The sequence below is a fragment of the Roseovarius sp. CH_XMU1461 genome, assembly GCF_037027165.1.
GTDB lineage: Bacteria > Pseudomonadota > Alphaproteobacteria > Rhodobacterales > Rhodobacteraceae > Roseovarius > Roseovarius nubinhibens.
Window position 1 is genome coordinate 681,880 of the sequence record NZ_JAYMDV010000001.1, and the last position, 113,973, is coordinate 795,852.

Annotated in this window: 104 protein-coding genes, 3 tRNA genes and 1 riboswitch (2 of these 108 cut by a window edge); of the genes, 41 read left to right on the forward strand and 66 right to left on the reverse strand. The window is 63.9% G+C overall.

Annotation, left to right across the window (positions count from 1 at the left end; all coding sequences use genetic code 11):
• The 6 genes from WA237_RS03240 to crcB form a co-directional block, all read right to left on the reverse strand.
• Positions 1-662, reverse strand: partial view of an amino acid ABC transporter permease gene (locus tag WA237_RS03240; protein ID WP_336096661.1) — the 5' portion only. It extends 607 nt beyond the left edge of the window; only the first 662 of its 1,269 coding nucleotides appear in the window; its start codon is at positions 660-662; its stop codon lies off the left edge, out of view.
• A gap of 124 nt (positions 663-786) precedes the next feature.
• Complete coding sequence (locus WA237_RS03245) at positions 787-1,806, reverse strand: amino acid ABC transporter substrate-binding protein (RefSeq protein ID WP_336096662.1); 1,020 nt, start codon at positions 1,804-1,806, stop codon at positions 787-789.
• Positions 1,807-2,025: 219 nt separating this feature from the next.
• Entirely contained in the window at positions 2,026-2,736 is a 711-nt protein-coding gene (locus WA237_RS03250; protein WP_336096663.1) for an ATP12 family chaperone protein, read from the reverse strand.
• A complete protein-coding gene (locus tag WA237_RS03255; protein WP_336096664.1) occupies positions 2,733-3,419 on the reverse strand; it encodes an HAD-IA family hydrolase in 687 nt (228 codons plus the stop codon). The genes WA237_RS03250 and WA237_RS03255 overlap by 4 nt, the downstream gene beginning before the upstream one ends.
• Entirely contained in the window at positions 3,416-4,474 is a 1,059-nt protein-coding gene (locus tag WA237_RS03260) for an RluA family pseudouridine synthase (protein WP_040617877.1), read from the reverse strand. The genes WA237_RS03255 and WA237_RS03260 overlap by 4 nt, the downstream gene beginning before the upstream one ends.
• Positions 4,471-4,851 (reverse strand): fluoride efflux transporter CrcB, encoded by a 381-nt coding sequence (gene crcB / locus WA237_RS03265; RefSeq protein ID WP_009813093.1) that lies wholly within the window; start codon positions 4,849-4,851, stop codon positions 4,471-4,473. The genes WA237_RS03260 and crcB overlap by 4 nt, the downstream gene beginning before the upstream one ends.
• A gap of 173 nt (positions 4,852-5,024) precedes the next feature.
• On the opposite strand from crcB, the gene WA237_RS03270 reads away from it, so the two are divergent.
• Together WA237_RS03270 and WA237_RS03275 are read left to right on the forward strand one after the other, a co-directional pair.
• The gene (locus tag WA237_RS03270) at positions 5,025-6,302 is read left to right on the forward strand and encodes a glycerate kinase type-2 family protein (protein WP_336096665.1); all 1,278 of its coding nucleotides are present in this window, start codon (positions 5,025-5,027) and stop codon (positions 6,300-6,302) included.
• Between the two features lie 87 nt (positions 6,303-6,389).
• The gene (locus WA237_RS03275; RefSeq protein ID WP_336096666.1) at positions 6,390-6,764 is read left to right on the forward strand and encodes a hypothetical protein; all 375 of its coding nucleotides are present in this window, start codon (positions 6,390-6,392) and stop codon (positions 6,762-6,764) included.
• Here WA237_RS03275 and rsmD read toward each other — a convergent pair.
• The gene (gene rsmD, locus WA237_RS03280; protein WP_336096667.1) at positions 6,749-7,321 is read right to left on the reverse strand and encodes a 16S rRNA (guanine(966)-N(2))-methyltransferase RsmD; all 573 of its coding nucleotides are present in this window, start codon (positions 7,319-7,321) and stop codon (positions 6,749-6,751) included. The genes WA237_RS03275 and rsmD overlap by 16 nt on opposite strands.
• The gene (locus tag WA237_RS03285) at positions 7,318-8,526 is read right to left on the reverse strand and encodes an NAD(P)/FAD-dependent oxidoreductase (protein ID WP_336096668.1); all 1,209 of its coding nucleotides are present in this window, start codon (positions 8,524-8,526) and stop codon (positions 7,318-7,320) included. Before WA237_RS03285 ends, rsmD begins: the two co-directional genes overlap by 4 nt.
• Before the next feature lie 101 nt (positions 8,527-8,627).
• Between WA237_RS03285 and WA237_RS03290 the strand changes: the two genes are divergently transcribed.
• The gene (locus tag WA237_RS03290; RefSeq protein WP_336096669.1) at positions 8,628-9,116 is read left to right on the forward strand and encodes a peroxiredoxin; all 489 of its coding nucleotides are present in this window, start codon (positions 8,628-8,630) and stop codon (positions 9,114-9,116) included.
• Between the two features lie 297 nt (positions 9,117-9,413).
• Here the strand turns inward: WA237_RS03290 and WA237_RS03295 are convergent.
• Both WA237_RS03295 and WA237_RS03300 read right to left on the reverse strand, forming a co-directional pair.
• Positions 9,414-9,487, reverse strand: a tRNA-Gly gene (locus tag WA237_RS03295).
• A 37-nt stretch (positions 9,488-9,524) separates the two neighbouring features.
• Positions 9,525-10,736 (reverse strand): bifunctional alpha/beta hydrolase/OsmC family protein, encoded by a 1,212-nt coding sequence (locus tag WA237_RS03300; protein WP_336096670.1) that lies wholly within the window; start codon positions 10,734-10,736, stop codon positions 9,525-9,527.
• 411 nt (positions 10,737-11,147) lie between these two features.
• Here WA237_RS03300 and WA237_RS03305 point away from each other — a divergent pair, with 411 nt between their 5' ends.
• The gene (locus WA237_RS03305) at positions 11,148-11,360 is read left to right on the forward strand and encodes a hypothetical protein (RefSeq protein WP_009813100.1); all 213 of its coding nucleotides are present in this window, start codon (positions 11,148-11,150) and stop codon (positions 11,358-11,360) included.
• A gap of 99 nt (positions 11,361-11,459) precedes the next feature.
• Here WA237_RS03305 and dddP read toward each other — a convergent pair whose 3' ends face one another.
• From dddP to WA237_RS03330, 5 genes are all read right to left on the reverse strand, one after another.
• Complete coding sequence (gene dddP / locus WA237_RS03310; protein WP_216015203.1) at positions 11,460-12,800, reverse strand: dimethylsulfonioproprionate lyase DddP; 1,341 nt, start codon at positions 12,798-12,800, stop codon at positions 11,460-11,462.
• A gap of 110 nt (positions 12,801-12,910) precedes the next feature.
• On the reverse strand, positions 12,911-13,657 hold the full coding sequence (locus WA237_RS03315; RefSeq protein ID WP_216015204.1) for a hypothetical protein: 747 nt from the start codon (positions 13,655-13,657) through the stop codon (positions 12,911-12,913).
• Between the two features lie 26 nt (positions 13,658-13,683).
• Positions 13,684-14,130: a hypothetical protein gene (locus tag WA237_RS03320; protein WP_336096671.1), complete on the reverse strand. Its 447-nt coding sequence runs from the start codon at positions 14,128-14,130 to the stop codon at positions 13,684-13,686.
• 303 nt (positions 14,131-14,433) lie between these two features.
• Complete coding sequence (gene glnA, locus WA237_RS03325; RefSeq protein WP_009813105.1) at positions 14,434-15,840, reverse strand: type I glutamate--ammonia ligase; 1,407 nt, start codon at positions 15,838-15,840, stop codon at positions 14,434-14,436.
• 39 nt (positions 15,841-15,879) lie between these two features.
• Complete coding sequence (locus WA237_RS03330; protein ID WP_009813106.1) at positions 15,880-16,218, reverse strand: P-II family nitrogen regulator; 339 nt, start codon at positions 16,216-16,218, stop codon at positions 15,880-15,882.
• 187 nt (positions 16,219-16,405) lie between these two features.
• On the opposite strand from WA237_RS03330, the gene WA237_RS03335 reads away from it, so the two are divergent.
• A complete protein-coding gene (locus tag WA237_RS03335; protein WP_336096672.1) occupies positions 16,406-17,932 on the forward strand; it encodes an NAD(P)H-hydrate dehydratase in 1,527 nt (508 codons plus the stop codon).
• 5 nt (positions 17,933-17,937) lie between these two features.
• Here WA237_RS03335 and WA237_RS03340 read toward each other — a convergent pair whose 3' ends face one another.
• Positions 17,938-18,435: a Hint domain-containing protein gene (locus tag WA237_RS03340; protein ID WP_040617879.1), complete on the reverse strand. Its 498-nt coding sequence runs from the start codon at positions 18,433-18,435 to the stop codon at positions 17,938-17,940.
• 158 nt (positions 18,436-18,593) lie between these two features.
• Between WA237_RS03340 and WA237_RS03345 the strand changes: the two genes are divergently transcribed.
• Positions 18,594-18,678, forward strand: a tRNA-Leu gene (locus tag WA237_RS03345).
• Between the two features lie 161 nt (positions 18,679-18,839).
• Here the strand turns inward: WA237_RS03345 and WA237_RS03350 are convergent.
• The 13 genes from WA237_RS03350 to WA237_RS03410 form a co-directional block, all read right to left on the reverse strand.
• The gene (locus WA237_RS03350; RefSeq protein ID WP_216015213.1) at positions 18,840-19,289 is read right to left on the reverse strand and encodes a RidA family protein; all 450 of its coding nucleotides are present in this window, start codon (positions 19,287-19,289) and stop codon (positions 18,840-18,842) included.
• Positions 19,286-21,190: a TRAP transporter permease gene (locus WA237_RS03355; RefSeq protein WP_336096673.1), complete on the reverse strand. Its 1,905-nt coding sequence runs from the start codon at positions 21,188-21,190 to the stop codon at positions 19,286-19,288. The genes WA237_RS03350 and WA237_RS03355 overlap by 4 nt, the downstream gene beginning before the upstream one ends.
• Entirely contained in the window at positions 21,187-22,209 is a 1,023-nt protein-coding gene (locus WA237_RS03360; protein ID WP_336096674.1) for a TAXI family TRAP transporter solute-binding subunit, read from the reverse strand. Before WA237_RS03360 ends, WA237_RS03355 begins: the two co-directional genes overlap by 4 nt.
• Positions 22,210-22,382: 173 nt before the next feature.
• Positions 22,383-23,273 (reverse strand): LysR family transcriptional regulator, encoded by an 891-nt coding sequence (locus WA237_RS03365; protein WP_009814065.1) that lies wholly within the window; start codon positions 23,271-23,273, stop codon positions 22,383-22,385.
• 123 nt (positions 23,274-23,396) lie between these two features.
• On the reverse strand, positions 23,397-24,293 hold the full coding sequence (locus tag WA237_RS03370) for an MBL fold metallo-hydrolase (RefSeq protein ID WP_336096675.1): 897 nt from the start codon (positions 24,291-24,293) through the stop codon (positions 23,397-23,399).
• A 26-nt stretch (positions 24,294-24,319) separates the two neighbouring features.
• Positions 24,320-24,865, reverse strand: a complete 546-nt coding sequence (locus WA237_RS03375) for a carboxymuconolactone decarboxylase family protein (protein WP_336096676.1) — start codon at positions 24,863-24,865, stop codon at positions 24,320-24,322.
• 59 nt (positions 24,866-24,924) lie between these two features.
• Positions 24,925-26,121 carry an ABC transporter substrate-binding protein gene (locus tag WA237_RS03380; protein ID WP_246557314.1) on the reverse strand — a complete coding sequence of 399 codons (1,197 nt, stop codon included), beginning with the start codon at positions 26,119-26,121 and terminating at the stop codon, positions 24,925-24,927.
• Positions 26,122-26,179: 58 nt separating this feature from the next.
• Positions 26,180-27,082 (reverse strand): branched-chain amino acid ABC transporter permease, encoded by a 903-nt coding sequence (locus tag WA237_RS03385; RefSeq protein WP_336096677.1) that lies wholly within the window; start codon positions 27,080-27,082, stop codon positions 26,180-26,182.
• Positions 27,079-27,942: a branched-chain amino acid ABC transporter permease gene (locus WA237_RS03390; RefSeq protein WP_009813120.1), complete on the reverse strand. Its 864-nt coding sequence runs from the start codon at positions 27,940-27,942 to the stop codon at positions 27,079-27,081. Before WA237_RS03390 ends, WA237_RS03385 begins: the two co-directional genes overlap by 4 nt.
• A complete protein-coding gene (locus WA237_RS03395; protein ID WP_336096678.1) occupies positions 27,939-28,655 on the reverse strand; it encodes an ABC transporter ATP-binding protein in 717 nt (238 codons plus the stop codon). The genes WA237_RS03390 and WA237_RS03395 overlap by 4 nt, the downstream gene beginning before the upstream one ends.
• A complete protein-coding gene (locus WA237_RS03400) occupies positions 28,648-29,421 on the reverse strand; it encodes an ABC transporter ATP-binding protein (protein WP_336096679.1) in 774 nt (257 codons plus the stop codon). The genes WA237_RS03395 and WA237_RS03400 overlap by 8 nt, the downstream gene beginning before the upstream one ends.
• On the reverse strand, positions 29,418-30,071 hold the full coding sequence (locus tag WA237_RS03405; RefSeq protein WP_336096680.1) for a TetR/AcrR family transcriptional regulator: 654 nt from the start codon (positions 30,069-30,071) through the stop codon (positions 29,418-29,420). Before WA237_RS03405 ends, WA237_RS03400 begins: the two co-directional genes overlap by 4 nt.
• A 399-nt stretch (positions 30,072-30,470) precedes the next feature.
• Entirely contained in the window at positions 30,471-31,598 is a 1,128-nt protein-coding gene (locus WA237_RS03410; protein WP_336096681.1) for a S1C family serine protease, read from the reverse strand.
• Between the two features lie 222 nt (positions 31,599-31,820).
• Between WA237_RS03410 and WA237_RS03415 the strand changes: the two genes are divergently transcribed.
• The 8 genes from WA237_RS03415 (at position 31,821) to WA237_RS03450 (ending at position 38,022) form a co-directional block, all read left to right on the forward strand.
• Positions 31,821-32,018 carry a hypothetical protein gene (locus WA237_RS03415; RefSeq protein WP_336096682.1) on the forward strand — a complete coding sequence of 66 codons (198 nt, stop codon included), beginning with the start codon at positions 31,821-31,823 and terminating at the stop codon, positions 32,016-32,018.
• Positions 32,019-32,208: 190 nt separating this feature from the next.
• Positions 32,209-32,595, forward strand: coding sequence for a PepSY domain-containing protein (locus WA237_RS03420; protein ID WP_336096683.1), 387 nt, complete (start codon positions 32,209-32,211; stop codon positions 32,593-32,595).
• A gap of 75 nt (positions 32,596-32,670) precedes the next feature.
• Positions 32,671-33,342, forward strand: a complete 672-nt coding sequence (locus tag WA237_RS03425; protein WP_286909779.1) for a winged helix-turn-helix domain-containing protein — start codon at positions 32,671-32,673, stop codon at positions 33,340-33,342.
• Between the two features lie 3 nt (positions 33,343-33,345).
• Positions 33,346-34,755, forward strand: coding sequence for a HAMP domain-containing sensor histidine kinase (locus tag WA237_RS03430; RefSeq protein ID WP_336096684.1), 1,410 nt, complete (start codon positions 33,346-33,348; stop codon positions 34,753-34,755).
• A 251-nt stretch (positions 34,756-35,006) separates the two neighbouring features.
• Positions 35,007-35,870, forward strand: a complete 864-nt coding sequence (locus tag WA237_RS03435) for an amino acid ABC transporter substrate-binding protein (RefSeq protein ID WP_336096685.1) — start codon at positions 35,007-35,009, stop codon at positions 35,868-35,870.
• Between the two features lie 50 nt (positions 35,871-35,920).
• Positions 35,921-36,637, forward strand: a complete 717-nt coding sequence (locus WA237_RS03440; protein WP_336096686.1) for an amino acid ABC transporter permease — start codon at positions 35,921-35,923, stop codon at positions 36,635-36,637.
• 3 nt (positions 36,638-36,640) lie between these two features.
• Entirely contained in the window at positions 36,641-37,297 is a 657-nt protein-coding gene (locus tag WA237_RS03445) for an amino acid ABC transporter permease (protein WP_336096687.1), read from the forward strand.
• Positions 37,294-38,022, forward strand: coding sequence for an amino acid ABC transporter ATP-binding protein (locus tag WA237_RS03450; RefSeq protein ID WP_009813132.1), 729 nt, complete (start codon positions 37,294-37,296; stop codon positions 38,020-38,022). Before WA237_RS03445 ends, WA237_RS03450 begins: the two co-directional genes overlap by 4 nt.
• A gap of 74 nt (positions 38,023-38,096) precedes the next feature.
• Here WA237_RS03450 and WA237_RS03455 read toward each other — a convergent pair whose 3' ends face one another.
• Complete coding sequence (locus tag WA237_RS03455; protein WP_336096688.1) at positions 38,097-40,397, reverse strand: PAS domain-containing sensor histidine kinase; 2,301 nt, start codon at positions 40,395-40,397, stop codon at positions 38,097-38,099.
• Positions 40,398-40,912: 515 nt separating this feature from the next.
• On the opposite strand from WA237_RS03455, the gene WA237_RS03460 reads away from it, so the two are divergent.
• Together WA237_RS03460 and tig are read left to right on the forward strand one after the other, a co-directional pair.
• Positions 40,913-42,055: a benzoate/H(+) symporter BenE family transporter gene (locus tag WA237_RS03460; protein ID WP_336096689.1), complete on the forward strand. Its 1,143-nt coding sequence runs from the start codon at positions 40,913-40,915 to the stop codon at positions 42,053-42,055.
• Positions 42,056-42,170: 115 nt separating this feature from the next.
• Positions 42,171-43,502, forward strand: coding sequence for a trigger factor (gene tig, locus WA237_RS03465; protein ID WP_009813135.1), 1,332 nt, complete (start codon positions 42,171-42,173; stop codon positions 43,500-43,502).
• Positions 43,503-43,623: 121 nt separating this feature from the next.
• On the opposite strand, the gene WA237_RS03470 is transcribed toward tig, so the two are convergent.
• The gene (locus WA237_RS03470) at positions 43,624-44,292 is read right to left on the reverse strand and encodes a TIGR04283 family arsenosugar biosynthesis glycosyltransferase (RefSeq protein WP_336096690.1); all 669 of its coding nucleotides are present in this window, start codon (positions 44,290-44,292) and stop codon (positions 43,624-43,626) included.
• Between the two features lie 63 nt (positions 44,293-44,355).
• Here WA237_RS03470 and ygfZ point away from each other — a divergent pair, with 63 nt between their 5' ends.
• Together ygfZ and WA237_RS03480 are read left to right on the forward strand one after the other, a co-directional pair.
• Positions 44,356-45,087, forward strand: coding sequence for a CAF17-like 4Fe-4S cluster assembly/insertion protein YgfZ (gene ygfZ / locus WA237_RS03475; RefSeq protein WP_336096691.1), 732 nt, complete (start codon positions 44,356-44,358; stop codon positions 45,085-45,087).
• A gap of 45 nt (positions 45,088-45,132) precedes the next feature.
• Positions 45,133-45,885 (forward strand): SDR family NAD(P)-dependent oxidoreductase, encoded by a 753-nt coding sequence (locus WA237_RS03480; protein WP_336096692.1) that lies wholly within the window; start codon positions 45,133-45,135, stop codon positions 45,883-45,885.
• An 88-nt stretch (positions 45,886-45,973) separates the two neighbouring features.
• Here the strand turns inward: WA237_RS03480 and efp are convergent, their stop codons facing one another.
• Positions 45,974-46,537 (reverse strand): elongation factor P, encoded by a 564-nt coding sequence (gene efp / locus WA237_RS03485; RefSeq protein ID WP_009813139.1) that lies wholly within the window; start codon positions 46,535-46,537, stop codon positions 45,974-45,976.
• A gap of 218 nt (positions 46,538-46,755) precedes the next feature.
• Here efp and WA237_RS03490 point away from each other — a divergent pair, with 218 nt between their 5' ends.
• Positions 46,756-47,076 (forward strand): DUF6280 family protein, encoded by a 321-nt coding sequence (locus WA237_RS03490; RefSeq protein ID WP_009813140.1) that lies wholly within the window; start codon positions 46,756-46,758, stop codon positions 47,074-47,076.
• 61 nt (positions 47,077-47,137) lie between these two features.
• On the opposite strand, the gene WA237_RS03495 is transcribed toward WA237_RS03490, so the two are convergent.
• A complete protein-coding gene (locus tag WA237_RS03495; protein ID WP_336096693.1) occupies positions 47,138-47,707 on the reverse strand; it encodes a cobalamin biosynthesis protein CobQ in 570 nt (189 codons plus the stop codon).
• 59 nt (positions 47,708-47,766) lie between these two features.
• On the opposite strand from WA237_RS03495, the gene WA237_RS03500 reads away from it, so the two are divergent.
• Entirely contained in the window at positions 47,767-49,242 is a 1,476-nt protein-coding gene (locus WA237_RS03500) for a cobyric acid synthase (RefSeq protein WP_336096694.1), read from the forward strand.
• A 21-nt stretch (positions 49,243-49,263) separates the two neighbouring features.
• Here the strand turns inward: WA237_RS03500 and WA237_RS03505 are convergent, their stop codons facing one another.
• The 4 genes from WA237_RS03505 to WA237_RS03520 form a co-directional block, all read right to left on the reverse strand.
• Positions 49,264-50,355: a hypothetical protein gene (locus WA237_RS03505; protein WP_336096695.1), complete on the reverse strand. Its 1,092-nt coding sequence runs from the start codon at positions 50,353-50,355 to the stop codon at positions 49,264-49,266.
• Positions 50,356-50,426: 71 nt separating this feature from the next.
• Positions 50,427-51,860: a TolC family outer membrane protein gene (locus WA237_RS03510; RefSeq protein ID WP_336096696.1), complete on the reverse strand. Its 1,434-nt coding sequence runs from the start codon at positions 51,858-51,860 to the stop codon at positions 50,427-50,429.
• 104 nt (positions 51,861-51,964) lie between these two features.
• Complete coding sequence (locus tag WA237_RS03515) at positions 51,965-52,618, reverse strand: protein-L-isoaspartate O-methyltransferase family protein (RefSeq protein WP_336096697.1); 654 nt, start codon at positions 52,616-52,618, stop codon at positions 51,965-51,967.
• 192 nt (positions 52,619-52,810) lie between these two features.
• Positions 52,811-54,760 (reverse strand): polysaccharide biosynthesis protein, encoded by a 1,950-nt coding sequence (locus tag WA237_RS03520; RefSeq protein WP_336096698.1) that lies wholly within the window; start codon positions 54,758-54,760, stop codon positions 52,811-52,813.
• Between the two features lie 342 nt (positions 54,761-55,102).
• Here WA237_RS03520 and glpD point away from each other — a divergent pair, with 342 nt between their 5' ends.
• From glpD to WA237_RS03535, 3 genes are all read left to right on the forward strand, one after another.
• Positions 55,103-56,716 carry a glycerol-3-phosphate dehydrogenase gene (gene glpD / locus WA237_RS03525; RefSeq protein ID WP_336096699.1) on the forward strand — a complete coding sequence of 538 codons (1,614 nt, stop codon included), beginning with the start codon at positions 55,103-55,105 and terminating at the stop codon, positions 56,714-56,716.
• A gap of 10 nt (positions 56,717-56,726) precedes the next feature.
• Positions 56,727-58,229: a glycerol kinase GlpK gene (glpK, locus tag WA237_RS03530; protein ID WP_336096700.1), complete on the forward strand. Its 1,503-nt coding sequence runs from the start codon at positions 56,727-56,729 to the stop codon at positions 58,227-58,229.
• 110 nt (positions 58,230-58,339) lie between these two features.
• Positions 58,340-58,807 carry a YHS domain-containing (seleno)protein gene (locus WA237_RS03535; protein ID WP_336096701.1) on the forward strand — a complete coding sequence of 156 codons (468 nt, stop codon included), beginning with the start codon at positions 58,340-58,342 and terminating at the stop codon, positions 58,805-58,807.
• Positions 58,808-58,874: 67 nt separating this feature from the next.
• Here WA237_RS03535 and hutU read toward each other — a convergent pair whose 3' ends face one another.
• From hutU to hutI, 3 genes are read right to left on the reverse strand one after another with little or no spacing between them, the layout of a single operon-like run.
• Positions 58,875-60,548 carry a urocanate hydratase gene (hutU, locus tag WA237_RS03540; RefSeq protein WP_336096702.1) on the reverse strand — a complete coding sequence of 558 codons (1,674 nt, stop codon included), beginning with the start codon at positions 60,546-60,548 and terminating at the stop codon, positions 58,875-58,877.
• A 27-nt stretch (positions 60,549-60,575) separates the two neighbouring features.
• Entirely contained in the window at positions 60,576-62,114 is a 1,539-nt protein-coding gene (gene hutH / locus WA237_RS03545) for a histidine ammonia-lyase (protein WP_336096703.1), read from the reverse strand.
• Entirely contained in the window at positions 62,111-63,313 is a 1,203-nt protein-coding gene (gene hutI / locus WA237_RS03550) for an imidazolonepropionase (protein ID WP_336096704.1), read from the reverse strand. Before hutI ends, hutH begins: the two co-directional genes overlap by 4 nt.
• A 216-nt stretch (positions 63,314-63,529) precedes the next feature.
• Between hutI and WA237_RS03555 the strand changes: the two genes are divergently transcribed.
• The 5 genes from WA237_RS03555 (at position 63,530) to WA237_RS03575 (ending at position 68,080) form a co-directional block, all read left to right on the forward strand.
• Positions 63,530-64,216, forward strand: coding sequence for a ZinT family metal-binding protein (locus WA237_RS03555; protein ID WP_336096705.1), 687 nt, complete (start codon positions 63,530-63,532; stop codon positions 64,214-64,216).
• 176 nt (positions 64,217-64,392) lie between these two features.
• Positions 64,393-65,016 (forward strand): thermonuclease family protein, encoded by a 624-nt coding sequence (locus WA237_RS03560; RefSeq protein ID WP_336096706.1) that lies wholly within the window; start codon positions 64,393-64,395, stop codon positions 65,014-65,016.
• 565 nt (positions 65,017-65,581) lie between these two features.
• Positions 65,582-66,445 carry a hypothetical protein gene (locus tag WA237_RS03565; RefSeq protein ID WP_336096707.1) on the forward strand — a complete coding sequence of 288 codons (864 nt, stop codon included), beginning with the start codon at positions 65,582-65,584 and terminating at the stop codon, positions 66,443-66,445.
• Between the two features lie 97 nt (positions 66,446-66,542).
• The gene (locus WA237_RS03570) at positions 66,543-66,788 is read left to right on the forward strand and encodes a helix-turn-helix domain-containing protein (protein ID WP_036560649.1); all 246 of its coding nucleotides are present in this window, start codon (positions 66,543-66,545) and stop codon (positions 66,786-66,788) included.
• Positions 66,788-68,080 (forward strand): type II toxin-antitoxin system HipA family toxin, encoded by a 1,293-nt coding sequence (locus WA237_RS03575; RefSeq protein ID WP_336096708.1) that lies wholly within the window; start codon positions 66,788-66,790, stop codon positions 68,078-68,080. The genes WA237_RS03570 and WA237_RS03575 overlap by 1 nt, the downstream gene beginning before the upstream one ends.
• Positions 68,081-68,334: 254 nt before the next feature.
• Here the strand turns inward: WA237_RS03575 and WA237_RS03580 are convergent, their stop codons facing one another.
• Positions 68,335-69,216: a LysR family transcriptional regulator gene (locus WA237_RS03580; RefSeq protein WP_336096709.1), complete on the reverse strand. Its 882-nt coding sequence runs from the start codon at positions 69,214-69,216 to the stop codon at positions 68,335-68,337.
• Between the two features lie 104 nt (positions 69,217-69,320).
• On the opposite strand from WA237_RS03580, the gene WA237_RS03585 reads away from it, so the two are divergent.
• Genes WA237_RS03585 through WA237_RS03595 form a run of 3 tightly spaced genes read left to right on the forward strand, consistent with a single transcriptional unit; the run spans position 69,321 to position 71,285 of the window.
• Positions 69,321-70,115, forward strand: a complete 795-nt coding sequence (locus WA237_RS03585; RefSeq protein WP_336096710.1) for a VOC family protein — start codon at positions 69,321-69,323, stop codon at positions 70,113-70,115.
• 36 nt (positions 70,116-70,151) lie between these two features.
• Positions 70,152-70,922 carry a nuclear transport factor 2 family protein gene (locus WA237_RS03590; RefSeq protein WP_336096711.1) on the forward strand — a complete coding sequence of 257 codons (771 nt, stop codon included), beginning with the start codon at positions 70,152-70,154 and terminating at the stop codon, positions 70,920-70,922.
• A gap of 60 nt (positions 70,923-70,982) precedes the next feature.
• Entirely contained in the window at positions 70,983-71,285 is a 303-nt protein-coding gene (locus WA237_RS03595; RefSeq protein ID WP_336096712.1) for an antibiotic biosynthesis monooxygenase family protein, read from the forward strand.
• Positions 71,286-71,627: 342 nt separating this feature from the next.
• On the opposite strand, the gene WA237_RS03600 is transcribed toward WA237_RS03595, so the two are convergent.
• The 4 genes from WA237_RS03600 to WA237_RS03615 form a co-directional block, all read right to left on the reverse strand.
• Positions 71,628-71,701, reverse strand: a tRNA-Cys gene (locus WA237_RS03600).
• Positions 71,702-71,875: 174 nt separating this feature from the next.
• Positions 71,876-73,882, reverse strand: coding sequence for a TonB-dependent receptor domain-containing protein (locus tag WA237_RS03605; protein ID WP_336096713.1), 2,007 nt, complete (start codon positions 73,880-73,882; stop codon positions 71,876-71,878).
• A gap of 104 nt (positions 73,883-73,986) precedes the next feature.
• Positions 73,987-75,486, reverse strand: a complete 1,500-nt coding sequence (gene dacB, locus WA237_RS03610) for a D-alanyl-D-alanine carboxypeptidase/D-alanyl-D-alanine endopeptidase (protein ID WP_336096714.1) — start codon at positions 75,484-75,486, stop codon at positions 73,987-73,989.
• A 49-nt stretch (positions 75,487-75,535) separates the two neighbouring features.
• Positions 75,536-76,171 (reverse strand): nicotinate-nucleotide adenylyltransferase, encoded by a 636-nt coding sequence (locus tag WA237_RS03615; RefSeq protein WP_286905944.1) that lies wholly within the window; start codon positions 76,169-76,171, stop codon positions 75,536-75,538.
• A 121-nt stretch (positions 76,172-76,292) separates the two neighbouring features.
• On the opposite strand from WA237_RS03615, the gene WA237_RS03620 reads away from it, so the two are divergent.
• Complete coding sequence (locus WA237_RS03620) at positions 76,293-78,158, forward strand: putative bifunctional diguanylate cyclase/phosphodiesterase (RefSeq protein WP_336096715.1); 1,866 nt, start codon at positions 76,293-76,295, stop codon at positions 78,156-78,158.
• 89 nt (positions 78,159-78,247) lie between these two features.
• A complete protein-coding gene (gene ettA / locus WA237_RS03625; protein ID WP_009813162.1) occupies positions 78,248-79,903 on the forward strand; it encodes an energy-dependent translational throttle protein EttA in 1,656 nt (551 codons plus the stop codon).
• 280 nt (positions 79,904-80,183) lie between these two features.
• Here ettA and WA237_RS03630 read toward each other — a convergent pair whose 3' ends face one another.
• Positions 80,184-80,570 carry a BrnA antitoxin family protein gene (locus WA237_RS03630; RefSeq protein ID WP_216015250.1) on the reverse strand — a complete coding sequence of 129 codons (387 nt, stop codon included), beginning with the start codon at positions 80,568-80,570 and terminating at the stop codon, positions 80,184-80,186.
• 368 nt (positions 80,571-80,938) lie between these two features.
• Here WA237_RS03630 and WA237_RS03635 point away from each other — a divergent pair, with 368 nt between their 5' ends.
• A complete protein-coding gene (locus tag WA237_RS03635) occupies positions 80,939-81,145 on the forward strand; it encodes a cold-shock protein (protein ID WP_009813164.1) in 207 nt (68 codons plus the stop codon).
• Between the two features lie 89 nt (positions 81,146-81,234).
• Here WA237_RS03635 and WA237_RS03640 read toward each other — a convergent pair whose 3' ends face one another.
• On the reverse strand, positions 81,235-81,873 hold the full coding sequence (locus WA237_RS03640; protein ID WP_336096716.1) for an arylesterase: 639 nt from the start codon (positions 81,871-81,873) through the stop codon (positions 81,235-81,237).
• A gap of 49 nt (positions 81,874-81,922) precedes the next feature.
• On the opposite strand from WA237_RS03640, the gene WA237_RS03645 reads away from it, so the two are divergent.
• A complete protein-coding gene (locus tag WA237_RS03645; RefSeq protein WP_336096717.1) occupies positions 81,923-82,636 on the forward strand; it encodes an ABC transporter ATP-binding protein in 714 nt (237 codons plus the stop codon).
• Positions 82,633-85,152: an ABC transporter permease gene (locus WA237_RS03650; RefSeq protein WP_336096718.1), complete on the forward strand. Its 2,520-nt coding sequence runs from the start codon at positions 82,633-82,635 to the stop codon at positions 85,150-85,152. Before WA237_RS03645 ends, WA237_RS03650 begins: the two co-directional genes overlap by 4 nt.
• 29 nt (positions 85,153-85,181) lie before the next feature.
• On the opposite strand, the gene WA237_RS03655 is transcribed toward WA237_RS03650, so the two are convergent.
• The 5 genes from WA237_RS03655 to WA237_RS03675 form a co-directional block, all read right to left on the reverse strand.
• Positions 85,182-86,132, reverse strand: coding sequence for a GlxA family transcriptional regulator (locus WA237_RS03655; RefSeq protein WP_336096719.1), 951 nt, complete (start codon positions 86,130-86,132; stop codon positions 85,182-85,184).
• A gap of 332 nt (positions 86,133-86,464) precedes the next feature.
• Entirely contained in the window at positions 86,465-89,314 is a 2,850-nt protein-coding gene (gcvP, locus tag WA237_RS03660; protein WP_336096720.1) for an aminomethyl-transferring glycine dehydrogenase, read from the reverse strand.
• Positions 89,315-89,409: 95 nt separating this feature from the next.
• The gene (gene gcvH, locus WA237_RS03665; protein WP_009813170.1) at positions 89,410-89,769 is read right to left on the reverse strand and encodes a glycine cleavage system protein GcvH; all 360 of its coding nucleotides are present in this window, start codon (positions 89,767-89,769) and stop codon (positions 89,410-89,412) included.
• A 21-nt stretch (positions 89,770-89,790) separates the two neighbouring features.
• Positions 89,791-90,915: a glycine cleavage system aminomethyltransferase GcvT gene (gene gcvT, locus WA237_RS03670; RefSeq protein WP_336096721.1), complete on the reverse strand. Its 1,125-nt coding sequence runs from the start codon at positions 90,913-90,915 to the stop codon at positions 89,791-89,793.
• A 170-nt stretch (positions 90,916-91,085) separates the two neighbouring features.
• Positions 91,086-91,171: riboswitch (glycine riboswitch) on the reverse strand.
• Positions 91,172-91,232: 61 nt separating this feature from the next.
• The gene (locus tag WA237_RS03675; protein ID WP_336096722.1) at positions 91,233-92,015 is read right to left on the reverse strand and encodes an SDR family oxidoreductase; all 783 of its coding nucleotides are present in this window, start codon (positions 92,013-92,015) and stop codon (positions 91,233-91,235) included.
• Between the two features lie 90 nt (positions 92,016-92,105).
• Between WA237_RS03675 and WA237_RS03680 the strand changes: the two genes are divergently transcribed.
• A complete protein-coding gene (locus WA237_RS03680) occupies positions 92,106-92,687 on the forward strand; it encodes a gamma-glutamylcyclotransferase family protein (RefSeq protein ID WP_336096723.1) in 582 nt (193 codons plus the stop codon).
• Here WA237_RS03680 and gltX read toward each other — a convergent pair.
• From gltX to mutM, 10 genes are all read right to left on the reverse strand, one after another.
• Positions 92,684-94,009, reverse strand: coding sequence for a glutamate--tRNA ligase (gene gltX / locus WA237_RS03685; RefSeq protein WP_336096724.1), 1,326 nt, complete (start codon positions 94,007-94,009; stop codon positions 92,684-92,686). The genes WA237_RS03680 and gltX overlap by 4 nt on opposite strands.
• Before the next feature lie 180 nt (positions 94,010-94,189).
• Positions 94,190-95,833 carry a chaperonin GroEL gene (gene groL / locus WA237_RS03690; protein WP_336096725.1) on the reverse strand — a complete coding sequence of 548 codons (1,644 nt, stop codon included), beginning with the start codon at positions 95,831-95,833 and terminating at the stop codon, positions 94,190-94,192.
• A gap of 68 nt (positions 95,834-95,901) precedes the next feature.
• On the reverse strand, positions 95,902-96,189 hold the full coding sequence (locus tag WA237_RS03695) for a co-chaperone GroES (protein ID WP_009813176.1): 288 nt from the start codon (positions 96,187-96,189) through the stop codon (positions 95,902-95,904).
• A 481-nt stretch (positions 96,190-96,670) separates the two neighbouring features.
• Positions 96,671-99,088 carry a DNA topoisomerase (ATP-hydrolyzing) subunit B gene (gene gyrB / locus WA237_RS03700; protein ID WP_009813183.1) on the reverse strand — a complete coding sequence of 806 codons (2,418 nt, stop codon included), beginning with the start codon at positions 99,086-99,088 and terminating at the stop codon, positions 96,671-96,673.
• Between the two features lie 94 nt (positions 99,089-99,182).
• Complete coding sequence (recF, locus tag WA237_RS03705) at positions 99,183-100,292, reverse strand: DNA replication/repair protein RecF (RefSeq protein WP_336096726.1); 1,110 nt, start codon at positions 100,290-100,292, stop codon at positions 99,183-99,185.
• Between the two features lie 45 nt (positions 100,293-100,337).
• Positions 100,338-101,456 (reverse strand): DNA polymerase III subunit beta, encoded by a 1,119-nt coding sequence (gene dnaN, locus WA237_RS03710; RefSeq protein ID WP_336096727.1) that lies wholly within the window; start codon positions 101,454-101,456, stop codon positions 100,338-100,340.
• Between the two features lie 134 nt (positions 101,457-101,590).
• A complete protein-coding gene (dnaA, locus tag WA237_RS03715; protein ID WP_336096728.1) occupies positions 101,591-102,967 on the reverse strand; it encodes a chromosomal replication initiator protein DnaA in 1,377 nt (458 codons plus the stop codon).
• 465 nt (positions 102,968-103,432) lie between these two features.
• The gene (gene rpsT, locus WA237_RS03720; RefSeq protein WP_009813187.1) at positions 103,433-103,696 is read right to left on the reverse strand and encodes a 30S ribosomal protein S20; all 264 of its coding nucleotides are present in this window, start codon (positions 103,694-103,696) and stop codon (positions 103,433-103,435) included.
• Between the two features lie 298 nt (positions 103,697-103,994).
• A complete protein-coding gene (locus tag WA237_RS03725) occupies positions 103,995-104,771 on the reverse strand; it encodes an enoyl-CoA hydratase (protein WP_336096729.1) in 777 nt (258 codons plus the stop codon).
• 64 nt (positions 104,772-104,835) lie between these two features.
• On the reverse strand, positions 104,836-105,687 hold the full coding sequence (gene mutM / locus WA237_RS03730; RefSeq protein WP_336096730.1) for a bifunctional DNA-formamidopyrimidine glycosylase/DNA-(apurinic or apyrimidinic site) lyase: 852 nt from the start codon (positions 105,685-105,687) through the stop codon (positions 104,836-104,838).
• 113 nt (positions 105,688-105,800) lie between these two features.
• Here mutM and ubiE point away from each other — a divergent pair, with 113 nt between their 5' ends.
• From ubiE to WA237_RS03750, 4 genes are all read left to right on the forward strand, one after another.
• A complete protein-coding gene (gene ubiE, locus WA237_RS03735) occupies positions 105,801-106,544 on the forward strand; it encodes a bifunctional demethylmenaquinone methyltransferase/2-methoxy-6-polyprenyl-1,4-benzoquinol methylase UbiE (protein WP_216015272.1) in 744 nt (247 codons plus the stop codon).
• Entirely contained in the window at positions 106,545-108,080 is a 1,536-nt protein-coding gene (gene ubiB / locus WA237_RS03740; protein ID WP_336096731.1) for a 2-polyprenylphenol 6-hydroxylase, read from the forward strand.
• 192 nt (positions 108,081-108,272) lie between these two features.
• Positions 108,273-110,375, forward strand: coding sequence for a YjbH domain-containing protein (locus WA237_RS03745; protein WP_336096732.1), 2,103 nt, complete (start codon positions 108,273-108,275; stop codon positions 110,373-110,375).
• Positions 110,372-111,076, forward strand: a complete 705-nt coding sequence (locus WA237_RS03750; protein WP_336096733.1) for a YjbF family lipoprotein — start codon at positions 110,372-110,374, stop codon at positions 111,074-111,076. Before WA237_RS03745 ends, WA237_RS03750 begins: the two co-directional genes overlap by 4 nt.
• Positions 111,077-111,349: 273 nt before the next feature.
• On the opposite strand, the gene WA237_RS03755 is transcribed toward WA237_RS03750, so the two are convergent.
• From WA237_RS03755 to WA237_RS03770, 4 genes are all read right to left on the reverse strand, one after another.
• Positions 111,350-111,553, reverse strand: a complete 204-nt coding sequence (locus WA237_RS03755; RefSeq protein ID WP_336096734.1) for a hypothetical protein — start codon at positions 111,551-111,553, stop codon at positions 111,350-111,352.
• Between the two features lie 167 nt (positions 111,554-111,720).
• Positions 111,721-112,383: a flagellar hook capping FlgD N-terminal domain-containing protein gene (locus tag WA237_RS03760; protein ID WP_336096735.1), complete on the reverse strand. Its 663-nt coding sequence runs from the start codon at positions 112,381-112,383 to the stop codon at positions 111,721-111,723.
• A gap of 47 nt (positions 112,384-112,430) precedes the next feature.
• Positions 112,431-113,798 (reverse strand): flagellar hook-length control protein FliK, encoded by a 1,368-nt coding sequence (locus tag WA237_RS03765; RefSeq protein ID WP_336096736.1) that lies wholly within the window; start codon positions 113,796-113,798, stop codon positions 112,431-112,433.
• 18 nt (positions 113,799-113,816) lie between these two features.
• A protein-coding gene (locus WA237_RS03770) for a hypothetical protein (RefSeq protein WP_336096737.1) crosses the window boundary here: on the reverse strand, positions 113,817-113,973 show its 3' portion. Its footprint extends 68 nt past the window's final position; the window shows 157 of its 225 coding nt (coding positions 69-225); its start codon lies off the right edge, out of view; the stop codon is at positions 113,817-113,819.

The following is a 113,973-nucleotide window of genomic DNA, read 5'->3' on the forward strand; positions in this document are numbered from 1 at the left end:
ATGATCACCAGCACGATGGCCAGCAGATCGAGCGACAGATCCATCCGCAGCGGGCTATCGCCGAGCAGATGCACATCGCCAAGCGACCGCGAAAACAGCGGCTCGGGGATATAGACGCCGCGGTTGGTGACGGCGACCGAGTCAAAGAAGCTCATGCTTGCGGTGGCGTTGTCGCCCCGGAAATCCTTCGGACTTGGCAGGCTTTCGATGAGCACCGCCATGGCGAGGACGATCCAGAGCAGGACCGGCACGTTGCGGAAGACTTCCACATAGACGGTCATGATCTTGGCCACGAGCCAGTTCTTGCTCAGCCTGAGAACCCCCACGAAGACCCCGAGGATCGTCGCGGCGATACAGCCCAGAAAGGCCACCAGAAGCGTGTTTGTGAGGCCGATAAAGGCGGCGCGCAGATGGGTGTCGCGGTTGTTATAGTCGAGCAGGCGCTGGTTGATGTCATATTGCGCAGGTTCGAGCAGGAAACCGAATTGAACCGGTTTGCCGAGGGTTTGCAGGTTGGTGATCGTGTTGCTGATCAGCCATGCCCCGAAAAGCATGAAACCGAGCAGGGCAACGGCCTGTATGGTGAAAGATCGATACCGCGTATCGTAGATCAGCATAGACAGGCGGAACGACTCCCGAGCAGGGTCGGTCATTGCAGTCATATGGAGTATCCCCGTGTTCCGGCCCGGTTGTTATTGTGTCGCGTTTACGCAGCGAATGGGTCCGGTTTTTTATTGGTACTGAGCGCAAAAGGGCGCGACCGTGGCCGCGCCCTTGGCAAGGAACTTAGCGGAACGGCGGCGAGTAGAGCAGGCCACCATCGGTCCACTGGGCGTTCAGACCACGCGCCAGACCGACCGGCGAGTTCTCACCGATGTTCTTCTCGAAGAGTTCGCCGTAGTTGCCACCGGCTTGAACAGCTTTGACAGCCCAGTCGGCGTCGAGGCCGAGCATTTCACCCAGGTTGCCCTCGGTGCCCAGCAGGCGGTTGACTTCGGGGTTGTCGCCAGCTGCGGCCGACAGTTCGCCGATGTTGGCGCTGGTGATGCCCAGCTCTTCGGCGGCGATCAGCGCGTTCAGCGTCCAGCGGACAACATCGCCCCATTCGTCATCGCCGTGACGGACCAGCGGGCCGAGCGGCTCTTTCGAGATGATTTCGGGCAGAACGACGTGATCTGCGGGGTTTTCGAACGAGGCGCGTGTGGCGGCGAGGCCCGACGCGTCCGTGGTGTAGGTGTCGCAGGCACCAGCAAGATACTGCTGCTGACCTTCGGCGTTGGTTTCGATCGGCACCGGCTCATAGCTGATGTTGTTGGCGCGGAAGAAGTCCGCGAGGTTCAGTTCGGTGGTGGTGCCGGTCTGGATGCAGACGGTGGCGCCGTCGAGTTCCTTGGCCGAGCTCACGCCCAGTTCTTTCGGAACCATGAAGCCTTGGCCGTCATAGTAGTTCACGCCGACGAAGGTGAACTTGAGGTCCACGTCGCGCGAGAAGGTCCAGGTGGTGTTACGGGCCAGAAGGTCGATCTCGCCCGAAGCCAGTGCAGTGAAGCGGGTCTTGCCGGTGGTCGGTACGAATTCGACTGCGTCCGGGTCACCCAGAACGGCAGCGGCTACAGCGCGGCAAACGCCAACGTCGAAACCATCCCAACGGCCGTTTTCGTCCGGTGCTGCAAAACCGACAAGACCGGTGGTCACGCCACAGTTCAGCTTGCCGCGCGCTTTGACATCGTCAAGCGTACCAGCAGCTGCAGCGCCAGCCGCCAGGCCGGCGACAGTCAGCGCGCCAAGAAATACGGATTTTTTCATGTTTACCTCTTCCTGATTTTCCGCCCTCTCCCAAAGGCGGTTTTTTTTCCGACCTGATAGGGCCGGCCGATGTTCAGAAGGGTGGTCCCCTCCGATAGGCGCAAGTTTGGAAGGATTCATCTTCAAAGGTCAAGTACTGCATCACCAAAAACAATGATTTACGCCAGCGCTTTACCATAGGGAAACCGGTTTGAACGCGAGGGTTTACGCCCCGCAGGTTCAGCGCCGCGAGAGCTGATAGAGCCGCGCCGCGTGCAGGAATGCCCGCTGTTTTGTGGCCGCCAATTCGCTCGCCTCTTCGTCCTCACCCCATTGTTCTATCTGCCAATCTTCGTCGAGACGCGACAGGGTCCAGAGGGTTTCGGGCGGGGCAATTCCGCGCTGTGCAGCGAGGCCGAGAACTAGAGAACCGGAGAGGCTCACCAGATCGTGAAGGGCGGTCAGCGCATAGATGTCCTGCGCCATGACTTCGGCCCGCAAAGCGGCCACGGCCGCCGGGTTCTGGGGCTGATGGACGACCCCCGCCACCGGAACCAGCCGCGCCGATAGGTCCGATTCGGCCCAGTCGAGATAGGGATCCCATGCCGCCGACTGCCGCTCGACCAGCTCGGTCGGGCTGTCGGCGCGGTAGCAGAGCAGGTCGCTGTCGCAATAGGCGGCAATCATTTCAGCCACTTCATCCTTTTGCACGGCCACCTTGTCGATGGCGGCATTGGCGCTGCGGGTGAAGGGCATCGAGAGCGGGTTGATCTCTTCGTCCTGCGCCTGCCATTCGGCGGCGACCTCTTGGGCGAGCGCCTCGGTCGGCAGAATCAGCGGGCGTTTCGCCGGGGTGCGCACCGGGCGGCCGTCGAGATGCACGGTGAACCCGTCCTCGGCGCTCTCGACGCTGCTGTCTTTCCAAAACCGTCTGGCTTTCCATTCGCTCATATCTCGGTCCCCCAAAACCCGTTCAGAACCCCCGGCAGATCGTTGAAATCTTCGATCAACGCATTGGCCTGGCTCAGTCTTTCTGCCGGGTGATAGCCCCAGCTCACCGCCACCGACCGCACCCCGGCGGCCTGGGCCATTTCCATGTCAAAGACCGTATCGCCCACCATCACCGCCTCGTCCGGGGCGACGCCCGTCTCGGACAGCGCCGCGAGGATCATCGCCGGATGCGGCTTGGACGGGTGGTGATCGGCGACCTGCTGGGTCACGAAGAAATGCCGCATGTCATGGCCTTCGAGCAGCTTGTCGAGGCCGCGCCGCGATTTGCCGGTGGCCACGCCGAGCAGGATCTCGGGCACCGCGTGCAGCCGGTCCAGCATCTCGCGCGCGCCGGGATAGAAGGGCGAGCTCTGCGCCGCGCCGACCTTGGCGCGCAGCGCGACATAGGCGTCCTTGTACCATTCGACCATGTTGAGGCGCAGCGCCGAGGGCGCGCCCGCGGCGAGCCTCTCAAACGCCTCGGGCAGCGACAGGCCGACGATGCCGAGCACCTCGTCGCGGGCCGGCACTGGCAGCTCGGCCCGGTCGAACGCCTGCCCCATGGCGGCGAGAATATCCATCTGGCTGTCGACGAGCGTGCCATCCACGTCGAAGATCACCAGCCGCAGGGGGGCGTCGCTCATTCCTGTTCCTCGAACGGGTCTTCGGGCACATCGGCGGCGCGCCACTGGAACAGATCCCAGGTGCGGGCCATGTGATCGGGCAGCGGCGCGGTCAGGTGCAGCCGCGCGCCGGTGGCCGGGTGCCGGATGGTGAGTGAGCGGGCATGAAGATGCAGCTTGCGGCTGACATCGCCACCGAGCTGGGCGCCCCAGCCATCGCCGAGGTTTTCCTGCCCCGAGCCACCGTATTTGCCGTCACCGACGATCGGGTGGCCCAGCTCGGCCATATGGGCGCGCAGCTGATGGGTGCGGCCGGTGACCGGCACCAGCGCCATCCAGGCGGTGCGCTGGCCGGCGTTCTCGAGCACGGCATAATCGCTCGTCGCGTGTTTCGCGCCGGGGGTGTTGTCGACCTCGCGCGGGTGGATGCAGAGCATCTTCTCGCCCTCGCCGCCCTTGCCATGGCCCGGCGCCTTGACCAGCCCGTATTTCACCGTGCCCATGCGCGGCAGCGGCACGCCTGCGACGGCGGCCCAGTAGATCTTGCGCGTGTTGCGGTGGCGGAAAGCGGCAGTGAGATCGGCGGCCATCTGGCGGGTGCGGGCGAGGATCAGAACACCCGAGGTGTCCTTGTCGAGCCGATGCACCAGCCGGGGCTTTTCGTCGAGATCAAAGCGCAGCGCCTCGGCCAGCCCATCGACATGACGCGTCTGTTTCGAGCCACCCTGCACCGGCAGGCCCGGCGGCTTGTTCAGCGCAATGATGTGATCGTCGCGGTAGATCACCGCGGCCCGGATCATCGCCGCATCCTCATCGCTCACCCGCGAGCGGGGACGGGGCGGCGCAGCCTTGTCTTCGCTGTCGTCGGGCGCCGGGATCGGCGGGATCCGCACGCTCTGGCCGACCTGCAGCCGATGCGAGGATTTGACCCGCCCGCCATCGACGCGCAGCTCGCCCTTGCGGCACATCTTTTCGATGCGGCCCTGGCCGAGATGCGGAAACAGCCGCCGCAGCCAGCGGTCGAGCCGCTGATCGGCATCCGCCGGGGTGATTTCCAATGTCTGTACGCCGCTCATGCCCAGAGCCCCCGTGCCAATGCTACACCCAGACCCATCGCCGCCAGTGACAGAACCACCGACAAGGCCACATAAAGAAAGGCTGAGCCCAATTGCCCCCGCTCGAACAGCGTCAGCGTCTCGAGCGAAAAGGCCGAAAACGTGGTGAACCCGCCCAGAAGGCCGGTCATCACGAAGAGGTTCCATTGCTCATACCCGCGCAGAAAGGCGAAGATCACAAACAGCCCCATCAGGAAGGAGCCGAGCACGTTGACCGTGAGGATCGCCACGGGAAAGCTCGGCCATGGCACGAGACGCGTCAGGGCAAGCCCTGTTCCGAACCGAAGCGCGGCTCCGATGGCGCCGCCCAATGCGACCTGAAGAAATGACATGATCATGGCCGCGTCTGTCGCTTGCAGGCCCCGGTTTGTCAAGCAAAGCAAGGGGGAGGTGGCGACAATAGGGCCGGGAATCCGGGGAACGAGCCGCGAAACCCGGTGCCGAGGCTTGACAGAGGGGCGTCGCGGCGGTGATAGCGCTAAAGGTAGCCGCAATTCATGGACCTCTGCCGATGACCCAGCCCCTGCCCGATGACGCCCCGGCGCTCCTGCGCCGTCTCTTTGATCGCGCCGTCGAAGTGGCCGACCCGATGCAGAGCCTTGCCGCCGCGCTGCCGGAAAAACCGCAAGGGCGGGTGGTGGTGATCGGCGCCGGCAAGGCCTCGGCGCGGATGGCCGAGGCGGTCGAGGCGGCCTGGGGCCCTTGCGAGGGGCTGGTCATCACCCGCTATGGCTATGCCCGGCCCTGCCAGGGGATAGAGATCGTCGAGGCCGCCCATCCGGTGCCGGACGCGGCGGGACAGGCGGCCACGGCAAGGATGCTCGATCTGGTGGCGGGGCTCGGAACCGAGGATATGGTGCTGGCGCTGATTTCCGGCGGGGCCTCGGCCCTCTTGGTGCAGCCTGCGGGCGATATCACCCTCGCGGAAAAACAGGCGGTGAACGCGGGGCTCTTGGCCAGCGGCGCGCCCATTGGTCAGATGAACGTGCTGCGCAAACATCTCAGCCGGGTCAAGGGCGGCCAGTTGGCGGCGGCGGCGCATCCGGCGCGGATGGTGGCGCTGCTGATTTCCGACGTGCCGGGCGATGATCCGGCGCTCATCGGGTCGGGGCCGACCGTGGGCGATGCGAGCACCCATGAGGAGGCCCGCGCCATTGCCGAGCGCTGGGCGCTCGACCTGCCGCAGAGCGTGGCCGAGGTGCTGTCGCGCCCCTCTGGCGTGGTTCACCCGGACGATCCGCGCCTCGCAAAGGTCGAGAATGTCATCTATGCCGCGCCGTCGCAGTCGCTCGCGGCCGCGTCCGAGCGCGCCCGCGCGGCGGGCTATGAGCCGGTGCTTCTGGGCGATGCGCTGGAGGGTGAGGCCCGTGATGTGGCCCGCGAACAGGCCGCGCTGGCGCTGGCGGAACAGCGCAAGCTGCGCCCCGGGGACGCGCCTCGGCTGCTGCTCTCGGGTGGTGAACTCACGGTGACCCGGCGCGGCGATGGGGTCGGTGGACCCAATGCCGAATTTGCGCTGGCTCTCGCACTGGCGCTAGAGGAGGCCGAAGGGATCTATGCCATTGCCTGTGACACGGATGGGGTCGATGGCGCGGCAGAGGTGGCGGGCGCGGTGCTCGGGCCCGAGACGCTGAGCCTCGCGCAAAAGGCCGGGCGCGACCCGCAAGAGGCGCTCGACCGCAATGACGCGCATGGGTTTTTCGCGGCGATCGACCGTCAGGTTGTGCCCGGTCCGACCCTGACGAATGTCAATGATTTCAGGGCGATTGCCGTCTTCCCTATCGGTTGAGTCGACTTTTTCGACAATTCATGCTGAAATACACGGCCCCGCCTTTGCCACGGCGGGCTGTCTCATGTTGTTGAAAGGGTATGCTGTATGTTTCGCAGATATTTCATGGCTGGCTGTGCGCTGCTGCTGGCGAGTGCGTCGGCCGGGGCCAGTGAAACCGCTCTGAACGGGCAAGAGGTCTATCAGCTGTTGCGGGGCAACACCGCCTCTGGCCTCTGGCAGGGCACCCCCTATAAATCCTACTTCGACCCGAATGGCGCGACGCTCTATATGCCGCAGATCGGCGAGCCCGCCCTTGGCAAATGGCGGATCAATCCGGACACCGGCCAGTATGAAAGCTGGTGGGAACATGTCGGCTGGACGAGCTACACCGTGGTCCGCACCGACACCGGCCTCGCTTGGGTGCATGAGGGGCAAAACCACGCCTTTACCATCGAACAGGGGCGTCAGCTCTCTTGGTGAGGGCCGGCCCTTAGAATGGTGATCACCGTCTCCCCATAGCGGCGCTTGTCGAGAACATGCGTGTCTGATGGCGGGGTGATTTCGGCGCTGTCCTCCCAAACGAGCAATGCGCCCGAAGCCACCCAACCGCCTGCTAGCGCCGCGGCAAGAGCCTCTTCTCCCAGGCTCTTGCCATAAGGCGGGTCGAGAAACACGAGATCCGCCGCTTTTCCGTCATGCCGCCCGAGCCGCCGGGCATCGCGCCGCACCAGCCGTGTCGTGGCGTGCGCCTTCAAAAGCGCGATATTCTCGGTGATGAGCCCCTGCCCCGCGCGCCCGTTTTCCACGAAGGTCACATGCGAGGCCCCGCGCGACAGCGCCTCGAGCCCGAGCGCCCCGGTGCCCGCAAAAAGATCGAGCACCACGGCCCCGGTCACCGGATCGTCATAGCCGGAGATCAGCGCGCTAAAGAGGCTCTCGCGGACGCGGTCGGCGGTGGGGCGCAGATGCGCGCCCCGGTCGCCCTTGCCCACCGAGGCCAGCCGCCTGCCGCGATGCTCTCCGGCGATGATCCTCACGGCTTCAGCAGGGTCTTGAGCTCGGTCGCGGGGTCGGCGATGGCCGCGGGATCGGCGGTTTTCCCGTTATCGATCAGTCGCTTGCCCACCATGTAGGCGCGCGGCGCGTTCATCGCATCCACCGCCAGAAGCTGATCCCCCTTGAAGTACCAGAAGGACACCGCATCGCCATCGTCATGGCGCGTCACGATCCGGTCGAACCCAGTGCTGAGCCCGGCGATCTGCAGTTTGACGTCATATTGATCCGACCAGAACCACGGCTGCGGCACGTATTCCTTGCCCGCGCCGAGCATGTTTTCGGCCACGCATTCGGCCATGTCGATGGCGTTTGGCACGCTCTCGAGCCGCAGGCGGCCAGCGCCATGGGGGAAAGAGGCGCAATCGCCGGCGGTCCAGATGGCCGGGTCCGAAGTGCGGCCCTGCGCGTCGGCGGCGATGCCATTGTCGAGGGCGAGCCCGGCGGCCTCGGCGAGCGCGGTTTCCGGCGTGATGCCGACGCCCACGATGACGAAATCCACCGCCAGTTCAGAGCCATCCGAGAGCCGCGCGCCGCTGACCTTGCCATCGCCCAAGAGCCGGTCGAGCCCGACGCCCTCGCGGATGTCGACGCCATGACTGCCGTGGAGTTTGCGAAAGAAATCAGAGGTTTCCGGTGCAGCGACCCGCTGCAGGATGCGATCAGACATTTCCACCAGCGTGACCTTGAGCCCGCGCGATGCGGCCACGGCGGCCGCCTCGAGCCCGATATAGCCACCGCCGACGATGAGCACATGCGCGCCCTCGCGGACCATCGGCTCCATCGCGTCGACATCGGCGAGATCGCGGACGGTGAAGACGCCGGCAAGATCGCCGCCGATGGCGGCCGGAAGACGGCGCGGGGCCGAGCCGGTGGTCAGTGCGAGCTGATCGTAAGGCAGGCGTTCGTCGCCGAGAATGACCTCGCGCGCATCGCGGTCGATGCCGGTGACCGTCGCGCCAAGACGCAGGTCAATCCCTTGATCCGCATAGAAACTTTCAGGCCGCAGGTAGAGCCGCTCAAGCTCCATTTCGCCCAGGAGATATTTCTTCGACAGCGGCGGGCGCTGGTAGGGGGGGGCTGATTCGGCGCCGATGAGGGTGATGCTGCCGTCATGGCCCAAGGTCCGAAGTTTGGCCACAAGGCTCGATCCGGCCTGTCCGGCCCCGATCACCACGATTTTCGACATTTATTTCTCCCTCCGCGAAATTTATTTCAGCATGGTCACGCTGTGGCCCCAGCCCTATATTTATCCTGAACCCGATTACCCCAACCAGACAGGATGCGACAATGACTATTACCACCGGCGACAAAATCCCCTCGGCGACGCTGTTGCAGATGGGCGCGGACGGCCCAGAGCAAGTGTCGCTCGACGACAAGGCGAAGGGCCGCAAGCTGGCGATCTTTGCCCTGCCCGGCGCCTATACCGGCGTCTGCCACAACGCCCATGTGCCGAGCTTCGTGCGCAACATGGAGGCGCTCAAGGCCAAGGGCGTGGACGAGGTGATCTGCATCTCGGTGAATGATCCCTTCGTGATGGGCGCCTGGGGCGAGAGCACCGGCGCGAAAGAGGCGGGCATTGCGATGCTGGGCGACGCAGATGCGAGCTTTACCAAGGCGATGGGGATGGAGTTTTCGGCCCCGCCCGCCGGGCTGATCGACCGCTCGAAACGCTATGCGATGCTGGTCGAGGATGGCGTGGTGACGCTGCTTCAGGCCGAAGAGAGCCCCGGCGTCTGTGATGTGTCCGGCGCGGAATCGCTGCTCGACGCGATGTAAGGCCAAGGGTCTGATCCCAAAGCGAAAGGGCCACCCCGGCGGGTGGCCTTTTTTCGCGGGTCAAGACGCGGGGGTCTGAAGGCAGCGCCCGTCCGCGGGGGGGCGCAGAGACCCGATCAGAAGAGGCAGTTTATCGCGCCAAATAAGCCTAAAACTGGCGCAGGGCGCGCGCGGGGGGCAATAGCGCCCGCCCCGGGGGCGGTCGGGCGCTGCCCGGGCCGCTGCGCGGCTGCTCCGGGCTAGCGGGCACAGGGCCACAAAGGCGTTACTCTCAAAGGCGATGGCGGGCTGGAAGGCTGGAGCGGGTAGCGGGAATCGAACCCGCACCTTAAGCTTGGAAGGCTCTTATGATACCATTTCACCATACCCGCTCTGCGGGACTTGAATTAGGGCAGGACGCGAGCCGGGTCAAGCCGGTCGCGTCTCGATATGCGAGCTGCGTTCCAGCGTGCGATGGACCGGGCAGCGGTCGGCAATCTCCATCAGCCGGGCGCGCTGTTCCTCGTCGAGATCGCCCTCGAGCGTGATCACCCGCAAGAAGCGGTCGATCTTGGCCTCATGGCTCGCCTCGGCGTCCTGGGCATGGACCTTGTCATGGCACACATCGACCCGCACATGGTCGAGCGGCCAACCCTTGCGGCGGGCATACATGCGGATGGTCATCGAGGTACAGGCCCCGAGCCCAGCCGAGAGGAACCCATAGGGCGACATGCCGCGATCGGTGCCGCCATAGGCCTCGGGTTCGTCCGCAAGCGCATGGTGTTTGGGGCCGGCATTCACATCCTGCAAAAACCCCTCGGAATCGGCCTCGGAGACGCGCACCACGCCTTCGGGCGCGCCCGGGGGCGGCGCGGGCGGGCGCAGGTCGAGATAGCGCTGGGCCCAGGCGGAAATCACCTCGGCGGCATAGTCGGCATCCTGTGGCCGGGTCAGCAGATGGTCGGCATCGTCGAGGGTGACAAAGCTCTTGGGATGCTTGGCCTGAAGGAAGATTTCCGATGCGTTTTCAATGCCTACCGTCTCATCGCGCGGGGCGTGGAGGATCAGCAGCGCGCGTTTCAGCGCGGCGATTTCGGGGCCGATGGCCTCGGCTTTGACATTCTCGACAAAGCCCTGGCCGATGCGGATCTTGCGGCCGCCAAGCGGCACCTCGGCAGAGCCGTCGGCGGCGATCTTGTCGAGCGCATCGCCGAAATTATGGGTGACATGGCCGGGATCATAGGGCGCGCCGATGGTGGCCACCGCGCGGGTGCTGTCGATGCGGCGGGCGGCGGCGAGCACAGCCGCACCGCCGAGCGAGTGACCGACCAGCAAGGAAGGCGCCATGCCGCGGCGGTCGAGCTCGGCCGCGGCGAGCAGCAGATCGTCGACATTCGAGGTGAAGGTGGTGTTTTCAAACTCACCCTCGGAATGGCCCAAGCCTGTGAAATCAAAGCGCAAAACGGCGATGCCCGCGCCCGCGAGCCGGGCCGAGATGCGGCGCACGGCGGGGATGTCCTTGGAACAGGTGAAGCAATGCGCGAACAGCGCGGTGGCCAGATGCGGCCCCTCGGGCATGTCGAGACGCGCCGCCAACATGGCACCGGTATGGCCTTGGAAAGTAAAGCGTTCGGAGCTCATGGCAGGTCCTTTCAACTCAGTAGTTGATAGCTAGGCAAGCGGGGTCAGAGGCGCCAGTGGCTTGTCACATCCGTCACGCGATGGTGAGACTCTGCGCACAGGGGATCACGGGGAGTTTGACATAGGTGAACGGGCTCTGGCCAGTGCGGCGCTTTTTCGCGTTAACCAACGGGAAAACCGGGGGAAATCGCCGAAAATACCCTGTCGGTATCACGTCGGTTTTACGACAGCATCGCGTCGGCCTATGAGTCGCGTAAGTGTCACGGCGGCGCAGATGTTACAGCGGCGCGCGGTGGGGTCACCGGGCAATTCATCACGAGAAATGATCGCCGACACAATAAACATTCTTTTTACTTATGTGGCGCAAAGCCTCAGATTACCGGCATCACGTTGGCCCAAAGGAGATCTGAGATGGCCCACAATATCACTCTGCACCCCGCCCTGTCTGAAGCAAGAGACCGGCGTCAGTCGCGCATCGCCCGTTTGATCGCAATGGTTCTGGCGCTCGGCCTGGTCACGGCGATCCTCACCGGCGGCACCGCGCCCGAGCAAGACCCGGCCCGCGCCGCCACCCCGTCGCCGGAAAACTGGCATGGCAATGTGCGCGCCAGCGGCCCCTATTGAGCCGCCCGCGCCAAGCGCCGCACATAGGCGGCGCAAGAACGTCACAGGGCGGGGGTCATGCCCCGCCCTGCCCGTTTCGCCCCTGATTAAGGCGACCGATTAGCGGCCCATGAGCGCCGGGTCGAACGGGTAGGAGGTCAGGTTCTCATAGCCGGTCTCGGTGATCAGCACCTGATCCTCGAGCTTGATGGTGAAATTGCCACCGACCGCGCCGACCGCCGCCTCGACACAGAGCACCATGCCCGGCTCGAGCGGGTAGTCGTAGGACCCGGGCACCGCCTGATCGGGATAGGCCACGAGCGGCCATTCATCGCAAAGCCCCACCCCATGCATCAGACAGCCGTATTTCTGCGCCTGAAACTGCTCGTCGAGCCGATGCGAGCGCTCGGAAAGCTCGGGGATGGTCACGCCGGGTTTGAGCATCTCCATATTGGTCATGATATGCTCATGCGCGTGCTGCATCGCATAGACCATATCGGCGGGCGGGGCGGCGTCGCCGACCCACCAGCTGCGCGAGATGTCGACGCAGATGCCGTAGCTGCCGATGAGATCGGTGTCGAAAGAGATGATCTCGTTGTTCTGGATGATGCGGGGGCCGCATTCCTGAAACCACGGGTTGGTGCGCGGGCCGGAGGCGAGGAGCCGGGTTTCGATCCATTCGCCGCCGCGCTTGATGTTTTCGGCATGGAGCACCGCCCAGACGTCATCCTCGGAGGTGTTGCCCTGCGGGACCGCCTCGCGGGCGAACCGTTCCATCGCGGCGACCGAAGTTTCGCAGGCATGCACGGCGCAGCGCATGGCGAGGATTTCATCCGGCCCCTTGATGGCGCGGGTCTTTTCGGTGAGCTCTTCGCCCTCCATGATCTCGAAGCCTTGCGCCTCGAGCGCGCGCAGCCCGTGCAGCATGATCTTGTCCACCGCAAGCCGCATATTGCCGCCGCCATGTTCGGCGATGAGCGTGCGCACCTCGTTGGAAAAGGCGTCGGCGGCGACGTCGACCTTGTCACCACGGTCGAAATAGAACAGGTCGGCGCCGAACCGCTGTTCGCGCACCAGCGGGTTGAAGGTGCTCAGGAAGGGCGAGTTCTTGTAATCCCAGATCACCATATAGCCATCGGCACAGACCAGCAGGGCGCGGAACGGGTTATGGGCGTTCCAGAGCTGCATATTGGTGCTGTCGGTGGCGTAGCGGATGTTGAGCGGGTCGAACATCAAGACGCCGCCATAGTCGCGGTCGACCACGGCCTGGGTCAGGCGGTTCCAGCGAAATTCGCGCATCCGCTGCAGATCGGGCAGCGCGAGGCCGGCCGCCGCCCATTCGCCAAAGGCCAGCTGGGTCGGGCCGATCTCGATCCGGTTGTTGTCATTGGGGGTGTTGTCGCCGAGCGTGGCGCCACGGCTCGGGTCGATCTTGCGGGTCTCGCTGTAATGCTGGTTCATGGCCTGGCCTCCCTTTTCCCCGATAGTTTGGGGAAAAGGGCCGGTGATGCTGGCCTATAGGCGACATGATTGCCGGTTTGACGCGGCGCTCTGGGATCAGCGCTTTGGCGTCAGGCGGCCTTGGGTTTGGTGCGGTCGCCCACCGTGTCGCGCAGGAGCGAATAGGTGAGCAGCGCGCCGCCCACCGGCGGCACATGCAGGAGCATGGTCGCGCCGAGCACATAGATCGTCATGTGCATGGGCAGGCTGACCCCCGGCTGATCGGCGAGACGGTCGGCGTCTTGCACCGCCTCGTTGAGGGCCTCGCGCAGGGCGTGCATCTCGGGCGAGTGCGGCTCTTTTTCCGGGGCGGGCCGGGGTTTGGGCGCGGGCTCGGCCTGTTCTGCCGCTTCGGCCTCTTCGGAGGATTTCGGGCGGGCGCGGGTGCGCAGCGCGTCTTCGCCGAGGCGCAGGTTTTCGGCCATCTCGGTCAGCAGGGTCGCGTCGAGCGCGCTGTCGATGGGCGTCTGCAAGAGCTGATCGGGGGGCAGGTAATTGGTCAGATGTTCGAGGATATGCTGCAAGAAGGCCTCGCAGACCTCGTAGCTGCCGAACGGGTTCTCATGGCCCGGCGCAGAGCCGAGGCCGAGCACCAGATGCCACGGGTCCTTGGCCAGGAGCGGCGTCACCCAGCGCAGCGCGAGGCGCAGGTTCTCACGGTCGAGAAAGGCGGTGTCATCGCCCTGCCAGATCAGCGCGCGGTGATCGGTGCCAAAGCGGAAGGCGATGTCGAACTCTTCCACGATATCGGCAAATTCCAGGTCGGGCCGCGCGTCAAAACGCAGTGCCACCACAAGGCCGGGTCCGGTATAGGTCATGTCAAAATGTCCTGTTGAAAGGGGGGTTACTGCAGCAGGCCAAGGGCCTGATGCAGCGTGTCAGAGGTTGCAGGGCTGGTGTCGAGCGCGATGAACAGCCCGGTGAGCGCGACCGCATGGGCGGCCAGTCGGAAATCCGCGCCGCGCAGCAGGTAGGAGAGCAGCACCAGAAGCCCGATGGGCAGGGCCAGCATCACCAGCACGGCGCAGAGCAGCCAGGCAAAGCCTTGGCTCTTCATTTCCGAGGCGACCTCGTCAAACGGGGCCTGCGCCAGATCGAGCGCGGCGGCACCATGCGCGGGCAGCAGCCCCGGCACTTCGGTCTGCAACCGGTCGAGCGTGTCGTCAATCGCGCCGAACCGTGCCACGCCCTGTGGATCGGGGCGCAGATCGGGGCGCGGGCCCCTGTCCTGCTCTCGGCGCTGTATGAGCCGCGCCAGCGGACCGTTCTGGAAAAGTGTCGTAAACATCATATCCAATCCCGAGTCTTCGTTGGGTCCATTAAGAGCGTCGGAAAAGGGCGGTAATATTATTCAATAATGGTCAGTTCTTGTTAATGTTTCCGAAAGGATTACGGCGGGCGGGCCGCGCTAATCCCTTATTATTATAGCCGTCTGAGAAACAATGCGCCGAAAGCCCCGGCGTTTTTGCCCAATTTCCGCCTCAAAAATCCACATGTCCAGTGGCCTGCGCCCCGATCTGATCATCCCCGCACCAAAGGAAAACGGGGCGCCCCGAAGGACGCCCCGCCGAATTCTCGCGCAAGAAACGAGAGATTAGCAGCTGTAGTACATGCCGAACTCGACCGGGTGCGGCGTGTGTTCGTAAAGCTCGATCTCTTCCATTTTCAGAGCGATATAGCCGTCGATCTGGTCTTTGGTGAACACGTCACCGGCGAGCAGATAGTCGTGATCGGCCTTCAGCTCTTCCATGGCTTCGCGCAGGCTGCCACAGACAGTGGGGATGCCTTCGAGCTCTTCGGCCGGCAGGTCGTAGAGGTTCTTGTCCATGGCTTCGCCGGGGTCGATCTTGGACTTGATACCGTCGAGACCGGCCATCAGCAGCGCGGCAAAGGCGAGGTAGGGGTTCGCCGCCGGATCGGGGAAGCGGGCCTCGACGCGTTTTGCCTTGGGGCTCTCGGTCCATGGGATCCGGACGCAGCCCGACCGGTTGCGGGCCGAATAGGCGCGCAGAACGGGAGCCTCGAAACCGGGGATCAGACGCTTGTAGCTGTTGGTCGCCGGGTTGGTGAAGGCGTTGAGCGACTTGGCGTGCTTGAGGATACCGCCGATGAAATACAGCGCCTCTTGGCTCAGGTCGGCATATTTGTCGCCAGCAAAGAGCGGCTTGCCGTCTTTCCAGATCGACATGTTCACATGCATGCCGGTGCCGTTGTCGCCGGCGATCGGCTTGGGCATGAAGGTAGCGGTTTTGCCATAGGCGTGAGCCACGTTGTGGATCACGTATTTGTATTTCTGCAGCTCGTCCGCCTGTTTGGTCAGGCTATCGAAGATCAGGCCAAGCTCGTGCTGGCACGAGGCCACTTCGTGGTGATGCTTGTCGACCTTCATGCCCAGACGCTTCATGGTCGAGAGCATTTCCGAACGGATGTCCTGCGCGTCGTCGATCGGGTTCACCGGGAAGTAGCCGCCCTTGACGCCGGGACGATGGCCCATGTTGCCCATCTCGTATTCGGTGTCCGAGTTCCAGGAGGCGTCCTGGGCGTCGACCTCATAGGAGACCTTGTTGATCGTGTTCGAGAAGCGCACGTCGTCGAAGAGGAAGAATTCCGCCTCGGGGCCCATGTAGGCCACGTCGCCGATGCCCGAGGCCTTGAGATAGGCTTCGGCCTTTTCGGCGGTGCCGCGCGGGTCGCGCTCATAGGCTTCGCCGGTGTCGGGCTCGACCACCGAGCAATGCACGCAGAGGGTTTTCTCGGCATAGAAGGGATCGACATAGGCGCTGTCGGTGTCGATCATCAGCTTCATGTCGGAGGCTTCGATGCTTTTCCAGCCAGCGATCGACGAGCCGTCGAACATAAAGCCTTCCTCGAGGAAGTCTTCGTCCACCTGGTCGGACATCAGCGTCACGTGCTGAAGCTTGCCGCGCGGGTCGGTGAAACGAACGTCGACATATTCGATGTCCTCGTCCTTGATCATCTTGAGCAGGTCAGTTGCGCTCATAACAAAATATCCTCTGGCTAGTGTCTTTAGGAACTGGGATTACAGCGCGTCCGAACCGGTTTCGCCGGTACGGATGCGGATGGCTTGCTCGACGGGGCTGACGAAGATCTTGCCGTCGCCGATCTTGTCGGTCTTGGCGGCGTCGACGATGGCCTCGATGGCGGCATCGACCTGATCGTCGTCGAGCACGACGTCGATTTTGACCTTGGGCAGGAAATCCACTACATATTCGGCCCCGCGGTAGAGCTCGGTATGGCCTTTTTGACGGCCAAAGCCCTTGACCTCGATCACCGAAAGCCCCTGCACGCCCACGTCTTGCAAGGCCTCTTTGACCTCGTCGAGCTTGAAGGGCTTGATGATCGCTTCGATCTTTTTCATGGCGGCCTCCCGGGCATGGCGGTTACGGGCAAAAAAACTCTGTGCCCGTTCGACCACTTCCCGCGCAGGCGTACAATCGGCTAGGCTCGCCGAAAGAGTTGGGGCGGGGCATGGCAAAAGCAATTGCACATTATTTAGGCAGTCCGCCCGAAATTTGGGCAGAAGTGAATCGCGGAATGATGAAATCTTGACCGAAATTCTGACATCCGCCCAGATGCGCGCCCTTGAGGCCCGCGAGATCGAGTCGGGCCGCGCGACCGGTCGGGCGCTGATGGAGCGCGCCGGGCGGGGCGTGGTGGCGGCGCTTTTGGCGCATTGGCCGGCGCTTGGCAACCAGCCCGGCAAGGCCGTGGTTCTCTGCGGTCCCGGCAACAATGGCGGCGATGGCTTCGTGGTGGCGCGGCTCTTGCGCAACCGTGGCTGGCAGGTGGCGGTGGGGATGCTGGGGACGGCGGACGCGTTGCCGCCCGACGCCCGCGCCAATCACGATCTGTGGCAGAGCATGGGACGGGTCGCGCCGCTCGACGCGGTACTGGCGGGCTGTGCCGGGGCGGATGTCATCATTGATGCATTATTCGGCATCGGGCTCTCGCGGCCTCTTGAGGGCGCGGCGCGGCGCTGGGCCGAGATGAGTGCGGCGGGCCTCGCGGCGCGGGTGCTGGCGGTCGATCTGCCCTCGGGGCTTTGTGCCGAGCGCGGGCAGCCCATCGGGGTGGCGGCGCGGGCGACGCTCACCGTGAGCTTTCATCGGCCGAAGCCGGGGCATTATCTCGGGGCGGGGCCTGAGTATTGCGGGGCGCTCGAGATCGTGGATATCGGCATCCAGGCCCCCTGCCCCGAAGCGGTGCTGCGGCGTGTCGAGCGGCCCGCGGCGGCGGATCTGGCGAAGGTGGGACACAAGTTCGACAATGGGCATGCGCTGGTGCTCTGCGGCGGGTTCGGGCGCAGTGGCGCGGCGCGGCTTGCGGCACGGGCGGCGCTGCGGATCGGGGCCGGGCTGGTGAGCCTCGGCGTGCCCGGATCGGCGCAGATGGAGGTGGCGGCGCAGATCACCGCGCTGATGATGCAGCGGATCGAGGGGGCCGAGGATCTGGCGGCGGCGCTGACGGATCGGCGGCTCGGCGCGCTCTGTCTTGGGCCGGGGCTGGGCGTGGCGCGGGCGGCGGAGCTTCTGCCCGTGGCGCTGGCGGATGGGCGGGGATGCGTGCTCGACGCCGATGCGCTGACGGCGCTGGCAGAGGTGGGGCTGCGCGCGCCGCTGCATTCGGGCTGTGTGCTGACACCGCATGGTGGCGAGTTCGCACGGCTCTTTCCCGATCTGGCGGAGGCCTCGGGTTCGTGGGGCGAGATGTCCAAGGTGGAGGCGACCCGGCAGGCGGCCGCGCGGGTGGGGGCGGTGGTGCTCTATAAGGGGCCGGATACGGTGATTGCCGCGCCGGATGGGCGGGCCTTCCTGCATGCGGCCTGTTACGAGCGGGCGGCGCCCTGGCTCGCCACGGCGGGATCGGGCGATGTTCTGGCCGGGATGATCGCGGGGCTAATGGCGCGGGGTCACGCGCCGCTGCACGCGGCGACGCGGGGTCACGCGCCGCTGCACGCGGCGACGATGGCGGCCTGGCTGCATGCGGAGGCGGCGCGCGGCTTTGGCCCGGGGCTGATCGCGGAGGATCTGCCCGAGGCCCTGCCACAGGTTCTGGCGGGATTGGCGAGTTAGGCCGGTTAGGCCGCGCTGTGCAGCGGCTGGGCCATGTCATGCCCGGCCAGTTCGAGCCCGTCGACATAGAGCACATGCGGGCTGTCAAAGATCAGCGTGATGACGTCCATCTCGATCTCGCCCAGCGCGGTGATGAATTCACCATCGACCAGCGCCGCCGCCGGAACGAGGGCGGCGGGCAGGTTGAACATGGCGCGGGCGCGCCAGTCGCGGACATGGACATGCTGATCCTCGGGCAGGATGACATCGCAATCGGGCCGCGTGTCGCCCAGCGACCCTGCGAGGATCTTGACCGCGCGGGTGACGAGACGCCGCCGCCGGATATTGCGCAGCACCGCCATGCCCGCGTCGCGGGTGACGATCCGGTCGCCCGGCATGAGATGTTCGACAGGCATTTCGCCCGACAATGTCAGAATGCGCGCGCCGACCGGCAACCCGCCCATAGCAAGGGATGCATCCACGGGGGCCTGACCCCGCTTGCGCCCGACCGTTTTCGGTTCCATGGCGTATCTCTTTTTGTTTTCTGCTCGTTATTATGGTCAGCCTAGCTGAAGAAACCGTAAATGTCGCCATTTTTTCGCATCCCCCAAAACGCGCATGTCGGGCCTGTTGCATTTTCTCTCGCATCCCGCGTGACAGCTTGCTAAAGAGCGGGTCGGACGCGGGTGTGGCGAAATTGGTAGACGCACCAGATTTAGGTTCTGGCGCCGCAAGGCGTGGGGGTTCAAGTCCCTCCACCCGCACCATTCAAATCATGAGATGAGAGCTGAGGCGCAGCGGCGTCAGGCGTTCGCCGAGTCAAGGGAACCCGCGGTAGATCTCGGCCAGCGTCGTGGCGTGGCCTTGGCGATCTTACGATACAGCCGGGCTTGGTCCAGCCGCCCCGCGGGGCGACCGGCTGACGCGCTTATCTGGTCTGCGCGTATTTCACCGTGATTTCCAGCAGAACGGGCGCGTTGCGCGGCAGGCGGGTGACGCCGAGGACTGAACGCGCATGGCGGCCGGCGTCGCCATAGGCTTCGATGAAGATCTCGGAGGCGGCGTCGGCCACCTCTGAGATGTGATCGAACTCGGGCGTTACCGCGACAAAGACATCGACGCGCAGGATCTTTTCGATCCGCTCACCGGGACCCAAGTGTTTGCCGAGCCAGGCGATGCCCTGATGGGCGGCGAGGCGGGCACTGTCCTTGGCGGTCTCAACGTCGATCGTGTCGCCGCAGCGGCCCGCGGCATGGATCTCGGTGGCGCTGATCTTGGCGATCTGGCCCGCGAGAAAGATCATGTCATCGGTGCGGGTCGCCAGCTCATAGGCATAGGTGGTGCCATAGGCGGGGGCCGTGTTCTCTGCGAGGCTCATGCGCGGGTTTCCTCCTTGTGACCCCGGCCGAGGGCGATCTGCAGGGCGTAGATCCCTGCCAGAAGCCCAAGCCCCGCCACGGTCGACCAAATGTTGGGATGGATCATCAGCACCGCCACCGCGAACATGCCCGCCCGCAGCGGTATGGCCAGCCGTGACCGGCCGAACCAGCCGACGATCACCGAGGACATGCAAAAGAGCGCCACGCCCGATCTCAGGAACGTATAGGCGAGATCCGGCGTCCATTGCGGATAGAGCAGAGACAGGTCGAGCACGAAGAGGAAGGGGATGATGTAGATCGGCAGACCGATGGCAAAGGCGGCCCAGCCGACGCGCGAGGCGTTTTCCCCCGCGATCGGAGCCGCCGCATAGGCCGCCACCGCCAGTGGTGGGGTGATCTGGCCCAGAACCGCGAAGTAGAAGACGAACATATGCGCCGCCAGCGGGTCTGCGCCGAGCTTGATCAGCGCGGGCGCGACCAGCGTCGCCTGAATGATATAGGCCGCCGTGGTCGGCATCCCCATGCCAAAGATGAAAGCCGCGAGCATCGCCAGCACCAGCGCCACGTTGAGCGAACCGCCGGAGAAATCGGTGACCAGCGCGCTGAACCGAAAGCCGAGCCCCGAGATCTGCACGATGCCGACAATGATCCCGGCTGAGGCACAGGCGGCGGCAACGACCACCGCGCCCTCGACGCCGGAGCGGACACCGGCGCTCAGCTGATCCGCCGAGATAAAGGTCGAGCGGCGCAGGAAGGGTGTCGCAAGCGCCGCGAGCAGGCCGAAGAAGGCGGCATAGCTCGGGGTGAAGCCCTGCAGCATCAGCACCACCAGCACCGCCACCGGCAGCAGGAAGGTCCAGCCGCCCGCGAGGATTCGCCGGGTCGATCCGGCCTCGGCGCGCGGCAGCGGCGCGAGATTGTGGCGCAGCGCCATGAGATGCACGCTGATCAGCAGCGAGCCGAAGAAGAGCAGCGCCGGCAGCGAGGCGGCGAGCACCACCTCGACATATTCGATGCCAAGTATCGCCGCCATGAGAAAGGCCGCAGCCCCCATGATCGGCGGGGTGATCTGGCCACCGGTCGAGGCGATGGCTTCGATTGCGCCAGCAAAGCGGGCGGGATAGCCGAGGTTCTTCATCATCGGGATGGTCAGCGATCCGGTGGTCGCGACATTGGCCACGGAACTGCCCGACATCATGCCCATGAGCCCGCTCGCCACGACGGCGATCTTGGCCGGGCCACCGCGGCTCGTGCCAGTCACGGCGCGGGTCATGGCGATGAAGAAGTCGCCACCGCCCGCCACTTGCAGCACCGCGCCGAACATGACGAAGAGAAAGATATATTCCGCCGACACGCCGAGTGCGGTGCCAAAGATGCCTTCAAAGCTGAAATACATCTGGTCGACGAATTCGCTCAGGTCGACGCCGCCATGGGCCAGCGGGCGCAGCACATCCACAAAGCGCAGATAGGGCCCGACAAAGGCATAGGCGATAAAGATCAGGCACAGCGCCGGGATCATGATCCCAAGGCTGCGGCGGGTGATTTCGAGCGCCACAAAGACGGTGCCGAGGGCCACGAAAATCTCGAACGGGCTGGCGGTCAATGTCCAGGGCGGGCGCACCACGATATCGGGGGCAAAGACCACGGCATAGCCGATGCTGACCACGGACAGCGCCGCGAGCGCGATATCGGCCACCCGGCCCAGCGCAGTGCGCGCCAGCGGAAAGAGCAGGATCACGATCAGCGCCGCAAAGAGCATATGACCGGCGCGCAGCACGAGATTGGGTGCGAGCCAGAGCGGCGAGGCGGCCAGCAGGTGAAATCCCAGCATAAGCAGCGCGAGACCGGAAATCATCCGGTCCCGCGTCACCACGCCAGCAGTTTGGCGCAGGCTTGTCATTCGGCGAGCTCGGAGCTCGCGTCATAGGCGATGCCCTGGGCGTCGTAGAATGCCTTGGCGCCCGGATGCAGCGGCACGACCATGCCCTTGCCCGCGGTCTCGGCCGAGAGGTTGCCCAAGAGCGCATGGGTCGCCTTGAACTCTTCGAGATTGTCCCAGATCGCCTTGATGATGTTCTGGGCCAGCTCGTCCGACATCTTGTCCGAGGCAAAGAGGATCGTGTTGGTGCCGACGGTATTGGCCGCCTCTGCCTGACCTTCAAAGAGACCGGCGGGCAGGGTCACCCGTTCAAAGCCGCCCGAGCTTGCGAGGAATTTCTCGAGCACGGCATCGTCGAAGGAGAGGGCGCGCATCGGGCGCACGGTTTCGTTCTGGCGCACGGTGGGGTGCGGCCAGAGCGACAGCCACATGACCGCGTCCAGCTCGCCATTGCGCAGGGCGTTGTGGGATTCCGACCAGCTCAGCTTGTTCATCTTGCCGCCGTCGCTCTCGATATCCTCCATGGTCATGCCAGCCGCCGCCAGCAGGCGCTCGAACGCGAGCCAGGAGGTCTGACCCGGCTGACCGGCGCTGACCTGTTTGCCGCGCAGATCCTGGATCGAGCGAATGTCGGAATTGCCATCGACCCAGATCTGCACCGCGCTTTGCATGATGGTCATCAGCCCGCGCACATTCTTGATCGGCGCTTCGGGCGTGGCCGGGTCGCGGCCATTCCAGGCGTCAAAGGCGTTGCTGGCCGAGGTGATACCGAGATCGGCCTTGCCGCCCGAGACGCGCAGCAGGTTGGGGCCAGAGCCGCCGGGCTGCACGTCTATGATCGCCTCGGGATAGGATTGGCGCAACACATTGGCGAGGCCGGTCGCGACGATGTTGAACACGCCGCCCGAGGGGCCGCCGCCGATGGTCAGAAAGTCGAGCCCTTGCGCCCGTGTGGCGAGCGGCAGACCGGCGGCGACGGTGGCCACCGAGGCCGACAGGGCGCTCTTGAGGCATTGGCGTCGGGTCAGGAAATGGGTCATGGCGATGTCCTTTCATACCCTTGCGGGCGGCTGATCTTGCCCTCGCGGGCGGCTGTTCCTGCCCTTGCGGGCTGTGAGCGGTGTGTTGATCGTGGTCTAACGGTCGCGGCCTATGACGCCACAGGCTGAAACTTCTATCAATCGCAAACTTCTTAGCTAAGCTTCAGTGTTGCTTAACCCGTTTTCGGGAGGGTTTCGCCCACCACCTGCCGCACCACGTCGCGAAAGGCCAGTGCCGCCGGGGACAGTGCCAGATGGGCATGGCCGATCTCCTGCACCGTGCGGGTGAGCGTCTTGTCGGCCAGCGGCACAAAGCGCAGATCGTCGCCAAACTCGGCCAACACCAGCTCGGGCAGCACGGTGATGCCGACCTTGCGCCGCACCGCCGAGAGATTGGCATGGGTGCTCATCACCGAGAGCTGCGAGCGGTCGAGCAGCGCCTTGAATTCCGGATCGCGGATCTGCTGGCAGACGCTATTGACGATGAGCCGTTCCTGCGCGAGCTGATCGAAGCGCACCGGCGCACCGCTCTGGGCGAGCGGATGATCGGCGGCGCAGACCACGCCAAAGCGGTCGGTAAAGAGCGGCGCGCCCGTCAGGCCCGCGATCGGGTGCAGGAGCGAGGCAAAGCCGAGGTCGGCGTCGCCCTCTTCGAGCTCGCGCAGCACATAGCTCGTCTCCATCTCGCGGATATGGACACGCACCTCGCCATGACGTTTGAGAAAGCGGCTCAGCGCTTCGGGCAGGATCGTGGTCGCGACCGAGGGAATCGCCGCGATCCGCACCAGCCCGGCATCGGCGCGGGCATAGCTTTCGATGGCATTCACCACCTTGTCGAAATGGTCGATCTCGCGCCGGGCCTCGCCAAAGACGAACCGCCCCAGCGCGGTGAGCCGGTTCTTGCGTTCATTCTCGAAGAGCGGGCTGCCGAGCTGCTGTTCGAATTGTTTGAGCATCATCGACACGGCCGAAGGCGTGCGGCCCAGAAGCTCTGCCGCATCCGCCAAATTGCCGCTCTGCGCGACGGTGACGAAACACCGCAACATTTCCGTCTTGATCGCCACGGCGCACCTCGCGAATTTTGAGCCTCTCCTGCCATTGGCTTTACGCCACATCAGGAGATTAGCAAACCACAAGCCCGACAGCTGAACGGTCGGGCCTGTGCGATGCGCGCTCGGCTCGCGTTATCAGGCCAGTTCCGTGCTGTCCTTGGCCGCGCCGAATTGGGGGGGCTCGAAGCAGACGTTTTCGCCAAAGCAGAGCGCCAGCCCGTCTTGGGATTTGACCCAGTCGCGGGGCAGCGCGATCTCGGGGCTTTCGGCCCATTGGCTGTTGGTCTGGCTCTCCATCCATTCATTGGGCGTGGTCAGGGTCGAGGCGCGGTGGGTCACGTTCCAGATGAAATAGTGATGCGGCACGACGATCTTGGCGCCGATCTTGGCGCGCAGGGCCGCGACCTGATCATAGCCGAGAATGTGTTTAGAGCCGTCGATGGGCAGCAGGGCGACGTCGATCTGGCCGATCTGCTCCCAGACACCGGGGCCGGGATCGGGGCGGTTGTCGCCCCAGTGCAGGATGCGCAGACCGCCGGTCTCGATCACATAGATCGTATTGTCGAAAGAGCGCCAATTGTTGGGCGGCAGGGTTTCCAGCGGGGTGAGCTTGCGCGTCAGCCCGGCCCAGTCGACATCGGCATGGGAGGCGTCCGAGACATGTTTGTCGGCGATGCCGGTGATGGTCACATCGGCAAATTCGAACCGCCCGATGAGACGGTCCAGAAGCGTGCTCGCCCGGAGCCGGTGCAGCGCGTCATGGTCGAAATGGGCATGGGTCGAGAGGCCGATATCGACCTCGACCTCGGGGAAGTCGCACAGATACCAGTTCCACGTCCCCCAGGGCGGATTGCGCCAGGGGTCGATCATCAGGGTGAGCCCGGCGGGGGTGGTGATCCGGAAGGCCGAGCCGCCGAAATAGCCGAGCCGGACCTCGCCGACCGCATCGGCCCCGGCCTGCAGCTCTATCATCCGGTTGTTGTTTTCGCTTTGCTTCCAGGCCCAGAGCCCTTCGTTCACCTTGTCAGACATCTCTTGCCTCCCTGAAATTCACCTGATCACACCAGCAGCTTTTCGACGCCCTCTTCGGTCTCGATCTGGAGCGAGTCGTTGACCCTGTTGAAAAAGCCGCACAGCGCGATGCGCATGGTCAGCTCGACGATCTGCTCTTCGCTGAAATGCGTCTTGAGCTCGTCGAAGATGGCTTCGCGCATATACTGGAATTTGGTGGTCACCTGTTCGGCGAAATCGCGCACCAGAATGTCGAGATCGTCAAAGCCCTCGGGTTTCTCGTCGAGGATGTTGTCGAGGGCGGCGGGGCTCAGCCCATAGGCCTGGGCGCGCGGCGCGTGATGGGCGATGCAATAGTCGCATTTGTTGATGGTCGAGACGGTGACAAGGGCGATCTCGAGATAGCGTTTGGGCAGCAGCGCCTCGTCATGCAGTTCGAGCAGGAGACCCATGATATGCTTGAGCACCGGCGGCCGGTGGGCGAAGACTTTGACCTGGTTGAGGAACGGGCCGTACTCCTTGGCATAGCGTTCGTAGATCGGCTGCACCTCTGCCGGTACCTCATCAATTTCAACATCTCTCACGCGCGCCATCGCGGGTCTCCTATCAATTGTGTATGTCGGAGGGGGCCGAGACCCTCTCCGTAATGGGGTCAGTATTCCAGTCGTTGAATGACGACATCCTTGCCGTCCTGAATTTCGGACAGCTGGAAGTCGCGGCCGAGCACGCCGCCTTCGGCATCGAATTCGATGCTGCCGGAGGCGCCAGAGTAATTGATCTCTTCGCCAGCCCGGATCGCGGCGAGCCCGTCGGCCACGTTGTAGACGGTTTTCTTGCCCTCGCCGGTGGTCACGTCCCAGATCGCCTGGGCCACGGCCGCGCTGTCGGTGGTGCCGGCCTTTTCCATCGCCAGCAGCAGCACCGACATCTGGTCGCGCCCGGCGGTGCCGAACGGGTGCTGCACCGAGCCGGTGTCCTCGAGCCCGGCCTCGGTGAGATATTCCTTGTAGGCCGGAGAGCTCAGCGCCGGGACCGGGAAGCCATGGATCACCCCGTCTGCTGCGGCACCGACGGTGCTCTTGAACTGATCGCCGGTGGAGAGCGAGATGGTGATCACCGCGCCCTCATAGCCCTGGCGGTAGAGCTCTTTGTAGACGGCGGTGAAATCGGTGACATAGGAGGGGATGAACACCGCCTCGGGCGATTTCTCGATGAGCTGGGTCACCTCCGAGCGATAGGAGGATTGCCCGGCGTTGTAGTAGAACGGGTCCTGCACCAGCGCCTCGGTGCCGACGCGTTCGATGAACCCATCCATCATCGAGCGGGTGAAATCATTGTTGAGCGCCATCAGCGCATAGTTTTCGAGGCCCCGGCTCAGCACCAGATCGGCGATGGCCCGGCCCCAGATCGGCGACAGCGGCTGAAAGTTGAAGACCAGCCCTTTTTCATCGGCGATGGGGATGTCGGCGCTCGACGAGGTGCACATCTGGATGATGTTGGCGCTTTGGCATTTCGGCATGATGCCAAGGGTGACAGAGGATGAAAACGTGCCGATGATCGCCGACACTTTGTTGACGCTGATCAGCTTGTCCGCGGCGCGCACGGCGGTTTCCGGGTTGGTTTCCGAGTTCTCCTGATAGAGCCGGATCTGACGGCCCAGAACCCCGCCCGCGGCATTGACCGCATCGGCCACCCGTTTGTGCGAGGCGGTGATATTCGGCCCGAACGGCCCGCCGCCGCCGGTGTTGGGGGTCAGCGAGCCGATGGCGATATCCGCCTCTTGGGCGCGCAGGATCGCGGGGGTCATCAAGGCTGCGGCGCTACCCGCCAGCAGACTTCTTCTCGTCATGGAAAACTTCATGGTTCACTCCTTGTTGGCTTGGTTGGGATGCGCCTTCTGTGGGCGCTTAGGTCTTTTTGACGTTGAATTTCGGCTCGGGGAGCAGGCCACGGGGCCGCAGCCGCAGGGTCACGATCAGCAGGAAGCCAATGAGGATGATCCGCATCGCCGACATCTTTTCGGCGTCGAGGAAATCGGTGAAATCGCCGATGAACCGCGTGCCTTCGAGAAAGATCATCACGGTGCCGGCGCCGATCAGGATGCCGCGGTTGTTGCCAGCGCCGCCGACGATCACCGACATCCAGATGAACATGGCGACCACCGGCATGAAGACCTCGGGGCTGATGTTCTGGACGTAATGGGCATAGAGCGCGCCCGCGAGCCCCATGAAGAAGCCGCCGATGGCAAAGGTGAGCACCCGGTGCATCAGGACATTCTTGCCCAGCACCTCGGCCACCACATCATCTTCGCGGATGGCGCGCAGGGTGCGGCCCATCGGGGCGCGGCGGATGCGTTCGCAGACGAGATAGGTGATGAGCACGCAGACCGCCACCAGCAGGAGATAGAAGAGCGGGTAGAGCTCTGGCCCGATGAGATCGCCAAACGGGCGGCCGTCGATGCGCAGCCCGCGCGGGCCTTCGGTGATCTGATCCTCGTTGAGGACGATGAGCCGGATGACTTCGCCCACGCCCAGGGTCACGATGGCGAGGAAATCCTCCCGCAATCGCACCGACAAAAGCGCCACCGCCCCGCCGAGCACCCAGCCCGCGACACAGGCCGCCGGGATGGCGAGACCCACCGGCACGCCGAGCTTGGCCACCAAAAGGCCCGAGACATAGGCCCCCATCGCGTAGAAGCCTGCGATGCCGAAATTGACCATCCCGGCGATGCCCCATTGCAGGTTGAGGGCCAGCGCCAGGATCATGAAAAACCCGACATAGGTGCCCATTGAGATGAGATATGCGCTCATTTTCTGATCTCCGCGGTTCCAAAGAGCCCCTGCGGACGCAGCAGCAGCAGCACGGCGATGATCACGAAACCGACGCCGATCTTGTAGGTTGAAGGCAGGAAGAGAATGGTGGCCTCTTCCGCGAGCCCGACCAGCAGCGCCCCGACGATCGCCCCGTAGGGAGAGCCGATGCCGCCGAGTATCGCCGCCGCAAAGATCGGGATGGTGAGGTTCCAGCCGACCAGCGGCTCGATCACCAGATCGAGACCGGCAAAGACACCGGTGAGCCCGAAGAGCGCGCCGCAGATGGCGGTGGTAAAGGCGGTGATCCGGGTCGCATTGACCCCGCGAATGGCGGCCAGCATCGGGTTGTCCGCCACCGCCCGCATCGCCCGGCCGATCCATGTGTAGGCCAGCAGACAATGCAGCGCGACACCGATGACGAGGCTCCAGATGATGATCTGCACCTGTTCCGGCGTGATCCGCGCCCCCAAGAGTTTCCAGGGCCGCTCTAACGGGATCTCGAAGCCGCGCACATCGGCGGAAAAGAACAGCCGGATCACGTTCTCGATGATCAGGGTCAGGGCGATGGAGACCACCAGCAAGGTGATGGCCGAATGCTCTTCCATCGGCTGAAAGACCAGCACATGCATCAGCCAGACCACCAGCGCGGTGACGAGCATCGCGGCGGCAGCGGCCAGCGGCAGCGGCAGGCCCAGCGGCACGTTGAACGTATAGGCGGCAAAGGCGCCCACCGTGATATAGCCGCCGATGGCGAAATTCGGGAATTTGAGAATCCCGAACAGCAGGGAGAATGCCATGGCCGGAGGCGCAATGAGCGCGGCATTGACCAATGCGTTAAAGATCATTTGCATGCTCATGAGCGCGACCCCAGATAGAGTTCAGATACTTCTTTGGATGCCAAGAGGTTCGAGGCCTTGTCCTGCAGTGCGACCCGGCCCGCGGCCATGACGATGCCATGATCCGCGATGCGCAGCCCCTGGATGGCGTTCTGTTCGACCATCAAAATGGCCACGCCTTCGCCATTGACCCGCTGCACGATGTCGAACATCTGCCCGACCATCAGGGGCGACAGCCCGGCCGAGGGCTCGTCCAGCAACAGCACCTTGGGCGCGAGCATCAGCGCCATGCCAAAGGCGACCATCTGGCGTTGCCCGCCAGACAGGTTGCCAGCTCGGGTCTGACGCAGCCGGGCGAGATCGGGAAACATCTCGTAGATCCGGTCACAGGCCTCCTGGGTGCGGGTCTTGTCGCCCCAGGAGCCCATGGTCAGGTTCTCGTGAGTGGTGAGCTGACGAAACACATTCGCCTCTTGCGGCACATAGGCCATGCCGGATCGGGCCACCTGCGCGGCGGGCAATCCGGCAATCTCGCGCCCGGCCACGGTGACACTGCCCGAGACCGGGCGCACAACCCCGGCAATGGTCTTGAGCAGGGTGGATTTCCCGGCCCCGTTGGGACCGATGATGCAGGTGATTTCACCCGGCGCGAGATCCAGCGTGACGTCATGGCAGATGATGGTCTTGCCATAGCCGGACTGGAGGGCGCGGGTCTTGAGCAGAGCGTCAGACATCGGCGGTCTCCCCCAGATAGGCTTCGATCACCGCCGGGTTCTGACGGATCTCTTCAAAGGGGCCGCCGGTGAGATAGCCCCCTTGGGTCATCACCACGACCGGGTCGCAAAGCTGGGCGATCATATCCATGTCATGTTCGACCACGAGGAAGGTCTTGCCATGGTCGCGGTTGAGACGGCGGATCATGTCGGTGAGCGTCTGCATCAGCGCCGGGTTGACCCCTGCCCCCGGCTCGTCGAGCAAGATGAGATCGCAGTCGATCATCAGCGTGCGCGCCAGTTCCAGAAGCTTCTTCTGCCCGCCCGAGAGATCGCCGGCATAGGTGTCGCGCAGCTTGGCCAGAAGCGCGATCTCCATGACCTCGCAGGCCTTTTCGTAGATCTCCGCCTCTTGCTGACGCACCTTGCCGGGGGTCAGGAAGTTCGGCCAGAATGTCTCGCCCAGCTGAAGCTGCGGCGCGAGCATGAGGTTCTCCAGCACCGTCATGCGCTGAAACTCGCGGGCCAACTGAAACGTGCGGATCATGCCGAGCCGGGCGCGTTTCCACGGTGCAAGAGAGGTCACGTCGCGGCCGTTGAACACGACTGTGCCGCCGTTCGGCTTGATGACACCGCTCAGCAGGTTGAAGAGCGTGGATTTCCCCGCGCCATTGGGGCCGATGAGGCCGGTGATCGAGCCCTTGGCGACCTCGAGGGACATGTCGCGCACGGCGTGCACCCCCCCGAAGCTGCGGCTCATGCCTGTGGCGTGCAATATCGGCGTCATGATGCCCCCTCGCTTGCGAGACGCGCCCGAATGAGATTGGCCAAGGTGGCGAGCGCGGCCTCGGCCTTGTCCGGGTCGGGTTCGATCATCTGGGCGACGCGCAGACCGCGCAGCGTCGAGGTCAGAACGAGCATCAGGGATTCCGCGTCGGCCTCGCTCATCCCGGTGCCGCAGAAAATCTCGCGCGCCGTTTCGCGGTAGCTCTCGAACATCCGGTTGATCCAGAGTTCGACATGTTCATTGAGATCCGGATCGCCGCGCGCGGCGGCCATCATGTCGATAGAGACCGTCACATATTGATCGCTCATCAGGCCGGTCCAGGCGCGGTCGATGAGATCCTTGGGATCGAGCACCCCATCCTTGTGATCGTCGCTGATGGCGGCGGCGCAGTCGACGACCGATGACCACATGAGCGCGGTCGCGCGTTTCACGAGATCGGCCTTGGAGTCGAAATGATGCAGGATCGCACCGCGTGAAATGCCCGCCCGCCGGGCAATCTTGGTCGTGGTCACATTCACGAAACCGATCTCGGCGATCAGTTCGACCGTGGTTTTGCACAGGTTCTCGATCGTCGCGGCCGAGCGTTCATCCTGTGTGCGCCGCCGCTTGGTCGGTTTGCGGGTTTGATTTTCCGTCGTGTCGTCAGTCATTTGCCACCCCTTTGATCAATTGACAGCACATGAAAACGATTCGCGCAACTTACATTCATTCCTGAATGTTTCTTTTTTCGGGGATGGAAACTTCACTCGCTTAGAAATTGAGCCACTTTTCAGGGCCCTGCCCAAGGGGTGAGCGGGAGGTGTTTGGGGGCCCCTCTTGAGACGGGGATAAGCGGATCGACCCGCGATCGCGTGGCGGATCGGCATTGCGTCGGTGCGGCATCTCGCGGAGCGTCGAGGGGATGCTCGCCCCATTAAAGACGGCGCGGGACAATCTGCCCGCGCCGTCAATTCTCTTGAACCTGTACTGTAAGGCCCTGCCGCCAATTACCCTGCCGCAATACCCTGCCCCGGTGCCATGCTCACCGGGACAGGGACGTCGCGCTTGCCTCAGGCGTCCTGAGCGGTTGCGCGGTTTGCGAGGGTGACGTCGAGGGTCTGGCGGTCGCCACGGCGCAGGATCTCGATCTTGGAGGCCGTGTCGGGCGCGGCATTGCCAACCGCCCGGGTCAGATCGCGGGCCTCGTTGATCGGCGTGCCGTCAAAGCTCAGCACGATGTCGCCGGCCTTCAGCCCCACCTTATCCGCCGGCGAGCCGTCGATCACGCCGTCGACCTGAATGCCTTCACCAGCGTCGAGCCCGAGCACCGAGGCGACCTCGTCGCTCACCGGTTTGATCCGAACGCCGAGCCAGCCGCGGTCGATTTTGCCGTCATCCTTGAGATCGGCGACGATGCGCGACACCAGATCGGAGGGCACGGCAAAGCCGATCCCGGCGCTGGCGCCATCGGGTGAGAAGATCGCGGTGTTGACGCCGATCACCTCGCCTCGGTCATTGAAGAGCGGACCGCCGGAATTGCCACGGTTGATGGCGGCGTCGGTCTGGATGAACTCGTCAAAGGGCCCGGCGTTGATGTTGCGGTCCTTGGCCGAGACGATGCCGGTGGTCACCGTGCCGCCGAGGCCGAACGGGTTGCCCATGGCAATCACCTCGTCCCCGACGCGCATCTCTTCAGACGAGCCGAAGGAAACGGTCGGCAGATCGCTGCCCTCGATGTCCAGAAGCGCGATATCGGTCAGGGGATCGGTGCCGACGACGCGTGCCTCATGCTCAGACTCGTCGGCGAATTTGATGGTGACGCTGGAGGCGCCATCGACCACGTGGTTGTTGGTGACAATGAGCCCATCGCTCGAGATGATAAAGCCGGACCCGACGCCACGGCGCGCGCCCTCGTCCGGCAATTGCCGCAGCTCGGGCAGCCGGTCGCCAAAGCGGCGCTGAAACTCTTTCAGAAACTCGTCATTGGGCAGGGGCCCTTCGGCATTGGCGGGTGTCGGCTTGGCGCTCACCTCGACCAGCACCACGGCCGGGCTGAAATCTTCGATGAGATCGGCATAGCCGCCGGGCGGGATGGCGAGGGCCGTGCTCGGCGTCAGGGCGACGAGGCTCGTCGTGCCGAGAACGGCGGCCAGAGCGGCGGCAAGCGGGGTGCGACCCAGGGATATTTTGCGAGACATGTAATCCTCCATCTCGGGTGTGATGAGAAAGGAGATGGCGGCCCGGCCTCACCCGTGCCTGACGCGAACTATACAGATTTGTAATCTCACTTGTCGGTGATCGCCCGCCGCCTCGGCCCGGGTTTCGCGGGGCGCGAAGATTACACAGATGTAATCTTCGCGTCAGGCGGGGGGCGGGCTGGCCGCCGATATTGCAAATCAGTTGAAACAAGGAGAGATCGGATGGATCGGATCAAATCAATCGTCGCGCGCACCCTGATTGCCGTTATCGCGGTGGCAGGGCTTGGCTTTGGGATCATGGCAGTGGGCTTTGCCGTGGTGCTGGGCGCCGCGTTCGCGCTCGCGCTGCGGCTGGCGGCACCGGGGCAGAGGGTTGAGACCATGGGACAAGAGCCGGAGGGTGCCCCCGCGACGGCCTGAGCGCGCGAGATAGAGAGAAGGACGGCAACGGCGGGCGCACCCCGCCGTTTTTCCCTTTGGGTCCCAAGCGGCCCCAGCTGGACGCAGATCACACAGATGTAATCCGAGCGACAGGCAGGCGGCAGGGCCGGGTCGTAAATCGGTGTCATCGGGCGGGATGGTCCCGCTCAGTGACCAAGGAGACATGAGTATGAAACGCACCACAATCGCCTATGCCGCAAGTTCCGGCCTGCTCGGCCTGTCGATCCTCGCCGGTTCGCTGGCCTATGCCCAAAACCTTGAGGGCGGCGCGGATGCGGCCGAGCTGCAAGCCTTTCTCGAGGCCAACCCGGACGTGGTGGAGGCCGTCACGGCGGTTGAGATCGAGACCGGCGGCACGGTGGTCGAGGCCGAGTTCGATGATGAGACCCCGGGTAACAGCGTCGTGGAGTTCGAGATCGAAATGGCGGACGGGTCCGAGCAGGAGGTGCTCTATCATCTGGCCGACGGGTCGATGACTGTGGATGTCGAGGATGGTGACGAGGGTGATGACGAAGAGGATAACGAAGACGAAGCCAAGGCGGGCCGCGACAAGTAAGTCGCACCTTTCGGAAATCCATGGCAAAACACAGGTGGTCCCAGAGGGGGCCACCGGCATGAGGCGGGGGGAATGATGAAAATTCTGGTGGTCGAGGATGACAAGACAACCGGCGCCTATGTCGCAGGGGGGCTGCGCGAGGAAGGCCATGTGGTGGACCTGATCGAGAACGGGCGCGAGGCGCTCTTGCAGGCGAGCGGCACGGAATATGATGTGCTCATCGTCGACCGGATGTTGCCGGGGCTCGATGGGATGGCGCTGGTTAAGACGCTTCGGGGCGCGAAGAACCACACGCCGGTGTTGTTTCTCACCTCGCTCGGCGGGGTCGACGACCGGATCGAAGGGCTCAATGCGGGGGGCGATGATTATCTCGTCAAACCCTTTGCCTTTGGCGAGCTGTCGGCGCGGGTGGCGGCCCTGGCGCGGCGGCCCCGGGCGACGCAGGAGGAAACGATCCTGCGCGCCGGTGATCTGGAGATGGATCTCATGCGCCGCAAGGTGACGCGGGCCGGACAGGTCATCGACCTGTTGCCCCGGGAATTCGCGCTGTTGGAACAGCTGTTGCGCCGCAAGGGCCGGGTGCAGACGCGCACCATGCTGCTCGAAGCAGTCTGGGACATCAGTTTTGATCCGCAGACCAATGTGGTCGAGACCCATATCAGCCGGCTGCGCGCCAAGGTCGACAAACCGTTCGAGACCGAGCTCATCGAGACGGTGCGCGGCTCTGGCTATCGGATCGCGGGCTGAGCCGTGACGCCTGCGCGCGGCATATGGGCCTCGACGCCGCTGCGGCTCTCGCTGGCGATGGCGGCGCTTTTTGCGCTGGTCAGCCTGCTGAGCCTCGCCGCGACCTATGTGATCGTGCGCGACAACACGCAAGAGGCGCTGCGCTCGACGTTGCAGCAGGAAATGGCGAGCTTTCGCGCCCTGCCCAACACCGCCGCGGTGATCACCTTTGTGCGCTCGCAATCGCGCACCGCCTCGCCGGAGGACCGCATCCTGAGCTATGTGCTGCCCGGCGGGCTGCATGTCGGGAACGCGGCGCTCGTCTCCAAGGGCGAGGGCTATGCGATTGTCTCTTTCGATGACGAGGCGACCGAGGTCGAGGGCGAGTATTTCGCGCTGAGCGCTGCGGTCCATGGCGGGCAGATGATGATCGCGCTGAGCGCCGAGCCGCTCGAGGATATTCAGGAGGCCTTTCTCGCGGTCTTCCTGTTCAGCCTGATCCCGACCACGTTGATCGTGATCGGCGCCGGTGTGTTGCTGGCGCGGCGCTCGGTCCGTCGGCTCGACCGGATCGACGCAACGCTCGACCGGCTGACCACCGGCGATTATGCCGCCCGCGTCGCGCCGATGGGCGGGCGGGCCGACGACCTGTCGCGGATCGGCGACCGGATCGACACGATGGCGACGGCCCAGGAACAGCAGATTTCGGCCCTGAAACAGGTTTCGGCGGATATTGCCCATGACCTCAAGACGCCGATTCAGCGGGTGTCGGTCCTGCTCAGCCAGCTGCGCCAGAAGACCAGCCTTTCGACCGATGCCTCCGAGCTTGTCGACCGCGCCCATGCCGAGACGGATGGCATCGTGAAAACCTTTCAGGCGCTGTTGCAGATCGCCCAGATCGAAGGCGGCGCGCCCCGCAAACGGTTCGACGAGGTCGATGTCGCCGCGCTCGCCCGGACCTTTTACGAGGTCTATGAGCCCACCGCCGATGACAGCGGCCATCGTCTCGGCTGTGAGGTGCCCGCGACGCCGGTTCTGGTGCGCGGCGACAAATCGCTCTTGGGTCAGGTCTTTGCCAATCTGATCGAGAACGCGCTGCGCCATGCGCCGCCGGGTGCGGAGATCTCGATTTCGGTCACGCAGCTGGGGCGCAAGGTGCGTCTGGAGGTGAGCGACACCGGCCCCGGCATTCCGGAGGACGAGCGCGAGAATGTGCTGCGGCGGCTCTATCGGCTCGAGCGGAGCCGCACGACCCCGGGCAGCGGGTTGGGGCTGAGCCTCGTTGCGGCGATTGTGAAGTTTCACGAGGGTGTGCTGCGGCTTGAGGACAATGCGCCGGGGCTCAGAGTGTCCATCACACTGAGCGCGGCAGGGCGCATGGGCGGCACCGCACCCCGCGAGACATCCCCGGCGGACCCACCCCGCGACGCCTAATATTCGGGCTTTCCCCCCTTGGCTTTTCGGGGCTGCCGAAAACATCCGCCCGGATCGTTGCATCTCGCCCAAGAACCGGGCTAGCCTGCCCAAAGTATACGCAGTTCTGTCGCCATGGGGGCCGCTGGCGCCCCTCTCGTTCCAGCGCACTTGCACCATAGGGCCTCGAACAGAGATGACCCGCGTAATTCCAGTTCAAAAACCTGATCACACACCTGATCCAACACCTGAACCAACAAGGGGACAACCAAATGACAATCATCAAGAGTTTCATGGCGGCAGCCATCGCGGCGAGCCTTGCCGTTCCGGCCATCGCGCAGAACGCGGGCGGCACGCTCGAGAAAATCGCGGCCTCGGGCGAGATCGTGCTCGGCCATCGCGAAAGCTCGGTGCCTTTCGCCTATCTCGATGAAAACCAAAAGCCCATCGGTTATTCCATCGACCTCTGCCACAAGATCGTCGAGGCCGTGTCGGCCGAGCTCGGCAAAGAGATTTCGATCAAATATGTGCCGGTCAACCCGAAGACCCGTATCGCGCTCATGGCGAATGGCACGATTGACCTCGAATGCGGCTCGACCACCAACAACCTGACCCGTCAGGAACAGGTCGAATACCTGCCCACCACCTTCATCACCGGTACCAAGCTTCTGGTGCGCAAGGATGGCGGCATCGCCACCATCGACGATCTCGACGGCAAGGCCGTGGCGCTGGCCCAAGGCACGACCAACGAGCGCGCGGTGAAGGCCGCGATCGAAGAGAAGGGCCTCGACGTCAAAATCCTGCCGGTGCGTGACCACGCTGAAGGCATGCTGTCGCTCGAGACCGACCGGGTCGACGCCTATTCGACCGACCACATCCTGCTCTTTGGTCTGATCTCCAAGTCGAAATCCCCCGATGATTTCGCCGTTGTCGGCGATTTCCTCTCCTTCGACCCCTATGCCCTCATGGTGCGCCGCGACGACAGCGCCTTTGAGCTTGTCGGCAAGAAGGCCCTCGCCGCGGTGTTCCGCTCGGGCGAGATCAACGACATCTATGCAAAATGGTTCGGCCCCCTCGGCGTGGAACAGACCGACCTCCTGAAGGCGGCGTTCCAGCTCAACGCTCTGCCGGAATAACCTGATCTCCGGGGGCCTCAGGGCCCCCGGTTTTACCTGGGACAGTCTCTATGGATTATAATTGGAACTGGGGTGTGCTCTTTGAAGAGCAATACCTCAGCTGGCTCATCTCCGGTGTCGGCTGGACCTTTTCGGTCGCGCTGAGCGCCTGGATTCTGGCGCTGCTGGTCGGGGTTCTCATCGGTGTGGGCCGGACCCTGCCGAGCCGCCCCATCGCCTTTCTCTGCACCACCTATGTCGAGATCTTCCGCAACGTGCCGCTGCTCGTGCAGCTGTTCCTGTGGTATTTCGTCGTGCCCGAAATCGTGCCGCAAGACATGGGCCGCTGGATGAAGCGCGACATGCCGAACCCCGAGTTCGTGACCGCCGTCATCGGGCTTGGCCTCTATACCGCGAGCCGGGTGGCCGAACAGGTGCGCGCCGGGATCAACGCGGTGGGCAAGGGCCTCGTCGCTGCCTCCTATGCCAACGGGTTTTCCACCGCGCAGACCTATCGCTATGTGCTGCTGCCGATTTCCTTCCGGCTCATCGTGCCGCCGATGACCTCGGAGTTTCTCACGATCTTCAAGAACTCGTCGCTGGCGCTGACCATCGGGCTGCTCGAACTCACCGCGCAGAGCCAGCAGATCGCCGAATACACCTTCCAGGGCTTTGAGGCCTATACCGCCGCGACGATCATCTATGTGGTCATCGCCCTGATGGCGACGGTGATTGCGCAGATGCTCGAAAAATACACCCGGATTCCGGGCTTCGTGGGAAAGGCATGACCGATGGGTGATTTTGACTTTTCCGTTATCGCAGACAACCTGCCGTTCCTCTGGCAGGGGCTGCAGCTGTCGCTCTGGCTGACGCTTCTGGCGATCATCGGGGGCATCGTTCTCGGCACGCTTCTGGCGCTGATGCGGCTCTCGGGCCTGTGGTGGCTGGCGCTGCCGGCGGCGGGCTATGTGAACCTGATCCGGTCGGTGCCGCTGATCCTCGTGATCTTCTGGTTCTACTTCCTCGTGCCGCTGGCGCTCGGTCGGCCGATTGGCGGGTTCTACTCGGCGCTCATCGCCTTTGTCATGTTCGAGGCGGCCTATTATTCCGAGATCATCCGCGCCGGCATTCAGTCGATCCGGCAGGGGCAGGTCCATGCGGCGCAGGCCGTCGGGCTCAGCTATTGGCAGACCCAGCGCTATGTCGTGCTGCCGCAGGCGTTCCGCAACATGATCCCGATCCTCGTCACCCAAGGCATCATCCTGTTTCAGGACACCAGCCTCGTCTTTGTCGTATCGCTGCGTGACTTCATGACGGCCTCGTCGATCGTCGCACGCACCGAGGGCCGTCTGGTCGAGATGTATATCTTTGCCGCCCTCGTCTACTTTGTCATCTGCTTCGCTGGATCGATCTTTGTCCGGCGCCTCAAAAAGGCCTCTACCGCATGATCACTCTGGAAAATGTCTCGAAATGGTATGGTGAGTTCCGCGTTCTCACCGACTGTAGCACCAAGGTGGACAAGGGCGAGGTCGTCGTGGTCTGTGGCCCGTCGGGATCGGGGAAATCGACCCTGATCAAATGCGTCAACGGTCTCGAACCCGTGCAAGAGGGCAAGATCATGGTCGAGGACGCCGAGGTCACCGCCCGGCGCACCAACCTGACCAAGCTGCGGTCGCGCATCGGCATGGTGTTCCAGCATTTCGAGCTCTATCCGCATATGTCGGTGCGCGAGAACCTGTGCCTTGGCCAGCAAAAGGTGCTGGGCCGGTCGCGTGACGAGGCCAATGCCAAGGCCGAAGCGCTGATCGACCGGGTCGGGCTCAAGCCGCATATCGACAAGTTCCCCGGTCAGCTCTCGGGCGGGCAGCAGCAGCGGGTCGCGATCAGCCGGGCGCTGGCGATGGACCCGATTGCGATGCTGTTCGACGAGCCGACCTCGGCGCTCGATCCCGAGATGATCAACGAGGTGCTCGACGTGATGGTCGAGTTGGCGCAGGAGGGCATGACGATGATGGTGGTGACCCATGAGATGGGCTTTGCCCGCAAAGTGGCCGACCGGGTCGTGTTCATGGATGCCGGCGCCATCGTCGAGGATCGCGAAACCGAGGCGTTCTTCGGCAATCCCGAGAGCGAGCGCGCGCAGGATTTCCTGTCGAAGATCCTCAACCACTGATCCCGGCGGTCAACTCTGCTCTGAAATCACCCCCGGCCTCTCTCAGGGCCGGGGGTTTTCGTTGGGCCTGTCCCTCAGGGGCCGGGGTAATGACCCGTCGGACTGTCCAGCGTCTCGAGCGGGATGGTGAGCGTGATCACCACGCCATCCTCCTGCCAGTCGTAATCGATCGTCCCGTTGAGCTGCCCGGTGGTGGTCGATGTGACGAGACGGCTGCCGAAACCCTGCGCGGTCGGCTCGCTCAACCGGCCTTCGGCGATGCGTTCCTTCCAGCACAGAACCAGCTGATCTGATTGCTCCTCCCAAGTGACATCGAGCGTGCCGCCCGGCGCAGCGAGCGAGCCGTATTTGACGGTGTTTGTCGCCAACTCATGAAACACCAGCGCGAGGCTCGTGCTGGCCTCGACCGGCAGGTAGAGCTCGGGCCCCGACAGCGCCACCTGATCCGAGCGACCACAATCGAGATGCGGGCGCAGAATCTCGGTCAGCAGCGACGAGAGCCGCGCCTCGGCATGGTGATATTCGCGCCCGAGCGCCGCGCGGATGAGATCATGCGCCTTGGCCAGCGCCGAGAACCGGCCCTTGAGCTTGTCGGCCATCTCAGAGGGCGTTTCGGCGTTGCGGGCGGTCATCGAAACCATGCCGGAGGCGACGGAGAAGAGGTTTTTGACCCGGTGATCCATCTCGCGCAGCAACAGGTCGCGCGCCTCTTCGGCGCGGATCTGTGCAGAGATGTCCCGCGAGAGGCAGACGATCCGTTCGGTCGTGCCCTCGGCCCCGAGCACCGGCGTCACCACCACATCCCACCATTTCGGCGTGCCCTTGTCGGTGGGCCGGAACGAGGAAAACCGCGCACCATGGCCGTTCTGCGCCTGCTCTAGCGCATCGCGCACGAGGCTATGGCTCTCCTTCGGCCAATGCGACAGCCAGTGCCGCCCGACCACGGTGGTTTCGTCGTCGATCTCGAGCTGCACCCGCGCCGTCGAATTGAGAAAGCGGACATGACCGCCAAGGTCGAGCACCTTGATACAATCGCCGCTCGAATCGATGATACTGCGGTTGAACTCTTCGCTCTCGCGCAGGGCGATTTCATTCTTCTGCCGCTGTTCGATCTCGCGGGTCAGCGCCGCCGCCTGTGCCGCCAGCTTTTGCTCGGCGAGCTTTTGGTCGTGAATGTCGGTGCAGCTTCCGTACCAGCGGATGATCTGGCCGTCCTCATCGCGCAGACATTGGGCGCGGCCGATGACCCAGCGGTATTCTCCGCTGCGATGGCGCAGCCGGTATTCGATCTCATAGGGATCGCCGGTGGCGAGGCTCTTGCCCCAGACCTCGAACGCGCGGGCGCGGTCGTCGGGATGGAACATGCCGTTCCACGCCTCGCCATCGGTCGAGCCGCGCGGCACGCCGGTATATTCATACCAGCGGTCATTGTAGAAATCGTGATAGCCATCGGGCCGTGTCGACCAGATCATCTGATCGATGGAATTGACGATGGCCTGATAGCGTTCTTCGCTGAGCCGCAGCGCCTGTTCGGCATGAACCGCGTCGGTGACATCGGTGGCCTGCATGAAAATGCCGCTCACCTCGCCATTTTCTTCAAAGAGCGGCTGGTAGATGAAATCGACCAGATGTTCTTCGGGCGTGTCACCCCGATTGAGCGTCACCGGCACCGCCTTGCCGACATAGGCCTCGCCGGAACGGTAGACATCGTCGAGCAGATCGACAAAGCCCTGCGCCACCACCTCGGGCACGGCTTCGACCACGGTCTGACCGATGACGTTCTCCCGCCCCACGAGCCGGTCATAGGCCGGGTTGGTGAGCTCAAACACATGATCCGGACCGCGGGTCATGGCGATGGCGGCAGGGGCCTGTTGGAACATCTGGCCCAGCCGCGCGATCTCGGCCGTGGCGCGGCGACGCGCCATGACGATCTCGGTCGTCTCATTACCCTGATTGAAGACGCCAACGACGCGGCCCTCCTCGTCCCAGATCGGGGTAAAGCTGTAGTTCCAATAGGTCTCGCGCGCCTTGCCGCCCCGCACCATCGGCAGCATCTGGTCAAAGGTCGAAAACCCCTCGCCGGTCGCCAACACCTTTTCGAACTGTGGCCCGACCACCTCCCAAATGTCTTGCCAGACCTCTTTGCCCGGACGGCCCAGCGCCCCGGGGTGACGCTCGGCCGGGATCGGCGCCCAGGCGTCATTATACAGAAGGCGCAGCTCTGGCCCCCAGTAGATCGCCGTCGGAAAGCTCGAGTAGAGGCAGATCGACAAGGCCGACCGCAAGGGCTGCGGCCAGGTCTCTATCGGACCCAGAGGCGAGCTTGCCCAATCAAAGTCGCGGATGCGCGACGCCATCTCGCCTGTGGTGGGCAAGAAATACGCGTCCCGGGCCCGATGCGCGTTGCCGCTCATATCTCGGACAGTTCGGGGAAGAGCGGGCCTTGGCCCAGCCTGGCGGCGCGTCGATACTCTGGTGTCAACTCTGGCCCTCGTTGGGTTGGTCAGGATGGGATCGAACTGCCCCCACTGCCCACCGTGCCGAGCCGAGCCTCGCTCTGCGCATTGGGAGGATCGCGGGAACAGGTGCCAAACCAGGCAAACCGAGGACAAGAACATGGGTGCGACGCCACCAAATACATAACATCGAAGGGGGTCCATCGATCAGCCTGCACACCCGAACCACGCCACGAACGGGAAGCTACCAAGCGCCCCTCGGTGACACGTCACACTGCGACAATCTAGCTGGGTTCACTGCGTAATCAAGCGCCACTGTGCCGCTTCGGCGGAATCTTGGACGCCAGACGGGCGGGCCACGTGACACTCCGACCGTGACCTTGGCGAACGACCGCGTTACAGATTGGGGCAACACAGGTTTTTTGGGGTTTTCCATGCGCGTATCCGTTGTTCTCTCGGCCTTGGTGGCGGTTCTCGTGGGGTTTGGCGGATCGGTGGCCATCGTGCTCGCAGGGGCCGATGCGCTGGGGGCCACGGCCGCGCAAAAGGCCACATGGATCAGCGTGCTTTGCCTCTCGATGCTGGTGACCAGCGGCTATCTGTCGATCCGGCACCGGCTGCCGATCATCACCGCCTGGTCGACCCCCGGCGCAGCGCTTCTGGCCGGCACGGCGGGCGTCGGCATGGGCGAGGCCACGGGGGCATTTTTGCTTGCAGGCGCGCTTTTGGTGCTCACCGGGCTGATCCCGGCGCTCGAGCGGCTCATCGCGCGCATCCCCGGCGAGGTGGCCTCGGCCATGCTGGCGGGGGTGCTCTTTGCCTTTGTCGCCGAAGCCTTTCGCGCCGTGGCCGGGGCCGAGGCGCTGGTGCTGCCGCTCTTGGCGCTTTTCTTCATCGTGCGGCTCTGGTCGCCGATCTGGGCGGTGATCGCGGTGCTGGTGGCGGGCGTGGCGCTCGCCATGGGGCTTGGCCTCGCCACACCGGACTGGCAGGGCGGGTTCGCCGAGTTCGCGCCGATCCGGCCGATCTTTGAGCCCGGCACGCTGTTGGGCGTCGGCCTGCCTCTTTACCTCGTGACCATGGCTTCGCAGAACTTGCCGGGCTTTGCGGTGCTGCGCTCGGCCGGTTATCCGGTGCCGGGGCGATCGATCCTGACGGTGACCGGCCTCGCCTCGGTGGCAAGCGCGGTCTTTGGCGCCCATAGCACCAATCTCGCGGCGATCACCGCGTCGATCTGCACCGGCGAGGATGTCCATCCCGACCCGGCGAAACGCTGGCTCACCGGGCCGGTCTATGCGCTCGGCTATGGCGCGATCGCGCTGGTCGCCATGTCGCTTGTGCTGCTCTTCGCGAGCTTTCCGCCGGCGCTCATCGCCGTGGTGGCGGGCACCGCGCTGCTCGCGCCCTTCACCGGATCGCTGAGCGCCGCGCTCGGCAGTGGCCGCCATCTCACCCCGGCCATCGTGACCTTTGTGGTGACCGCCTCGGGGCTCAGCCTCGCGGGCATCGGCGCGGCCTTCTGGGGGCTCGCGGCGGGGCTCGCGCTGGTGGCTCTCGACAGCTGGAAATCGCGCTGAGACCCCAATGCGCCAAGACTCTGCTTGCGCCGCGCCCTTTGCCCCCATATTACGGCCCCTGATTTTGACCGCCGTGGACGCCTCCACGGCCCAATGCAATGGATGAGGACGAACAATGCAGGTCACCGAGACCCTGAACGAAGGGCTGAAACGCGGCTACTCGATGGTGCTGACAGCCAAGGAACTGGATGACAAAGTCACCGAGAAGCTCAAAGAGGCCCAGCCCGAAATCGAAATGAAGGGCTTCCGCAAGGGTAAGGTGCCGCTGCCCCTGCTCAAGAAGCAATTTGGCCAGCGCGTGCTGGGCGAAGCGATGCAAGAGGCCGTCGATGGCGCGATGTCCAAGCATTTCGAAGACAGCGGCGACCGCCCCGCCCAGGAACCGTCGGTCAAGATGACCAACGAAGACTGGAAAGAAGGCGACGACGTCCAGATCGAAATGACCTATGAGGCGCTGCCGGAGATCCCCGAGCTCGACCTCAAGAAAGTGTCGCTCGAGCGTATGGTCGTGAAGGCCGACGAGAAAGACGTCGACGAAGCCCTGTCGAACCTCGCCGAGAGCGCGCAGGATTTCGCAGACCGCAAGAAGGGCTCCAAGTCGAAAGAGGGCGACCAGGTCGTCATCGATTTCGTGGGCTCGGTCGACGGTGAGGAATTCGAAGGCGGCGCGGCGGAAGATTACCCGCTGGTGCTCGGCTCCAACAGCTTTATCCCCGGCTTCGAGGATCAGCTGATCGGCGTCAAGGAAGGCGAAGAAAAAGACGTCAACGTCTCCTTCCCCGAAGAATACCAAGCCGCGCATCTCGCCGGAAAGGAAGCGCTGTTCAAATGCACCGTGAAAGCGGTCAAGGAACCCAAAGCCGCCGAGATCAACGACGATCTGGCCAAGAAATTCGGCGCCGAGGATCTCGACGCGCTGAAAGGTCAGGTGCGTGAGCGTCTCGAAGCCGAATATGCCGGGGCCGCCCGTGCCGTGGTCAAGCGCAGCCTGCTCGATCAGCTCGACGACATGGTGAGCTTTGAGCTGCCGCCCGCGATGGTCGAAGCCGAAGCCAAGCAGATCGCGCATCAGCTCTGGCATGATGACAACCCTGAGGTTCAGGGCCATGATCACGGCGAAATCGAGACCACCGAAGAGCACACCAAGCTCGCCGAGCGCCGCGTGCGTCTTGGCCTTCTGCTGGCCGAGCTGGGCAAGCGCGCAGAGGTTCAGGTGACCGACGCCGAGATGACCCAAGCGATCATGAACGAGGCACGTCAGTACCCCGGTCAGGAACGCCAGTTCTTTGAATTCGTGCAGCAGAACCCGCAGATGCAGCAGCAGATGCGCGCGCCGATCTTCGAAGAGAAGGTTGTCGACTATGTGCTCGAGCTGGCCACGGTCAAAGACAAAGAGGTCTCGAAAGACGACCTGCAGAAAGCTGTCGAAGAGCTCGACAAAGAATAATCCACGCACCCGCGTTGGATGTGGAAGGCCCCGGATCGGTGATCCGGGGCTTTTCTCTTTGCAGGCGAGGGGCGCGGCCCCTCGCGCTCCCCGGGATATTTGGGGCCAGAAGAAGCCCGGGTCAGTATTTCCGGGCGAGGCGGTTTGGGTCGGCCCCCAGCAGATAGCGGGTGAGACGCCAGAGGTTGCCTGCCCCGCGCCGGAGCCAGCCGTCGCGCAGGTATTTCTCGGCCCCTGTCAGCGCCTCGGCCTCGATCCGCGTGAGCCGAGGCAATTTGCGCACCAGCGCCACGTCTTCCATCAGCGGGATGTCGGGATAGCCGCCCGCTGCCTCATAGGCCCGGCGCGAGATCAGAAGGCCTTGGTCGCCATAGGGCAGCCCAAAGAGCCGCGCCCGCAGATTGGCCCAGCCCGCCACCAGACGCGGCGCGAGCCCCGGCGCGTCGAACCGCAGTTTGAAATAGCCGGGCCGCCCTGCCGCCATGGCGGCCGCCACCGCCGCGCTCCAGCCCGGTGCGAGCCGCGTATCGGCATGGAGGATCAAGAGCCACTCGCCCCGCGCCACCGCCGCGCCACGCCGCAATTGCCCGCCGCGCGAGGGCGCACCGGTCACCAGCTCGGCCCCGACCTCATCGGCGATCTGCGCCGTGGCATCGCCGGATCCGCCATCGCTGATCAGCAATTCGCGGATGAGCCCGGCCTCGACCCCCTCGAACAGCGCCGCCAGACAGGCGGGCAGCGTGGCCTCGGCATTGAGTGTGGGAATGATCACCGTCAGTTTCGCGCGCATTCTGGCCCCTGTTCCCTCTGTGAGACCTCCTATATGACAAGAGACAACAGAAGAGGACAGAGCATGGCACGCCGTATCATCGACATTTCCGGCAAGGACGCCCGGAGTTTTCTGCAAGGGCTGGTGACCAATGATTTGGGCAAGCTCGATCAGGGGCTGGTCTATGCCGCGCTCTTGACGCCGCAGGGCAAGTATATGGCCGATTTCTTTTTGCTGGCGCGGGGCGAGACCATTCATCTCGATGCCGACGAAAGCCTCGGCGATATGCTCATGCAGCGGCTGGCGATGTATCGGCTGCGCGCCGATGTGCAGCTGGCCGAGAGCGCGCTGAAGCTCTCGCGCGGCACCGGGCCGGCCCCCGAGGGGGCGCTGGCCGATCCGCGGCATCCGGCGCTGGGCTGGCGGCTCTATGGCGCCGAGGAGGGCGAGGATGGCAGCGATTTCGACGCGATCCGCGTCGCCCATTGCATCCCCGAGACCGGCAGCGAGCTTGGCCCCGAGACCTATATTCTCGAGGCCGGGTTCGAGCGGCTCAACGGGGTGGATTTCCGCAAGGGCTGTTACGTCGGCCAAGAGGTGACCGCCCGGATGAAACACAAGACCGAGCTGCGCAAAGGCTTTCGCACCGTCGAGATCGCGGGCGCGGCGCCTCTGGGCACCGAGATCACCGCCGAGGGCAAGCCGGTGGGCACGCTGCACACGCAGGCCGGATCGCAGGCCATCGCCTATCTGCGCTTTGACCGCGCCCGCGGCGATATGCAGGCCGGTGACGCCATCGTGCGGCTGGCCGAATAGGCCCGGCGGGTGCGCAAATAACAGTCATAGGGGAGTGAGACGGATATGACGAAAACCGCGATTGTAACCGGGGCCGCGCGCGGCATCGGATTGGCGACGACCGAGCTTTTGCTCGAAGACGGCTGGCAGGTCGCCATGGTCGATTGGGACGCGGACGAGTTGGCCCGTGCCACGGAGGGCCGCGAGCGCATTCTCGCGCTGCCGCTCGACGTGTCCAAGCCCGATCAGGTCGCAGAGATCATGGCACGCACCAAAGAGGCCTTTGGCGGCGTTGATGCGCTCATCAACAACGCGGGCGTGGCGGATTTCGGCCCCATCGAAGAGACGGATTTCGCCCGCTGGCGGCGGGTGATGGAAACGAATCTCGACGGGGTGTTCCTGATGACGCAGGCAGCGACACCGATGCTGCGCGCCTCGGGCCAAGGGGCGATCGTCAACATCGCGTCGATCTCGGGCCTGCGTGCCTCGACCCTGCGGGTGGCCTATGGCACGTCGAAGGCCGGGGTGATCCAGCTCACCCAGCAGCAGGCGGTCGAGTTGGGCGAATATGGCATCCGCGCCAATTGCGTGGCCCCCGGCCCGGTGCGCACCAAGCTCGCCATGGCGGTGCACAGCCAGGAGATCATCGACGCCTATCACGATGCGATCCCGCTCAACCGCTATGGCTCTGAGCGCGAGATTGCCGAGGTGATCGCCTTTCTCTGCTCGCACCGCGCCTCTTATGTCAACGGTCAGACGATTGCCGTGGATGGCGGGTTCGAATGCACCGGCGTGGGGCTTCCAGCGCTGCGCAAGTAGGGGCCCAGCAGGCCCCAAGCGCCTGTCAGACATGAAAAAGGCGCGTCCCTCGCGGGGCGCGCCTTATTGGTTTGAGCCGTGCAGCCAATCAGGCGCGTTCGGCATATTCCATGGTCTCGGTGTTCACCACGATCTCTTCGTCCTGACCGACAAAGGGCGGCACCATGACCTTGACCCCGTTCTCAAGCGTCGCCGGCTTGAACGAGTTGGCCGCGGTCTGACCTTTGACCACCGGCTCGGTCTCGACGATCTTGCAGACGACCTTTTGCGGCAGCGTCGCGTTGAGCGCCTCGTTCTCGTAGAATTCCACGGTGATCATCATGCCATCCTGCAGGAAAGGGCGGCGATCGCCCAGCAGGTCGGCGGGCAGTTCGATCTGCTCGTAGGTTTCGCTGTCCATGAAGGTCAGGATGCCATCGGTCTCGTAGAGGAACTGCTGATCCTTCTGCTCGAGGCGGACGCGCTCGACCTTGTCGGCGCTGCGAAAGCGCTCGTTGAGCTTGGAGCCGTTGCGCAGGTTGCGCATCTCGACCTGGGCAAAGGCACCGCCCTTGCCGGGCTTGACGTGGTCGACCTTCACGGCGGACCAGAGGCCCCCGTTATGCTCGAGCACATTGCCGGGGCGAATTTCATTTCCGTTGATCTTGGGCATTGTGGCAAAACCTTAGCAAAAGCTTGATCGGAGTCTGGGCGCGTCTATATATTGATGTACGCATGGGAGCAAGTAGACGAGATATCGTATCGCATTCGCACAAGATATGCGCTGACTGCATAAAAGCTATGCATATAAAGCCTATCCGAATCGATCAAACTCCGTCATAAGCATCGCCACGCCTGAAACACAAGAGCAATAACAAACAAGGACGAACCATGAAGGATTTCGTTGACGGTGCCGCGTTCAACAACGAACAAGGCAACCGGGCACGCAAACTTTTCGCGGCTGTCGTACTGGCCGCTCTGGACGATGCCATTTCCGACGACAAGAAATATGGCAACGGCCCGGAACAAATCGCCCGCTGGGCGCGCTCGCGCGATGGTCGCGAGGTGCTGAGCTGCGCCGGAATCGACCCCAACGAGCGCGTCGTATCCGGGCTGATGGAATTTGTCTCGAAAGGGGTTCGCACCTCTGTCGCGCTGTCGCGTGAAGAAAGCGAACGCCGCAACGCTGCCGCGCAGGCCGAAGCCGCCTGACGCGAGACATCTTAAAGACACTAACCCCGCCCATTGTGGCGGGGTTTTTTATTTCCCGCACCTAGCCGAGCATCATCCCCCAGAGCACCAGCGGGGCGAGCTGTGCCGTGGCGAGGATCGCGATGCCGATCCGCGCCCAGAGCCCCTGCAACCGCCACCAGAGCCAGCCACAGAGCGCCAGCGACACCAGCGTCTCGAGCGGGCCGACCACCCCGCCGTAATGGGCCGGGTTCCAATAGCTCACCGGGCTGACGAAAACATAATCGCTCAGCGGCCAGAAATGGCTGCGCGCGTCGTCATGATGCAGCGCAAAATCAAAGACGAGATGCAGGATCGCGGCCCCCGCGAACACCGCCCCCACCGACCAGCGCCGCCACAGGCAGAGCACCAGCACCCCGCCCCAGAGCACGAGAGAATTGTCGACGGCAAAGACCGATTGCCAGAGCTCGGAAAAGTAGAGCTTGTCGAACACCTCGCGCGGCGAAAACCCCATCGCGAGCGCCGCCGCCGTCATCAGGTAGAGCGACAGATCGGGCGCGAGCCCGCCCAGCGCGGCCGCCAGATTGCGCCGCCGCTCCTGCGGTCGGGCAAAGGCCGCCAGCGCGAAAATCACATGGGCGGGTGTGTTCATGGCTTTCTTCGTTCCACCCGCTTGACTATGACGGGACAGACCAAGGATGGGGCAGGTTCATGACAGTGGCAATCATGATTCAGGGCGCAGGGTCCAACGTGGGGAAATCCATGTTGGTCGCCGGTTTGGCGCGGGCCTGCCTGCGCCGCGGTCTCAAGGTCGCGCCGTTCAAGCCGCAGAACATGTCCAACAATGCCGCCGTCACCGTCGACGGGGGCGAGATCGGCCGCGCACAGGCGCTGCAGGCGCGCGGCGCGGGGCTAGACGCGCATACCGACATGAACCCCGTGCTGCTCAAGCCAGAGACCGACACCGGCGCGCAGATCATCGTGCAAGGCCAGCGCCGCGGCGTGATGCGCGCCCGCGAGTTCGGCCAGCACAAGGCGAGCCTGATGCCCCCGGTGCTCGAGAGCTTTCGCAGGCTCTGCGCCGTTGCCGATCTGGTGCTCATCGAAGGCGCGGGCAGCCCGGCCGAGATCAACCTGCGTCAGGGCGACATCGCCAATATGGGCTTTGCCGAGGCGGCGGGCGTGCCGGTGATCCTCGTCGGCGACATCGACCGGGGCGGCGTCATCGCCCAGATCGTCGGCACCAAGGCGGTGCTGCCCCAGGGCGACGCGGCGCGGATCAAGGGCTTTGCCATCAACAAGTTTCGCGGCGACCCGAGCCTCTTTGAGGCCGGGCTCACCGCGATCACCGAGCGCACCTATTGGCCCTCGCTCGGCGTCGTGCCATGGTTTGCCGAGGCGTGGAAACTGCCCGCCGAAGACGCGATGGACCTCGCCTCGCGCCCCGGTGGCGAATTCAAAGTGGCGGTGCCCCGGCTTGGCCGGATTGCCAATTTCGACGATCTCGATCCTCTCGCCGCCGAACCCGGGGTGAGTGTCGAAATCATCGAGCCGGGCCGCCCCCTGCCCGGCGATGCACAGCTCGTCCTGATTCCCGGCAGCAAATCCACCATCGCCGATCTCGCCCAGTTCCGCGCCGAAGGCTGGGACATCGACCTCGCCGCCCATATCCGGCGCGGCGGGCATGTTCTCGGCATTTGCGGCGGCTATCAGATGCTCGGCCAGTGGATCGACGACCCAGAAGGCATCGAAGGCCGCCCGGGGCGCGTGGCGGGGCTTGGTCATCTCGATGTGACCACCGTGATGCACCCGGAAAAACGCCTCGCCCTCACCGAGGCTAGCCATCCGGAGAGCGGCACGGCGCTCTCTGGCTATGAGATCCACTTGGGCAAGACCGAAGGGGCCGATTGCGCCCGCGCCTGGCTGCGTGTCGGTGACCGGCCCGAGGGCGCGCGCGATGCGACGGGCCGGGTGCGCGGCAGCTATCTGCACGGGCTTTTGGCCTCGGACGCTTTCCGCGCCGCCTATCTGGCCGAGCTCGGCACCGAGTCGCAGCTCAACTTCGAGGCCAGCGTCGACGCCACGCTCGACCAGCTGGCGGCGCATCTCGAGGCCCATATGGATATTGATCTTTTGCTCAAGCTGGCAGCAACACCCACCTGTCTCGGCGAGGCGACGCCCACCTGACGCGTGGCGGCCTCTTGCGGCCTATTCGAGGTCTTGAATGGCCATGGCGCGGTGAATTTCACGCCGCACCAGCTTGCGCACATTGCGGGTGATCCGCTCGCCCAGCGCGCCCTGAAGCTCGTCCCGGACAATCTCGGCCACCAGATCGCGCAGCGCCTCCTCGTCGAGGATGGCCTCGCCCTCTGCGCCAAACGCGTCCTCTTTGGCGCGCTCCTCGCGGGCCTCGGCCACCGACTCTGGCTCTGCGGCCTCCGGCACAACATTCTCCTGCTCAGCGGCCTCAGGCTCTTCCGTCTCTTGCAGACGATCCTTGCCAAGCGGTGCGGGGTTCGCCATCGGTTCGGCCATCGCCTCCCCCTCGGCCACCTCATCCGCAGACGCCTCCACTTCCGACAGATCGTCGGAGCCGTTGAAATCTTCCCAGGGCAGCGCCTCGACCTGCCCACCGGAATAGGCTTCGGAGGTGGTGCCATCGGGCTCCCAATCCTCTTCGCGGGTGGCGACAGCGGCTTCCAGCTCGGCAATCCGCGCCTGCAACGCGCCCTCGGGCGCCCCCCAGGCCGCATCGGCATCGATCGTCGCACGGTCCTCTGCCGCGACCTCGGCCGCCTCGGCCATGGCCTGCGCCTCTTGCGGGGCCGGACCAGCGTCGGCATCGGGCAATTCCGTCGCAGACTGCTCTGTGTCCAACAGCTCAGACAGGGCCGCATCCCGGCCCAGATCGGTCACATCCGCCAGATGCGGCGCGTCCTCGTCTTCGGCCTCGATGAACGGCGCTTCTTCGCCGGCATCCGGCAGATCCGACACCGTATGAACCGGGCTGGCATCCGTGAGATTGACCGCGAAATCATCCTCGTCCTCGGCAGGCTCTGCGCTCTCTGCTGCGTCCGATCCAGCCCCACTCTCGGGCTCCGAATCAACGCGCAGCGACGGCGTCAGAACAAGACGATCCATCCCCGCATCCACCGGTTTGGCCGCCCGCTCTGCACGGAAATCCTGCGATTTCTCAGAGGGTTGCCCCTGCTCTTCCGCAGCCTCGCCCGTATTGGAAACGAGTCGGCGGATAGAGGAAAGGACATCCTCGATTTCCACATTGGTCACGGGATCTGACATGTTTTTATACCACTCTTGCCTCGCCCCAGCTTACCGTCACCGGGGCAATCGCACAACAGATAGGCCGCGTTTTACTGTTTTCCGAGCTTTTGCAGGACCCGGTCGAGCTGCTTGCCTTGCTTGCTTCTGTTGGTGGGCGCGTCTTTGGCGAGATTGTAATAGGCCGCCGGATCATAGATCTGCACCGCAAGATTGAGGTCCCGCGCCGTGAGCTGCCCCATCGACGCTAGCACCGCATAGGCCGCGATATAGACGTCCGACTGGGCCGAGATCAGGGTCGATTGCGCGTTGAGCAATTCCTGCTCAGCGTTGAGCACATCAAGCGTCGTGCGCGACCCGAGCTTGGCCTCTTCCTGCACACCGCGGAAGGCGACACGCGCCGCCCGGATCTGCGACTGGCCCGATTCGACCTGCGACTGCGCGGCGCGCAGGATCGCATAGGCATTGCCGACATTGGCCTGCACCGAATGGCGGATCACATGCTGCAACCCGCGTTGCGCATCGCGCTGGGCCACGGCCCGGCGCACCTGCGAGCTGAGCCGCCCGCCTTGATAGATCGGCCCGCTGAGCTGCACGCCGACGCTGCCGGCATGGCTGTAAGAGCTCGAGTTGAACTCGTCATTAACCCCGAGGCTGCCGTTGAGCGTCACGGTCGGACGGGTCGCCGCCTCGGCCGCCTGCACCAAAAGCTCGGCGGCGGCAATGTCATGCTGGGTCTTGATCATGTCGGGATGGTGGCGCAGCGCCACCGACTTGGCCGACTCGACGCTGCGCGAAATCTTGGGCAGCGGTCCCGCCGAGGTGAGCCGCTTCGGGCGGTGCCCGGTGGAGGCTGCATATTCCTCGATCGCTTGTGCCAGATCGCCACGGGCCGCGGCCAGCGCGCTCTCCGAGGCCGAGCGCCGGGCTTCGGCCTGCGCCACATCGGTGCGGGTCACTTCGCCCACGTCAAACCGTTCCCGCGCCGCGCGCAGCTCTTCGTCGATGAGCCGCAGGTTGTTCTGCCGCAGCCGCACCAATTCATAATTGCGCTGCAGGTTCATATAGGCCTGTACGGCGCGCAACAGCACCTGTTGTTCGATCGACAGAAGCGTCTGGCGCGTCGCCAGCACGGTTTCCTTGGCCGCCTCGATCTCGAGCCGGGTGCGCCCGCCATCAAACAGCAAAAGCTGCGCCGCGAGCCCGACATTGGCATCGGTATCGCCGGACGAGATCGTGCCCGCCCCGGTGGTCGAGCTGCGCGAATTGGAGAAGCTGCGCGTCACATCCGCCGTCCAGTTGACGATGGGCCGCAGCCCCGCGACCGTCGACGCGACATCCTCATCCGCCGCCCGAAGCAGGGCGCGGTTCTGATCGAGAAGACCGGAATGGCTATAGGCCGCGACCATCGCATCGGCGAGTGTTTCCGCCTGAACAGGTGCCATGGCCACCGCCATCACAGAGGCCGTCGCCAGCATCTGCACCCGTCGTTTCGTCAGCCGTGCAAGCTTGTCAAAAACACTCATAAGATGTCCCATCCTGCCAATCCCGATGTCCCACCAAAATGGTCGGGTGTGTCTATTTTTAGACTTTATTACTCTGCTCGACGGCCACGTGCCGCCCTAGAAAATCACAAGGTGAAAGCCGCGTGGCTTTCAAAACCGGGCAGCACAGGGGCACCAGCATTGAAGGCGTAACGCCAGCTGATCTGCCCGTCGATCTTATAGCCGACACGCGCCACACCCAGCGCCCCCTCGGCAAAGAGGCAGGCAATCCGCCCGCCATCCTTGAGCTGTGCCAAAATCCCTTCCGGCAGATGCGCCACGGCCCCTTGGATCGTGATCACATCATAGGGCCCATGTTCGGGCGCCCCTTCGGCCAGCGGCCCGGTGTGCAAGATCACATTATCCGCGCCGAAATCCACCAGCAGCGATTGCGCCTCTTCCGCCAGGTCTTCGTCCTCTTCGACGGCGATCACGGCCTCGGCCATGCGCGCCATGACGGCCGAGGAATATCCCAGCCCACAGCCGATATCGAGCACCAGCTCGTCGCCGGTGATGTCCAGCGCATCGAGCATCTTGGCAAGGCTGCGCGGCTCGAGCACCACGCGGTTGCCGCCGAGCGAGACATTCTCGCCGACATAGGCCGCTTCACGCAGGGCCGAAGGCACGAAGGATTCGCGCGGCACACTCAGCATGGCGTCGATGATCGGGAATTTGGTGACATCCGAAGGGCGGATTTGCGTGTCCACCATCATCATGCGCCGGGCGGCGTAGTCGGTCATTGGCTAAACTCTTCTATTCTCAATCCGGTACCTCCCTTTGTGCCACAATTGCACGAAAGGGGCAACGGCGCGCGACGCAGAGACAGGCCAAGAGATTTGTGCTGTTGCGCACAGGTGACCCTTGAAAAACCGGCAGGAGGCGCGGAGTTCGACAGGGCTGCGGCCATTTGCCCGCCCTGCGATGACGCCCCGCTATTCGCCGACTTCGAGCCGCAGTTCCGCCTGCCGACCGCTTTCCTCCCAGAGGAGATCGGCAATCGCGCTGTCGGGCCGATAGCCGGTGGGCGCCGCCGCGATCAGCTTGCGCAGCCGGGCCACGTCCTGCACCTTGCAAGCGCTCAGCAGATTGTCGAGCAAGGTCTCGAGCGCGTCCGGCCCAAGGCTCTGTTCGGTGGCGGTCAGGATGCGCGGATGATGGGTCGGCTGCGACGCCTCACCGATCAGCAGCTCTTCATAGAGCTTCTCACCCGGCCGCAGCCCGGTATAGGTGATCGCCACATCGCCCGTCTCCCCGTCGAGTGCCGCGCCATCCGGCCCGGTGTGATAGGGCTCGAGCCCGCAGAGCCGCACGATCCGCTCCGCCAAATCCGCGATGCGGATCGGCTCGCCCATGTCGAGCACGAAAACGTCGCCGCCCTTGGCCATGGCCCCAGCCTGAATCACCAACTGTGCCGCCTCGGGGATGGTCATGAAATAGCGGGTGATCTCGGGGTGGGTCACGGTGACCGGCCCGCCCGCCTCGACCTGCGCGCGGAACCGCGGAATGACCGACCCGGACGAGCCCAGCACATTGCCGAACCGCACCATCGAAAACACCGTGCCGGTGTTGCGCGCCGCGGCCGCCTGACAGACCAGCTCGGCCAGCCGCTTGGACGCGCCCATCACATTGGTCGGGCGCACCGCCTTGTCGGTGGAGATCAGGATAAAGGCCTCGACCCCAGCCGCAATGGCTTGATCCACAAGGGTTTTCGTCCCGAACACGTTGTTCCGCAGCCCCTCGACTACGTTATGCTCGACCATCGGCACGTGCTTATAGGCGGCCGCGTGATAGACGGTCTGCACACCAAACCGCTGCATCGCCGCCTCGACCCGACCCGGGTTCTGCACCGACCCGATCAGCGGCACCAGCCGGATGTTGCTGCCGCGCAGCTCAAGCTGTTCGCGCAGCTCCATATCGAGCGAATAGAGCGCCAGTTCCGACAGCTCCCACAGGATCAGCGTCTGCGGCTCATGATCGATGATCTGACGGCAAAGCTCGCTGCCGATAGAGCCGCCGGCCCCGGTGACCATCACCACCTTGCCGCGAATATTGGCCGCCATCAGCTCTGGCTCTGGCGGCACCGGATCACGGCCCAGCAGATCCTCAATCGCCACATCGCGCAGCTCGCTCACCCGCGCCCGACCGCTCACCAGATCGGCGACACCGGGGATGGTCTGCACCCGCACCGGCAGTTTCTCCACGCGGGTCATGATCGCCTGCCGCTGGCTGCGGCTCGCGCTCGGCATGGCGAGCAGGATGACATCGGCCCGGTAGAGCGTCAGCAGCGCCTCGATATGGTCGGGCGAATGCACCCGCAGTCCGCTGATATCCGCGCCTTGAAGCTCGGGAGCATCATCGACAAAGGCCACCGGCGTGTATTCTTCGCCCTCGTCAAGCGACCGCTGCAACTGGCGGCCCGAGGCCCCGGCGCCATAGATGATAACCTTGTGCTGATCCCGACCCGTGCGACCAAAGACCCGGCGCATCACCATCCGGATCCCGCCCAGCAGACAGGTCGCCAGCAGCGCATAAATCACCGGAACCGATCGCGGCACCGGCAGGTTGAGAAGCTGCGACACGAGAAACAGCGCCACCGCCGAAAACAGCACACCGATGGCCACGGTCTGCGCGGCGCGCAGCGAAATATAGCGAATCACCGCACGGTAGAACCCGAGGCGGATAAAGGTATAGAGACTGATGGGAAGCGTGACGGCCAGCGCGAGCCAGATAGACGGATCGGCCAGCGGCGCAAAGCTCTCAAGCCTGAGAACCATCGCTGCGGCAAAACTCACCATCATAATCGCAATGTCGGCAATGACTTGTACCAGACGCTTGCGCCCGCGATCCAACCCCAACAATCCAAGGGTCATACGCTCAATCATAATACCCAGACCTTTCTGGTAAAATACCGGTCTTATTCACCACCTACACGTGTATTGCAACCCTGTCCGGCACGCAAAACCCGCTGTTCGGGTCCCGACATGCCACCGAATGGTTACAATCCTATGTCACACAACCGCGACCCCGGGCATGAGTCAAGACAGAGACGCTGCAAGAGCCCCGTGCCGCCCAAACGAATTCGGCCAGTATTCGGCCATCAGAGATTAATATAGGGTTAACATCCGCGCAGTGATTGCTTTAGGTGAAATTTCGCCGGCCTCTCCCCTGATCGCCCGTCACAGGGTATATCGGCCCAGACCCCACGCGGCCGCAGGAGTTGCTTGATGCCAAGGACCACCGCCCCCGACCACACGACCGGCCCGGCCCCCGATTGCGATCTCTTCGTCATCGGCGGCGGCATCAATGGCTGCGGCATCGCCCGCGACGCCGCCGGACGTGGTCTGTCAGTGATGCTGGCCGAGCAGGGCGATCTGGCCCAGGCCACCTCTTCGGCCTCGTCCAAGCTCTTCCACGGCGGCCTGCGCTATCTCGAGTTTTTTGAATTCCGCCTCGTCCGCGAAGCCCTCGAAGAACGCGAGATCCTGCTGCGCGCCATGCCGCATATCAGCTGGCCGATGCGCTTCGTGCTGCCGCTGGACCGCGACATGCGCTTCGAGACCGGCACGCCCGCGTCGAACCTGCTGAGCCGCATCATGCCCTGGATGCGCGGCCGCCGACCGGCCTGGATGATCCGGCTCGGCCTCTTTCTCTATGACCATCTCGGCGGTCGCAAAATCCTGCCCGGCACCGCCCGGCTCGATCTGACCCGCGACCCTGCCGGCGCGCCGCTCGCCCCACGCTACCGCCGCGCCTTTGAATATTCCGACTGCTGGGTGCAGGATTCGCGTCTCGTCGCGCTCAACGCCCGCGATGCCGCCAGCCGCGGCGCGACGATCTTGCCCCGCACCCGGGTGATCGAGGCCCGCCGCGTGGGCGATCTGTGGCACCTCACCCTGACCGACCAACAGACCGGCACCACCCGTGAGGTCCACAGCCGCGTTCTCGTCAACGCGGGCGGGCCCTGGGTCGCCGACATCCTGCGCGATGTGGCGGGCCAGCAATCCAAGGAAACCGTGCGCCTCGTCCGGGGCAGCCATATCGTGACCCGCCGCCTCTTTGACCACGACCGCGCCTATTTCTTCCAGGGCCGCGATGGCCGCATCATCTTTGCCCTGCCCTACGAGCAGGAGTTCACCCTGATCGGCACCACCGATAAGGATCACCCCGCTCCCGACAGCCCGGCCCAGATCACCGAGGAAGAGACCGACTATCTCTGCGCCTTCGCCTCTGGATATTTCGCCAAACCGGTCACCCGCGACGACATCGTCTGGTCCTATTCCGGGGTCCGGCCGCTCTATGACGACGGGGCAAGCTCGGCCACCGCCGCCACCCGCGAATATGTGCTGAGCCTGAACGAGGACGGCCCCGCCCCCCTGCTCAATATCTTCGGCGGCAAGATCACCACCTATCGCCGCCTCGCCGAGGCCGCCATGGCGCGGCTCGCGCCCTTCTTTCCCGACATGGGCCCGAACTGGACGGCAGGCGTGCCGCTGCCCGGCGGCGATTTCCCGGTGGCCGAGGCTGCCGAGATACCCGACCGGCTGCGCGCCGATCACCCTTTCCTCAGCGCCCCCGAGGCACAGCGTCTCATCCGCGCCTATGGCACCGAGGCCTGGACGATCCTCGCCGGCGCCAAGGACCGCGCCGATCTGGGCCGCGATTTCGGTGCCGGGCTTTCGGAGGCAGAGCTGCGTTGGCTCATCCGCCATGAATGGGCCCGCACCGCCGAAGACGCGGTCTGGCGGCGCACGCGTCTGGGCCTCAAGCTGACCCCGGACCAGATCGCCGAGATCGACGCCGCCATGGCACAATGGACAAGCCCGGCCACCGCCGACTAGGCTAGCTTTCATGAGCCAGAGCCGCCGCCATATCCTCGCCATCGATCAGGGCACGACCTCGTCGCGGGCCATCGTCTTTGACGCAGGCCTGACCCCCGTGGCCAGCGCCCAAGAGGAATTTGCCCAGCATTTCCCCGCCTCGGGCTGGGTCGAACACGACCCCGAGGATCTGTGGCAAACGACGCTCGCGACCTGCCGCGCGGCGCTCGACCAATCCGGGCTCACGGCCGATCAGATCGCCGCCATCGGCATCACCAATCAGCGCGAAACCACGGTGATCTGGGACCGCGACACCGGCAAGCCGCTGGACCGCGCGATTGTCTGGCAGGACCGGCGCAGCGCCGCCATCTGCGCCACGCTGCGCGACGCCGGGCACGAACCGATGATCACCGCCCGCACCGGGCTTTTGCTCGATCCCTATTTCTCGGGGACCAAGGTGAAATGGCTGCTCGACCAGCACGAGGGCGCCCGCGACCGCGCCGCCCGGGGCGAGCTGCTCTTTGGCACGGTCGACTGCTATCTCATCTGGCGGCTGACCGGGGGCCGCACCCACGCGACCGACGCCACCAACGCCTCGCGCACCCTGCTTTATGACATCCACCAAGGCGACTGGTCCGACGAGATCTGCACCCTGCTCGACCTGCCCCGCGCCATGCTGCCCGAGGTCCGCGACTGTGCCAGCGATTTCGGCCAGACCGACCCCGCCCATTTCGGCGCAGCCATCCCCATCTGCGGCGTCGCCGGGGATCAGCAGGCCGCCACCATAGGACAGGCCTGTTTTGAGCCGGGGATGATGAAATCCACCTATGGCACCGGCTGCTTTGCCCTGCTCAACACCGGCAAGGACCCGGTCGCCTCGCAAAACCGCCTGCTCACCACGCTGGCCTATCAGCTGGACGGCACGCCGACCTATGCGCTCGAAGGGTCGATCTTTGTCGCGGGCGCGGTGGTGCAATGGCTGCGCGACGGGTTGGGCGTGCTGGAGACCGCCCAAGACAGTGCCAGCCTCGCCGCCCAGGCCGATCCCGAACAGGATGTGATCATCGTCCCCGCCTTCACCGGCTTTGGCGCGCCCTATTGGAATGCCGAGGCGCGCGGCGCGACATTCGGCCTGACCCGCGCCACCGGCCCGGCCGAGCTCGCCCGCGCGGCGCTGCAAAGCGTGGGCTACCAGACCCGCGATCTCTGGGAGGCGATGCGCGCCGATTGGGACGCGGGCGACAGCTGCGACGCCACGCTCCGCGTCGATGGCGGGATGAGCGCCTCCGACAGCGCCATGCAATTCCTCGCCGACATCATCGGCGCTCCGGTCGACCGGCCGCGCATCCTCGAGACCACGGCGCTCGGCGCGGCCTGGCTTGCCGGGCATCACATTAGCCTTTGCCCGGGACCCCAAGACTTTGCCCGCGACTGGGCGCTCGACAGACGCTTTGACCCCGCCATGCCCGAGGACGAACGCGCCCGCCGCTATGCCCGCTGGTCCCGCGCCGTGGCCGCCACCCTGTCGGTCTGATCCGGGCCACATCTCCCCCGATCACAGAGCGTTCACATTCCCGCGGAGCCGCTAGGCAAAGCCCGCCACCGCCGCCATCTTCGGATCAGCATCCAGAAGAGGAGACCTCGATGCCCATGATCCAGACCACCCGCCGCAGCCTGCTCACCGTCAGCGCCGCCGCCCTCGCCCTCGCCGCCCTGCCCCGCGTGGCGCTGGCCGCGACCGCGCCGATCTTTGCCGAAGGCGGCATCGCCATCAACGGCACCGATCCCGTGGCCTATTTCACCGAAAACCGCCCCGTCGCCGGCGACCCGCAGTTCAGCACCGACTACATGGGCGCGACCTGGTATTTCGCCTCGGCCGAAAACCTCGACCAATTCCGCAACGCCCCCGAGGAATTCGCCCCGCAATTCGGCGGCTATTGCGCCTATGCGGCCTCCAAAGGCTATATCGCGCCCACCGTCCCCGAGGCTTGGACCATCTACGAGGGCAAGCTCTATCTCAACGCCAACCTCCGCGCCCGCGAGCTCTGGCAACAGGACATCCCCGGCAATATCGCCCTGGCCCAGGACAATTGGCCCAACATCCTCAAGTAACCGGCATTCTTAAACGCAAAACGGGGCGCAGATCGCGCCCCGTTTCCGACTTACCTAAACCTTAGCCTCAGTTGCCGAGGATCCCCGGCAGGCGCAGACCATGCTCGCGCGCACACTCGAGCGCCTCGTCATAGCCCGCATCGGCATGACGCCACACGCCCGAGGCCGGATCGTTCCACAGCACCCGCTCGAGCCGCTTGGCGGCCTCCGGCGTGCCATCGGCACAGATCACCACACCAGCGTGCTGGCTGAACCCCATGCCGACGCCGCCACCGTGGTGCAGGCTGACCCAGGTCGCCCCCGACGCGGTGTTCACCAGCGCATTGAGCAACGGCCAGTCGCTTACCGCGTCCGAGCCGTCCATCATCGCTTCCGTCTCGCGGTTGGGCGAGGCGACCGACCCGCTGTCGAGATGGTCGCGCCCGATCACCACCGGCGCCTTGAGCTCACCGCTCGCCACCATTTCGTTAAAGGCGAGACCCGCGCGATGCCGATCGCCCAGCCCGATCCAGCAGATCCGCGCCGGCAGGCCCTGGAACGCGATCCGCTCCTGCGCCATGTCGAGCCAATTGTGCAGATGGGTGTTCTCCGGGAAGAGCTCCTTCATCTTGGCATCGGTCTTGCGGATATCCTCCGGATCACCCGACAGCGCCGCCCAGCGGAACGGCCCCACACCCCGGCAGAACAGCGGCCGGATATAGGCCGGCACGAACCCGGGGAAGGCAAAGGCATCCTCGAGCCCCTCTTCGAGGGCCATCTGACGGATGTTGTTGCCATAATCGACGGTCGGCACGCCATCCTTGTGAAAGGCCACCATCGCCGCCACATGGGTTTTCATGCTGGCCCGCGCGGCCTTTTCGACTTCCTTCGGGGCGCTCTCGCGCTTTTCCTTCCACTCCGCCATGGTCCAGCCCTGCGGCAGATAGCCATTGACCGGATCATGCGCCGAAGTCTGATCGGTCACGATATCGGGACGCACGCCGCGCTTGTGGATCTCGGGGAAAATATCCGCCGCATTGCCCAGGAGCGCCACGGATTTCGCCTCGCCCGCCTCGGTCCAACGCGCGATCATCTCGAGCGCCTCATCGAGGCTGTCGGTCTTCTCGTCCACATAGCGCGTGCGCAGACGGAAATCGATGCTGTCGGGGTTGCACTCCACCGCCAGACAGCAGGCCCCCGCCATCACCGCAGCCAGAGGCTGCGCGCCGCCCATGCCGCCCAGACCCCCGGTGAGGATCCACTTGCCGGTGAGACTTCCGTCGTAATGCTGACGCCCGGCCTCGGCAAAGGTCTCATAGGTGCCCTGCACGATGCCCTGACTGCCGATGTAGATCCACGACCCGGCGGTCATCTGGCCGTACATCATCAGGCCTTTCTTATCGAGCTCGTTGAAATGATCCCAATTCGCCCAATGCGGCACCAGGTTCGAGTTGGCGATGAGAACCCGCGGCGCATCGGCATGGGTGCGCACGATGGCCACCGGCTTGCCCGATTGCACGACGAGGGTCTCATCCGCCTCCAGCGACTTGAGGCTGTCGACGATCAGATCGAAATCCTTCCAGGTCCGCGCCGCCCGGCCAATGCCGCCGTAAACGACGAGCTCATGCGGGTTCTCGGCCACATCGGGATGCAGGTTGTTCATCATCATCCGCATCGCCGCCTCGGTGAGCCAGCTCTTGGCGGTGATCTCGGTCCCGGTCGCGGGATAGATGTCACGGGTGTTCTTGCGGGGATCAGTCATTGTCAGTCTCCGTAGGTCAGATGGCGGTCAGGCGTCGAGCAGCGGCAGCTCGACGCCGCAGGCACGGACGAGCTCCGCCTCGGCGACAAGCCGGGACGCGGTTTCAAGATCGGGCGCGAGGTAACGGTCCTCGGCCAAGGTCGGGATGGTGTCACGCAGCCGCGCGAGAACCTTCTGCAGCGGCACGCTCGTCTCCAAAGGCGCGCGGAACTCGATGCCCTGCGCCGCGCAAAGAACCTCGACCCCAAGAATGCGCTGCAGGTTCTGCGCCATCCGCGTCAGGCGCCGCGCGCCATGGGCCGCCATGCTGACATGGTCCTCTTGGTTGGCGCTGGTCGGCGTGCTGTCGGTGACGCAAGGATTGGCCAGATGCTTGTTCTCGCTCATCAGCGCGGCGGTCGTCACCTCGGCAATCATAAAGCCCGAGTTGAGCCCCGGATCGGGCGTCAGGAACGGCGGCAGATCATGGCTCAGCGTCGGATCGACCATGAGCGCAATGCGCCGCTGCGAAATCGCCCCGATCTCCGACAGCGCGAGCGCGATCATATCGGCGGCAAAGCCCACCGGCTCGGCATGGAAATTGCCACCCGACACGATGAGATCGGCATCGCGCAGCACCAGCGGGTTGTCGGTCGCCGCATTGGCCTCGGTCACGAGGGTCTGCGCCGCCTGACGCAACACATCCATCGCCGCCCCGGTCACCTGCGGCTGACAGCGGATGCAATAGGGGTCCTGCACCCGCGCATCATCCTCGCGGTGGCTCTCGCGGATCACCGACCCGTCGAGCACCCGGCTCATCGCCTCGGCCGCCTCGATCTGGCCGCGATGGCCGCGCAGGCTGTGGATTTCCGGCTGCAAGGGCGCGGTCGAGCCCATGATCGCATCCGTCGACATGGCCGAAATGAGCAGCGCATTCTGCGCCGCCCGCCACGCCTCAAAGAGCCCCGCCAGAGCGAAGGCCGTGGAAAACTGCGTCCCGTTGATGAGCGCCAGACCCTCCTTGGCGCCAAGCTCGACCGGGACCAGCCCCGCCGCCGCCAGCGCCTCGGCACCCGGCATCACCCGGCCCTCGTATTCGGCCTCGCCCGCGCCCATCATCACCGCCGCCATATGCGCCAGCGGGGCCAGATCACCCGACGCACCGACCGAGCCTTGCGCCGGGATCACCGGCGTCACGCCGCGCGCCAGCATCTCTTCGAGCAGGTCGATCAGCTCGCCCCGCACCCCCGACGCACCACGCCCAAGGCTCAGCAGCTTGAGCGCCATCATCAGCCGCGCCATGCGCACCGGCACCGGCTCGCCCACGCCACAGCAATGGCTGAGGATCAGGTTGCGCTGCAATGTCGCCGTATCCTTGGGCGCGATCTTGACCGAGGCCAGCTTGCCAAAGCCGGTGTTGACCCCGTAAACCGCCTCATTGCCCGCCGCCGCCCGGGCAATCCGCCGCGCCGCCTCTTCGATATCGGGCCGGCACGCCGGGTCGAGCCGCAGCCCCGCGCCCTCCCAATAGAGCGCCGCCAGATCGTCGAGCCGGGCCGCGCCCGGCATCACCACCAGTTCCGTCATATCTGACCTCCGAAAATCCGTTTGTAGAGCGGGTTGAACCCGATGCGATAGGCAAGCTCCGCCGGCTCCACCACGTCCCAGACCGCAAGGTCCGCCCGCTGCCCCGCCGCGATCTGCCCGCGATCCTTGAGGCCGAGCGCCGCCGCCCCCTCGCGGGTCACCCCCGCGAGCGCCTCTTCCGGCGTCATGCGAAACAGGGTGCAGCCCATGTTCATCGTCAGCAACAACGATGTGAGCGGCGACGAGCCCGGGTTGCAATCGCTGGCAAGCGCCATCGGCACGCCCGCCCGGCGCAGCGCCGCCACCGGCGGCATCTGCGTCTCACGCAGCGTATAGAACGCGCCCGGCAGCAGCACCGCAACAGTGCCCGCCCCGGCCATGGCATCGACCCCCGCCTGATCGAGATATTCGATATGATCCGCCGAGAGCGCGCCATATTGCGCCGCCAGTTGCGCCCCGCCGAGATTGCTCAGCTGCTCGGCATGGAGCTTGACCGGCAGCCCAAGCTCGCGCGCCACGTCAAACACCCGCGCGATCTGGTCGGGCGCAAAGGCGATGCCTTCACAGAACCCGTCCACCGCATCGACAAGCCCCTCGGCATTGGCCGCCCGCAGCGCCGGGATGCAGACCGTATCGATATAGCCATCCGCGTCACCCTTGTGGCTCTCAGGCACCGCATGGGCCCCAAGGAACGTCGTCACAACGGTGAGCGGCCGCAGCTCGCCAATCCGCCGCGCCACCCGCAGCATCCGCAGCTCGGTTTCCTGGTCGAGCCCATAGCCCGACTTGATCTCCAGCGTCGTCACCCCTTCGGAGAGGAGCGCATCGACACGCCCCAGCGCATCGGCCAGCAGCGCCTCTTCCGAGGCCTCGCGCGTCGCCCGCACCGTCGACACGATGCCACCGCCGGCCCGCGCCACCTCTTCATAGCTCGCGCCATTGAGCCGCATCTCGAACTCGCGCGCCCGGTTGCCGCCAAAGACCACATGGCTGTGACAATCCACCAGCCCCGGCGTCACCAACCGCCCGCCAAGCCGCGTCTCGGCCCAGCCCGCATAGCGCTCGGGCAGATCGCCCCGCGCCCCGGCCCAGACGATCTCGGTGCCCTCGATGGCAATCGCGCCCTCGGGGATCAGCCCATAGGCCCCCGCGCCCGCCAAGGTGGCGAGCTTCAGCTCGGTGAGAATGTGATTGCCCATGACATGCTCCGCGTTGTGGTGATCTGAGGTGACTCGTCTCTTCGCCAGAAGTTCTACCCGGTTTTTTCATTATGTCCATACATAATAATGCGAGTGGCAGCCATAATCCGCATTTTCGCCGCGGCCCGGGTGCCGAGCCCCCGCAATCCGCTTGCCCTCCGCCCCACCGCGCCCTATGGATCGCTACGTTATATCATAACTATTTTTGGAGACCCCATGCCCCGCACATCCCCCCTCACCGCTCTCACGCTGGCCGCAGCACTTGCCCTCTCAACCACCCCAGCGCTCGCCGGCTCCAAATCCTCGGATCACGGCCACAGTCATTCCCATGACGATCACGCCCATGACCACAGCCAGGACGACAAGGCCGAGGCGATCTATAAGGGCTATTTCGACGACGCCGACATCGCGCCCCGCCCGCTCTCTGACTGGCACGGCGAGTGGCAATCGCTTTACCCCTATCTGCAGGATGGCACGCTCGACCCGGTGATGGCCCACAAGGCCGAGAGCGGCGACAAATCCGCCGCCGATTACCGCACCTATTACGACACCGGCTACGCCACCGATGTCGACCGGATCACCATCGCGGGCGACACCGTGACCTTCACCAGCGTCAGCGCGACCCTCACCGGCACCTATGCCAGCGACGGCTACGAAATCCTGACCTATGCCAAGGGCAACCGCGGCGTCCGCTACATCTTTGCCAAGACCGATGGCGACGCCGACGCGCCCGCCTATATCCAGTTCAGCGACCACCGCATCGCGCCCGAGCCCGCCGATCACTATCACCTCTACTGGGGCAATGACCGCGCGGCCCTGCTCGACGAAGTGACCAACTGGCCGACCTACTACCCCGCCGCCCTCACCGGCGCCGCCATCGTGGCCGAAATGCTCGCCCACTGAGCCCCCGCGCGGGCCAGCCCGGCCCGCCCCCCCCTGCGCCCCTTGCGCCTCCCTCTGGCCCGCGCCTGCCCCAAACTTGACAAACACACCGGCAAAAGCGTCGAATGCCCTCATTAGGTTAAAGAATTGGCCGCGTGCTTTTTCAGGCCATTGAGTTTTCAATGGAGCATTGACCCGTGGATATATTTTTCTACTGTCTCACAATCGCCGCGATCTTCGCCTTCGGCAAACGCGGCCGACGCAGACGGCACCGCCCGCCACCCCGCGCCACACGACCCGAGCGGTCCCGCTCCCCCAGACCACCCAGAGCCCCCCGGGCACCGCGCGCCCCCAGACCGGCCGAACCGCCCCCCTTCGACGCCACCACCGCCGCCCCCACGCCGCAACTCACCTGCCTCACCGGCCCCGCCCGCATCATCGACGGCGATTCCATCGTCATCCGCAAAACCCAGATCCGCCTCTTCGGCATCGACGCCCCCGAGATCAATCACCCCTACGGGCAAACGGCCAAATGGGCGCTCATTCGCCTCTGCAAAGGCCAGGCCATCCGCGCCGAAATCCTCGAGACCGACACCCACGGCCGCACCGTCGCCAAATGCTACCTCGAAGACGGCCGCGACCTCTCCTGCGAAATGGTGAAACTGGGACTGGCCATCGACTGGCCCAAATTCTCCGGCGGCACATACCGCCACCTCGAACCCCCCGACGCCCGAAAAAAGATGTGGCTCGCCGACGCCCGCCAAAAAGGCCACATGCATGTCTGGGCCAAATTCGAGGCCCGGAAAGACCAATCATCCTGAAGCGCAGCAACTGCGAGTCTAGGCAATCAGCAAGGGAGGCGCAGTCCGGCTCCCTTCTTCGACCACAGCAAAGGGGGCCAACATTTTAGAAGCTACCCCACTTCTCATTTCTTTGGTCTTTATCATCTGGCTCGCAATCTTCCTGCCCGCCAGCATGGCCCGCACCCGCGGACGCAGCGCTGTCCTCTGGGTGCTGGTGTCCCTGTTCCTCAGCCCGCTGCTCGCGATCCTGCTTCTGCTCGTGCTGGGAGATGTCCGAGACTGAGGGAGCACAGGCTAGATCGCCAACCCGCTCGCCCCCCTCTCCAGACCGGTACACAATCCAAACGCCCAGACACACGCCCACGCGTCAAAATCACCTTAGTGCTTGGAGGGGAACCAGTGGAGGCGAGTACCGGAATCGAACCGGTGTACACGGATTTGCAATCCAGAAAGAGCGCAAGCGAAAACAACGGCTTAAGGGTGCAAAACACCCCCTGACAAAAAGTGAACAAAAAGCGAAAGTTTCAACGCTTATTGCGCGCCAGAATGCTCACAAAAACGCTTCTAACCTTGAGGCATTGCAATGAGCTGGCGCATCGCAAATGAATGTGCCGAGCGCCGTTTTGGCAGCGCTGCACGCAAGCAGATCATTATGTTCTTGGCCGACAAGGCGAGCGATGATGGTTCGGGCATCTGGTGCTCCAAGGGCACGATCCAGCGCCACACAGAGCTCAGCGAGAGCACGGTCAAGCGCACCATCATCGACTTCCTGCGCGAAGGCATTCTGATCGAGACGGGGCGGCGGCACTGCAAGAACGGCTACACCGTCATTTACCGCATCGTTCTGGAGCGTGTGGCCGCGCTCGAACCCACGGCTGAGCCCGAGATTGAGACGGGGGTCACTGTGAACCCCGTCCAGCCTGAACCCGGTACGGGGTCCACGGTGAACGGGGTACGGGGTTCACGGTGGACCCCAAACCATCCTAAAACCATCCATAAACCACCTACGCGCAGGCGCGAGGCGGCGGAGGAGGTTGAAGATCTTGAAGCTGAGAAGATCTTAGCTGCCTATCCCGAAGACAGGATCCGAGACCGGCGGACCAGTCTGCGTTTGATCGCAGCAGCTGTTAAGGCCGGAGTGAAGCCCGACGATCTGAAGCAAGCGGTCAAAGCCTATGCCAAGGAAAGCGAGGGCTACACGCGCAGCAAGGTCTGCTTCTCAGACAACTGGTTCAAGATGCGACGTTGGGAGAAGGGGCTTGCCCAGGTACAGGCGGACCGAGAGAAAGCGCGAGAGGCCGAAGCCAAGGGGCGTGCTAGCCTCGCCGAGTGGATCCATGAGCGCCATCCCTTGTGCCGCCACATCACCAATCGGCAGATCGAAGATTTGATTGCGTCAAGACTGGTGACGCCCGAACAGGTGCGCGCTGCGGGGCTGCAGGTGTGAGTGCGGCTCGCATGTTACGCTGTGGCGTAAAGTTTAGATTTTTGCGTTGCGACGTAATTTACTTTGATTTACGCTGTGCCGTAAAAGGAGCCACATCATGGACCTCACGGCACGAACGGCCGAGCAGATCGGCGAGGCACTCCGGCGGACGCGCAAAGCGCGCGGCTGGACCCAAAGTGATATCAGCGCGCGCACGAATTTGCGCGTCGCGACGATTTCGTCGCTCGAGAATGGCGACGCGGGAACCAAGCTCGCCACTGTGCTCGCTGTCATGGCGGCTCTTGGGCTTGAGTTCCGATTGGTGGAGCGCGGTGGCTCGCTTGAAATCGAGGATATCTTCTGATGGCGAAACGCGGGCGTAGCGGCACTATGCAGGTGCTTCTGAATGGAAGGCTGGTGGGGGCTTTGCGCCTCGCAGGCTCGGGCGCGATCAGCTTTACCTATGACCCGGACTGGCTGTCGTGGGAACACGCCATGCCCATCTCTCTGTCCCTGCCTTTGCGCGAAGAGGCGCACCAAGGTGGCCCTGTCATTGCCTACCTGGAAAACCTGTTGCCCGACAATCAGGCGATACGTGAACGTGTCGCCGCTCGGGTGCGCGCTGGAGGTACAGACGCATGGCACATGCTGGAGAAGATCGGGCGCGATTGCGTAGGTGCCTTGCAGTTTGTTTCGGGTGAGATCCCCGAAGTTGGCGCGCTCGAGGGCGAGCCCGTGTCTGAGGCGCAGATAGCGGATATGCTGCGCAACCTTGCAAGTGCTCCGCTTGGCTTGGACGAGGAAGACGACTTCCGCATTTCCATTGCAGGGGCACAGGAGAAAACGGCGCTGCTGCGCCATGAGGGCGCATGGATCCGTCCATCGGGGCTTACCCCAACGACCCATATCCTCAAGACTCAGCTGGGTGTTTTGCCCGCAGGGATTGATCTATCCGACAGCGTTGAAAACGAGTATTTCTGCATGAACTTTTGCCGTGCCATGGGCATGGATGTCGCGGAAATCGAGATTGCCGACTTCGAAGACGTACGAAGCCTTATCGTAACGCGGTTCGATCGGCGCTGGACCAAGGATGGCCGATTGATCCGCCTCCCGCAGGAAGACTTTTGTCAGGCGCTCTCGGTCCCACCCAGTCAAAAATACCAAATGGATGGCGGGCCAGGGATCACCGAAGGGGTTGGGTTGCTGAAGGGCAGTGATGACCCCGAGGCGGATCAGCGCGCCTTCTTCCGCGCACAGGTGCTGTTTTGGCTCCTGGGAGCGACGGACGGGCACGCCAAGAATTTCAGCATCGCATTGCGCCCTGGCGGGTTCCGTATGACCCCACTCTACGATGTGCTGAGCGCTCAGAAAGCCGTGGATGACGGTCAAATCCGCCAGAACCGGATGCGCCTCGCGATGGCCGTCGACGGGCACTATCGGATCAATGAGGTGGTGCCTCGCCATTTCCTGCAGGCTGCAAAGGCGGCTGGTTTTGGTGTGGCGCTGGCGGAAGAGGTCTTGTCGGAGATCGCGAAGGAGCTTGAACCCGCCTTGGACAAGACACTTGCAGACTTGCCGGATGGGTTCCCGCAGCCATTGGCCGAAGCCATTGTTGCTGGCGCACGACGTCGCTCAGCTGCCTTTGATGCCGTATGATCTGCAGGTCATATTTCCGCTTTATGATCGGTAGATCATTTTTAGTGGCAGGCCGCGTTCTTGCAGCAGCACGTATTAAGGTTCGGAGAACGCCGCGAGTGTTCGGTCGCAGAGGCCTCACATCTATTCAATGTCGCGGATTTCGATGGGATGGGCGGCAATGCAGTCATTAAGAATGTTTGCAGCGAATGACTGCCTCGAGCCCAAAGTCACGAATGCTGCGGCAAGCACAGACGGCGGCTATCCGAATTAAACTACGCTTTGATTTCAGCCCTCATACACTCCACAAAAGCCTTTACTCGTGGTTTTCGGAAAGCGGATGGTAGCTGTACACTCTGGATTGGAAGTGTGCGGGAGCGAAACTCTGGAAACAGCTGTACTAGACGCCCGGTTTCAAGATCGTCGCCTAAAAACACGTCGGGGCAGATGAAGATGCCTCGCCCCGCTCGTGTGGGTGCCAGACAAGCAGGCGGGCTGTTCGCCAAGAATGGGCCTGAGACCGGTACTTGGATTGTTTGTCCCTCGATCTGGAATGGCCAGCGGTTTGGGTCAGGGTTGTTGGCGTCACGAATGCAGGTGTGATCGGATAGTTCGGCGGGATGCGCAGGCGTACCATGCTTTTCGATATAGGATGGCGCGGCGACGACCTTCATATGCGTCTCGCCCAGTTTGCGTACAATGAGGCTTGAGTCGCTGAGGTTGCCAATCCTGATTGCAATATCGAAACCACCCTTTGCCAAATCGACGTAGTGATCAGACAAATCCAGTTCGACGGTGACATTGGGATGCTGTTCAACAAATCGGTTGGCGGCGTTTGCAACTGCCGTATCGCCATATGTAATGGGTGCTGCCACACGGACGATGCCCTTCAGACCTTCTGATGTATCAAACTCGGCCTCCAACTGCTCCAGTTCGGCCAGCACCCGTCGTGCACCCTCCAGATACCTTTCACCTTCATGAGACAGCGACATTGAACGGGTAGTGCGGTGCAGAAGCGTCATTCCAAGCTGGGTTTCAAGCTGCGCGACCCGTTTGCTGACCAACTTGTTCGATATCCCCAAACGCTGGCCCGCAGCAGCAAATGATCCGCTTTCCACAACCGCGACGAAGCTTTGCATCCCATCAATCCGGTCCACGTTATTGTCTCCATTCATGCGATATACATTCCCATTTATCGCCATTTCTCGGAGAAATTACTATGACTATGTTCCCTGCAAGTTCAAATGCAGGAGACAAGTTCATGGCAACTTCAGACGCCCCCATCTCAATCGGTCAAGTCGCTTTGACCGTGCGTGATCTCGACAAGACCGCTAACTTTTACGAAGACGTAATCGGCCTTGGCTTGATCGAGCGTAGCGGTGAAAGCGCTCTGCTGGGTACAGACGGCACCGCTTTGATCGAACTGCGGCAGGACCGCAAAGCCAAACCCTTCCCCAGAGAAGCTGGTCTGTTCCACACCGCTTTTTTGCTGCCGTCCCGACGGGACCTCGGTGCTTGGCTGACCTATGCAGAAGAGAGAGGCGTTCGTCTCGATGGTGCCTCGCACCATGGGGTCAGCGAGGCATTGTATCTGAACGATCCGGAAGGGAACGGCATTGAAATCTATCGTGACCTACCCCGCGAAACATGGAAGCGCAGTGGGGATAATGTGCAAATGACAACACGACCGCTCGACATGAAATCACTCACAGAAGATGCCGCACAATGGCAAGGTGCACCGCAAGGCACCGTCATTGGGCACGTACATTTGCGCGTTGGCGATGTGGATCGTGCTGCTTCGTTTATCACAGATCAACTCGGCATGGTGCAGACCTTCCAACTGCCATCTGCACGCTGGTTCGGTTCTGGGGGCTACCACCACCACCTTGCCGCCAATGAATGGCAATCCAGGGGAGCGGAAACTCGCTCGAACGGAGCAACCGGCCTTGCAGGTGTCGAGCTTCTGGCCGAACCCGAAAGCCTCAATCCAGGCCACCTCGTCGATCCATGGGGCATAGAATTCAAGATCACTGCGGCGCAAGCCCGCGCCGCATGAACCGCGTCATTAACAAGTCAATCAAGGAGTAGACCTATGACACCCAAAGAACTCGTACTGGAGGCTGTTGCAGCCATCTTCATCAACTTCGATCCGACCGCAGCGGAGCAATTGCTTGCACCGGACTATATTCAACACAATCCCGCAGTGCCCACTGGCGCGGCACCGATCCTAGGGTTCATTCCCGGACTGAAGGACAGCGGAATCGAAGTGGATATCCATCGCGTTATCACCGAAGGCGATATGGTGGTTCTGCATACGACCTATAACAACGCACAGGCCTTTGGTGCAGAAACACTGGTCGGTTTTGATGTCTTTCGTGTCGAAGATGGCAAAGTGGCTGAGCACTGGGATAACCTGACCCCGATCACTGCACCAAATCCATCTGGCCACACACAGACAGACGGACCGACCGAGATCACCGACCTGGATAAGACGGCTGAGAACAAAGCACTGGTCACAGATTTCGTGGAAACCATCCTGAAAAACGGCGAGGTCGACCGGATCACTGACTTCCTGTCCACCGAGACCTACATCCAGCACAATAGCAACATCGCCGATGGATTGGATGGCTTGGGCGCGGCACTTGCCGGTATGGCCGAGCAAGGCATCCAAATGGTCTACACGGACGTGCATTATGTCGTGGCTGAAGGCAACTTCGTCCTGACTGCGTCAAAGGGCACGTTCGCTGACAAACCGACAGCGTTTTATGACCTGTTCCGGGTCAAAGACGGCAAAATCGTTGAGCATTGGGACGTAATCGCGGACATCCCGTCCGAGATGGCCCACGACAACGGTAAATTCTGATCGGTGACCGCTATGAAAACACTTCTGATCACATTGTTCATGGCTCTAGGAGGAACCGCAATGGCACAAGACAACGGCGTTATCGAGATCGTTACAATGAATCTCGCAGAGGGCGTTTCGCCCGAAGTGTTCGAACCTGTCGACAAGGCCATAGAAGACGAACATGTCAGCCAGCAACCCGGCTTCATCTCACGGCAGGCAGCCTTCTCTGACGGTAAGTGGGCGGTCGTGGTCAACTGGGAAAGCGCAGAAGCGGCACAGGCGTCCATGGACAGCTTTGCATCCGCGCCAGCCGCTGAGAAGTTCATGAGCATGATCGACGCAACCACAATGTCGATGACACGCTACGACTTGGCGCGATAATCGGTCCAAAAGACTAAAGCACCCGCGAGATATCGCGGGTGCCTTGATGTTTCCATGACGAAGCGGACATCAGGAGTTTTGCGATGAATGGCTGCAAAGTCCGCATACCTGACCTTAGACTGCCTCGCGTCCAACGGCAGCGATGCCGAGAAATTGCCTGAGAAGTCTGTGTCTTGGTTTCTTGATTGACCTCTCATGAGAAGGAGGACGCCTCTATTTTTTCGCCAATCCGCTTGCGTTGAGAATATTGGCCATAGGTGTGGCTCAGCGTTCTTGTTTCAAATATCCGTGTTTGAAATTCACGTATAGCTTAGAAAATTCGGCTAAGTGTTTGAAATTAAATGGAGGCGAGTACCGGAATCGAACCGGTGTACACGGATTTGCAATCCGCTGCGTCACCACTCCGCCAACTCGCCGTTCCGTCGTGGTGTCGGACGTTTAGGCGATTCCGGGGGCAGGCGCAATAGGCTCGCGCGGCGCGATCTGGCCGGACGTGACAGAGCTTCACCGGGCCTCACCGGACCGCACAGAGCCTCACCACAGGACACAGGGCGGCAGGGTTTCCCATCGCGCCGCCCCGGGCCTCTGGATCAGAAGCTCACCCGCGCTTCGATCTTGAACGACCGCCCCGGCTCGTTGAGCGGCACCACCGTGCCGAACTCCTGGCCATAGGTGGCGCGGCTCACATATTCGGCATCGAAGAGATTGTTGACCTCGCCGCGGATTGTCACATTCTCCATCCCGCGCGGCTGATACTCGAGGAAGGCATTGACCACCTCATACCCATCGAGCGGCTGCCCCGCCGTGCCGCTATAGGGGTCATAGCTCACCTCAGAGAACACCACCTGCGCATCGCCGCCGACCCGAAGACCGGTGCCCGCGAACTCATGCGCCACCGCCAGCGACAGGATCTGCCCGATCGGCGTGGTCAGGTAGCGGCCAAGATCGCTGTCGGCGGGCTGATCGTTGATCTCGGTGTCGATATCCGCAAAGGCCAGCCGCGCAAAGCCTGCGCCCCAGCTATAGCCGACCGAGAGCTCATAGCCGCGCGTCTCGACATCGGAATAGAGATCCGCCCCGCCGCCATAGCTCGGGGTGCGGGCATTCTCGATCTCGGTCTGAAAGAGCTTGGCCCGCAGGCTCCACGCCCCGAGCTCGGCCCCGAGCGCCACATAAATATTGTCCGCCTCCATGCTGCGCAGCCCCTCGGCCGGATAGGTCCAGCCCGGGTTGGCGATGTAATTCTCCGCCAGCGTCGGCCCCGCCCAGACATGCGAATAGCCCGCCGCCAGCGTCACCGCCTGGCTCAGGTCATATTCCCCCGAGAGATTGCCGGAGAACCCCGAACTGTCGCTGGTCGAGCCGTCGACACCCTCGAACCGATGCCAGTCATGACGCCCGCCAAAGGACACCCGCGCCCGCTCGCTCAGATCGAACCGCGCCTGCACGAAAAGGCCGATGTTGCGCGCCGCTTCGCCGGTCTCGTAATTCCACGCCGGCGTGTCGAGGCTGCGGTAGTCGATCCGCGCGCTGTCCTCGTAGAAATCGAGCCCCACATCCACCGTCCCGGACCCGAGGCTGAACTGGTTGCTGATCTCACCATTGAGACTGTCGGTCATGCCATAGGTGATCTCATTCACCAGAGCATTCGGATAGTCGATCGTCGCCAGATCGGTCACCGAATAGGCGATGCGCGCCGTCGGATTCCAGAATTCACTCGGCTGCGTCGTGCTATAGCTGAGCACGACATTCTGCCGGTCGAGATCATAGCGCCGCGTCGCGGGCACCGGACGGCCCGCGGTGATCACCGACAGGTTGCCGCGATAGGGTCGCGCGTCGTCATCATTGACCCGCTCATACGAGAGCTCGATCCGGTGGCCGCTCTCCGCCTCATAGGCGAGCTTCACCAACCCGCTGAGCAGATCGGTCCCGGAGGCAAGAATATCATTGCCGCCGCCATCTTCGCGATCGCCGCCCGTGGCATATTTGAGATAGCCCAGCGCCTCGAACCCGCCTTGGCGGCCAAAGATACTGGCGGCATTGGTGAAGATATTGCCGTTGCTCTCATAGCTGCTGCTGAGAAACCCGCCGAAATCATCGCCCTCGGTCAGCATATCGCCCACATCCCGCGTCTCATAGGCGATGGAGCCCGCCATCGCCCCCGGCCCCGCATCCGCCGGGGCCACACCGGGCGCCACCCGCACGGATTTGAGCAGCGCCGGATCAATGAGCGTCGTCGCATTGTGGTGAAAGATCTTGTTGTTCTGGCGGCCGCCATCAACGGTCACGGCAAGGTTGGTCTCTTCGACCCCGTTGACATAGACCTTCTGCGACATCGGGATCGACGATCCCACCTGCACCGTCGGCTCGCCCTTGAACAGATCCTGAAGATCGGCGGGCTGAATGCGGTTCAGATCCTCGGCCGTGACCTCGACATCCTTGCCCTCACCGGCCTCTGTCGCCCCCGCCTCGAGAACAATCGTCCCGAGCTCAAACTCACCCGCCGCCTGGCCCCAGGCCGTCCCGGCAGAAATCCCCGCAGAAAACCCAGTAGATACCCCGGCGCTCAGCGCCAGAATGGAAACCCCAAATCGCATGGTCTTACCCCTCGCAGTAAATATGATTGCGAGTGGCTAGGGTCTCTCTGTCCTGGCTGCCTTTGGCGGCCAACCATCATTCCTGACGCAAAAAGTCAAGTTCTTCAGCCCGCGTAGACCCCGACCCAGCGCTCGATCAGCGCCTGTTGGAGCTTCTTGGCCTTGCGGTTCCACACCGCCGCCCCCGGCGGGCTGTCCTGCGTCGCCCGGTCCGAGGCGGCGCGCTTGTCCTCATTGGCGGTAAAGATCGCAAAGGCGAGCCGCTTGCCATTCGGTGCCGTGGCATAGCCCGCCAGCGCGCTGACAAAGACCAGCGTGCCGGTCTTGGCGAACACCTTGACCTTGTGATTGCGGTCGACCTTGCCATCGCGGCCATAGAGGGCAATCGGCTTCATCAGCGGCGCGATGAGCGCCTCATCCTCCGCCGCCGCTAGCGCCCGCGCCAGCGATCCGGGCTCGATCATGCTCTCATCGCCGAGGCCCGAATGATCGACAAACCGCGCATCCCTGAGGCCAAGAACCTCTTGCGCCCAACTGGTCATCACCGCCGCCGAGCCGCGCAGGCTCTCGGGGCGCAACCCATTGCGCTTGGCCGTCGCCGTCATCCCGATCAGCTCGGCGGTGAGGTTGGTGGAATATTTCATCATGTCGCGCACGATCTCGCGCAATGTCTCGCTCTGATGGGTGACGAGAACCCGACCCTCGGGCGCCGCCTCCAGTGCCCCGCCGGGCTCGAGGATGATGCCATGGCTGCGCGCGAAACTGGCAAAGACCTCGCCCGCATAGCGCGCCGGATGCCGCACCGGCAGCCACCGCGCCCCGCCATTGCCCAGCGCCGGCTGCGCCACGGTCCAGGTGTCGTGATCGCCCTCGTTGCGATAGGTATAGAGCGGGCTCTGCCGCGCCACGAGCCCCATCCGCGCCACCCGCACCGCCGGACGATGGCTGCCCGACCGCGCATCCATCGACACCTCGTAATTCTGCCCGGCGCGTTTCCATTCGAAATGCACCCGGTTGAAATTGAGGTTGAGCCCCGACACCGCCGGGTTATAGCTCGCATGCACCGGCTGAATATCGTCGATCCGCTCGACATAGGGCAGGTCGCCGCCCCAGACCCGGAACTTGCCATCGACCCGATGCACCCCCGCCGCCTTGAGATCCGACGCCATCCGCGCCAGCGCATCGGTGTCGAGCAGCGGATCACCGCCCCCCGCCAGCACCAGATCGCCCTTGATGACCCCCTCGCTCACCGGGCCCGTCGCCACCAGCCGGGTCTCGAACCGATACTCCGGCCCGAGCGTGCGCAGCGCATAAAGCCCGGTCACCGATTTCGCGACACTGGCGGGCGGCAGGCCGGTCGCCGGGTTATAGCCCTCGAGGAACCCGCCCGTCGCCACATCCACCACCGCAAACCCGACGGAGCCACCAAGACCCGCCGCCTCGATCAGGCTTTCGGCCGTGGCCGGCTTGCTGCTGCCGGGCCGCGCCACCGGCCGTTTCGACCGGGCGGGCGCTTCGGCCAGCGCCGCACCGGGGATCGTGCCCGCCAACGCCGCCATCGCGGCCCCGGCGAGGAAAAACCGTCTCGTGGAAAAATCAGACATCTCTCTTGCCACCCTCGGCTGCCAATTTCGGCGCTGTTCGGGGCCACGCTCAGCCTTGCGGCGCGGCCTCTTCCCCTGAGGATTTAGGCCAATGCCCTGCCTTTCTCAACTGGGTCGACGACAGGGTCGACATCGGCACGTTGATGAAACACCACGCCGGGGCCGCATGATGGATCAGTTCGTGACTGCGTTTGCCCGGCAGCCGCGCGCTGTCATAGACCTTGGCCGCCTTGGAGCTGCGCGCCGAAGTCCGCGTGCCGGGCCGCGCCAACACGCCCACCGGCACCGTCTCCATGATCTTGCGCCAATCCTGCCAGCGGTGAAACTGATGCAGATTGTCCGCCCCCATGAGCCAGACAAACCGCACGCCGGGCCGCAGCCCGATCAGCGTCTCGAGCGTCTGCGCAGTATAACGCGTCTCGATCTGGGCCTCGAAATCGGTAATATCGACCCGCGGATGATCCATGATCCGGCGCGCCGCCGCCATCCGCCGCGCCATCGGTGCCGGCCCTTCCGCCTTGAGCGGATTGCCCGGGCTGACGAGCCACCATACCCGGTCGAGCCCGAAACGCTTGAGCGCCTCGCGGGTGATGTGGGCATGGCCCTCATGCGGTGGATCGAACGAGCCACCGAGTAACCCGATGGTCTGGCCCGGTCGGGACGGGGGCAGGCGAATGTCGATCACCGCACAATATCTCCTCAACTCCAACGCTTTGCTTAATATCTTGGAAGGGATTTGGCCACCGGATATTAACTGCTGCCTGCCATGGTCGCCTGTGATGAGTGACACTTAGGACAGGTGCGACGTGCCTCAGGACGAAGACAAGACCCGGCCCCGGCTGCAACTGCCCGGCTGCGAACCGACGGATCGCCCGCTCTCCGAACTGGTGCTCGAACATCTGCGCGACGGGGTCGCGGTGGTCGACATGCGGGGTCGTGTGGTCTGGATGAACCGGGCGCTGGAACGGATGATCGGCTATAGCAGCGCCGAAATCTGTGGCCGCCACCCCTCCGAATTTATCCTGCCCCCCGATCAACGCCCCTCGCCCGAGGACCTCGCCAATTTCCGCTACCGCCCCGATGGCGGCCTGTTCGATCGCTTCCGGGTGAGCGAACATATGCGCGCCGATGGCAGCCGCTTCTGGAACCAGCAATCCCATGCGCTGATCACGCTCGACGATTGCGACGGCAGCGACGGCGACGGTGACAGTGACGGGCAGCTGGTCATCATCGGCTGCCGCGACATCACCGATCAGGTCGACACCGAATCGGCCTTGCACCGCGCCAAGGATGAGCTGGAATATGCCGCCTTCCATGACGATCTCACCGGGCTCGCCAACCGCAAACGGCTCACCGCCTATATGCGCTCCGACCCGGTGCTGCAGTATATCCGCGACGGCCAGATCGGCGTGCTGCAGATCGACCTCGACAAGTTCAAGGAGATCAACGACACGCTCGGCCATGCGGCGGGCGACGCCACCCTGCGCCATGTCGCGGCGGGGCTGAGCCGCAACGCCGGCCCCGACGATCTCGTCTGTCGCACCGGCGGCGATGAATTCCTGCTGATCTGCGCCCGCGTCGCCACCCAGGATGCGCTGATGACCCGCGCCGAACTGGTGCTGCGCGACATCGCCGTGCCGCTCGACTGGGACGAGCAGACCATCCATGTCGGCATTTCCATCGGCGCCTCGATGGCCGGCGCCGACACCGTCTCGGGCGAGGCGCTCATCCAGCAGGCCGATCAGGCGCTTTATTCCGCCAAGAACGGCGGCCGCGGTCAGGTCGTCTTTTACACCGACTTCCTCGGCCGCCGCTACCGCGCCCAACAAAAACTCGCCCGCGAGCTCCGCGAAGCCGTCGAAGAGAACCAGTTCGAGGTCTATCTGCAACCGCAGCTGCGGCTCGAATCCGACACGATTTCCGGCTGCGAGGTGCTCATCCGCTGGAATCACCCCGAACGCGGCACGCTCCTGCCCGGCGTCTTTCTCGAAGAGGCCCGCCGCTCACAGCTGCTCGCCGATGTCGATTACATCTCGATGAACCTCGCCCTCGACGCGCTGCAGGCGCTCGATCAGGCCGGCCATCATCACCTCACCATGTCGATCAACGTCTCCTCGCCGGTGCTCGCCGATGAAAACTACCCCGGCCTACTCGACTGGGCGCTGCAATCGCGCAACCTCGCCCCCGGCCGGGTCTGCGTCGAAATCCTCGAAACCACCATCCTCGACGGGGGCGAGCTTGACGTGGTCACCGCCGTCGACCGGCTGCGCCGCCTCGGCGTGCATGTGGCGCTCGACGATTTCGGCACCGGCTATGCCGGGCTCGCCCATATGTCGGCCTTTGAAATCGACGGGATCAAGCTCGATTTCTCGATGATCCGCCGCCTCGAAAGCGATCCGCGCAACCGGGTGATCACCCGCTCGCTGATCCGGCTCTGCGGCCTTCTGGGCATGGATGTGGTCGCCGAAGGCGTCGAAACCCAGGGACAGCTCGACATCCTGCGCCGCGCCGACTGCCCCTGCATCCAGGGCTTCGGCCTCGCCCGCCCGATGCCAGTGGCCGACATGCTGAGCTGGCTTGACGCGATGCTGCCGCTGCCCTCGCCGCTCTTCTTCACCGACCAAGGCCCCCGCGCCCACCCCATCGCCCTGCCCGACATCAGCAATGGCTAGCGCAGACAGAGCCGCCGCCCCATTGCCCCCGGCCCGCCGCCCCGTTACACAGCCTGCCAAACGCAGCTATTCGTGACGGAGCCCGACCCATGGCAGCCTATCAATATGTCTATCACATGCAGGATGTGTCCAAGACCTATCCCGGCGGCAAGAAATGCTTCGAGAACATCCATCTGAGCTTTCTGCCCGGCGTCAAAATCGGCGTCGTCGGCGTCAACGGCGCCGGTAAATCCACCCTGATGAAAATCATGGCCGGGCTCGACACCGATTTCACCGGCGAAGCCTGGGCCGCCGAAGGTGCCAAGGTCGGCTACCTGCCGCAGGAGCCGCATCTCGACGACACGCTCACCGTGCGCGAAAACGTCATGCTCGGCGTCGCCGAGAAAAAGGCCAAGCTCGACCGGTTCAACGAACTGGCGATGAACTATTCCGACGAGACCGCCGATGAGATGGCGGCGCTGCAGGACGAGATCGACAGCAACAACCTCTGGGATCTCGACAGCCAGATCGACGTCGCCCTCGAGGCGCTGCGCTGCCCGCCCGACGACGCGAGCCCGGCCGATCTCTCGGGCGGCGAACGCCGCCGCGTCGCGCTGTGCAAACTGCTGCTCGAAGCGCCCGACATGCTGTTGCTCGACGAACCGACCAACCACCTCGACGCCGAAACCATCGCCTGGCTGCAACAGCACCTGATCGACTACAAGGGCACCATCCTGATCGTCACCCACGACCGCTATTTCCTCGACGACATCACCGGCTGGATCCTCGAACTCGACCGCGGCCGCGGCATCCCCTACGAGGGCAATTACTCCGCCTGGCTCGAACAAAAGGCCAAGCGCCTCGAACAAGAGGCCCGCGAGGACAAGTCGAAACAGAAAACCCTCGAACGCGAACTCGAATGGATGCGTCAGGGCCAAAAGGCCCGCCAGGCCAAGCAAAAGGCCCGGATCAACGCCTATAACGATCTCGCCAACCAGTCCGAGCGCGAAAAAATCACCCGCGCCCAGATCGTCATCCCCAACGGCCCCCGCCTCGGCTCCAAGGTGATCGAGGTCGACGGGCTGCAAAAGGCGATGGGCGACAAGCTCCTGATCGAGAACCTGACCTTCTCGCTGCCCCCCGGCGGCATCGTCGGCGTCATCGGCCCCAACGGCGCCGGCAAATCCACCCTGTTCAAGATGCTCACCGGGCAGGAAACCCCCGACGCCGGCACCATCGAATATGGCGACACCGTCGATCTGAGCTATGTCGATCAGTCGCGCGACGACCTCAAGGACAATGAAACCGTGTGGGAGGCGATCTCCGGCGGCGCCGAAATCATCGAACTGGGCGACGCGCAGGTCAATTCCCGCGCCTATTGCTCCTCCTTCAACTTCAAGGGCGGCGACCAACAGAAAAAGGTCTCGCTGCTCTCGGGCGGCGAACGCAACCGGGTCCATATGGCGCGGCTGCTGAAAGAGGGCGGCAACGTGCTGCTCCTCGACGAACCGACCAACGACCTCGACGTCGAAACCCTCCGCGCCCTCGAAGACGCGCTGGTCGATTTCGCCGGCTGCGCCGTGGTCATCTCGCACGACCGCTTCTTCCTCGACCGGATCTGTACCCATATCCTCGCCTTCGAAGGCGAGGCCCATGTCGAATGGTTCGAAGGCAACTTCGCGGATTACGAAGAGGACAAGAAGCGCCGCCTCGGCCCGGACGCGCTCGAACCGAAACGGATCAAGCACAAGAAATTCTCGCGCTGATCCCGGCCCCGCGCCCGCCGCGCGGCCCGAACCCTCACCGCCCTCGCAGCCCGCTGCGGGGGCGTTTTCTTATCCCCCCACCGGCCCCAAGACGCCAAGCCGGTCAGCGCCCGACCGCGGGTGGGCAAGTGCTCCGCTGCTTTGGGCAGTTTATCTCACCATCCCCGCGCCACGCATCTGCACCCCGGCACCTCAGCAAGAGCCCACCCGGGGGGCGGTCGGCCTCTGCCCGGCGGGCTGCGCCCTTGCTCCGGGCCACGGGGCGCGCGCGAGCCCCCCTTCACTCCACCCCCGCCCGCCGCGCCAGATGCGCGTCGAGCTGCACCTCGCCCGCGATCTTCATCTGCGCCCAGGTCGCCAAGAGCCGGTTGATCCGCGCGTGATAGCCGCGCCCCATCTGCCGGTAAAACCGCGCCACCGACCGATCGAGATAGAGCGTCACCTTCTCCTTCGGCTCGCGCACATCCACATCCGCCTCGAGCGTATGCCACGCCTCGGGGATCTCCTCGCGCAGCACCCGGTCGAGCCAACCGTCGCCCTGCAACTCGATCAGGCTGCGCATCAGCCCATCCCGCGCCAGCCGTTCCGACTTGGTCAAACGGCCCTGACGCGGCGCGGCGCGCGGCGCGCGGGCATTCGGGGACTGCGGGGCGGAACGATCGGTCATCGGGATCTCCTTCTCGGCTGCACAGCGGCGAATTCACCGCCTCCCAACCCTGCCCGACGGTCCGTTAACATTGTCCTTGCCCCCCGCACGCCGCCACCGACGCGATACCGCCGCAACACCGACGGGATGCGGCGAATCCCCGAAAACGACCTCGTTAACCTCGGTGAACGCTGACCTCACGGCATCTAAACGCCTATGGGGCATGGGAAAAATAATTCCCCTTGTTTTATTTCACCGCAGGGAACATATCGGGAATGCGACGTTACCACTATCGATACCTGCTCCTCTACACGGCTCAGTCACTCGATTCTGCACTGACGGGCCGGGCTGCCGCACGACGTGGGCAGCATAATGAAGGAGACTACGGAATGGCCAATGGCACCGTAAAATGGTTCAACACCACCAAAGGTTATGGCTTTATCGCCCCCGATGATGGCGGCAAAGACGTGTTTGTGCACATCTCTGCTGTCGAGCGCGCGGGCCTCACCGGCCTCGCCGACAACCAGAAGGTCACCTACGACCTCGAAGCCGGCCGTGACGGCCGCGAATCGGCAGGCAACATCGTTCTGGCCTAAGGCCTCAGCGACACGCTTTTAAAGGGCCGTCCCACCGGGGGCGGCCCTTTTCCTTTGCGCTCTCCTATGCCGGGGCCAGATCCGGCCCCTCACGGCGCCACCACCTCATCGATGAGCCGCTGCACATCCGGGCCAAGCCCCGCCACGATGCGCCTCACCCCCCGCGCATTGGGATGCAGCCCGTCCTCCTGAAAATACTGGCGGAGCTTGTCAGGGTCCCGCTCCGGCAACCCCTGAAAGAAGCTTTCCGCCAAGAGCGCCCCATGCTCTGCCGCCAACTCGGGATAGATCGCATCGAACGCGGCCTTGTAGTCCGCGCCATAATTGCCCGGCGCGGCCATCGCCACCAATAGAACCGGCACCTCCCGCGCCCCCGCCTCGCTCAGGATCGCGTCGAGGTTCTGACGGCTCACCGCCGGATCGATGCCGCGCAGGAAATCATTGCCCCCCAGCGCCACGATCATCGCATCCACCTCGGGACCAAGCCCCCAAGCCACCCGCGCCGCGCCCCCCGCCGTGGTGTCCCCCGACACCCCGCCATTGATCACCTGCACCTCCTGCCCCGCCGCGCGAAGCCAGGCCTCGAGCTGCGGCACAAACCCTTCTTCCTCCGGCAGGCCATAGCCCTGGGTGAGGCTATCCCCCATCGCCAGCAGGGTAATTTCCTGCGCCACAGCGCCGCGCAACGGCAAAACCGCTAAAATCGCCAGTAAGGCGACCTTGCCCATTCGGGCCAAACCCCCATATGTCAAAGGCATATTCACAAGGTGTTTTCGCATGACCTCGCCCCTTTTGTCGCTCCGCAACGCTGACTTGTCACTTCGGTCGAACGCGGGAGACGTCAACATACTTCGCGACATTTCCCTCGATGTCCATGCCGGGGAAACCATCGGCGTGACCGGGCCCTCGGGCTCTGGCAAATCTTCGCTGCTGATGCTGATGGGCGGGCTCGAACGGGCCACCGGCGGCACCGTCACCGCCCTCGGGCAGGATCTCGGCCAGCTTGGCGAGGACGCGCTGGCCCGGCTGCGGCGCGACAATATCGGCGTGGTGTTTCAATCTTTCCACCTGATCCCGACGCTCACCGCGCTCGAAAACGTGGCCACCCCGCTCGACCTCGCCAGCGCCCCCGATGCCGAGGCCCGCGCCGAGGCCGAGCTGCGCGCCGTGGGCCTTGCCCACCGGATGCACCATTACCCGGCCCAGATGTCCGGCGGCGAACAACAGCGCGTCGCCCTCGCCCGCGCCGCCGCCCCCCGGCCCCGGCTCATCCTCGCCGATGAACCCACCGGCAATCTTGACGGCAGCAATGGCGCGGCCATCGTCGATCTGCTCTTCGATCTGCACGACCGCCATGGCGCGACGCTGGTGCTCGTCACCCATGACATGGGCCTCGCCGCCCGCTGCGCCCGCGTGCTGCATCTGACCGACGGCCGCCTCGACGCGGACCGCGCCGCCGCCCCCCGCACATCCGAAGGCCTTCGCGCATGAGCCTGCGCACCGCCACGCGGCTGGCCCTGCGCGAGCTGCGCGGCGGGCTCGGGCCGTTCTGGGTCCTGCTCGCCTGCCTGATCCTTGGCGCCGCCGCCATCGCCGCCGTCGGCAGCACCCGCGCCGCCATTCAGGCAGGGCTCACCTCCGAGGGCGCCCGGCTTTTGGGCGGCGATGCCGAGGTCGAACTCACCTATCGCGCGCCCGATGCCACCGAACGCGCCTGGCTCGAGGCCCGCGCCGACCGGCTCTCGCAGGTGACCGAATTTCGCTCCATGGCGGTGACCCCCGACGGCAGCCGCGCCCTCACCCAGGTCAAGGCCGTGGATGATCTCTACCCGCTCGTGGGCCGCGTCCGCCTCAGCCCCGACATGCCCCTTTCCAACGCGCTCGACGGCGCGAACGGCCTGCCCGGCGCGGTGCTCGACCCGGCGCTCATGGCCCGGCTGGGGATCGTGGCGGGCGACAGGATCACGCTCGGCGAACAGGCCTTCCATGTGAGCGCCGCGCTCGAGTTTGAACCCGACAGCATCACCGGCGGGTTCGAGCTTGGCCCCCGCAGCCTCCTGCGCGAGGCCGATCTCGCCAGCTCCGGCCTGCTCGCCCCCGGCACGCTGTTCACCACCCGCACACGGCTCGACCTGCCGCCCGGTGCCGATCCCGGTGCGCTCTTATCCGAGCTGGGCCGCGCCTTTCCCGACCGGGGGCTGTCCTGGCGCGATGCCCGCAACGGCGCGCCCGGCGTGGCGGAATTCGTCGACCGGCTCGGGGCCTTTCTCATCCTCGTCGGGCTGAGCGGTCTCGCCGTGGGCGGCGTCGGCATCGCCACCGCCGTGCAGGCCTATCTCGCGGGCAAGGTCACCGTTATCGCCACGCTGCGCACGCTCGGCGCGTCGCGGCGGGTGATCTTTCTCACCTATTTTATCCAGATCGGCATCCTCACCGCGCTGGGCCTTGCCATCGGGGTCTCGCTCGGCGCGCTGGTGCCCTGGCTCCTCGGCCCCTATCTCGGCACGCGCCTGCCGGTCCCGGCCGAGTTCGGCCTCTATGGCGCACCGCTGGCCGAAGCCGCGATCTATGGCCTGCTCGCCGCGCTGATCTTTACCCTCTGGCCGCTGGCCCGCGCCGCCGATGTGCGCGCCGCCACGCTGTTTCGCCCTTCTGAGCGGCGCGATTGGGCGCTGCCCGGCTGGCCCTATCTCGCCACCATCGCCGGGGCCACCGCGCTTCTGGTGCTGCTCGCGGCGCTTTTCTCCGGCAATTGGCGGCTGACCGTCTGGACCGCAGGCGGCATCGCCGGGGCGCTCTTGCTGCTCACCCTCGCAGGCCTCGCCATCGAACGGCTCGCCGCCCGCGCCCGGCCGCTGGCCCGCCGCCGTCCGGCGCTTCTCTGGGCGCTCGGCGCCATCGGCGGGCCGGGCCGCTCGGCGCTGCCGGTGGTGCTCTCCCTCGGTCTCGGGCTAAGCGTGCTTGCCGCTGTCGGCCAGATCGACGGCAACCTGCGCAGCGCCATCCGGCAGGACCTCCCCGATAAGGCCCCCGCCTTCTTCTTCGTCGACATCCAGAAGGACCAGATGCAAGCCTTCCGCCAAAGGCTCGACAGCGATCCCGCCGTCGACCGCATCGACAGCGCGCCGATGCTGCGCGGCATCATCACCCGGATCAACGGCCAACCGGCGCGCGAGGTGGCGGGCGATCACTGGGTGCTCAACGGCGACCGCGGCATCTCCTATGCAGACGCCCTGCCCGACCGCACCCGCCTCACCCAAGGCACCTGGTGGTCCGAGGCGTACAGCGGCACGCCCCAGCTCAGCTTTGCCGCCGAAGAGGCCGCTGAAATGGGGCTCGCGCTCGGCGACGAGATCACCGTCAACATCCTTGGCCGCGACATCACCGCCACGCTCACCTCCCTGCGCGAGGTCGATTTCTCCACCGCCGGCATGGGCTTTATCATGATGATGAACCCCGCCGCGCTCGAGGCCGCACCGCATAGTTTCATCGCCACGGTCTACGCCACCCCAGAGGCCGAGCCCGCGATCCTGCGCGACATCTCCGAGGCCATGCCCAATGTGACGGCGATCCGCGTCCGCGACGCCATCGACCGGGTGTCGGGGCTGCTGGCAGGGCTTGCCGCCGCCACCGCCTGGGGCGCGGCGGCAACGCTCGTCACCGGGTTTCTGGTGCTCATCGGGGCCGCCGCCGCGGATCAGCGCAACCGCATCTTCGAGGCCGCCGTGCTGCGCACCCTCGGCGCCGGACGCGCCCGCATCCTCGCCAGCCACGCCCTCCGCGCCGCGCTCCTTGGCGCCGCCGCCGGGGCGGTGGCGATCCTTGCGGGCATTCTCGGCGGCTGGGCGGTGAGCCATTTCGTCATGCACACCGGCTTTGCGGTGATCTGGCCCTCGGCGCTGATCATCGTTGTGGCGGGCGTCGGCGTGACGCTGCTGGCCGGGCTCGGCTTTGCTTGGGCCCCGCTCAAGGCCCGCCCCGCCCGCGTGCTCCGCGCGCAAGAGTGACCGCTCGTGCTCCGCGCGCAAGAGTAAACTCAGGTCAGCCGCGACCGCTGTTCGCCCGGCGACACCCCAAAGGACCCGCGATAGACCCGCGCGAAATGGGTGACGGATTTGAACCCCGCCGCCATCGCCACCTCAGTCACGCTGCATTCGCTCTGGATGAGCAGGTTGCGCGCCTTGTTGAGCCGCAGTTCGAGGTAATATTTGCTCGGCGAACAGTTGAGATAACGCCCAAAGAGCCGCTCGAGCTGCCGCGTCGAAATCCCCACTTCACCCGCGATATCGGACGTATGACGCGGGTCCTCGATCGCCTCGCCCATCAGGCCAATCGCCCGCGCCAGATGCGGGTTGCGCATCCCGTGCCGCGCCTGAAGCGACGCCTTCTGCTCGGCGCTGGCCTCGCGCACCCCGCTATAGACCATCTGATCGGCAATCTCATTGGCCAGCCCCTGCCCATGGGTCTCGCCAATGAGATGCAGGATAAGATCGGCCGGCGCGGTGCCCCCCGAAGCGGTGATGAATTTCTCATCCGCCACAAAGACATTGCGCACCACCGACACATCGGGAAACTCTTCCATGAAACTGTCGTGATATTCCCAATGCACCGCCGCGCGACAGCCATCGAGAAACCCGGCATGGGCGAGCACATAGGCCGCCGAACACATGCCCCCGATCCGCGCCCCATGCGACCGCTCGCGGCGCAGCGCATTGATCAGGCCGGGGGTGATATGTTTCCAGGTGTTGAGCCCCGACATCACAAAGAGCCGGTCGGATTTCACCCGATCCTCGAAACTGTAATCGACGATGCTGGTGACCCCGTTCGAGGCGCGCACCGTTTCGCCATTCTCTGACGCGAGCTTCCATTCATAGAGAGGCTTGCCGCTCAGATGATTGGCCAGCCGCAAGGGCTCGACCGCGCAGGAGAACGGCATATGGGTGAAATCTTCGATCAGATAGAAGAGATAGGATTCCGTCTTGGTCATCGCCCGGGGACCTCGGCCTTGCGCGCTTGGTGGACAGTTCTGTACAGTCCGCGCGCGAAAACGCAAAGAAAAAATGTCGCTCCATTTATCCTTACGCGCAGGCCCGGAACAAGGCCGCAGCCCGCCGGGCCAGCGCCTGCCCGTCCCGGCGGGCTGGCGCTTTGGCCAATCTCGCGCGTTCAGGCCAAGTCGGAGGAAAGAGGAGGGATAAAACGCCTCACCGAGATCGCGGGATGCGCCACCCCACGGGCAGGCGCCGCCCCTCTCCCCCAGACATAAAAAACGCCCCGGCATCCCACCGGGGCGTACGCTTCATCCGTATCGCGCGGTGCTTACTCCGCCGCCTCGGCATACTCCTCCATCGGCGGGCAGGTGCAGACGAGGTTCCGGTCGCCATAGACATTGTCCACCCGGTTCACCGGCGGCCAATATTTGTCGACCCGGAACGCCCCGGCCGGGAAACAGGCCTGTTCGCGGCTATAGGGCCGATCCCAGTCGCCCACCAGATCCTCGACCGTATGCGGCGCGTGTTTGAGCGGGTTGTTCGCCGCGTCGATCCGGCCCTCCTCGATGTCGCGGATCTCCTCGCGGATCGCCAGCATCGCATCGCAGAACCGGTCGAGCTCGGCCTTGGTCTCGCTCTCGGTCGGCTCGACCATCAGCGTGCCGGGCACCGGAAAGGACATGGTCGGCGCGTGGAACCCATTGTCGATAAGACGCTTAGCAATGTCATCGACCGTGACGCCCGCGCTCTCTTCAAAGGGCCGCGTGTCGATGATGCACTCATGCGCCACCCGGTCATTGCGCCCGCGATAGAGCACCTCATAGGCCCCTTCGAGCCGCTTCGCGATATAGTTCGCGTTGAGGATCGCCACCCGCGTCGCCTGGGTGAGACCTTCGCCCCCCATCAACAGCGTATAGGCCCAGCTGATCGGCAGGATCGACGGCGAGCCGAACGGCGCCGCCGACACCGGCCCTTCGCCGCCCCCGGTCGAGGGATGCCCCGGCAGATAGGGCGCCAGATGCGCCTTGACGCCAATCGGCCCCATGCCGGGACCACCGCCGCCATGCGGGATGCAGAAGGTCTTGTGCAGGTTGAGATGGCTCACATCGCCGCCAATATCGCCGGGCCGGGCAAGCCCCACCATGGCGTTCATATTGGCCCCGTCGATATAGACCTGACCGCCATGCTCATGGGTGATCGCGGTGATCTCCTTCACATGCTCTTCGAACACGCCATGGGTCGACGGATAGGTGATCATCGTGCCGGCCAGCGTCTCGGCATATTGCTCGGCCTTGGCGCGGAAATCGGCAAGGTCGATATCCCCGGTCTCGGCGGATTTGACCGGCACCACTTTCCAGCCCACCATCTGCGCGCTCGCCGGGTTGGTGCCATGGGCCGACATCGGAATGAGGCAGACATTGCGATGCCCCTCGCCCTGCGCCCGGTGATAGGCGGCAATGGTCAAGAGACCGGCATATTCGCCCTGCGCCCCCGAATTGGGCTGCATCGAGATCGCGTCATAGCCGGTGATCTCGCAGAGCTTGGCGCTCAGATCGTCGATCATCACCTTATAGCCCTCGGCCTGATCGACCGGGCAATAGGGGTGCAGCCGCGAAAACTCGCGCCAGCTCACCGGCATCATTTCGGCGGCCGAGTTGAGCTTCATCGTGCAACTGCCAAGCGGGATCATCGCCCGGTCCAGCGCCAGATCGCGATCCGCCAGCCGCCGCATATAGCGCATCATCTCGGTTTCCGCCCGGTTCATGTGGAAAATCGGATGGGTAAGATAGGCGCTGGTCCGGTGCATGTTTTCCGGCACGCGGTATTCGGGGGTGAAATCCTCATCCGCCCGGGTGATGCCAAAGGCCCGCCAGACCGCTTCGATATTCTTCGGCCGCGTCGCCTCGTCGAGCGAAATCCCGACCCGGCTCTCGCCGACACGACGCAGGTTGATCCCCTCGTCCACCGCCGATTTCAGAACCGCCGCCTGCAGCGGCCCGACATCCACGGTGATCGTGTCAAAGAACACCTGCGGATCGACCTTGAACCCCGCCTCTTCGAGCCCCTTGGCCAGCCGCACCGTCTTGCGATGGATGCGCTGCGCAATGGCCTTGAGCCCCTTCGGCCCGTGGAACACCGCATACATCGACGCCATCACCGCCAAGAGCGCCTGCGCCGTACAGACGTTCGACATCGCCTTCTCGCGGCGGATATGCTGCTCGCGGGTCTGCAACGACAGCCGATAGGCGCGGTTGCCATGGGCGTCGATACTGACCCCGATGATCCGCCCCGGCATCGACCGCTTATAGGCATCCTTGCAGGCCATATAGGCCGCGTGCGGCCCGCCATAGCCCATCGGCACGCCAAACCGCTGGGTCGAGCCGACGGCAATATCCGCCCCCATCTCGCCCGGCTCCTTGAGCAGGGTGAGCGCCAGCGGATCCGCCGACATCACCGCAATCGCCTTATGCTCATGCAGGGCCGCGATGTGATCGGTGAAATCGCGCACATGACCATAGGTGCCCGGATATTGGAAAATCGCGCCGAACACTTCGGACGCCTCCATCTTGTCCGGGTTGCCGACGATCACCTCGATGCCGAGCGGCTCGGCCCGTGTCTGGATCACCGCGATATTCTGCGGATGACAGTCGCGGTCGACGAAAAACGCCTTGGCCTTCGATTTCGACACCCGCTGCGCCATGGTCATCGCCTCGGCACAGGCCGTCGCCTCGTCGAGCAGCGAGGCATTCGCCACCTCAAGCCCGGTGAGATCGGAAATCATCGTCTGGAAGTTCAAGAGCGCCTCGAGCCGCCCCTGGCTGATCTCCGGCTGATAGGGCGTATAGGCCGTGTACCACGCCGGGTTCTCGAGGATGTTGCGCTGGATCGCGGGCGGCGTCACCGTCCCGTAATAGCCCTGACCGATCATGTTCACCATGACCTTGTTCTTCGACGCGGTAAGCCGCATGAAATGCATAAGCTCGCGCTCGGACTTGGGCTTGCCGAAATTGAGAGGCACCTCCTGCCGGATGGATTTCGGCACGGTCTGATCGATCAGATCGTCGAGATCCCCGGCTCCCACCACCTGCAGCATCTCCTGCATTTCCTCGGGCGACGGCCCGATATGGCGGCGGTTGGCGAAATCATAAGGAAGATAGTCGGTGGGTTCGAATGCCATGACGGACTCCGGTCTGCGGACGGGGGCCTTATGGCCCGCACCGCCCTGAAAACTCTTGAGAGAGCGGGGCCACGACTGCGGCCCCGCCAGCGGGATCAGCCGATAAAGGCCTTGTAGGCGGCTTCATCCATCATGTCGTCCATCTGCGACGGGTCCGACGCCTTGATCTTGAAGAACCACGCATCGCCCAGCGGATCGTCATTGACCTTGGCCGGCTCATCGGCGAGCACGCTGTTCACCTCGACGATCTCGCCATCGATGGGGGCGAGGATATCCGATGCCGCCTTGACGGATTCGATCACCACGACCTCGTCATCCTTGGCCACTTCGGTGCCTTCCTCGGGCAGCTCGACAAAGACCACATCGCCAAGCTGCTCTGCCGCATGCTCGGTGATGCCGACGACGATAAGCCCGTCTTCCTCGCGCAGCCATTCATGTTCTTCTGTGAATTTCATCTTGGGGTCTCCCTCGTTGGATCAGCGTTTGAAATTGGCCGGGGTAAAGGGCAGCGCCGCGACCGTGACGGGCTGTCGCTTGCCGCGCACATCGCCAAAGAGCTGCGTACCCTCTGCGCTGACATCTTTGGGCACATAGCCCATCGACATCGGCGCTTCGATTGTGGGGCCGAATGCGCCCGACGTCACGCGCCCAATTGGCGTGCCGCCCTCGGCCTCGGCATAAAGTTCGGTGCCCTCGCGCATCGGCGCCCGCCCCTCGGGGCGAAGCCCGACCCGATGCCGCGCCGCGCCATCAGAGAGCTCGGCCAGAATACGGTCCGCCCCCGGAAAGCCACCTTCCCGCGCGCCACCCGCGCGGCGCAGCTTCTGGATGGCCCAGGTGAGACGCGCCTCGACCGGGCTCGTCTCTTCGTCAATGTCATGCCCATAAAGGCACAGCCCCGCCTCGAGCCGCAGACTGTCCCGCGCCCCAAGCCCGATCGGCTCCACCGCCTCATGGCTGAGCAGCGCCCGGGCAAATTCCTCGGCCTCGCTCTCGGGCACCGAAATCTCGTAACCATCCTCGCCGGTATAGCCCGAGCGCGAAATCCACAGCTCGCCGAACTCCGACGCCATGATCGCCACATCCATGAACCGCATATCCGCCACGCCCGGCACCAGCGCCTCGAGCACCGCCTCGGCCTTCGGCCCCTGCAGCGCCAGCAGCGCGCGGTCGCTGATCTCTTCGACCTCACAGCCGCTCAGATGGGCGCGCATATGGGCAATATCGGCCTCCTTGCAGGCCGCATTCACCACCACAAAGAGATGATCGCCGCGATTGGCGAGCATCAGATCATCCATGATCCCGCCCGCCTCATTGGTGAAAAACCCGTAACGCTGCCGCCCAGAGGCCAGCCCCGCGACATCCACCGGCACCAGGCTCTCGAGCGCCAGCGCCGCCGCCTCGACCCCATCGGGATGGCGCAGGATCACCTGCCCCATATGGCTCACATCAAAAAGCCCCGCCTCGGCGCGGCAATGCAGATGTTCCTTCATCACACCGAGCTTGTATTGCACCGGCATGTCATAGCCCGCGAAAGGCACCATCTTGGCGCCCAGCTCGCGGTGCAATGCGTTCAATGGGGTGACCCGCAGATCGCTCATGGCATTCTCCCAACCTCTGGCCGGGGCGATGTTCCTTGTGGGAAATCAGACCGGCACCGTTCTCGCGCCCGGTCCTACGACCTGCGCCACGATGCCCCCTCTGTCCTTTCGCCTGAGATCGCTATCCCTTCGGCGGCGCGGGCTGATCCGCGCACTCTCCAGAGTTCCTCGATATCGAAGCGGTCCTTTGGCCTGAGAGTTTCCGGGGCGGTTGCTCCTTCGGCACCGGCATGGCCGGTTCTCCCGTTTCGATATCTGTATGCTTTAGTATGCGGGCCGAGTCGCGGCAAGTGATTTTCCGAGGCAGCTCCCCCCTCTCACCGCGCCCCCAGCGTCGCGCCGCCATCAATGACCAATGTTTCCATGGTGATATGCCGCGCCAGATCCGACAGCAGGAAAAGCGTAAGATCGGCCACATCCTCGGGCGCCGCCACCCGGCCCAGCGGAATGCCGAGCCGCCACAGATCCGGGTCGCCTTTTATGAGGCGCTCCGGTTCGGCAGCATAGCTCGTGGCCCCGGAGGCGAGCATCGGCGTGTCCGTCGTCCCCGGCGCCACCACATTCGCCCGAATGCCATGCTGCGCCAGCTCGAGCCCCAGCGACCTTGTGGCATGGCCGATCCCCGCCTTGGACGCAGGATAGCTGCCGAGCCCCATGCGCGGCGTCGTGCCCGAGTTCGACCCGATGGTGACAATGCTGCCGCCCGCCCCGCCGGCGATCATCCGCAGCGCCACCTCGCGCAGCACCAAAAGCGTCGCGGTAAAGTTGATCTCGATCACCTCGCGGATGTCCTCTTCGCTAGAGGTAAGCAGCGACACAGGCCGCAAAATCCCCGCCGCCGCCACGTGATAGCGCAGCGGCCCATGGGCATTTTCCGCACTGTCGAGATACTGTCGCAATACCGACAGGTTACCGATGTCGCATTCTGCCTCGAAAACCCGATCTTTCGGCACGCCCGCCTCCTCAGAGAGACCCGCCAATTTGCCCCCGTTGCGCCCCAGAGCCATCACCGTGGCCCCCGCTCCGAGCAGCCTGAGCGCGATGCTCCGCCCGATCCCCTGCCCCGCTCCCGTGACCAATGCCAGCCCGCTGAGTTCCATATCCGCCCCCCTGATTTTCGGCCAATCTGAACGGTCGCAAGCCCCCCCTGTCAAGCTTGCATTGCCGCCCCGCAGCGGCGACAAGAGGCCATGACAGAACAGCAGCTTTCCGACCATCACGCCTATTTCTTCGGCTATGGCAGCCTAGTGAACCGGGCCACCCATCACTTCTCCGACGCCCATCGCGCCCAGCTCCGCGGCTGGCGCAGATCCTGGGTCCCCACGACCCTGCGCGAGGTGGCCTTCCTGACCGTAACCCCTGATGAACATTGTGAAATTGACGGGCTGATCGCCGCCGTCCCGGCCGATGACTGGGCCGCGTTGGACGAACGCGAACGCGCCTATGACCGCATTCCGGCGAGCCATCAGGTCGCCCATGACCTGACCCATGCGGCCGAGATCGCTGTCTATTCCGTGCCCACCCGCAACGCCCGCGCGACGGGCGAGACAAGCATTCTGCTAAGCTATCTCGATGTGGTGGTGCAGGGCTATCTGACCGAGTTCGGCGAGGCCGGCGTGGCGCGGTTTTTCGCGACCACCGATGGCTGGGACACGCCCATCCTCGACGACCGCGCCGCGCCGCTCTACCCGCGCCATCAACTGCTGACCCCGGCCGAACGCGCCCTGACCGATCATCACCTCGCCACGCTCAACGCCCGGCTGATCGCCTAGCCCCGCGCCCGGATCACCTGCAACAGCGGCAAAAACTGCGCCATATCCGGCCCATGCGCTTGCCCTGTCAACGCCTTGCGCAGCGGCATGAACAGCCCCCGCCCCTTGCGCCCGGTGGCCTCTTTGACGGCGCTCGTCCACTGACCCCAGGTCTCGGCATCGAACGGGCCTTCGGGCAGTAACCCCATGGCTTGGCTGACAAATTCCCGGTCCTCGTCGTCGATCACCGGCTCGGCCCCGTCGCGGCAAAGCCCCCACCACGCATCGAGATCCTTGAGCGTGGTGATGTTCTCGCGGGTCACCGCCCAGAACTGCGGCGCGAGCTCTTCGGGCACGCCCGTGGCCAACACCGTCTCGCGCACCGTCTCATAGGGCAGCGACTGCAAATGCCGCGCGGTCAGCGGATAGAGATCCTCGGCATCGAACTTGGTCGGCGCCGAACCAAAGCGCGAAATGTCGAACCCTTCGACCAACTCACCAAGCTCCGCCCGAACCTCGACCGGATCGGACGATCCCAGACGCGCCATCAGGCTCAACAGCGCCATCGGCTCGACCCCAGCCGCCCGCAGATCGCGCAGCGACAACGTCCCAAGACGCTTCGACAGCGACTCGCCCTGCGGCCCGGTGAGCAGCGAGTGATGCGCAAACTGCGGCACCGAGCCACCGAGCGCCTCGATGATCTGGATCTGCGTCGCCGTGTTGGTCACATGGTCCGACCCGCGCACCACATGGGTCACGCCCATCTCGGTGTCATCCACCACCGAGGCCAGCGTATAGAGAACCTGCCCATCGCCCCGGATCAGCACCGGGTCACTAACGCTCGCCGCGTCGATGGAAATATCGCCAAGGATGCCATCGGTCCACTCGATCCGCTCCTGGTCGAGCTTGAACCGCCAGACACCATTGCCCCGCTCGGCCCGCAGCGCCGATTTCTCGTCTTCCGACAGCGCGAGCGCGGCGCGGTCATAGACCGGCGGCTTGCCCATGTTGAGCTGTTTCTTGCGCTTGAGGTCGAGCTCGGTCGGCGTCTCGAACGCCTCGTAGAACCGCCCCATCTCGCGCAGCTTATCCGCCGCCTCGGCATAGCGGTCGAGCCGCTCGGACTGCCGCTCGACCCGGTCCCAGGTCAGACCCAGCCACTCGAGGTCCTGCTTGATCGCGTCGACATATTCCTCCTTCGACCGCTCCGGGTCGGTGTCGTCGATCCGCAGGATGAACGTCCCGCCCGATTTGCGGGCGATGAGATAGTTCATCAACGCGGTGCGCAGGTTGCCCACATGGATATAGCCGGTGGGCGACGGGGCGAAACGGGTGACGGTCATGACAGATGCTCCAATGCTTGCGCGGGCTTTGTCACAGCTCGGGTGATTTGTCCAGAAATGGCGGCCCTGCCGTGGGGCAAGGGGCCTCTTTCTGGTGACAAATACCCATCTCTGAGACTGGCCCCAAACGAAAAGGGGCCGCCCGAAGGCGACCCCGATCATCCAACAGGATGGCGTGACTTACATCATGCCGCCCATGCCGCCCATGTCGGGCATGCCGCCACCGGCGCCTGCGCCTTCCTTGGCGGGCTTGTCCGCGACCATCGCTTCGGTGGTGATCAGCAGGCCAGCAACCGAAGACGCATCTTCGAGCGCGGTGCGCACCACTTTGGCGGGGTCGATGACGCCGAACTTGAACATGTCGCCATATTCTTCGGTCTGAGCGTTGAAGCCAAAGCTCAGGTCCGAGCTTTCGCGGACCTTGCCGGCAACCACGGCACCGTCAACACCGGCGTTCTCGGCGATCTGACGCAGCGGCGCTTCGATGGCGCGACGCACGATGGCGATACCAGCGTTCTGGTCGGCATTGGCGCCTTCCAGACCGTCGAGCGATTTGCCGGCCTGAACCAGAGCAACACCACCACCCACAACAACGCCCTCTTGGACGGCTGCGCGGGTTGCGTTCAGAGCGTCATCAACACGGTCTTTGCGCTCTTTCACTTCGACTTCGGTCATGCCGCCGACGCGGATCACGGCAACACCGCCGGCCAGTTTGGCCACGCGCTCTTGCAGCTTTTCACGGTCGTAGTCGCTGGTGGTTTCTTCGATCTGGTTGCGGATCTGAGCGACGCGCGCTTCGATCTCGGCCTTCTCGCCGGCACCGTCAACGATGGTGGTCTCGTCTTTGGTGATCTGGATTTTCTTGGCCGTGCCAAGCATGTCCATGGTCACCGACTCGAGCTTCATGCCGAGATCTTCCGAGATCACCTGACCACCGGTCAGGATCGCGATGTCCTGCAGCATGGCCTTGCGACGATCGCCAAAGCCCGGAGCTTTGACAGCAGCGATTTTCAGGCCGCCGCGCAGCTTGTTGACCACGAGGGTCGCCAGCGCTTCGCCTTCCACGTCTTCTGCGATGATCAGCAACGGCTTTTGAGACTGGATCACTTGCTCGAGCAGCGGAACCATCGGCTGCAGCGACGAGAGTTTCTTCTCGTGCAGCAGGATCATGCAGTCTTCGAGTTCTGCAGTCATCTTGTCGGCGTTTGTCACGAAATATGGCGACAGGTAGCCACGGTCGAACTGCATGCCTTCGACGACATCGGTCTCGGTCTCGAGGCCTTTGTTCTCTTCGACGGTGATCACGCCTTCGTTGCCGACTTTTTGCATCGCGTCGGCGATTTGACGGCCGATTTCAGCTTCGCCGTTGGCGGAGATGGTGCCGACCTGCGCGACTTCGTCGCTGTCGGTCACGTCGCGGGCCGCAGCTTTGATCGCCGCGACGACTTTCGAGGTCGCCATGTCGATGCCGCGCTTGAGGTCCATCGGGTTCAGACCAGCTGCAACCTGCTTGAGACCTTCCTTGACGATGGCTTGCGCCAGAACCGTCGCGGTGGTGGTGCCGTCGCCGGCCTCGTCATTGGTGCGCGAGGCGACTTCTTTCACCATTTGCGCGCCCATGTTCTCGAACTTGTCTTCCAGTTCGATTTCCTTGGCAACCGACACACCATCTTTGGTGATGCGCGGGGCGCCAAAGCTCTTGTCGAGCACAACGTTACGGCCTTTGGGGCCGAGGGTGACCTTGACCGCATCGGCCAGGATGTTCACGCCGCGCAGCATTTTGTTGCGGGCATCGGTATCGAATTTGACGTCTTTAGCAGCCATATCTCGATTTCCTTCGAATTAGCGTTTCAATTGGTGCGCGGTCCAGCCCCGCACCGGAGAGGCGGTGATCAGGCCATTACGCCCAGAATGTCGCTCTCTTTCATGATCAGCAGCTCTTCGCCGTCGATCGTGATCTCGGTGCCCGACCATTTGCCGAACAGCACGCGATCACCGGCTTTTACAGCCATCTCGATCAGCTCGCCGCTGTCTTTGCGGGCGCCGTCGCCACAAGCAACAACTTCGCCTTCGCTGGGTTTTTCCTTGGCGCTGTCGGGGATGATCAGCCCGCCAGAAGTTTTCTCTTCGCTTTCAACGCGGCGAACAAGCACGCGGTCATGCAGCGGTTTAAATGCCATCTTCGAGGCTCCTTAGGCTCAAAGTTACTCCCTATGGCCCGGATCCGGGCCGTTAGCACTCAGTCCCTCCGAGTGCTAACGGCGTATAGCTAGGGAGTCCGCAAATGTGAGTCAACAGAGTTCGCATGAATTTTTGGCGTCAATTCGCACGAGGCCCTCAGGCGGGGTCCACGTGGCCCGGATGTTCCACCGGAGAAGTTTGGCGAATCGCTCGGCCAGGCAATGACCGCCGCGAGGAGGCCACTGATCAACTGTCGTCCGGCCCAGCAGCGGGAGACAACCCACTGCCGTTCCAGCACACCGAATATCCCGCCAAACCACACGATAGGAACGGCGTTAATCTTCTGTATTTTCTAGTTTTTCGAAGTCACTTGCAAACTTTGCCGGCCTTGCGAAGGCAGCTCATTGAAAGTGCTGAACAAACGACAACGGCGCGCGAAAATCCGCGCGCCGTCCCGATAGCTTGCAAACGTGACGAGGATCAGAAATCCAGATTCTCGACGTTTAGAGCGTTTTCCTGAATGAACTCGCGGCGCGGTTCGACCACATCGCCCATCAGCTTGGTAAAGAGGTCATCCGCCTCGGCCACGTCATTGACCTTGACCTGCAACAGCGTCCGCGCCTCGGGGTCGAGCGTCGTTTCCCAGAGCTGATCCGGGTTCATCTCGCCAAGACCTTTGTAGCGTTGCAGCGACAGGCCTTTTTCACCCTCCTTGAGGATCGCATCCAGAAGGTCCAGCGGACCGTTGATCGCCTGTACCCGGTCCTTGCGCACCAGGGTCGCTTGCGTGCGATAGACATCCTGCAGCACCTTGGTCATCTGACCGATGCGACGGCTTTCGCCCCCGCGCAGGATCGGACCGTCGAGCGTGCGCACCTCTTCGACACCGCGCAGCATGCGGGTCAGGCGAATACCGTGATCCTGCGTGATCCGGCCCGTCCAGCCGCGCTCATATTCGAGCGCGATGAGATCGAGACGCGCGGCGACCGCATCGGCCACGCCTTGCAGATCGGCATCGGCCCGGCCTTCGGAAAACGCCCCGGCGATGGTCGCCTGTTCGACGATATTGCGCGGGTAATGCGTCGGAAACGCCTCGATGATCCGCTTGGCCTGCCGCGCCTCTTCCACCACGCGGACCAGATCACGCCCGGTGATCTCTTCGCCGGTGCCGAGCCGCAGCATCGCATCGTCGGTGCCCTGCTCGATGAGGTAATCCTCCATCGCGGCCTGATCCTTGAGATAGACCTCGGACTTGCCGCGCGACACTTTGTAGAGCGGCGGCTGCGCGATGTAGAGATAGCCGCCATCGATCAGCTCGGGCATCTGCCGATAGAAGAAGGTGAGCAGCAGCGTCCGGATATGCGCCCCATCCACGTCGGCGTCGGTCATGATGACGATCTTGTGGTAACGCAGCTTGTCGATGTTGAACTCGTCCCGGCCGATGCCGGTGCCGAGCGCCATCACGAGATTGCCGATCTCCTGGCTGCCGAGCATGCGGTCGAACCGCGCGCGTTCCACGTTGAGGATCTTACCCTTGAGCGGCAGGATCGCCTGCGTGCCCCGGTCCCGCCCGGTCTGGGCAGAGCCCCCCGCGCTGTCACCCTCGACGAGGAACAGCTCGGTCTTGGAGGGGTCCTTCTCGGAACAATCCTTGAGCTTGCCTGCGAGAAAATTCACATCCATCGCGGTTTTGCGCCGGGTCAGCTCGCGCGCCTTGCGCGCCGCCTCGCGGGCCAGCGCCGCCTCGATGATCTTGCCGACGATCATCTTGGCCTCGTTGGGATTTTCCTCGAACCACTCGTTGAGCTTTTCGTTCATCAGCCCTTCGACCGCCGGGCGCACTTCCGAGCTCACCAGCTTGTCCTTGGTCTGGCTCGAGAATTTCGGGTCAGGCACTTTGACCGACAGAACACAGGTCAGCCCTTCGCGCGCGTCGTCGCCGGTAAAGTTGACCTTTTCCTTCTTGGCGATGCCGCTCGACTGGGCGTAGTTGTTGATCGTCCGGGTCAGCGCCCCACGGAACCCCGCCATATGGGTGCCGCCATCGCGCTGCGGGATGTTGTTGGTAAAGGGCAGCACCGTCTCGTGATAGCTGTCGTTCCACCACATCGCCACTTCGACGCCGATCTCGTCCCGCTCGCCGGTGATAAAGATCGGCTCGGGGATCATCGGGCTCTTGTGCCGGTCGAGATATTTGACGAATTCCTTGACGCCGCCGTCGTAATGCAGCTCGGTCTCGAGCGGCTCTGCGGGGCGTTCGTCGCGCAGGATGATGCGCACGCCGGAATTCAGAAAGGCCAGTTCGCGCAGGCGTCGTTCCAGCGTCTCGAAACTATACTCGAGATTGGAAAACGTGTCGGTCGAGGCGAGAAAGCGCACCTCGGTGCCCTTGCGGCCATTGGCGTCGCCCACGACCTTGAGATGCTCTGCCGTGTCGCCACGTTCGAACCGGGCGACATGTTCCTTGCCATTGCGCCAGATCCGCAGCTCGAGCCAGTCGCTCAGCGCGTTGACCACCGAGACGCCGACGCCATGCAGACCGCCCGACACCTTGTAGGAATTGCTGTCGAATTTGCCGCCCGCATGGAGCTGGGTCATGATGACCTCGGCGGCGCTGACGCCCTCTTCCTCGTGGAGATCGACCGGAATACCGCGGCCATTGTCGCTCACAGAAACGCTGGAATCGTCGTGGATCGTCACCGTCACATGGTCGGCATGACCGGCCAGCGCCTCGTCGATACCGTTATCCACCACCTCATAGACCATGTGATGCAGGCCAGAGCCATCATCGGTGTCACCGATATACATGCCGGGGCGCTTACGGACCGCCTCCAACCCCTTGAGAACCTTGATCGAATCTGCGCCATATTCTTCCGGCGCGGCTGCTGCCTCGGACATTCGGACATCCCTTGTTCGTTTGGCCATTTTATACGGGGTTCGGGGGGGATTGTCACGCAAGTGACACGACTATTTCCGACCATCTCGGGGCGGCTCAGATACCGACCTGCACCACCTCGGAGGCTCCGGCAGTTTCGCGCACTTCCACATGCTGCGCCCGCGCGCCGAGTTCGGCAAAAAGCTCGGGCCCGGTGCCGGTCATCCACGCCTGCGATCCGAGCGCGCAGATCTCGTCATAGAGCGCCGCCCGCCGCCCCGCATCCAGATGCGCCGCCACCTCATCCAGAAGCAGGATCGGCGGCGCGCCGAAATCTTCGCGCAAGGCCCGCCCATTGGCGAGGATGAGCGACACCAAGAGCGCCTTCTGCTCGCCGGTCGAGCAATCCTTGGCCGCGACCCCCTTGGCCGCATAAACGCCCTGCAAATCCGCCCGATGCGGCCCCAGAAGCGTCCGCCCCGCCGCCAGATCGCGCCGCCGCCCCTCAGAGAGCGCATCGCGATACTCCGCCTCTCCCTCGGGCAGCGCGCCTTCGGCCATCTCAAGCGTCAGATCGGCGGCCGGAAAAGCCGTCGCCGCCCCCTCCTGCGCCTGTGCGAGCCGGTCGATCACCCGCTGACGATTGGCCTGGATCGCAAGCCCGGCCTCGGCCATCTGACGTTCAAGCGCCACATACCAATGGCCATCCCGCACCTGATCCTTGAGCAGGCGGTTGCGTTCGCGCATCGCCTTTTCATAGGCCAGCGTCACATCGGCATGATCGGGGACAAAGCTCATGACCATCCGGTCGAGAAACCGCCGCCGCCCCTCGGCCCCCTCAATCCAGAGCCGGTCCATCGAGGGGATAAGCCAGAGCACCCGCGCAATCCGCGCCAGCGCCACCTGCGCCGCCGGCTTGCCGTCGATCCGTGTCTGCCGCGCCGCGCCGCCCTCGGACCAGATTTCGAGCTCATGCACCTGATGCAGGCTGTGCAACACGCCGCGCAGCTTCCAGCCGAGCGCCTCGGGCTGCCGCCCCATGTCTTGCGCCGCCGCCCGGCGCAGCCCGCGCCCCGGCGAAATCAATGAGACCGCTTCGATCAGATTGGTCTTGCCCGAGCCATTGTCGCCATGGATGGCCACCGGCCTCGGGTCCAGCTGCAACGCCGATCCCAGATGGGACCGGAAATGCGACAGCTTCAGCTCTGACAGATAAAGCCCGGCCATTTACGGCCCTTCATCTTGCCGAAAACAGGCGCAGTCCAAACCGCGTCAGACGCGCATCGGCATGACCACATAGACGGCGCTCGTGTCATTGCCTTCGCGCATCAAGGTCGGATCGCCGGAGGAATTGAACATGAACACGGCGTTTTCACGGTCCACCTGGCTGGCAATCTCCAGCAGGTATTTCGCGTTGAACCCGATTTCGAGCCGCTCATCGCCATAGGCCACGGCGAGCTCTTCTTCGGCGGCCCCGCTGTCGGGCGCGTTCACCGAGAGGATCAGACGATCCTCATCCAGCGCCAGCTTGACCGCGCGCGACCGCTCCGAACTCACGGTGGCGACACGATCGACCGCCTTGGCAAACTCGGCCGCGTCCACTTCGAGACGGCGGGTGTTGCCCTGCGGAATGACGCGGGTGTAGTCCGGGAACGTCCCGTCGATGACCTTGGAGGTCAGGGTGATCTCGGGCGTGGCAAAGCGCACCTTGGTTTCCGACACCGACACGGCAATCACCGCATCATCATCGTCAAGCAGCTTGCGCAGCTCGCCCACGGTCTTGCGGGGCACGATCACGCCGGGCATGTCGCCCGCACCATCGGGCAGATCGGCGTCGATCCGGGCCAGACGGTGACCATCGGTCGCCACACAGCGCAGCACCTTGCCGCCATCGCCATCCGACACATGCATGTAGACGCCGTTGAGGTAATAGCGGGTTTCTTCGGTGGAAATGGCGAATTTCGACTTGTCGAACAGCCGCCGCAGCACCGGTGCCTTGGCCGAGAAATTCGACGCATATTCCGAGTTGGCCATCACCGGGAAATCTTCTTTCGGCAGGGTCGCGAGGTTAAAGCTCGACCGGCCTGCCTCGACCGCGAGCCGCCCGGCGGCGCCGTCATCGGTCAGCGTGACAAGCGCGCCATCGGGCAGCTTGCGCACGATTTCATGCAAGGTGACCGCCGAAACCGTTGTCGACCCGGCGCGCTCGACCTTGGCCGGGGCCTTGTCGACCACTTCGATATCGAGATCGGTGGCGCGGAACTGCACCGTGTCGCCTTCGGCCTCGATCAGCACGTTGGCCAGGATCGGGATCGTGTTGCGGCGCTCGACCACGGATTGCGCTTGCGACACTGCCTTAAGCAGAATGCCCCGTTCGATGCTGAACTTCATGCCATGCTCCCTCGGTGGACGCCCTAGGGCGTCGGGAAGGGCAAGTTATCAGCTTCACCCTGCCACTCAAGACTTTTGTGGGTTTTTTGGGACGTTAGCGGGCGGGCGTCAAGAGGCCCGCCGCTTTGCGTGCCTTATTCTTCCAATGTACGGCGCAGAAGCTCGATATCTTCGGCAATCTGCACATCCTTGCGGCTGAGCTCTTCGATCCGGCGCACCCCGTGCATGACGGTGGTGTGATCGCGCCCGCCGAAACGACGCCCGATTTCCGGCAGCGACCGCGAGGTCATCTGCTTGCACAGGAACATCGCCATCTGACGGGGCCGGGCGTAGACGCGCAGACGTTTCGGGCCGACGAGGTCGCTGAGGCGGATGTTGTAATGCTCGGACACCTGACGCTGAATCTCTTCGATGGTCACCTGACGCTCGGAGGCGCGCAGCACATCGGCGAGACAATCCTGTGTCAGTTCGAGCGTGATTTCCTGGCCCACCAGCGAGGCAAAGGCAAAGAGCCGGGTCAGCGCGCCTTCGAGAACGCGCACGTTCTTGGTGATGCGATGCGCGAGGAATTCGAGCACCCCATCGGCCAGCATCAGATCCGGGTATTGCCCCCGGTAATATTCGACCTTGCTTTGCAGGATGCCGAGACGCAGTTCGTAATTGGTCGGGTGCAGATCGACCACCAGCCCACATTGCAGCCGCGAGCGGATGCGCTCTTCGAGATTCTCGATCTCGCCCGGCGCGCAATCGGCGGAAATGATGATCTGCTTGCGCTGATCGACCAGCGCGTTGAACGTGTGAAAGAACTCTTCCTGCGTGCTGTCCTTGCCGGCGATGAATTGGACATCATCCACCATCAGCACGTCGACAGAGCGGAACATTTCCTTGAAATCCATCATCTTGCGTTCGCGCAACGCCTGCACAAAGCGGTACATGAACTGTTCGGCCGAGAGATAGACCACATTGAGCCCCGGCTGCTGCTCCTGCAGCTCCCAGGCGATGGCATGCATCAGGTGCGTTTTACCAAGACCGACGCCACCATAGAGAAACAGCGGGTTGAAGGTCACCGGGCCGCCTTCGGCGACGCGTTTGGCGGCGGCATGGGCGAGCTCGTTCGGCTTGCCCACGACGAATGTGTCGAACTTGAACCGCGGATCGAGCGGCGCGGTCGGAATGCGCGTGTCGGCCATGGTCTCGGCGGGCTCGGACGGCGCGGCCTTGGGGCGCGGGGCGGCGGCCCGGCGCGGCGCTTGCGGATCGTTGGAGGCGGTGCTGGGCACCGCGAAATTCACCCGGCGGATCGACGGATCGATGGCGCGCAGGTGATAGAGAATCTGATCGCCAAAGGTCTGGGCGACATAGTTTCCGAAAAAGCTGGTGGGCACTGCAAAGGACGCAACCTCGCCCGCGACATCGTCGAGCTCGAGCGGTGCAATCCACGTGGTAAAGTTATTGCTGCCGACTGTTTTCTTCAGTTCCTGCTTGAGTTGGCCCCATTCGTTTTTGGTCATTATGCCTTGGTCCACGATCGTCAGTTTCATACAAACCGGCAGTGCTGCCGGTACTCCCAAACGATCCACGGACCGCAGATGCGGTCATTGTTCCATCGGTCAAATGGCAATAACATACGGGCCCCAGAAACTGGGGTTGCACACCTACCAAAAACAACACTGTTGAGGGCATAACGGCCATCCCCGAGCCGCGGGCCTCTGGAACACGGACGCGCCATAAGGTGCCGAAAACATCGGCCTACCGTCCCGAATTGCACCAGGCATCCCCTGCCAGCGCCATATTCGAGAATCGGCTCGTCCCCCCAAGCGTGAATCGCAAGGCCACGTTACCAACCGCCCTGCGGAGCGGGCAACTGATCTTCGCGCTTGACTCATAGATTGGTGGAAAAGAATCTCTGACCGTGTCGCACACAAAAAAGGCGTCCTCAAAGGACGCCTTTTTCGATCAATGATTTAAGGGCAGTTTCAGCCCAGAGCCTTCACACGAGCCGACAGGCGCGAGATTTTGCGCGATGCGGTGTTCTTGTGGAAAACCCCTTTGGTGACGCCACGCATCAGCTCGGGCTGGGCGGCGCGGAGGGCGGATGTTGCGGCATCTTTGTCACCCGACGCGATGGCCTCTTCGACCTTGCGGAGGTAGGTGCGGATGCGCGAACGGCGGGCTTTGTTGACGGCGAAACGCTTCTCGTTCTGACGGGCGCGTTTCTTGGACTGAGGCGTATTTGCCATGATGTCTGGACCTTTTCTTCGGGTTCAATCTTCAAATGTCGCTGCACGAGAAACAACCCGATCCGGCAGGGTCTCAGCCGGTGTGATTCTGGCCAGAGCGGGCCTCACGCGCATGTATAGCGGCGGCATATAGCGAAAAGCGGAGGCTTTGGAAACCGCAAAATTCCCATGTCGGTAACACGTCGGTATTACGACGGCAAAGCGACTGTGGCCATTTTCGCCCCCGCCAACGCAAAACCGGCGCCCCGAGGGACGCCGGTTCAGAGCCCGGTTCAGAGCTTTGGGCAGGGCCGCGCGATCACTTGTCGCGGAACTGGGCCTCGCGTTTTTCGGCGAAGGCGGACATGCCCTCTTTCTGGTCTTCCGTGGCAAAGAGCGACTGGAAGACGCGGCGTTCAAAAAGAAGACCTTCGCGCAGCGGCACCTCGTAGGAGCGGTTCACCGCCTCCTTGACCGCCATCACGGCGATCATGGATTTCTCGGCAATCTTCTGGGCCGCCGTCATGGTTTCTTCCATCAGCTTCTTGGCGGGCACGACGCGGCTCACCAGACCCGAGCGTTCGGCCTCTTCGGCATCCATGAAACGACCGGTGAGGTTGATGTCCATGGATTTCGATTTGCCGATGAAGCGGGTCAGCCGCTGGCTGCCGCCCATCCCTGCGATGACGCCGAGATTGATCTCGGGCTGGCCGAATTTCGCGGTGTCCGAGCAGATGATGAAGTCGCACATCATCGCCAGTTCGCAGCCGCCGCCCAGCGCATAGCCGGAGACAGCCGCGATGATCGGTTTGCGGATGCGCATAATGCCTTCGGCCTCGGGGCCGAAAAGATCGCCAGCGAAGACATCGACAAAGCTCTTCTCGCTCATCATCTTGATGTCGGCCCCGGCGGCGAATGCCTTTTCCGAGCCGGTGATCACGATGCAGCGCACCTTGTCATTGTTCTGTGCGTCCTCGAGCGCCTTGACCAGCTCGCTCAGCAACTGATCGTTGAGAGCGTTCAATGCGTCAGGGCGGTTCAGGGTGATGAGGGCGACGTGGTCTTCTACTTCGACGATGATCGTCTCATAGGCCATGGATTTTGCTTTCGCTTGTTCCTGTCAGGTGGGTGTTCTTATCACCCCTACGGCGCGGATCAACCTATCTTTGGCATCGGGGGCAGTAGAAGGAGGACCGCCCCGATTGCACGACACGGGCCACGATCCCATCGCAGCCAGGGCGGCGGCAGGGCTGACCCTCGCGGTCATAAACGTCGAAATTATGCTGAAAATAACCCAATTCCCCATCCGCCTGCCGGAAATCGCGCAGCGACGAGCCCCCCGCCGCAATGGCATCGCCAAGCACGTCACGGATGATCGGAACCAGCGACGCGATGCGCGCCGATGACAGGTTATTGACGCGACGTTTCGGCGAGATCCCGGCCCGAAACAGCGCCTCGCAGACATAGATATTGCCGAGACCGGCCACGATTCGCTGATCCAGAAGGGCGGATTTCGCGGGCATTGTCCGGGTCTTGAGCGCGGCGACGAAATACTCTTCGTGAAAGCCATTGCCCAAGGGTTCCGGCCCGAGCACCGCCAGAAGCGGATGCGCCTCGGCCCCGTCGGTGGGCAGAAGATCCATCGCGCCAAACCGGCGCGGGTCGTTGAAGGTGATCCGCGCGCCATCCGCCATATGCAGCACCACATGGTCATGTTTCTCGGGCGCCGGGTGATCATGGACGAACCGCCCCTGCGCATCGCCCGAAATCAGCATCCGCCCCGACATGCCGAGATGGATGAGCAGCGTCTCGCCCGAGGCGAGATCGGCGAGGATATATTTCGACCGCCGCCGCAGCGCGGTGACCTTTTGCCCGGCGAGCCGATCGGCCATGCGGTCGGGAAAGGGCCAGCGCAGATCGGGGCGGTTGACCTCGGCGCGGGCGATGGTGCCGCCCTCCATCACCGGGGCCAGACCACGGCGCACGGTTTCGACCTCGGGCAATTCGGGCATGACGGGCCTTTCTGATCACGGCGACATGTCGCGCCGACAATTCACGGCGGCGCATTGTCACCGCCGCCTCGCAGCCTATAAGAAGAGGCGAAACAGCACCGGGGGCAAGACCCATGAGCGGGAAAACCACGCATTTCGGATTTCAAACCGTGCCAGAGGCCGAAAAGGCCGGGCGCGTGCAGGGGGTCTTTGGCTCGGTCGCGTCGAAATACGACGTGATGAATGATGCGATGAGCATGGGCATCCACCGGATCTGGAAAGATGCGATGATGGATTGGCTCGCGCCGCGCCCGGGGCAGCGGCTTCTCGATGTGGCGGGCGGCACCGGGGATATCTCGTTCCGGTTCCTGAACCGCGCCGGGAGCGGCCATGCCACCGTGCTCGACCTGACCGAGCCGATGCTCGTCGAGGGGCGCAAGCGGGCCGAGGCGGCGCAGATGGCGGACAGTCTCGACTGGGTGGTGGGGGATGCGATGGCGCTGCCCTTTGCCGACAACACATTCGACGTCTACACGATCAGTTTCGGCATCCGCAACGTGACCCGCCCGGAAGAGGCGCTGCGCGAGGCGTACCGCGTGCTGCGCCCTGGCGGGCGTCTCATGGTTCTCGAATTCAGCCAGATCCCCAATGAGATGATGCAGAAGGTCTATGACCTCTATTCCTTCAACATCATCCCGCGCATGGGGCAGGCGATTGCCGGCGACCGCGACAGCTATCAGTATCTGGTGGAATCGATCCGCCAATTCCCCGATCAGGAGACGTTCCTCGGGATGGTGCGCGAGGCCGGGTTCGGCAATGCGAAATACCGCAACCTGAGCCTGGGCATCGCCTGTCTGCATTCGGGCTGGAAGCTCTGAATGCGGGGGCCTCACAATATTCTTCGACTGATCCGGACCGGTGCCACGATGGAGCGCACCGGCGCGATGGGGCTTATCATGGAGGCGATGGAGGCGCCGCCCTTGGTGCGGGGCACGATGCGTTGCCTCGCCTGGCCCTTCCAATGGCTCGGCTATAAGGGCGACCCGAGCATGCCGCCCGCGGTGCGCGCGCTCACCGCGCTTGGGCCTGCCTATATCAAATTCGGTCAGATCCTGAGCACGCGGCCCGATCTCGTCGGGGCCGAGCTGGCGCAGGAGCTGCGCGTGCTGCAGGACCAACTGCCGCCGTTTTCCACCGAGATCGCCAAGCGTAGCGTCGCGCAGGAGCTTGGCGCGCCGGTCGACACTCTCTTTGACGAGTTCAGCGAGCCGGTGGCCGCCGCCTCGATCGCGCAGGTCCACAAGGCCCGTCAGCGCGACAGCGGCGCGCCGGTCGCGGTCAAGGTGCTGCGCCCCGGGATCGAGCGGGCGTTTCGCCGCGATATCGATGCGTTCTACTTTGCCGCCGGGATGATCGAGTTTCTCTCGCCCGCCTCGCGGCGGCTGCGGCCCACCGATGTCATCGCCCATTTCGAAGGGGTGGTTCTGGGCGAGCTCGACCTGCGGCTCGAGGCGTCCTCGGCATCGGAATTTGCCGCCAATACGGTGGGTGACGAAGGGTTCGAGCTGCCCGAGATCATCTGGCCGCTGTCGAAGCGGCGGGTGATGACCATGGGCTGGGCCGATGGGGTGCCGCTCGGCGACAATGCGGCGCTCGATGCGGCGGGGCATGACCGCGAGGCGCTGGCGGCGCGGGTGCTGTCGCTCTTTCTGCGGCACGCGCTGCGCGATGGGTATTTCCATGCCGACATGCATCAGGGCAATCTCAAGGTCGCGCCGAGCGGCAATATCATCGCCTATGATTTCGGCATCATGGGCCATATCGATGAATACACCCGCCGGGTCTATGCCGAGATCCTCTACGGGTTCATCAAGCGCGATTACCGCCGGGTGGCGGAGGTGCATTTCGAGGCGGGCTATGTGCCGCCCGACCGCGATGTCGATGAGTTTGCCCGCGCCCTGCGGGCGGTGGGCGAGCCGATCTTCGGGATGGATGCGAGCCGCATTTCCATGGGCAGTCTTCTGAGCTATCTCTTTGAGGTGACAGAGAGATTTGGCATGGAGACGCGCACCGAGCTGATCCTTTTGCAGCGCACGATGGTGGTGGTCGAAGGGGTCGCGCGGTCGCTCGATCCGCAGATCAACATCTGGCAGGTGGCGAAACCCGTGGTCGAGAATTACATCCGCGATTCGCTGGGTCCCCGGGCGATGGCCACGCATCTCACCAAGACGGCGATGGTGCTCTCGCGCTTTGGGCCGCGGCTGCCGCAGATGGTCGAGGCGGCCCTCATGCGTCACAGCATGCCGCCGCCGCCCCCGCCGCCGCGCCGCCGTCGGCGCGATCTGGTCTTTGCCGGGATGGCCGGGGCTGTCGGGGCGCTCGGGTTGGCGGGGCTGGGCTGGATGCTCTTCTAGCCGGTCTCACCGCAGATCGTCGCATTTCTGCGACAGGGTGAGATACATCTAAAAGTTGCACAATCCCCCCTGTTCCCGGCCGCCAAGTTTTCCTATGGTGCGGAGGTGTCAGTATCCGACAAGAGGGATGGTCGAGCCTTGAAGACGTTAACCAGTGGTGCCGCGGGCCTTGCGCTCGCAATGGTTTTGCCGATGTCCACGGCCCAGGCAGATCCCCTGACCACCAAACAGACAAACATCTATGGTGTGCCCGGTCGCCTCATCGACATGCCCACCGCCGAGGTGGCCCCCGATGCCCAGCTTTCGACCACCGTGTCGATCTATGGCAGTGGCAACAATCAGACCACCCGCACGACGCTCAGCTTTCAGATGCTGCCGAGGCTCAACGCCTCGTTTCGCTATAGCGCGATTGGCGGGCTTGTCCCCACGCCGGGGCGGCCAACATTCACCACGCTCTATGACCGCAGCTTTGACCTCAGCTACCGGTTTCTGAACGAGGGCAAATATCACCCGGCCATGTCCATCGGCCTGCGCGACTTTGCCGGAACGAACATCTATAGCGGCGAATATATCGTCGCCACCAAAAGCTTTGCCCAGGGCAAGCTGGCACTGACCGCCGGGCTTGGCTGGGGGCGGCTTGGCAGCTATGGCAGCCTTGGCAGCACAGGGACGCGCAAGACCGGTTTTCTCGGCCAGGGCGGCATCCCGTCTTATGACCGGTGGTTCCGGGGGGATGTCGCGGCCTTTGGCGGCCTGTCTTATCAGCCCACCGAAAAGCTCGGGTTTTCGGTCGAATATTCCTCGGACGCCTATGATCGCGAGGTGCGTGACGGGGCGCTCGACCATAAATCGCCGTGGAACTTTGGCGTGAGCTACAAGGCGAGCGAGGCGCTGCGCTTTGCCGCCTATTCGCTCTATGGCGATGAGATCGGCGCGAGCGTGACCCTGACGCTGAACCCGCGCAATCCGGCGGTGAAGGGCGGGCTCGAGCCCGCGCCGCTGCCTGTCGCGGTGCGCTCGGCCCAGAGCGCCGCCGATCTTGGCTGGAGCACCGATCCGGCGCGCCGGGCCAGCACCACCGCCCAGAGCCAAGAGACGCTGAGCGCGCTGCTCGAGAAGGAAGGCATCTCGCTTCATGCGATGTCGATGTCCGGGCGCGAGGCGCATGTGCAGATCCGCAACCATCGCTATGACATGCGCGCGCAGGCCTTTGGGCGGACGGCGCGGGCGATGACCCGCTCCCTGCCCGCCTCGGTCGAGACGCTGACCGTGACGCTGATGACCCAAGGCGTGCCCAGCACCGCCGCCACCTTCCGGCGCAGCGATCTCGAGCGGCTTGAAAACGCCCCGGCGCAGGCCATGCGTGAGGCAACCACGCTCAGCGATGGGCGCCGCTTCGACACTGGGCTGAGCTATCATGAGGAGGCGCTGCCGCGGTTTGAATATTCCGTCTCGCCCTTCCTGCGGCTGAGCGTGTTCGACCCGGAGAACCCGGTGCGCGCCAATGCCGGGGTGCAGGCCAAGGCCAAGTATCACTTTGCCCCCGGCTGGTCGGTCTCGGGCTCTGTCTCGCAGAAACTGGTGGGCAATCTCGACAAGAGCTCGCCCCCCGGCGCGTCGGGTCTGCCGCGCGTGCGCTCGAACGTGGCCTTCTATTCGCGCACCGACACGCCAACCATCGATCACCTGACGCTGGCCCATTACGGGCGGCCCGCCGAGAATATCTACAGCCGGGTGACCGCCGGTTATCTCGAACGGATGTATGCCGGTGTCTCGGGTGAGGTGCTGTGGAAGCCGGTCGAGAGCCGTCTCGGCCTCGGGGCCGAGATCAACTATGTCCAGCCGCGCGATTTCGACCAACAATTCGGCCTACGCAGCCGCAACACCGGCACCGGGGTGATCCCCGAATGGAACGGCCATGTCTCGGCCTATCTCGACATGGGCTATGGGTTTCACGGGCAGCTCGATGTTGGGCGCTATCTCGCCGGGGATTGGGGCGCGACCGTGGCGCTCGACCGGGTCTTTGCCAATGGCTGGTCGATCGGCGCCTTTGCCACCAAGACCAATGTGTCGTCCGATACTTTTGGCGAGGGCTCCTTTGACAAGGGGCTGCGCATCACGATCCCCTTCGCCTGGGGTCTTGGCACCGCCAACAAGCGCAGCTCGACCACGACCTTGCGTTCGCTCACCCGCGACGGCGGCGCGCGGCTTGAGGTCGAGGACCGGCTCTATGAGCGGATCCGCGACACGCAAGATCCGCAGCTCTCGCGCGGTTGGGGGAAATTCTGGAGATGACCGATATGATCCGCACCGCCGCGCCCCTGTCGCGTAAATTGGGTGATCTGGGCCGCGTGGCCGCCCTTATGGGCCTTGGCCTCTTGGCCGGGTGCAGCAATGCGCCCGAGGCGGGCAAGACGACGGGTTTTGTGAAGGGCATCTTTACCAAATCCTCGGCCCAGCCGCGCAGTGCCGAAGAGGTGTCGGCCGAAGCCGCGGCGGCGTTGCAGCGCACCGATGCGCGCGTGATTCTGATCTCGCTGCCCTCGGTCGAGGTGACGACAGTGATGCAAAAGCTCGAGCAGAACGGGGCTTATGAGACCTATGGCACCGCCGACCGGCGCAGCCTGACGCTGCGCAACGGGATGCTCACGGCGAGCCGCTCGATTGGCAGTGATCTGATGTCCGCCGATGTCACCGAGGCGTTGCGGCTGGTGAGTGCCCGCCGCGCGGGCCAGGCGGTGCGGGTTTACCGGCATCTCGATGGTGAGAACCTGACGGTCGCCACCCGGATGCGCTGTGACATCCGCGCCGGCGGGACCTCGCAGATGGCGGTGGGTGAGATCAACGCGACGGTGACCAAGGTGATCGAGAGCTGCACCGGTGAGGCGCAGTCCTTCGAGAATATCTACCAGGTCGATGGCGCGGGGCGCATTCTCGCCTCGAAACAATGGCTGAGCGCCGAGCGCGGGGCGATTTCGATCCAACAGCTGCGCTGAGCGAGCGGTGCTGTGGCGCCTCGGTTGGCGAGCGCTGCCTGCTCTGCGCGTTTTACGGGCGATAGGGCCTGCGCCTGGTAGGATGTTGGCGGGAAAAATCCTGTCGAATTCGAGCGTGGCTGGAGGGGCAGCCCGCCATACCTGAGCCTGGGGTGACTTTGATCTGCCACCTCAAATGGCCAACATTCGGTGAACAGCGCAATGACCGGCCCATGAAAAAAGGCGACCCCGAAGGCCGCCTTTTCCCTATCTCTTCCAAAACCGTGAGACGGCTTAGGTGTCGTCGCTGGAATCCAGTGCGGCGATCGCGATGACAGCCACTGCGATACCGGCAGCCACAGCGCCAGCGCTGATGTTGGTCATGCCTTGCGAAGACACAAACGGATCTGCAGTCACGTTTGCTTCGTTGGCCGCGACGGGGGCTGCTGCTGCCGCAACAATTGCGGTGGCGGCGGCGAGGGTTGCGAATTTTTTCATGTCGTCTCTCCAAACCATTTAAAAAGGCGCGTGAGAATCCACGCTCCGCGGTGACTATTACACAGCTTAAGGCAGAAAAAAACTGTAAACCTCATTGCTGTGGCCTTCTCGCGAACTGTTGCATCGAGGTCGCATCTCCGGCGGATTTTAACCTTTGTTACAGGATGTTACTCGCTGCGGCGCAGGGCGATGACCTCGTCAGAGGCGATCTCTTGTCCGGTGGAGAGTAGCAAACGGGTGCCTTGGGCGGTCTGGCGTGCCTCCACGATATCGGCGCGATGTTCCATCGGTTGCGACCCGAGCATAGCGTCGCTGGCATAGCCCTCCACCGTCAGCGTGTAGACGCCATTGGGCAGCGGTTTGCCATCCTCATCCACCGCGACCCAGGTCAGCTCTCCGCCGCTGGCGGGGACAGTCTGGCGTTGCACCTCGACCCCTTGGGCATTGGTGGCCAAGGCGATCTCTGGCAGGACCAGATCGACCGGCGCGCCATCGAAGGCCACGGGCGCGGTGGTGCGCGCCTCCATGCCCACCCAACCGAGCAACTGCCCGAAACCGAGACCGCCCAGTTGATTGCCCAGAGCGCCCAAAAGGTCATTGGTACGCACCTGCTGTTCCACGGTAGAAAACGTCGCCAATTGGACCGCGAAATCGGTGCCTTCCACCGGGTTCAGCGGGTCCTGATTGCGCATCTGGACCGTGAGCATTTTGAGGAAAGTCTCAAAATCCGCGCTGATCGCGCGCGAACTGCTGTCGCTCTCGGCCTGTGTACTGGCTTGGCCGGATTGGGCGGTCTGACCCGTCGATGTTGTGCTGGTGGTAACGTCCATTCAGTGTCCATTCCTCTCAATTGCGCGCCCTGTAGGCCCAGCTATGGTTACAGCCGCAGGTTCAGCCCGTCGGAAAGGAGCAACTCTTGTGCCGCTGCCTGCACCGCAACCGGCCCCTCCTCCTCCAACAAATCGAGCTCTAGAAGCTCTGCCTGATCCGGCATCTGATCTCGGGCCTGACCCGATCCCGCCCCGCCAAAGCTCATCTCGGCGCGTTCAAATCCCGCCTGACGGAACTCTTGCATGAGCTGCTCGCTGTGGCGGCGCATCAGATCCAGCGTTTCAGGGCGATCCGCATGGATTGTGACCACCAGCCCCGCCTCGCCCGGTGCCATACTCAATCGGACGCGCCCAAGCTCGGCCGGGTTTAGCGTGAGGTCCACCTGCCCCGGAATGCGCGGCCCGTCCGGCCCCGCGCGGACGAGCCGCGCGACGAGTTGCTGACCGATATCAGCGGCCTGCGCCGTGGCGCTGCCGGGTGGTGAGGACACGGGCCCGAACCGCAGAGGATCAGAGATCGATCGCATGTCGGTCAGACCGGACAGCAAACGCTCGCCCCCATCGCCCGGCGACGATGATGCATCGCCTGCCGCTCGCCGTGCGGCCTCGCTGGCCTCCGCGGCTCCAATGGCCGTGGCCGATACTATCTGGCTCGCCCTTGGCGATGCCTCTGGCCGGCTGGGCTGCACCTTTTCCCCAACGGGTTCCTCTCTGCTCCGCCCTTCGCCGCCTGACTGATCAGGCAGATCAAACGGCGCCCCGGTTGTGGCGGACACGGCGGGCGCGGTGGGCGCGGGTCCAAAGCCGTTGCCTGCGGCAAGAGGCGGAGAAGCTGCTTTGCCATCTTGTGCGGGGTCCCTGATAGCTCGGGCCGGCTGCGCGACAGTCGCGGCCTCAGACGGCGTTCCTGCGGCACGGCTCAACCGGTCCGAAGGGGACTGACCCGCCGCCAGCTCTTCGATTTCCAGCACTCGCGTCATGGCTGCAGTCGTATCATCAGTTTGCATGGTTGCAGGCGGGGGCTGCCAGCCATCCGCGTCTTGAGGGTCATCCTCTGCGATGTGCGAGGCTTCTTGAGCAAGCACTTCTCCTGCTCCTGTGGCCCGCGTGGCAGGATCACGCAGCCGCTCATACCCATCTTGCGAAGCGCCCATATCTGGCGATTCGGCCGCAGTCTGAGCCTCTTCAATTGCGACCTCGACCGATGCCGTCTCAGCCTCTGCCGCGAGGCGAGACTCAGGCTCTGATTGAGGCGTTTCCTCGCCTTTTTCGGCCCGGCGATTCACGATATCTTCAAAACTCTCATGGCTTTTCGCAGGCTGTTTCGGCGTCGCCGTCCCGGGCACGGAAGGGGCAGTCTTGGCCTGAGGCGGCGAGACATTCGCCCCCCGCATCTGGGAAATAAAATCCTGCATGATCAGCCTCCGGCACCGTCATTTGACCTGTGCAGAATATCCGTCGCTGGTTACCGCTTCTTTACCGCTTTGCTGTTTATTGGTCCCAAGTTCCATCAATTGGAGGCATTCCTGTGACCGCTTCTTTACCATTGGCTGCGCGCCCTGCCGCGCCATCAATTTCATCGCCCACAGC

Bases quoted from the DNA above. Each gene is read 5' to 3' on its own strand.
- WA237_RS03590 (WP_336096711.1), top strand. From the start codon at position 70,152: ATGACACCCAAAGAACTCGTACTGGAGGCTGTTGCAGCCATCTTCATC.
- WA237_RS03635 (WP_009813164.1), top strand. From the start codon at position 80,939: ATGGCCAATGGCACCGTAAAATGGTTCAACACCACCAAAGGTTATGGC.
- WA237_RS03515 (WP_336096697.1), bottom strand. From the start codon at position 52,618: ATGACCGACTACGCCGCCCGGCGCATGATGATGGTGGACACGCAAATC.
- dddP (WP_216015203.1), bottom strand. From the start codon at position 12,800: ATGAACCAGCATTACAGCGAGACCCGCAAGATCGACCCGAGCCGTGGC.
- WA237_RS03575 (WP_336096708.1), top strand. From the start codon at position 66,788: ATGGCGAAACGCGGGCGTAGCGGCACTATGCAGGTGCTTCTGAATGGA.
- WA237_RS03440 (WP_336096686.1), top strand. From the start codon at position 35,921: ATGGATTATAATTGGAACTGGGGTGTGCTCTTTGAAGAGCAATACCTC.
- WA237_RS03245 (WP_336096662.1), bottom strand. From the start codon at position 1,806: ATGAAAAAATCCGTATTTCTTGGCGCGCTGACTGTCGCCGGCCTGGCG.
- WA237_RS03495 (WP_336096693.1), bottom strand. From the start codon at position 47,707: ATGAACACACCCGCCCATGTGATTTTCGCGCTGGCGGCCTTTGCCCGA.
- WA237_RS03490 (WP_009813140.1), top strand. From the start codon at position 46,756: ATGAAGGATTTCGTTGACGGTGCCGCGTTCAACAACGAACAAGGCAAC.
- WA237_RS03395 (WP_336096678.1), bottom strand. From the start codon at position 28,655: ATGTCTGACGCTCTGCTCAAGACCCGCGCCCTCCAGTCCGGCTATGGC.
- WA237_RS03435 (WP_336096685.1), top strand. From the start codon at position 35,007: ATGACAATCATCAAGAGTTTCATGGCGGCAGCCATCGCGGCGAGCCTT.
- WA237_RS03520 (WP_336096698.1), bottom strand. From the start codon at position 54,760: ATGATTGAGCGTATGACCCTTGGATTGTTGGGGTTGGATCGCGGGCGC.
- WA237_RS03510 (WP_336096696.1), bottom strand. From the start codon at position 51,860: ATGAGTGTTTTTGACAAGCTTGCACGGCTGACGAAACGACGGGTGCAG.
- WA237_RS03565 (WP_336096707.1), top strand. From the start codon at position 65,582: ATGAGCTGGCGCATCGCAAATGAATGTGCCGAGCGCCGTTTTGGCAGC.
- WA237_RS03555 (WP_336096705.1), top strand. From the start codon at position 63,530: ATGCCCCGCACATCCCCCCTCACCGCTCTCACGCTGGCCGCAGCACTT.
- crcB (WP_009813093.1), bottom strand. From the start codon at position 4,851: ATGATCATGTCATTTCTTCAGGTCGCATTGGGCGGCGCCATCGGAGCC.
- glpD (WP_336096699.1), top strand. From the start codon at position 55,103: ATGCCAAGGACCACCGCCCCCGACCACACGACCGGCCCGGCCCCCGAT.
- WA237_RS03250 (WP_336096663.1), bottom strand. From the start codon at position 2,736: ATGAGCGAATGGAAAGCCAGACGGTTTTGGAAAGACAGCAGCGTCGAG.
- gcvT (WP_336096721.1), bottom strand. From the start codon at position 90,915: ATGAGCGATCTGCGGGTCACCCCATTGAACGCATTGCACCGCGAGCTG.
- WA237_RS03315 (WP_216015204.1), bottom strand. From the start codon at position 13,657: ATGACCTATACCGGACCCGGCCTTGTGGTGGCACTGCGTTTTGACGCG.
- WA237_RS03420 (WP_336096683.1), top strand. From the start codon at position 32,209: ATGAAACGCACCACAATCGCCTATGCCGCAAGTTCCGGCCTGCTCGGC.
- ygfZ (WP_336096691.1), top strand. From the start codon at position 44,356: ATGGCACGCCGTATCATCGACATTTCCGGCAAGGACGCCCGGAGTTTT.
- gyrB (WP_009813183.1), bottom strand. From the start codon at position 99,088: ATGTCCGAGGCAGCAGCCGCGCCGGAAGAATATGGCGCAGATTCGATC.
- recF (WP_336096726.1), bottom strand. From the start codon at position 100,292: ATGGCCGGGCTTTATCTGTCAGAGCTGAAGCTGTCGCATTTCCGGTCC.
- WA237_RS03400 (WP_336096679.1), bottom strand. From the start codon at position 29,421: ATGACGCCGATATTGCACGCCACAGGCATGAGCCGCAGCTTCGGGGGG.
- tig (WP_009813135.1), top strand. From the start codon at position 42,171: ATGCAGGTCACCGAGACCCTGAACGAAGGGCTGAAACGCGGCTACTCG.
- dnaA (WP_336096728.1), bottom strand. From the start codon at position 102,967: ATGACCAAAAACGAATGGGGCCAACTCAAGCAGGAACTGAAGAAAACA.
- WA237_RS03405 (WP_336096680.1), bottom strand. From the start codon at position 30,071: ATGACTGACGACACGACGGAAAATCAAACCCGCAAACCGACCAAGCGG.
- WA237_RS03640 (WP_336096716.1), bottom strand. From the start codon at position 81,873: ATGGGCAAGGTCGCCTTACTGGCGATTTTAGCGGTTTTGCCGTTGCGC.
- WA237_RS03745 (WP_336096732.1), top strand. From the start codon at position 108,273: ATGTCCACGGCCCAGGCAGATCCCCTGACCACCAAACAGACAAACATC.
- WA237_RS03285 (WP_336096668.1), bottom strand. From the start codon at position 8,526: ATGTCGAAAATCGTGGTGATCGGGGCCGGACAGGCCGGATCGAGCCTT.
- WA237_RS03605 (WP_336096713.1), bottom strand. From the start codon at position 73,882: ATGCGATTTGGGGTTTCCATTCTGGCGCTGAGCGCCGGGGTATCTACT.
- WA237_RS03760 (WP_336096735.1), bottom strand. From the start codon at position 112,383: ATGGACGTTACCACCAGCACAACATCGACGGGTCAGACCGCCCAATCC.
- dnaN (WP_336096727.1), bottom strand. From the start codon at position 101,456: ATGAAGTTCAGCATCGAACGGGGCATTCTGCTTAAGGCAGTGTCGCAA.
- WA237_RS03695 (WP_009813176.1), bottom strand. From the start codon at position 96,189: ATGGCATTTAAACCGCTGCATGACCGCGTGCTTGTTCGCCGCGTTGAA.
- WA237_RS03460 (WP_336096689.1), top strand. From the start codon at position 40,913: ATGCGCGTATCCGTTGTTCTCTCGGCCTTGGTGGCGGTTCTCGTGGGG.
- WA237_RS03725 (WP_336096729.1), bottom strand. From the start codon at position 104,771: ATGGCCTATGAGACGATCATCGTCGAAGTAGAAGACCACGTCGCCCTC.
- rpsT (WP_009813187.1), bottom strand. From the start codon at position 103,696: ATGGCAAATACGCCTCAGTCCAAGAAACGCGCCCGTCAGAACGAGAAG.
- WA237_RS03450 (WP_009813132.1), top strand. From the start codon at position 37,294: ATGATCACTCTGGAAAATGTCTCGAAATGGTATGGTGAGTTCCGCGTT.
- WA237_RS03505 (WP_336096695.1), bottom strand. From the start codon at position 50,355: ATGTCAGATCCCGTGACCAATGTGGAAATCGAGGATGTCCTTTCCTCT.
- WA237_RS03360 (WP_336096674.1), bottom strand. From the start codon at position 22,209: ATGACCCATTTCCTGACCCGACGCCAATGCCTCAAGAGCGCCCTGTCG.
- WA237_RS03470 (WP_336096690.1), bottom strand. From the start codon at position 44,292: ATGCGCGCGAAACTGACGGTGATCATTCCCACACTCAATGCCGAGGCC.
- WA237_RS03415 (WP_336096682.1), top strand. From the start codon at position 31,821: ATGGATCGGATCAAATCAATCGTCGCGCGCACCCTGATTGCCGTTATC.
- hutU (WP_336096702.1), bottom strand. From the start codon at position 60,548: ATGACTGATCCCCGCAAGAACACCCGTGACATCTATCCCGCGACCGGG.
- dacB (WP_336096714.1), bottom strand. From the start codon at position 75,486: ATGTCTGATTTTTCCACGAGACGGTTTTTCCTCGCCGGGGCCGCGATG.
- glpK (WP_336096700.1), top strand. From the start codon at position 56,727: ATGAGCCAGAGCCGCCGCCATATCCTCGCCATCGATCAGGGCACGACC.
- gcvH (WP_009813170.1), bottom strand. From the start codon at position 89,769: ATGAAATTCACAGAAGAACATGAATGGCTGCGCGAGGAAGACGGGCTT.
- WA237_RS03645 (WP_336096717.1), top strand. From the start codon at position 81,923: ATGACCTCGCCCCTTTTGTCGCTCCGCAACGCTGACTTGTCACTTCGG.
- glnA (WP_009813105.1), bottom strand. From the start codon at position 15,840: ATGAGCGCAACTGACCTGCTCAAGATGATCAAGGACGAGGACATCGAA.
- WA237_RS03765 (WP_336096736.1), bottom strand. From the start codon at position 113,798: ATGCAGGATTTTATTTCCCAGATGCGGGGGGCGAATGTCTCGCCGCCT.
- WA237_RS03650 (WP_336096718.1), top strand. From the start codon at position 82,633: ATGAGCCTGCGCACCGCCACGCGGCTGGCCCTGCGCGAGCTGCGCGGC.
- WA237_RS03255 (WP_336096664.1), bottom strand. From the start codon at position 3,419: ATGAGCGACGCCCCCCTGCGGCTGGTGATCTTCGACGTGGATGGCACG.
- WA237_RS03375 (WP_336096676.1), bottom strand. From the start codon at position 24,865: ATGGCGCGCGTGAGAGATGTTGAAATTGATGAGGTACCGGCAGAGGTG.
- WA237_RS03570 (WP_036560649.1), top strand. From the start codon at position 66,543: ATGGACCTCACGGCACGAACGGCCGAGCAGATCGGCGAGGCACTCCGG.
- WA237_RS03350 (WP_216015213.1), bottom strand. From the start codon at position 19,289: ATGAGCCTCGCAGAGAACACGGCCCCCGCCTATGGCACCACCTATGCC.
- WA237_RS03260 (WP_040617877.1), bottom strand. From the start codon at position 4,474: ATGAGCGGCGTACAGACATTGGAAATCACCCCGGCGGATGCCGATCAG.
- efp (WP_009813139.1), bottom strand. From the start codon at position 46,537: ATGCCCAAGATCAACGGAAATGAAATTCGCCCCGGCAATGTGCTCGAG.
- WA237_RS03750 (WP_336096733.1), top strand. From the start codon at position 110,372: ATGACCGATATGATCCGCACCGCCGCGCCCCTGTCGCGTAAATTGGGT.
- WA237_RS03290 (WP_336096669.1), top strand. From the start codon at position 8,628: ATGACTATTACCACCGGCGACAAAATCCCCTCGGCGACGCTGTTGCAG.
- groL (WP_336096725.1), bottom strand. From the start codon at position 95,833: ATGGCTGCTAAAGACGTCAAATTCGATACCGATGCCCGCAACAAAATG.
- WA237_RS03300 (WP_336096670.1), bottom strand. From the start codon at position 10,736: ATGAGCTCCGAACGCTTTACTTTCCAAGGCCATACCGGTGCCATGTTG.
- hutI (WP_336096704.1), bottom strand. From the start codon at position 63,313: ATGGGCAATCACATTCTCACCGAGCTGAAGCTCGCCACCTTGGCGGGC.
- WA237_RS03755 (WP_336096734.1), bottom strand. From the start codon at position 111,553: ATGAAAAAATTCGCAACCCTCGCCGCCGCCACCGCAATTGTTGCGGCA.
- WA237_RS03320 (WP_336096671.1), bottom strand. From the start codon at position 14,130: ATGATGTTTACGACACTTTTCCAGAACGGTCCGCTGGCGCGGCTCATA.
- WA237_RS03675 (WP_336096722.1), bottom strand. From the start codon at position 92,015: ATGGAACTCAGCGGGCTGGCATTGGTCACGGGAGCGGGGCAGGGGATC.
- WA237_RS03340 (WP_040617879.1), bottom strand. From the start codon at position 18,435: ATGGAACCGAAAACGGTCGGGCGCAAGCGGGGTCAGGCCCCCGTGGAT.
- WA237_RS03410 (WP_336096681.1), bottom strand. From the start codon at position 31,598: ATGTCTCGCAAAATATCCCTGGGTCGCACCCCGCTTGCCGCCGCTCTG.
- WA237_RS03385 (WP_336096677.1), bottom strand. From the start codon at position 27,082: ATGAGCGCATATCTCATCTCAATGGGCACCTATGTCGGGTTTTTCATG.
- WA237_RS03680 (WP_336096723.1), top strand. From the start codon at position 92,106: ATGACAGAACAGCAGCTTTCCGACCATCACGCCTATTTCTTCGGCTAT.
- WA237_RS03275 (WP_336096666.1), top strand. From the start codon at position 6,390: ATGTTTCGCAGATATTTCATGGCTGGCTGTGCGCTGCTGCTGGCGAGT.
- gcvP (WP_336096720.1), bottom strand. From the start codon at position 89,314: ATGGCATTCGAACCCACCGACTATCTTCCTTATGATTTCGCCAACCGC.
- hutH (WP_336096703.1), bottom strand. From the start codon at position 62,114: ATGACGGAACTGGTGGTGATGCCGGGCGCGGCCCGGCTCGACGATCTG.
- WA237_RS03535 (WP_336096701.1), top strand. From the start codon at position 58,340: ATGCCCATGATCCAGACCACCCGCCGCAGCCTGCTCACCGTCAGCGCC.
- WA237_RS03305 (WP_009813100.1), top strand. From the start codon at position 11,148: ATGGCCCACAATATCACTCTGCACCCCGCCCTGTCTGAAGCAAGAGAC.
- WA237_RS03270 (WP_336096665.1), top strand. From the start codon at position 5,025: ATGACCCAGCCCCTGCCCGATGACGCCCCGGCGCTCCTGCGCCGTCTC.
- ubiE (WP_216015272.1), top strand. From the start codon at position 105,801: ATGAGCGGGAAAACCACGCATTTCGGATTTCAAACCGTGCCAGAGGCC.
- WA237_RS03480 (WP_336096692.1), top strand. From the start codon at position 45,133: ATGACGAAAACCGCGATTGTAACCGGGGCCGCGCGCGGCATCGGATTG.
- WA237_RS03370 (WP_336096675.1), bottom strand. From the start codon at position 24,293: ATGTCTGACAAGGTGAACGAAGGGCTCTGGGCCTGGAAGCAAAGCGAA.
- WA237_RS03380 (WP_246557314.1), bottom strand. From the start codon at position 26,121: ATGACGAGAAGAAGTCTGCTGGCGGGTAGCGCCGCAGCCTTGATGACC.
- WA237_RS03330 (WP_009813106.1), bottom strand. From the start codon at position 16,218: ATGAAAAAGATCGAAGCGATCATCAAGCCCTTCAAGCTCGACGAGGTC.
- WA237_RS03500 (WP_336096694.1), top strand. From the start codon at position 47,767: ATGACAGTGGCAATCATGATTCAGGGCGCAGGGTCCAACGTGGGGAAA.
- ettA (WP_009813162.1), top strand. From the start codon at position 78,248: ATGGCAGCCTATCAATATGTCTATCACATGCAGGATGTGTCCAAGACC.
- ubiB (WP_336096731.1), top strand. From the start codon at position 106,545: ATGCGGGGGCCTCACAATATTCTTCGACTGATCCGGACCGGTGCCACG.
- WA237_RS03595 (WP_336096712.1), top strand. From the start codon at position 70,983: ATGGCACAAGACAACGGCGTTATCGAGATCGTTACAATGAATCTCGCA.
- WA237_RS03425 (WP_286909779.1), top strand. From the start codon at position 32,671: ATGAAAATTCTGGTGGTCGAGGATGACAAGACAACCGGCGCCTATGTC.
- WA237_RS03390 (WP_009813120.1), bottom strand. From the start codon at position 27,942: ATGAGCATGCAAATGATCTTTAACGCATTGGTCAATGCCGCGCTCATT.
- WA237_RS03445 (WP_336096687.1), top strand. From the start codon at position 36,641: ATGGGTGATTTTGACTTTTCCGTTATCGCAGACAACCTGCCGTTCCTC.
- WA237_RS03355 (WP_336096673.1), bottom strand. From the start codon at position 21,190: ATGACAAGCCTGCGCCAAACTGCTGGCGTGGTGACGCGGGACCGGATG.
- gltX (WP_336096724.1), bottom strand. From the start codon at position 94,009: ATGACCGTCACCCGTTTCGCCCCGTCGCCCACCGGCTATATCCATGTG.
- WA237_RS03585 (WP_336096710.1), top strand. From the start codon at position 69,321: ATGGCAACTTCAGACGCCCCCATCTCAATCGGTCAAGTCGCTTTGACC.
- mutM (WP_336096730.1), bottom strand. From the start codon at position 105,687: ATGCCCGAATTGCCCGAGGTCGAAACCGTGCGCCGTGGTCTGGCCCCG.
- WA237_RS03655 (WP_336096719.1), bottom strand. From the start codon at position 86,132: ATGACCAAGACGGAATCCTATCTCTTCTATCTGATCGAAGATTTCACC.
- WA237_RS03630 (WP_216015250.1), bottom strand. From the start codon at position 80,570: ATGACCGATCGTTCCGCCCCGCAGTCCCCGAATGCCCGCGCGCCGCGC.